Origin of the sequence: Enterobacter sp. WCHEn090032, from assembly GCF_003986875.1 — a bacterium.
GTDB classification, from domain to species: Bacteria; Pseudomonadota; Gammaproteobacteria; order Enterobacterales; family Enterobacteriaceae; genus Enterobacter; species Enterobacter sichuanensis.
Genome location: NZ_RXRN01000004.1, coordinates 114080 through 217661, shown reverse-complemented (window position 1 = coordinate 217661; position 103582 = coordinate 114080). Strand labels below are relative to the sequence as shown.

95 protein-coding genes, 1 tRNA gene, 1 pseudogene and 1 other annotated feature (1 of these 98 only partly in view) are annotated in these 103582 nt (G+C 55.8%); of the genes and pseudogenes, 48 read left to right on the top strand and 49 right to left on the bottom strand.

The features are described 5' to 3' along the window. The 3 genes from EKN83_RS05475 to EKN83_RS05465 all read right to left on the bottom strand — a co-directional run. Positions 1-3120, bottom strand: a 3120-nt coding sequence (locus EKN83_RS05475) for a PAAR domain-containing protein (RefSeq protein ID WP_126800485.1), incomplete at its 3' end; no start/stop codon positions are given. A gap of 17 nt (positions 3121-3137) precedes the next feature. Beyond that, positions 3138-3575 carry a DcrB-related protein gene (locus EKN83_RS05470; protein WP_025759547.1) on the bottom strand — a complete coding sequence of 146 codons (438 nt, stop codon included), beginning with the start codon at positions 3573-3575 and terminating at the stop codon, positions 3138-3140. A 117-nt stretch (positions 3576-3692) separates the two neighbouring features. Then, positions 3693-4583: an oxidoreductase gene (locus EKN83_RS05465; RefSeq protein WP_126800484.1), complete on the bottom strand. Its 891-nt coding sequence runs from the start codon at positions 4581-4583 to the stop codon at positions 3693-3695. Between the two features lie 105 nt (positions 4584-4688). Here EKN83_RS05465 and EKN83_RS05460 point away from each other — a divergent pair, with 105 nt between their 5' ends. Further along, a complete protein-coding gene (locus EKN83_RS05460; RefSeq protein ID WP_126800483.1) occupies positions 4689-5810 on the top strand; it encodes a YbdK family carboxylate-amine ligase in 1122 nt (373 codons plus the stop codon). A gap of 164 nt (positions 5811-5974) precedes the next feature. Here the strand turns inward: EKN83_RS05460 and EKN83_RS05455 are convergent, their stop codons facing one another. Continuing rightward, the gene (locus tag EKN83_RS05455; RefSeq protein WP_126800482.1) at positions 5975-8683 is read right to left on the bottom strand and encodes a cation-transporting P-type ATPase; all 2709 of its coding nucleotides are present in this window, start codon (positions 8681-8683) and stop codon (positions 5975-5977) included. A 489-nt stretch (positions 8684-9172) separates the two neighbouring features. On the opposite strand from EKN83_RS05455, the gene EKN83_RS05450 reads away from it, so the two are divergent. Further along, positions 9173-9421 carry a DUF1158 domain-containing protein gene (locus tag EKN83_RS05450; protein WP_025759543.1) on the top strand — a complete coding sequence of 83 codons (249 nt, stop codon included), beginning with the start codon at positions 9173-9175 and terminating at the stop codon, positions 9419-9421. A gap of 50 nt (positions 9422-9471) precedes the next feature. Here EKN83_RS05450 and EKN83_RS05445 read toward each other — a convergent pair whose 3' ends face one another. Then, positions 9472-9813: a RamA family antibiotic efflux transcriptional regulator gene (locus tag EKN83_RS05445; protein WP_010428317.1), complete on the bottom strand. Its 342-nt coding sequence runs from the start codon at positions 9811-9813 to the stop codon at positions 9472-9474. 32 nt (positions 9814-9845) lie between these two features. Further along, on the bottom strand, positions 9846-10949 hold the full coding sequence (locus EKN83_RS05440) for an MBL fold metallo-hydrolase (protein ID WP_126800481.1): 1104 nt from the start codon (positions 10947-10949) through the stop codon (positions 9846-9848). Between the two features lie 190 nt (positions 10950-11139). Between EKN83_RS05440 and EKN83_RS05435 the strand changes: the two genes are divergently transcribed. From EKN83_RS05435 to nfsB, 3 genes are all read left to right on the top strand, one after another. After that, complete coding sequence (locus EKN83_RS05435) at positions 11140-11730, top strand: TetR/AcrR family transcriptional regulator (RefSeq protein WP_059386507.1); 591 nt, start codon at positions 11140-11142, stop codon at positions 11728-11730. Next, complete coding sequence (locus EKN83_RS05430) at positions 11720-12088, top strand: MmcQ/YjbR family DNA-binding protein (RefSeq protein ID WP_126800480.1); 369 nt, start codon at positions 11720-11722, stop codon at positions 12086-12088. The genes EKN83_RS05435 and EKN83_RS05430 overlap by 11 nt, the downstream gene beginning before the upstream one ends. Positions 12089-12208: 120 nt before the next feature. Continuing rightward, a complete protein-coding gene (nfsB, locus tag EKN83_RS05425) occupies positions 12209-12862 on the top strand; it encodes an oxygen-insensitive NAD(P)H nitroreductase (protein ID WP_126800479.1) in 654 nt (217 codons plus the stop codon). Between the two features lie 27 nt (positions 12863-12889). On the opposite strand, the gene EKN83_RS05420 is transcribed toward nfsB, so the two are convergent. Together EKN83_RS05420 and EKN83_RS05415 are read right to left on the bottom strand one after the other, a co-directional pair. After that, on the bottom strand, positions 12890-13492 hold the full coding sequence (locus EKN83_RS05420; RefSeq protein WP_045286098.1) for a hypothetical protein: 603 nt from the start codon (positions 13490-13492) through the stop codon (positions 12890-12892). Between the two features lie 152 nt (positions 13493-13644). Beyond that, on the bottom strand, positions 13645-14514 hold the full coding sequence (locus EKN83_RS05415) for a helix-turn-helix transcriptional regulator (protein ID WP_025759533.1): 870 nt from the start codon (positions 14512-14514) through the stop codon (positions 13645-13647). Positions 14515-14621: 107 nt separating this feature from the next. On the opposite strand from EKN83_RS05415, the gene EKN83_RS05410 reads away from it, so the two are divergent. Together EKN83_RS05410 and EKN83_RS05405 are read left to right on the top strand one after the other, a co-directional pair. Beyond that, positions 14622-16058, top strand: a complete 1437-nt coding sequence (locus EKN83_RS05410) for an MFS transporter (RefSeq protein WP_126800478.1) — start codon at positions 14622-14624, stop codon at positions 16056-16058. A 64-nt stretch (positions 16059-16122) separates the two neighbouring features. Beyond that, positions 16123-17367, top strand: coding sequence for a mechanosensitive ion channel family protein (locus EKN83_RS05405; protein ID WP_025759530.1), 1245 nt, complete (start codon positions 16123-16125; stop codon positions 17365-17367). On the opposite strand, the gene EKN83_RS05400 is transcribed toward EKN83_RS05405, so the two are convergent. The 4 genes from EKN83_RS05400 to EKN83_RS05385 form a co-directional block, all read right to left on the bottom strand. Then, a complete protein-coding gene (locus EKN83_RS05400; RefSeq protein ID WP_045286101.1) occupies positions 17368-18339 on the bottom strand; it encodes a LacI family DNA-binding transcriptional regulator in 972 nt (323 codons plus the stop codon). 75 nt (positions 18340-18414) lie between these two features. Further along, positions 18415-19557, bottom strand: a complete 1143-nt coding sequence (locus EKN83_RS05395) for a Gfo/Idh/MocA family protein (protein WP_126800477.1) — start codon at positions 19555-19557, stop codon at positions 18415-18417. Further along, positions 19550-20575 (bottom strand): sugar phosphate isomerase/epimerase family protein, encoded by a 1026-nt coding sequence (locus EKN83_RS05390; RefSeq protein ID WP_126800476.1) that lies wholly within the window; start codon positions 20573-20575, stop codon positions 19550-19552. Before EKN83_RS05390 ends, EKN83_RS05395 begins: the two co-directional genes overlap by 8 nt. A gap of 15 nt (positions 20576-20590) precedes the next feature. Then, positions 20591-21829 (bottom strand): MFS transporter, encoded by a 1239-nt coding sequence (locus EKN83_RS05385; RefSeq protein WP_126800475.1) that lies wholly within the window; start codon positions 21827-21829, stop codon positions 20591-20593. Positions 21830-22032: 203 nt separating this feature from the next. On the opposite strand from EKN83_RS05385, the gene EKN83_RS05380 reads away from it, so the two are divergent. Beyond that, a complete protein-coding gene (locus tag EKN83_RS05380; RefSeq protein ID WP_126800474.1) occupies positions 22033-22350 on the top strand; it encodes a type II toxin-antitoxin system RelE/ParE family toxin in 318 nt (105 codons plus the stop codon). 32 nt (positions 22351-22382) lie between these two features. Further along, positions 22383-22682, top strand: a complete 300-nt coding sequence (locus EKN83_RS05375; RefSeq protein WP_025759525.1) for a helix-turn-helix domain-containing protein — start codon at positions 22383-22385, stop codon at positions 22680-22682. A 166-nt stretch (positions 22683-22848) separates the two neighbouring features. On the opposite strand, the gene pheP is transcribed toward EKN83_RS05375, so the two are convergent. The 8 genes from pheP to EKN83_RS05335 form a co-directional block, all read right to left on the bottom strand. Beyond that, entirely contained in the window at positions 22849-24237 is a 1389-nt protein-coding gene (pheP, locus tag EKN83_RS05370; protein ID WP_025759524.1) for a phenylalanine transporter, read from the bottom strand. Between the two features lie 102 nt (positions 24238-24339). Then, positions 24340-26313 carry a PhoX family protein gene (locus tag EKN83_RS05365; RefSeq protein ID WP_126800473.1) on the bottom strand — a complete coding sequence of 658 codons (1974 nt, stop codon included), beginning with the start codon at positions 26311-26313 and terminating at the stop codon, positions 24340-24342. Between the two features lie 127 nt (positions 26314-26440). Further along, on the bottom strand, positions 26441-28627 hold the full coding sequence (locus EKN83_RS05360) for a TonB-dependent receptor (protein WP_126800472.1): 2187 nt from the start codon (positions 28625-28627) through the stop codon (positions 26441-26443). Between the two features lie 184 nt (positions 28628-28811). Then, on the bottom strand, positions 28812-29087 hold the full coding sequence (gene yahO, locus EKN83_RS05355) for a DUF1471 family periplasmic protein YahO (RefSeq protein WP_025759522.1): 276 nt from the start codon (positions 29085-29087) through the stop codon (positions 28812-28814). A gap of 150 nt (positions 29088-29237) precedes the next feature. After that, entirely contained in the window at positions 29238-30269 is a 1032-nt protein-coding gene (locus tag EKN83_RS05350; RefSeq protein WP_126800471.1) for an ABC transporter ATP-binding protein, read from the bottom strand. A 1-nt stretch (position 30270) separates the two neighbouring features. Then, positions 30271-31845, bottom strand: a complete 1575-nt coding sequence (locus EKN83_RS05345) for an ABC transporter permease (RefSeq protein WP_025759519.1) — start codon at positions 31843-31845, stop codon at positions 30271-30273. Positions 31846-31869: 24 nt separating this feature from the next. Further along, positions 31870-32886, bottom strand: coding sequence for an iron ABC transporter substrate-binding protein (locus tag EKN83_RS05340; RefSeq protein WP_025759517.1), 1017 nt, complete (start codon positions 32884-32886; stop codon positions 31870-31872). Positions 32887-33560: 674 nt separating this feature from the next. Beyond that, a complete protein-coding gene (locus tag EKN83_RS05335) occupies positions 33561-34763 on the bottom strand; it encodes an IS256 family transposase (protein ID WP_126800470.1) in 1203 nt (400 codons plus the stop codon). Positions 34764-34832: 69 nt separating this feature from the next. On the opposite strand from EKN83_RS05335, the gene EKN83_RS05330 reads away from it, so the two are divergent. The 3 genes and pseudogenes from EKN83_RS05330 to EKN83_RS05320 all read left to right on the top strand — a co-directional run. Continuing rightward, entirely contained in the window at positions 34833-35480 is a 648-nt protein-coding gene (locus EKN83_RS05330) for an RNase A-like domain-containing protein (protein WP_260591140.1), read from the top strand. 3 nt (positions 35481-35483) lie between these two features. After that, on the top strand, positions 35484-35780 hold the full coding sequence (locus tag EKN83_RS05325) for a contact-dependent growth inhibition system immunity protein (protein ID WP_045286112.1): 297 nt from the start codon (positions 35484-35486) through the stop codon (positions 35778-35780). 156 nt (positions 35781-35936) lie between these two features. After that, positions 35937-36155, top strand: a pseudogene (locus EKN83_RS05320) (tyrosine-type recombinase/integrase); the annotation flags it as partial. Positions 36156-36384: 229 nt separating this feature from the next. Here the strand turns inward: EKN83_RS05320 and EKN83_RS23490 are convergent. Beyond that, entirely contained in the window at positions 36385-36708 is a 324-nt protein-coding gene (locus tag EKN83_RS23490) for a hypothetical protein (RefSeq protein WP_126800469.1), read from the bottom strand. Beyond that, on the bottom strand, positions 36708-36947 hold the full coding sequence (locus EKN83_RS05310; RefSeq protein WP_126800468.1) for a hypothetical protein: 240 nt from the start codon (positions 36945-36947) through the stop codon (positions 36708-36710). The genes EKN83_RS23490 and EKN83_RS05310 overlap by 1 nt, the downstream gene beginning before the upstream one ends. A 223-nt stretch (positions 36948-37170) precedes the next feature. Between EKN83_RS05310 and EKN83_RS05305 the strand changes: the two genes are divergently transcribed. From EKN83_RS05305 to EKN83_RS05295, 3 genes are read left to right on the top strand one after another with little or no spacing between them, the layout of a single operon-like run. Continuing rightward, on the top strand, positions 37171-38121 hold the full coding sequence (locus tag EKN83_RS05305; RefSeq protein ID WP_126800467.1) for a glycosyltransferase family 2 protein: 951 nt from the start codon (positions 37171-37173) through the stop codon (positions 38119-38121). After that, the gene (locus tag EKN83_RS05300; RefSeq protein ID WP_101737573.1) at positions 38121-38459 is read left to right on the top strand and encodes an EamA family transporter; all 339 of its coding nucleotides are present in this window, start codon (positions 38121-38123) and stop codon (positions 38457-38459) included. Before EKN83_RS05305 ends, EKN83_RS05300 begins: the two co-directional genes overlap by 1 nt. 3 nt (positions 38460-38462) lie before the next feature. Beyond that, positions 38463-40310, top strand: coding sequence for a hypothetical protein (locus EKN83_RS05295; protein ID WP_126800466.1), 1848 nt, complete (start codon positions 38463-38465; stop codon positions 40308-40310). A 30-nt stretch (positions 40311-40340) separates the two neighbouring features. On the opposite strand, the gene EKN83_RS05290 is transcribed toward EKN83_RS05295, so the two are convergent. After that, positions 40341-41771, bottom strand: a complete 1431-nt coding sequence (locus tag EKN83_RS05290) for a hypothetical protein (RefSeq protein ID WP_126800465.1) — start codon at positions 41769-41771, stop codon at positions 40341-40343. 82 nt (positions 41772-41853) lie between these two features. Here EKN83_RS05290 and EKN83_RS05285 point away from each other — a divergent pair, with 82 nt between their 5' ends. From EKN83_RS05285 to EKN83_RS23485, 3 genes are all read left to right on the top strand, one after another. Then, complete coding sequence (locus tag EKN83_RS05285) at positions 41854-42111, top strand: hypothetical protein (RefSeq protein ID WP_126800464.1); 258 nt, start codon at positions 41854-41856, stop codon at positions 42109-42111. A 97-nt stretch (positions 42112-42208) separates the two neighbouring features. Beyond that, positions 42209-42553 carry a helix-turn-helix domain-containing protein gene (locus tag EKN83_RS05280; protein ID WP_312845063.1) on the top strand — a complete coding sequence of 115 codons (345 nt, stop codon included), beginning with the start codon at positions 42209-42211 and terminating at the stop codon, positions 42551-42553. Then, positions 42436-43593, top strand: coding sequence for a site-specific integrase (locus tag EKN83_RS23485; protein WP_260591141.1), 1158 nt, complete (start codon positions 42436-42438; stop codon positions 43591-43593). The genes EKN83_RS05280 and EKN83_RS23485 overlap by 118 nt, the downstream gene beginning before the upstream one ends. Before the next feature lie 15 nt (positions 43594-43608). On the opposite strand, the gene EKN83_RS05270 is transcribed toward EKN83_RS23485, so the two are convergent. Next, a tRNA-Arg gene (locus EKN83_RS05270) sits at positions 43609-43685 on the bottom strand. Positions 43686-43964: 279 nt separating this feature from the next. On the opposite strand from EKN83_RS05270, the gene EKN83_RS05265 reads away from it, so the two are divergent. The 3 genes from EKN83_RS05265 (at position 43965) to fimZ (ending at position 46847) form a co-directional block, all read left to right on the top strand. Continuing rightward, positions 43965-44663, top strand: coding sequence for an EAL domain-containing protein (locus EKN83_RS05265; RefSeq protein ID WP_126800463.1), 699 nt, complete (start codon positions 43965-43967; stop codon positions 44661-44663). A gap of 24 nt (positions 44664-44687) precedes the next feature. Continuing rightward, positions 44688-45404, top strand: a complete 717-nt coding sequence (locus EKN83_RS05260; RefSeq protein WP_025756110.1) for a helix-turn-helix transcriptional regulator — start codon at positions 44688-44690, stop codon at positions 45402-45404. An 810-nt stretch (positions 45405-46214) separates the two neighbouring features. Continuing rightward, the gene (gene fimZ / locus EKN83_RS05255) at positions 46215-46847 is read left to right on the top strand and encodes a fimbria biosynthesis transcriptional regulator FimZ (RefSeq protein ID WP_025756111.1); all 633 of its coding nucleotides are present in this window, start codon (positions 46215-46217) and stop codon (positions 46845-46847) included. 51 nt (positions 46848-46898) lie between these two features. On the opposite strand, the gene sfmF is transcribed toward fimZ, so the two are convergent. The 6 genes from sfmF to fimA form a co-directional block, all read right to left on the bottom strand. Next, positions 46899-47423, bottom strand: a complete 525-nt coding sequence (sfmF, locus tag EKN83_RS05250) for a fimbria assembly protein (RefSeq protein WP_025756112.1) — start codon at positions 47421-47423, stop codon at positions 46899-46901. A 9-nt stretch (positions 47424-47432) separates the two neighbouring features. Further along, a complete protein-coding gene (gene fimH, locus EKN83_RS05245; RefSeq protein ID WP_025756113.1) occupies positions 47433-48437 on the bottom strand; it encodes a type 1 fimbria D-mannose specific adhesin FimH in 1005 nt (334 codons plus the stop codon). Between the two features lie 13 nt (positions 48438-48450). Then, positions 48451-51015, bottom strand: coding sequence for a fimbrial biogenesis usher protein (locus EKN83_RS05240; protein WP_126800462.1), 2565 nt, complete (start codon positions 51013-51015; stop codon positions 48451-48453). A gap of 14 nt (positions 51016-51029) precedes the next feature. Further along, the gene (gene fimC / locus EKN83_RS05235) at positions 51030-51722 is read right to left on the bottom strand and encodes a type 1 fimbria chaperone FimC (RefSeq protein WP_045286673.1); all 693 of its coding nucleotides are present in this window, start codon (positions 51720-51722) and stop codon (positions 51030-51032) included. 34 nt (positions 51723-51756) lie between these two features. After that, positions 51757-52302 carry a type 1 fimbrial protein subunit FimI gene (fimI, locus tag EKN83_RS05230; protein WP_025756116.1) on the bottom strand — a complete coding sequence of 182 codons (546 nt, stop codon included), beginning with the start codon at positions 52300-52302 and terminating at the stop codon, positions 51757-51759. Between the two features lie 68 nt (positions 52303-52370). After that, positions 52371-52934, bottom strand: a complete 564-nt coding sequence (gene fimA / locus EKN83_RS05225) for a type 1 fimbrial major subunit FimA (protein WP_025756117.1) — start codon at positions 52932-52934, stop codon at positions 52371-52373. A gap of 310 nt (positions 52935-53244) precedes the next feature. Here fimA and folD point away from each other — a divergent pair, with 310 nt between their 5' ends. The 5 genes from folD (at position 53245) to EKN83_RS05200 (ending at position 57749) form a co-directional block, all read left to right on the top strand. Next, positions 53245-54111 (top strand): bifunctional methylenetetrahydrofolate dehydrogenase/methenyltetrahydrofolate cyclohydrolase FolD, encoded by an 867-nt coding sequence (folD, locus tag EKN83_RS05220; protein WP_025756118.1) that lies wholly within the window; start codon positions 53245-53247, stop codon positions 54109-54111. 1 nt (position 54112) lies between these two features. Further along, positions 54113-54325, top strand: a complete 213-nt coding sequence (gene ybcJ / locus EKN83_RS05215; RefSeq protein WP_045286674.1) for a ribosome-associated protein YbcJ — start codon at positions 54113-54115, stop codon at positions 54323-54325. A gap of 229 nt (positions 54326-54554) precedes the next feature. Continuing rightward, entirely contained in the window at positions 54555-56054 is a 1500-nt protein-coding gene (locus EKN83_RS05210) for a PTS transporter subunit EIIC (RefSeq protein WP_126800461.1), read from the top strand. A gap of 83 nt (positions 56055-56137) precedes the next feature. Further along, positions 56138-57154 (top strand): Mal regulon transcriptional regulator MalI, encoded by a 1017-nt coding sequence (gene malI, locus EKN83_RS05205; protein WP_126800460.1) that lies wholly within the window; start codon positions 56138-56140, stop codon positions 57152-57154. Between the two features lie 73 nt (positions 57155-57227). Next, positions 57228-57749, top strand: coding sequence for a metal-dependent hydrolase (locus EKN83_RS05200; protein WP_025756122.1), 522 nt, complete (start codon positions 57228-57230; stop codon positions 57747-57749). Positions 57750-57841: 92 nt separating this feature from the next. Here EKN83_RS05200 and cysS read toward each other — a convergent pair whose 3' ends face one another. Beyond that, positions 57842-59227: a cysteine--tRNA ligase gene (gene cysS, locus EKN83_RS05195; protein ID WP_025756123.1), complete on the bottom strand. Its 1386-nt coding sequence runs from the start codon at positions 59225-59227 to the stop codon at positions 57842-57844. Between the two features lie 174 nt (positions 59228-59401). Between cysS and ppiB the strand changes: the two genes are divergently transcribed. The 5 genes from ppiB (at position 59402) to mnmH (ending at position 63470) form a co-directional block, all read left to right on the top strand. Continuing rightward, positions 59402-59896, top strand: a complete 495-nt coding sequence (ppiB, locus tag EKN83_RS05190) for a peptidylprolyl isomerase B (RefSeq protein ID WP_045286677.1) — start codon at positions 59402-59404, stop codon at positions 59894-59896. Between the two features lie 3 nt (positions 59897-59899). Next, entirely contained in the window at positions 59900-60622 is a 723-nt protein-coding gene (gene lpxH, locus EKN83_RS05185) for a UDP-2,3-diacylglucosamine diphosphatase (RefSeq protein WP_059386526.1), read from the top strand. Between the two features lie 119 nt (positions 60623-60741). Continuing rightward, entirely contained in the window at positions 60742-61251 is a 510-nt protein-coding gene (purE, locus tag EKN83_RS05180; RefSeq protein WP_126800459.1) for a 5-(carboxyamino)imidazole ribonucleotide mutase, read from the top strand. After that, positions 61248-62315, top strand: a complete 1068-nt coding sequence (gene purK / locus EKN83_RS05175) for a 5-(carboxyamino)imidazole ribonucleotide synthase (protein ID WP_126800458.1) — start codon at positions 61248-61250, stop codon at positions 62313-62315. The genes purE and purK overlap by 4 nt, the downstream gene beginning before the upstream one ends. An 84-nt stretch (positions 62316-62399) precedes the next feature. Beyond that, the gene (mnmH, locus tag EKN83_RS05170) at positions 62400-63470 is read left to right on the top strand and encodes a tRNA 2-selenouridine(34) synthase MnmH (RefSeq protein ID WP_126800457.1); all 1071 of its coding nucleotides are present in this window, start codon (positions 62400-62402) and stop codon (positions 63468-63470) included. A gap of 93 nt (positions 63471-63563) precedes the next feature. Here mnmH and EKN83_RS05165 read toward each other — a convergent pair whose 3' ends face one another. The 3 genes from EKN83_RS05165 to ybbA all read right to left on the bottom strand — a co-directional run bounded on the left by EKN83_RS05165 (position 63564) and on the right by ybbA (position 67990). Then, a complete protein-coding gene (locus EKN83_RS05165; RefSeq protein WP_126800456.1) occupies positions 63564-64709 on the bottom strand; it encodes a porin in 1146 nt (381 codons plus the stop codon). Between the two features lie 183 nt (positions 64710-64892). After that, positions 64893-67307 (bottom strand): putative ABC transporter permease subunit YbbP, encoded by a 2415-nt coding sequence (gene ybbP / locus EKN83_RS05160; protein WP_126800455.1) that lies wholly within the window; start codon positions 67305-67307, stop codon positions 64893-64895. Continuing rightward, the gene (ybbA, locus tag EKN83_RS05155; RefSeq protein WP_095441212.1) at positions 67304-67990 is read right to left on the bottom strand and encodes a putative ABC transporter ATP-binding protein YbbA; all 687 of its coding nucleotides are present in this window, start codon (positions 67988-67990) and stop codon (positions 67304-67306) included. Before ybbA ends, ybbP begins: the two co-directional genes overlap by 4 nt. On the opposite strand from ybbA, the gene tesA reads away from it, so the two are divergent. The 3 genes from tesA to EKN83_RS05140 are packed head-to-tail and all read left to right on the top strand — an operon-like array spanning position 67961 to position 70296. Next, positions 67961-68584, top strand: a complete 624-nt coding sequence (gene tesA, locus EKN83_RS05150; protein WP_059311217.1) for a multifunctional acyl-CoA thioesterase I/protease I/lysophospholipase L1 — start codon at positions 67961-67963, stop codon at positions 68582-68584. The two genes, ybbA and tesA, sit on opposite strands and share 30 nt — an antisense overlap. 28 nt (positions 68585-68612) lie before the next feature. Further along, positions 68613-69383, top strand: a complete 771-nt coding sequence (locus EKN83_RS05145) for an SDR family oxidoreductase (RefSeq protein ID WP_025756132.1) — start codon at positions 68613-68615, stop codon at positions 69381-69383. Between the two features lie 58 nt (positions 69384-69441). Continuing rightward, positions 69442-70296, top strand: coding sequence for a co-chaperone YbbN (locus EKN83_RS05140; protein ID WP_126800453.1), 855 nt, complete (start codon positions 69442-69444; stop codon positions 70294-70296). Between the two features lie 49 nt (positions 70297-70345). Here the strand turns inward: EKN83_RS05140 and fetB are convergent, their stop codons facing one another. Then, a complete protein-coding gene (gene fetB / locus EKN83_RS05135) occupies positions 70346-71128 on the bottom strand; it encodes an iron efflux ABC transporter permease subunit FetB (RefSeq protein WP_024906866.1) in 783 nt (260 codons plus the stop codon). Further along, the gene (fetA, locus tag EKN83_RS05130) at positions 71121-71792 is read right to left on the bottom strand and encodes an iron efflux ABC transporter ATP-binding subunit FetA (protein ID WP_126800452.1); all 672 of its coding nucleotides are present in this window, start codon (positions 71790-71792) and stop codon (positions 71121-71123) included. The genes fetB and fetA overlap by 8 nt, the downstream gene beginning before the upstream one ends. A gap of 154 nt (positions 71793-71946) precedes the next feature. Between fetA and EKN83_RS05125 the strand changes: the two genes are divergently transcribed. Together EKN83_RS05125 and EKN83_RS05120 are read left to right on the top strand one after the other, a co-directional pair. Continuing rightward, on the top strand, positions 71947-72861 hold the full coding sequence (locus EKN83_RS05125; RefSeq protein ID WP_008499312.1) for an SPFH domain-containing protein: 915 nt from the start codon (positions 71947-71949) through the stop codon (positions 72859-72861). Next, a complete protein-coding gene (locus EKN83_RS05120) occupies positions 72858-73310 on the top strand; it encodes an NfeD family protein (protein WP_059386533.1) in 453 nt (150 codons plus the stop codon). The genes EKN83_RS05125 and EKN83_RS05120 overlap by 4 nt, the downstream gene beginning before the upstream one ends. Here EKN83_RS05120 and cueR read toward each other — a convergent pair. Next, positions 73307-73717: a Cu(I)-responsive transcriptional regulator gene (cueR, locus tag EKN83_RS05115; RefSeq protein WP_025756136.1), complete on the bottom strand. Its 411-nt coding sequence runs from the start codon at positions 73715-73717 to the stop codon at positions 73307-73309. The two genes, EKN83_RS05120 and cueR, sit on opposite strands and share 4 nt — an antisense overlap. Positions 73718-73825: 108 nt before the next feature. Here cueR and copA point away from each other — a divergent pair, with 108 nt between their 5' ends. The 3 genes from copA (at position 73826) to ybaK (ending at position 77848) form a co-directional block, all read left to right on the top strand. Then, a complete protein-coding gene (gene copA, locus EKN83_RS05110; protein WP_045286623.1) occupies positions 73826-76324 on the top strand; it encodes a copper-exporting P-type ATPase CopA in 2499 nt (832 codons plus the stop codon). Between the two features lie 50 nt (positions 76325-76374). Beyond that, positions 76375-77169: a TraB/GumN family protein gene (locus tag EKN83_RS05105; RefSeq protein ID WP_045286622.1), complete on the top strand. Its 795-nt coding sequence runs from the start codon at positions 76375-76377 to the stop codon at positions 77167-77169. A gap of 199 nt (positions 77170-77368) precedes the next feature. After that, positions 77369-77848, top strand: a complete 480-nt coding sequence (gene ybaK, locus EKN83_RS05100) for a Cys-tRNA(Pro)/Cys-tRNA(Cys) deacylase YbaK (RefSeq protein ID WP_023343509.1) — start codon at positions 77369-77371, stop codon at positions 77846-77848. Between the two features lie 121 nt (positions 77849-77969). Here ybaK and ushA read toward each other — a convergent pair whose 3' ends face one another. Further along, complete coding sequence (gene ushA, locus EKN83_RS05095) at positions 77970-79622, bottom strand: bifunctional UDP-sugar hydrolase/5'-nucleotidase UshA (RefSeq protein ID WP_126800451.1); 1653 nt, start codon at positions 79620-79622, stop codon at positions 77970-77972. Between the two features lie 169 nt (positions 79623-79791). Here ushA and EKN83_RS05090 point away from each other — a divergent pair, with 169 nt between their 5' ends. Continuing rightward, the gene (locus EKN83_RS05090) at positions 79792-81000 is read left to right on the top strand and encodes an MFS transporter (RefSeq protein ID WP_025756141.1); all 1209 of its coding nucleotides are present in this window, start codon (positions 79792-79794) and stop codon (positions 80998-81000) included. A gap of 228 nt (positions 81001-81228) precedes the next feature. Beyond that, complete coding sequence (gene ybaL / locus EKN83_RS05085; RefSeq protein ID WP_126800450.1) at positions 81229-82905, top strand: YbaL family putative K(+) efflux transporter; 1677 nt, start codon at positions 81229-81231, stop codon at positions 82903-82905. A 104-nt stretch (positions 82906-83009) separates the two neighbouring features. On the opposite strand, the gene EKN83_RS05080 is transcribed toward ybaL, so the two are convergent. From EKN83_RS05080 to EKN83_RS05040, 9 genes are all read right to left on the bottom strand, one after another. Further along, entirely contained in the window at positions 83010-84314 is a 1305-nt protein-coding gene (locus EKN83_RS05080; protein ID WP_025756143.1) for an inosine/guanosine kinase, read from the bottom strand. A 62-nt stretch (positions 84315-84376) separates the two neighbouring features. Further along, positions 84377-85339, bottom strand: a complete 963-nt coding sequence (hemH, locus tag EKN83_RS05075; protein ID WP_025756144.1) for a ferrochelatase — start codon at positions 85337-85339, stop codon at positions 84377-84379. A gap of 124 nt (positions 85340-85463) precedes the next feature. Continuing rightward, positions 85464-86108 (bottom strand): adenylate kinase, encoded by a 645-nt coding sequence (adk, locus tag EKN83_RS05070; RefSeq protein WP_006809841.1) that lies wholly within the window; start codon positions 86106-86108, stop codon positions 85464-85466. Between the two features lie 228 nt (positions 86109-86336). After that, entirely contained in the window at positions 86337-88211 is a 1875-nt protein-coding gene (gene htpG, locus EKN83_RS05065) for a molecular chaperone HtpG (RefSeq protein ID WP_126800449.1), read from the bottom strand. 110 nt (positions 88212-88321) lie between these two features. Continuing rightward, complete coding sequence (recR, locus tag EKN83_RS05060; protein ID WP_006809843.1) at positions 88322-88927, bottom strand: recombination mediator RecR; 606 nt, start codon at positions 88925-88927, stop codon at positions 88322-88324. Continuing rightward, the gene (locus tag EKN83_RS05055; protein WP_003858972.1) at positions 88927-89259 is read right to left on the bottom strand and encodes a YbaB/EbfC family nucleoid-associated protein; all 333 of its coding nucleotides are present in this window, start codon (positions 89257-89259) and stop codon (positions 88927-88929) included. Before EKN83_RS05055 ends, recR begins: the two co-directional genes overlap by 1 nt. A 54-nt stretch (positions 89260-89313) precedes the next feature. Next, the gene (gene dnaX, locus EKN83_RS05050) at positions 89314-91239 is read right to left on the bottom strand and encodes a DNA polymerase III subunit gamma/tau (protein ID WP_126800448.1); all 1926 of its coding nucleotides are present in this window, start codon (positions 91237-91239) and stop codon (positions 89314-89316) included. Next, positions 89920-89984, bottom strand: a sequence feature (DnaX frameshifting element). Its footprint overlaps the gene before it by 65 nt. 88 nt (positions 91240-91327) lie before the next feature. Further along, positions 91328-91879 (bottom strand): adenine phosphoribosyltransferase, encoded by a 552-nt coding sequence (gene apt, locus EKN83_RS05045; protein WP_000127359.1) that lies wholly within the window; start codon positions 91877-91879, stop codon positions 91328-91330. A 150-nt stretch (positions 91880-92029) separates the two neighbouring features. Next, a complete protein-coding gene (locus EKN83_RS05040; RefSeq protein ID WP_095449314.1) occupies positions 92030-92407 on the bottom strand; it encodes a DUF454 family protein in 378 nt (125 codons plus the stop codon). A 50-nt stretch (positions 92408-92457) separates the two neighbouring features. Here EKN83_RS05040 and priC point away from each other — a divergent pair, with 50 nt between their 5' ends. Both priC and rsmS read left to right on the top strand, forming a co-directional pair. Next, positions 92458-92985 (top strand): primosomal replication protein N'', encoded by a 528-nt coding sequence (gene priC, locus EKN83_RS05035; RefSeq protein WP_126800447.1) that lies wholly within the window; start codon positions 92458-92460, stop codon positions 92983-92985. Between the two features lie 14 nt (positions 92986-92999). Then, positions 93000-93173 (top strand): pleiotropic regulatory protein RsmS, encoded by a 174-nt coding sequence (gene rsmS, locus EKN83_RS05030; RefSeq protein WP_032672412.1) that lies wholly within the window; start codon positions 93000-93002, stop codon positions 93171-93173. A 32-nt stretch (positions 93174-93205) separates the two neighbouring features. Here the strand turns inward: rsmS and mscK are convergent, their stop codons facing one another. Further along, the gene (mscK, locus tag EKN83_RS05025; RefSeq protein ID WP_059385619.1) at positions 93206-96562 is read right to left on the bottom strand and encodes a mechanosensitive channel MscK; all 3357 of its coding nucleotides are present in this window, start codon (positions 96560-96562) and stop codon (positions 93206-93208) included. A gap of 113 nt (positions 96563-96675) precedes the next feature. Beyond that, on the bottom strand, positions 96676-97329 hold the full coding sequence (gene acrR, locus EKN83_RS05020) for a multidrug efflux transporter transcriptional repressor AcrR (protein WP_025756150.1): 654 nt from the start codon (positions 97327-97329) through the stop codon (positions 96676-96678). Between the two features lie 141 nt (positions 97330-97470). Between acrR and acrA the strand changes: the two genes are divergently transcribed. The 5 genes from acrA to maa all read left to right on the top strand — a co-directional run. Next, positions 97471-98664, top strand: coding sequence for a multidrug efflux RND transporter periplasmic adaptor subunit AcrA (gene acrA / locus EKN83_RS05015; protein WP_045285243.1), 1194 nt, complete (start codon positions 97471-97473; stop codon positions 98662-98664). A 22-nt stretch (positions 98665-98686) separates the two neighbouring features. Then, positions 98687-101833, top strand: coding sequence for a multidrug efflux RND transporter permease subunit AcrB (acrB, locus tag EKN83_RS05010; protein ID WP_047957901.1), 3147 nt, complete (start codon positions 98687-98689; stop codon positions 101831-101833). A gap of 511 nt (positions 101834-102344) precedes the next feature. Next, entirely contained in the window at positions 102345-102719 is a 375-nt protein-coding gene (gene tomB / locus EKN83_RS05005) for an Hha toxicity modulator TomB (RefSeq protein ID WP_008499288.1), read from the top strand. Positions 102720-102752: 33 nt separating this feature from the next. Next, positions 102753-102971, top strand: a complete 219-nt coding sequence (locus tag EKN83_RS05000) for an HHA domain-containing protein (protein WP_008499287.1) — start codon at positions 102753-102755, stop codon at positions 102969-102971. A 208-nt stretch (positions 102972-103179) separates the two neighbouring features. Then, positions 103180-103582: the 5' portion of a maltose O-acetyltransferase gene (gene maa / locus EKN83_RS04995; protein WP_047957900.1), read on the top strand. It continues 149 nt past the right edge of the window; the window shows 403 of its 552 coding nt (coding positions 1-403); the start codon lies at positions 103180-103182; the stop codon falls past the right edge of the window.

The following is a 103582-nucleotide window of genomic DNA, read 5'->3' as shown; positions in this document are numbered from 1 at the left end:
GCGGTTATCCGTGACCGGTACCGCATCGTCATTGGCCGCGAGGTTATCCGCTGCGTCGTAGCTGAACTGCGCGCGGCTGTGCCCCTGTCGGGCCTCGTAGTGCTTCAGCAGACGCCCTTCGGCGTCGTAGCCGTAGTCCACCTCACCGCGCAGGGTGTCGCTGACGCCGGAAAGCTCGCCGCGTGCGGTGTAGCGATACAGGCGTTCCAGTAGCGCCTGCTCCGGCAGGGTCACGTCCGTGCTCAGCTCGCTGCGCTGCAGGGTGCGTCTGCCGAGGCTGTCATACTGGCGGAGCTGCTCGCGCGCGCCCTGGGTGCGGCGCACCTCGCGGTGCAGGCGGTCGCGGGTGAACTCAGTCACCAGCTGCTGCCCGAAGCGGATGGCGCTGACGTGGCCGGAGCCGTAGTGCAGCCAGGCCAGCTTTTGCTCGCCGGGCAGGGTCAGGCCGGTCAGGTTGCTCAGGGCATCCCATTCGTAGCCCACCTCGCCGTTAATGCCGGACTCGCTCAGCACGCGCCCGGCGGCGTCGTGACGGTAATCGATCTCATCGCTTTCGATACCCAGGGCAACGCCTTCGGCCGTCGGCGTACGGCGGATGCGGGTGATCTGGCCGCTCAGGTCGCGGAAGTAGCGGTACTCCGCGTGGCGCTGAGTGCGCCCGATCAGCAGCCCGCTGTCGTCATAGCTGAACTGCTGGACGCGACGGGCGATGCCGCCGTCGGCGGCAGGTCGGCCGTTTTCTTCGAGCGCGCAGAGGAACCCTCGCGCGTCCCATTCCAGATGGCGCACGGTCTCGTCCGGGCGCGTTTCGCTGAGCGGGCGGCCCACGGCGTCGTAGGTGAAGCGGTATTCCGCCCCGTTGCCGTTATCGAGTCGCAGCAGGTTACCGCGCGGGTCGTAGCTCCACTGGCGCACGCGGCCAATACGGTCGGTAAGGCTGACCGGGAGGCCGAGCGCGTTGTAGGCCCAGCTCACCTCGCTTTCCAGCGGGTCGCGCCAGCCCGTGAGCTGGCCGCGTTCGTTCCACACCAGCGACTCGCGGCTGCCGTCAGGATGGATCACGGCGCTCAGCAGCCCGGCGCGGCTCCACTCCCGGCGCGTGATGTTCCCTTCCGCATCCTCGCTGGCAATCAACTGCCCGAAACGGTCGTAGGTGAAGCGGGTGACGCTGCCGGAGCAGTCGGTGCGCTGCGTCAGCAGCCCCTGGTGGTTCCAGACCAGGCGCACCACGCCGCCGATGGCGTCGGTGATGCTCTCCGGCAGGTTTTCTTCATCATCGGGATAGCGATACGCGGTGGTGCTACCGGCCGGGTCGGTTTCCGACAGCAGGCGACCACGAAGGTCGTAGATGGCCTGCGATGAGGTGCCGTCCGGGTATACCGTGCGGGTGATGCGGTCGGTCAGGCGATGCCAGTGATACTCCGTGCGGCGGCCCGCCGGATCCGTCTCGCTGGTCATGCGGCCGTATTTGTCCCACGTGCTGCGGCGCATCGCACCGCCGGGAAGAATAACGTCGCAGAGCTCGCCGTCGCGGTAGACAAACGTCGTCTGGCGACCGTCGTAATCCGTGAAGCGGGCAACGTTGTCGTCGTCATCCACCAGCCAGTGCGCCTGCGCGCCGTCATCGCGGGTCGCACGGCGGGTGCCGTTATCAAAATCGTATTCGAACGTCAGCTGTTCGCCGCCGCTGTGGCGGAAGGCGACCACGCGCGGCAGGCCGTCAATCTCCCGCCAGCGGTATTCGCTCAGCAGGCCGTTGGCGTCCTCGTGAGCGCTCATCAGCCCGTCCTGCCAGCGGAAGCGTCGGCGCACGCTACCGCCCCGGCCGGTCACACAGACCAGCTGGCGCTGTTCATCATAATCGTAACTGACCAGACAGATCTCGTCATCCAGCCAGGCGCCGAGGAGCCTGTCACGATCGTAGCGGCAGACCACTCGCTGGCCCGCGCTGTCGGTCAGGGCATGCAGGGTATTATCCGCATTCCACTCGAAGAGGATATCGTTGCCGCAGGGTTCAGAGATGCGCTGGAGCAGCGACGGAGCATCATCCTTAAGCGGCGCATAGTGCCAGCGCTCGCCGCTGACGTCATACACCGACCAGCTGTCGTCCTGATGATGTTCAAGCCAGTTCTTTTCACTTTCGCAGTAGGAGCGCAGCCCTTTCGGGACTTTCGGGAAGGCGACGTAATCGCCGGACGGCGCGCGCCACACCAGGCCGTCCTGATACGCCTCCAGGCGACTTTCCCAGAACAGGCTCCAGCCGCGGCCCAGCACGCTGTCGCCGGGGTTGCCGCTGCGCCAGTAGCGCTGCCAGCGCACCGGCAGACGGGAAGGCAGGACGAAGTCCAGCTCATCATCCCCGCTGAGAAACTTCTGTCCGCTGACGATATCCACCGGGCGGGCGATAATCCCCGCGGCCGCCACGCCGGTCATCAGCGTGCCGGCGCGGCAGGCGATACGGGCCAGCTTGTTGATGCCGGGGATTTTGCCCAGCAGCTTAGAGAGCGCCCCGACTTTGCCAGCGGCCCCGCCCCAGCCGCCGATAAGCCCGGCGAACAGCAGGGTCAGATCGGAGACTTTATAGAGCCACTCGGGCACTTCAGACTGAATGGGCAGGGTTTGCTGCGGGTCGCCGCCGATAATGACGTTATTCGAACCGGTCATGACCTTCGCGTCGCAGGTGGTGCGATCCCCGATGCGGGAGGCTGGCTGGCTGTTAATGGAGACGCGCTTGGAGCCTTCGGCCATCTGCTGCGAGCCGTCGTCAGAACAGTCGACGGTGCTATCGGTGGCAAGCGCGGCGGGTTTACCGTTGATAAACACGTTCGGCGAGCCGGAGGTGATGACGCCTTTCTTCGTCATGCTGGATGCCCCGGCATCCGCGATGCTGTCCCGGGCGGCGGTCGCCAGCTCCCCGGTGTAATACCCCACGGCCAGGCTGGCGCCGACGAGCAGGACGCCCACGCCAAGACAGGATGCGCCAAGGCCCGCAATAAACATGGCCCCCGCAAGAATGCCCCCGGCGGCGGCAATCAGGCCACCGACAATCGTTCCGGCAATCATTCCGGCCAGCGCACCGGAGTGGCCGATATCATCACCTACGCGTGCTGCTTCAAACATAACAACGGTCCCTGAAGTTAATGGTGGAAGCGGAAGCTCCTGAGAAGTTCGCCAAACAGCGCGCTGTCGGCATCGCCCGGCGCGCGGGTGCAGGTCATGGTGAAGACCAGGACTTTATCGCTGTTGGTATTAAAGACGGCCTGCTGCTGCCAGATGCGTTTCCCGTCGCGCAGGTAGCTGGCATGGACAATTTCACCCTGTGAAAGGTTGTCGCCAAGCGTAGCGGCGCTGCGCTCACCCTGCTTCCAGGCCTTGATGTGTTTTGCCATCAGCGCGAGCTGGCGATCGATATACGCGGCAAGCGCTTCGCCGGGGCTGAGGGCGTCGCGGGAGATGTTGAACGCCGGCGCATCCGCCGCAGGCGGCGCGAAGACGTTGACGGTACGATCCTGATAACCCTCAGGAAAGGTGATCTGTCCTTCACTGAACAGGCACTGCGAATGTTGTTCTGACATTGAGCGGGTCCCACCACATTTTTTCAGAAGCGGTAAGTTTCGCATATGTGTTTAAGGCTGACTATCCCCAGATTATTGCCACACGCCAGCCCTCACCGAACGCAAAAACAGCGGCCGTTAGCCCGGCCCCTCGCTCCCCGCCGCCAGCAGCGGGACCACCACGTCGCTGATGGGCACCGCAATACCGTGTTTGCGGCCGTAGCGCTGGATCACGCCGTTGCGGATATCCCACTCCAGCGGGCGATCCGCCTGGCGGTCGGCGAGGATCGAGGTGCCTAAATCCACGGGCGCACGCTGGAAGTTCGCCAGGATCTCTTGTGCGACCTCATCATCCAGCGTCGCCCCTTCGGCGCGGGCGACGGCAAGCCCCTCGCGCAGATAGGCCAGCGCCAGTTCGCTGACATCCTCGCGTCTGAACATGCCGGCGCGGCGGTTGGCCAGCACCATCAGCCCGGCAACGGCGTTTTGCAGCAGCTTGCGCCAGGCCACCGTTGAGAAGTCTGCCGAGAGTTCAACCGCGCAGCGTGTCCCCTGCAACGCATCCACCACCCGTTTTGCCTGCGGCACGTCCGGCAGAGTCAGTCGCGGCCTGGCGCGCAGCCATACGGAGGCATCCGGCTCGCGCTGGGCCGGGAACCAGACCACCGACGGCAGCACCGTGGCGCCGTTGACCCACGGCTCAAGCTGGGCTTTTTGCTCAACGCCGTTTTGCAGGGCGCAGACCACCGTGTTTTCATCACACAGCGCGCGCAGCCATCCGGCGCTGTCGGCATTTTGCGTCGTTTTTACCGCCACAAAAACCAGATCGGCCGGGCGCGCGATGACGGTCGGATCGGTTAATACCGGACCGGGCACAACCGTTTCCCCCTCATCGTCGCGCAAGCGCAGTTCAGGATGCGCGGTGCGTCCGCACAGCAGCGGCGTGCGGCCCGCGTCATGCAGCACCGCGGCAATGGTGGTACCAATTGCGCCAGGCCCCAGTAGCGCAATCACTGGATTGTCAGACATGGTGAACTCCCCTTTTCGCTAAGCCTGCTAACAGTTATACCACCCTGAAAAGTGAGCGCCACGTCGTTGTCTATACTCATCACTCTACTGACAACGGAGTGCGCCATGCCTTTACCCGATTTCAAATCCTCTGAACCTTTTACCCTTGGCATCGAACTGGAACTGCAGGTGGTGAATCCGCCAGGCTACGATCTGAGCCAGGACTCCTCCGCGCTTATTGCCGCCGTCAAAGACGACATCAAAGGCGGGGAAGTGAAGCACGATATCACCGAAAGCATGCTCGAAATCGCTACCGGCGTGTGTCAGAACATCGACCAGGCGGCGGCGCAGTTCTCGATGATGCAGCAGAGCATCCTGCGCGCGGCGGCGGAGCAGCACATCCAGATTTGCGGCGGCGGGACGCATCCGTTCCAGAAGTGGCAACGTCAGGAAGTGTGTGACGATGAGCGCTATAACATCACGCTGGAGCGCTTTGGCTATCTGATTTTGCAGGCCACGGTGTTCGGCCAGCACGTGCATGTCGGCTGTCGGACCGGGGATGACGCGATTTATCTGCTGCACGGCCTGTCGCGCTTTGTGCCACACTTTATCGCCCTGGCGGCGGCATCGCCGTATATGCAGGGCACGGACACGAAATTTGCCTCGTCGCGGCTCAATATCTTTTCGGGTTTTCCGGATAACGGTCAGATGCCGTGGGTCAACAGCTGGCAGGAGTTCGAAGGGCTGTTCCGCCGCCTTAGTTCCACGAGCATGATCGACAGCATTAAAGATCTGCACTGGGACATTCGCCCCAGCCCGCATTTTGGCACCGTGGAGGTGCGGGTGATGGATACGCCGCTGACTCTCGGCCACGCGATTAATATCGCCGGGCTGATTCAGGCGACATCCCACTGGCTGCTGACCACGCGGCCTTATAAGCATCAGGAAAAGGATTTTCTGCTCTATCGCTTTAACCGTTTCCAGGCCTGTCGCTATGGGCTGGAAGGTATCCTGACGGATGTGCATACCGGCGAGCATAAAACCGTGGCGGAGGATATCGCCTGGCTGCTGGAGCAGGTTGCGCCGTCGGCCGAGAAGCTCGGCGCGACAAGCGCAATCAATGAAATTGCCCTGCTGTTAAAGCAGGGCAAGAGCGAGGCGCAGCGCATGCGCGACTTTATCGCCGACGGCGGATCGCTTATTTCACTGGTGCAGAAACACTGCGAGCTGTGGGCGACGAGTCCGTAAACGACCAGTCTGCTTTATGGCGTTGATAGTTGATAAAGTGAACGGAATGACCACTACAGCCGTATGTTCCCCCTCATCCCAGCCCTCTCCCAAAGGGAAAGGGAGGCGTCTGTGCAGGCATTATTTTGTGGGGATCCCTCAGCACTCCGGGAGAGGGCAAAAGGTTACCCCCCCTTCCGGAACCTGCGCGTCAGCCGCTTCTCAATTTCGACGACGAAGAACATCACGCCCGCCACCGCCAGGGTCACAAACCAGTAGCGCAGCGGCAGCGCTTCGGTGCCGAACAGCATCTGCATAAATGGCAGGTAGATGATAGCCACCTGCAGCAGGAACAGCACGCCCGTCACCAGCCAGATCCCTTTGTTCGCCAACAGGCCGCGGTTCAGGGAGAAGCCGTCGGTGTTGCGGCAGTTAATCATATACACCCACTGGGCACAGACCAGCATCTGCAGCAGCACGGTGCGAATGAACTCCGCGCTATGGCCTCGCGGGGCCAGCCAGGCTTCCAGCGCAAAGGCGGCGATGGCAATCATGGTGCCGACGAAGGCCACGCGCCAGACGGCGTAGGCATCCATCACGTGCTGCCCGGTCTGACGCGGCGGACGGCGCATGATGTTGCGCTCGGCGGCTTCAAAGGCCAGGCCGAAGGAGAGCGTGGCGGAGGTCGCCATGTTCATCCACAGGATCAGCACCGGCGTCAGCGGAATAATGTTCCCCGCCAGCAGCGCAATCACAATCAGCAGCCCCTGCGCGAGGTTAGTCGGCATGATAAACAGGATGGTCTTCTTCAGGTTATCGTAAACGCGACGCCCCTCTTTCACCGCGCTGGCGATGGTGGCGAAGTTATCGTCCGTCAGCACCATGTCCGCCGCCTCTTTGGTCACTTCCGTGCCTTTGATACCCATCGCGATGCCCACGTCCGCCTGACGCAGCGCCGGGGCATCGTTCACGCCGTCGCCGGTCATGCCGACGATTTCGCCTTTGTCCTGCAACGCTTTCACCAGGCGCAGCTTATGCTCCGGGCTGGTACGGGCGAAGATGTCATACTTCACCGCCACGTCAGCCAGCTCAGCATCGTCCATCTTTTCCAGCTGGTAGCCGGTCACCGCCTGCTCGCTGTTGGCGATCCCCAGCATCTGGCCGATGCTCATTGCCGTCTGCGGGTGATCGCCGGTGATCATCTTCACGCGGATCCCCGCCTGCTGGCAGGCGTTAATTGCATCAATCGCTTCCGAACGCGGCGGATCCATCATTCCGGCGATGCCGAGGAAAATCAGGCCGTGGCTCAGGTCATCGTGCGTCAGCGTCTTCTCAACGTTCGCCGGTTTGAAGGCGGCGGCAACCATGCGCAACCCCTGACACGCATAGCGCTCCATCTCGGTTTCCCAGTACGCCCGGTTGAAATCTTCCACACCGTGACGGGTCTGCTGCTGTGCGCACAGGGCGAAAATAACGTCCGGCGCGCCGGTGAGCAGGATCTGCCCCTCACCGCCGATCTGGTAGTGGGTGCTCATGTACTTGTGCTGCGAGTCGAACGGGATCTTGTTCACCAGCGTGGCCATCACCGGCTCAAGGTTGGCCTTCGCCGCCAGCACCTTCAGCGCCCCCTCGGTTGGTCCACCGGTGATGCTCCACAGACCGCGCTCGTCCTGAATCAGCTGGCTGTCGTTACACAAATCGATGGTGCGCAGATACTGCTCCAGCACGGTGCCCGGCTGGATTTTTACCGGCTCATCGCTGCCTTCAAGATAAATGTTACCCACCGGCTCGTAGCTGTTGCCGTCCACGCGGTAGCAGGCGTCCGCGGTAATAATGGCTTTGACCGTCATCTCGTTCATGGTCAGGGTACCGGTTTTATCCGAGCAGACCACGGTCATCGCGCCGAGGGTTTCCACCGTCGGCAGCTTGCGGATAATGGCCCGCTTGCGCGCCATCGCCTGCACGCCCAGGGAGAGGATGATGGAGATAATTGCCGGCAGACCTTCTGGTACGGAGGCCACCGCCAGGCTAATCAGCGAGAGCAGCAGCTCCGCCATCGGGATCTCGCGGAACGCCAGGCTGAAGATAAACAGCGCGGCCATCATGGCGAGGATAATGGCGAAAATCGCTTTACCCAGCTTGTCCATCTGCACCAGCAGCGGCGTGCGGTGCTTATCAATACCCGCCATCATCTGGTTAATGTGGCCGAGCTCAGTCTCCTCGCCGGTAGCAATCACCACACCGACGCCCCCGCCTGCGCTCACGGTGGTGCCAGAGAAGACCAGGTTGGTGCGGTCACCCAGCGGCAATTCGCCGCTCAGCGGATCGGTGTGTTTATCCACAACGGTGGACTCGCCGGTCAGAATTGCCTCTTCCACGCGTAAATTATGCGCCTCGATTAAACGCATATCCGCCGGAATACGATCCCCTGCGCGTAACACAATAATATCGCCCGGAACTATTTCAGCTGTGGGGATTGTTTCGTGACTGCCGTTACGAATAACGCGCGCATCGCTGGAGAGCATATTGCGAATACTCTTCAGGGATTTTTCCGCGTTACTTTCCTGAATATGGCCAATTAGGGCATTAATCACCGCCACGCCCAGAATAACCAGCGTATCAATCCAGTGCCCCATTATTGCCGTTAATACTGCGGCAGCAAGAAGAACATATATCAGGACATCATTAAAATGGGCCAAAAAACGCAGCCAGGCGGGTTTACCTTTTTTCTCCGACAGTGCGTTCGGCCCCACATTTTGCAGACGCGCCTGCGCCTCTGCACTCTCCAGACCGCTGGCCTGACTCTGCACGTGAGCCAGCACCTGTTCTACGGTCTGCTGGTATGCCAGCCCGCCGGAAGGTGGCACGTGTGGGGACATTTTTTTTTCGGTCATCGTATTTTTCCTTCACTATCCGGTGAACAGAAGCCTGAATTCCTTTCGGGCTAAAATAAATTGATGTTAACGTGTTGCGGATAAAATTGATCTACCGCAATATAATGACATCTCGGTTATTCAAAACTGATTAAAACGCTTTCTCCGGCCTGATTTTTACAAAATATTTCTAAACCAATACTAAACGAGGGGGGAACCATGTGGGGTATTTATCGCGGACGCCGACTGGTGTTATACGTTATCGCGGCCATTGTTATTGCCACGTTAATTGGATATAGCACCTATATATTTGTAAAATTATTTTCCTGATAAAGACGTTTATTGACATTACGCGGCAATAATCTTATCGCTGCCAATGAATTATACTTTTTTTGTTATTTATACGCAGAAGAGCGTGTTCATTTATTCAAAAAACGTCTGCCGGGTTGATATTGCTTTACGATCCGGGATGCCGGACAATGACATTTTTAACTGACGATTAACATTACGATGAAACACCCGTTAGAATCGCTGCTCACGGCAGGCGGCATTTTATTGCTGGCCCTGCTTTCATGTCTGCTGCTCCCTGCGCCCTCGCTTGGGCTGGTGCTGGCGCAGAAGCTGGTGACCACCTTTCATATGGTCGACCTTAACCAGCTTTACACCATTCTGTTCTGCGTGTGGTTTTTACTGCTCGGGGCGATCGAATTCTTCGTGTTGCGTTTCGTCTGGCGCCGCTGGTTTTCACTGGCGTCTTAAGCAAAAAAGCCGGGTGGCGGCTACGCCTTACCCGGCCTACACACGACAGGTTAATGTGTCTGGCTATGGTTCTCTTTGCGGTACGCGCCAGGCGGCTGGTTGAAGGTGCGGGTGAAGATGCGGGTAAACGTCTGCTGCGAATCAAACCCGTAACGCAGGCAGATATCGTATACCCGGGCGTCGGATTCACGCAGATCGCGTGCCGCCAGCAGCAGCTTGCGTTCACGGATATAGCGTCCCAGACTCTCCCCTTTGTACTGCATAAACAACCGCTGCAGATGCCATTTCGAGTAGCCCGCGTGACGGGCAATCTCTTCTATACGTAATGGCTGGTGCAGGTTGTCGTCGATCCATTCGACGATAGTGTCGATGACTTGAGCGGAAATGGTCATACTGCTCTCCCCCTCTGCTTCTCGCTTAAACATTATTCCCACCACGTACGGAATGTTTGCGTGGTGTCACTCACCCGGACGGGCTCGCCCAGTTCCGGTGTCAGCAGCCGATAATTTTGATCCTTGCTGGCGTTGGCCAACTGGATCAGCGGGTCGTTCCAGGCGTGTTTCGCCAGCACGAAGCGTCCGTTATGTCCGGGCACCACGGCTTTGGCGCCAAGATCCGCCGACGCCTGCGCTGTCTCCTCCGGCAGCATGTGGATGTACTTCCAGTCCTGGTCGTACTGACCATTTTCCATGATGGCCAGATCCACCTCGCCAAACTGCTCGCCGATGGCCTTAAAGTGCGGGCCGTAGCCGGAATCACCGCTGTAGTAAACCTTCTGTTCCGGCGTGACGAACATAAAGCTGCCCCACAGGGTGCGATCGCGTTTGATACCCCGCCCGGAGAAGTGACGCGCCGGCAGAACGTGCACCGTCAGCTCATCGCTGATGCGCACCGACTGGTTCCAGTCGCGCTCGTCGATAATCTCGGGGTTCATTCCCCAGTAACGCAGGTGGGAGCCGACGCCCAGCGGCGTGACCACGCGCTTCACCTTCGGCAGTAACGCCCTGATGGTGGCGTAATCCAGATGATCGTAGTGATCGTGCGAGATAATCAGCAGGTCGATCTCCGGCATGCTTTCTGCCCGCCACGGATACTCGCCGGCAAACGCTTTATTGAGGAACGAGAACGGTGCGGCATAGTTGCCGAGTACCGGGTCAATCAAAATGCGTTTGCCCGCCAGCTGCAGGTACCACGAGGAGTGGCCAAGCCACACCAGGGTTTCCTGCTCCAGCGGCAGGCTCGCAAGGTCGGTTTTTACCAGCGGAAGCGGCCGGGCCGGGCGTGCGTTTTCGGTTTTTTTGGTCAGGAAATCCCACATCGCGACCAGCATATTTTTGTCGCCGTTATACCCCGGCGTCGGCAGCGTGTTGTGGAATTTCCCCTCACGATACTGGGGGGAGGCCTCCACTGCCGTCAGTTGCTCACCCTGCGGCGGCTGGCCAAATCCGGCATTCAGAACACACGGTAAACTCGCAGCTGAAGCTAAAATCATGATTAACACCACGCAGATGAAGAGAGGTTTTTTCATATCCTGACCCGAAAACGCGCCCCATCCGATAGTTTGCGCGGGGTAAACTTGATTATGAGTGAGTAAGCACTCATTATAGATGTGATGAGAAAGTCGTCAAGACGTTTTCGATCTTTGACATTCCGCGTTGCAGCGGGTCAAAGCACGTGTTTCAATCAGGGTTTTTATCATTGACAGGGGGAAAAATTTAGTGGCACGTCCGAAGAGTGAAGATAAAAAACAGGCCTTACTGGAAGCCGCAACGGTGGCATTTGCACAGTCAGGTATTGCCGCCTCAACGGCGCTCATTGCCCGTAAGGCGGGTGTCGCCGAAGGCACCCTGTTCCGCTACTTTGCTACAAAAGACGATCTGCTGAATGCCCTCTATCTGCATCTGAAGCAGGATCTCTGCCAGACCATGCTGGCGAACCTCGATCGCACCATCACGCTGCCAAAAGAACATACCCGCAATATCTGGAACAGCTATGTGGACTGGGGAATTCGTAACCCGGTTGCCCATGCGGCTATCCGCCAGATTGGCGTCAGTGAAAAGCTGAGCGCCGAAACGGAACAGGCGGTGAAAGAGATGTTCCCGGAGCTGCATGAACTTTGCCGTCGCTCGGTGCGTCAGGTGTTTATGTCTGATGAGTTCAAAACGTTCGGCGATGCGCTGTTCTTATCGCTGGCCGAATCCACGATGGAATTTGCCACCCGCGATCCTTCCCGCGCCGTCGAATTTAAAGCGCTCGGCTTTGAGGTGATGTGGCGCGGGCTTGCCCAGGAAGAGAGCGATGGAGAGTAAATCCTTGCAGGAGCACGCCAAACGCGTGGCGCTGGAGTTGCCCTTTACCGAACACGGCTGGCCGTTTGGGCCAGAATTTGACGTGTTTAAAGTGGGCGGAAAAATTTTCATGATTGTGGCGGTCGCGCACGGGCGGCCGCACGTCAGCCTGAAGTCAGACCCGGAAAAATCGCTGTTAAATCAGCAGATCTATCGCGGCGTTGAACCGGGCTATCACCTCAACAAAAAGCACTGGATCTCCCTCTACGGTACGGACGACGTCACGCCAGAACTGGTGACCGACCTGATTACGGATTCCTGGCATCTGGTGGTGGATAAACTGCCGAAAAAAGACCAGAAGTGGATCAGGCCGGCCTGATTGTTCGTCTGAGACGAACAGATTAAGCGCTCGAATTGCACTTATCTTTTTCCACGTCCCGCTGTAATCTGCTCATCTTTCGCGCCCGCACGCGGGCGAATTTCATCACCAGGAGTTGTTATGGATATCATTTCTGTCGCCCTGAAACGCCACTCCACCAAGGCGTTCGACCCAGCCAAAAAACTGACCGCTGAAGAAGCGGAAAAAATCAAAACCCTGCTGCAGTACAGCCCGTCCAGCACCAACTCCCAGCCGTGGCATTTTATTGTGGCCAGCACCGAGGAAGGAAAAGCGCGCGTAGCGAAATCTGCCGCGGGTACTTATGTGTTCAACGAACGCAAAATGCTCGATGCTTCTCACGTGGTGGTGTTCTGCGCGAAAACCGCGATGGATGACGCCTGGCTGGAACGCGTTGTGGATCAGGAAGAGGCTGATGGTCGCTTTGCCACGCCGGAAGCGAAAGCAGCCAATAACAAAGGCCGTCACTACTTTGCCGATATGCACCGCGTGGATCTGAAAGATGACGACCAGTGGATGGCGAAACAGGTTTACCTGAACGTCGGTAACTTCCTGCTGGGCGTGGCTGCGCTGGGCCTGGACGCGGTACCGATTGAAGGTTTCGACGCGGCGATCCTCAATGAAGAGTTTGGTCTGAAAGAAAAAGGCTTCACCAGCCTGGTGGTGGTGCCGGTTGGACACCACAGCGTGGAAGATTTCAACGCCACGCTGCCAAAATCTCGCCTGCCGCTGAGCACGATTGTGACAGAGTGCTAATTAACACGGGCCGCGCTATGCGGCCCGTTACGCTTTACTGATGACTAACCTGCGATGTGGATGGACATCGCGATCGTATCCCCAGGCAAACGCAATCCAGCGCTCTTCCAGCTCGGCGTATGAACTCACCGGTGTTAAATGCCACTCTTCTCCTACCGTACCGTCCGCCACGCTTATCCGATAATTCATGCTGAACGCCCAGTCGATCATGCGTAACCAAAACCGCTGACCGTCTCCGGTTTGCTCACTGTCAGACACAACAATGTCGTATTCGCTTAACACCCATTGAAAGAAGGATTGTGGTAATCCACTGATGACACGCTGATGGACAGCGCGCGGCGTACGCCAGACCATAACCTGTGTCGCTGCGCCGTGAGGAAACGTAATTTCTTTATGGAACGTTAACTTCACCGCATACGCGGTATAAGGTTTTCCATCGTCGGTGGTTACGAGACGGTATTCATCGCCGTAGCGCGATTTTAACAGGCGATATCCCTCAGGCAGCATAAATCCGGGCAGATGAAAATCCACCGTGCCTCGCGCAAGAAACGCTTCAGTATGTTCGACGTTTCGGGAGATAAGGCCTAATTTTTGGCTGAAATCTGCGGAATCAATCATCAGTGGCGACATGGTGGTTTCTCATGGCGTGAGTATAGACGACTTAACACCTCATCGAAATGATGTCGATTCAGTCGATTGGTTTAAGTTAACCCCCACATTACACCTGACTCCTCCACTTAGCAGATTCGGATCTTATTCCCTGAAAGCCTCTCGCAAAAAACTTATTTACCCTGCGCCGCCAGCCATTCCATTGCCCGCTCCCCCGCCTCATCCACCGGCAGATACACCAGCAGCCGTGACCCGTTTCGCGGCGCGGAGTACCAGTACATCTGCTGCAGCGTAAAGTCCCCCAGCTCCGGATGGGTAAACAACTTGAGCTGGTTCTCTACGCCGCGCACGTCGTTGCGCTGGTGCCACAACGTTTTAAACTCCTCCGACACCGCAAAGAAGCGCGCCAGTTTGGCCTCCCACAGCGGATCGCCCCGGTGTTCGGCCATCGCCGCGCGGAAGTAGGAGACAAAGATGGGCAGCACATCGTCGCGTCTGCCAAGACGCGCGCGCCACGCCGGATGGGTGAGAAACAGGTAGATGCAGTTGCGGTCTTCCGGCGGGATGTCATTGAAATCGACGCCCATCAGATGTCCAAAGCTGTCATTCCACGCCACGATGTCGAAGTTCGGTTTCTGAATGCTGGCGGGTTTCGGCATCAGCGTATCCAGCAGGCGGCGCGTGCCTTCACTGATACCCTCGCAGCAGACCGCCTGCGGCGCTTCACCCGGCGGCAGCCCTGCCAGCACAAACAGGTGCCGGGCTTCGGTTGGGGTACACTGCAGCGCTTTTGCGATAGCGGCCATCACCGCGCTGGAGGGATTGACGTCCCGCCCCTGCTCCAGCCAGGTGTACCAGGTCACCCCCACGTCCGCGAGCATTGCCACCTCCTCCCGGCGCAGACCCGGCGTACGGCGTCGACCGCTGCGCGGCAGGCCAAGACGCTGTGGATCGAGACTTTCACGACGGGCACGTAAAAATGCCCCCAGCTGTTTTCGGGTGTCATCCTGATGTGAGGCGACGGGTTCAGACATCAAGGCCATAAATCCCCCTGCATGGTAGTGCCAGTACCAGTATAAGCAAGAACTGGTACCCGTTTATCAGATGGTTGATGCTACGACCATCTGTTGAATGACGCAATGGAGTTACCATGAATACGTCAGTAGTTTCACCGGGTCGCGCGGGCCTGATATTGCTGTTAACCGGCCAGATGCTGCCGATGATAGACACCTCAATCACCAACGTGGCGCTGGACGCCATCACCCATTCACTGCATGCGACCGCCACCGAGCTGGAGCTGATTGTCGCCCTCTACGGCGTGGCCTTTGCCGTCTGCCTCGCCCTCGGTAGCAAGCTCGGGGATAACTTTGGCCGCCGTCACCTGTTTATGTGGGGCGTGGCAGGCTTTGGCCTGGCCTCGCTGCTGTGCGGGATGGCGGGGAATATTGAACAACTGCTGGCAGCGCGCATTGTTCAGGGCGCGGGGGCCGCGCTTATCATGCCGCAAATTCTTGCCACGCTGCACGTCACGCTGAAAGGCACCGCCCACGCCAAAGCCATCAGCCTGTTTGGCGGTATCGGCGGGATTGCGTTTATCGTCGGGCAGATGGGCGGCGGCTGGCTGGTGTCGGCGGATATCGCCGGGTTGGGCTGGCGTAACGCCTTCTTTATCAACGTCCCGATTTGTCTGGTGGTGCTGGCGCTGAGCCGCCGCTTCGTGCCGGAAACCCGTCGAGAAACGCCTGCGCGCATTGACTGGGCGGGCACTGTCCTGCTGGCGGTCATTCTCTGCTGCCTGCTGTTCCCGATGGCGCTTGGCCCCCAGTGGCACTGGTCCTGGCCGCTGAAGGCCGCACTGTTTGCCATCCTCCCGCTGGGCTATCTGATGGTATTGAATGCCCGTAAAAAAGAGCGTGAGAATGCCCATCCGCTGATCCCGCCGCGCCTGCTTTCGCTTCGCAGCGTTCGCTTTGGCATCCTGATTGCGATGCTCTTTTTCAGCGTCTGGTCCGGGTTTATGTTCTGTATGGCGCTCACCATGCAAACCGGTCTGGGGATGGCGCCGTGGCAATCGGGGAACAGCTTTATCGCCCTGGGCGTGACCTACTTTATTTCCGCGTGGTTCGCGCCGCGTCTGATTGCCCGCTACAGCACCAGCACCATTCTGCTGACGGGTCTGGCGATCCAGATTACCGGCCTGCTGGCGCTGATGGTGACGTTCCACCTGTGGGGTATGAATAACACCGCGCTGACGCTGGCGCCCGCCACCGGGCTGGTGGGCTACGGACAGGCGCTGATCGTAAACAGCTTCTACCGCATCGGGATGCGCGATATTCAGCCTGACGATGCCGGGGCGGCGAGCGCCATTTTGAGCACGCTGCAGCAGGCCGCGCTGGGGCTGGGTCCGGCCATTTTTGGGGCGATTTTGCTGCATGCGCTGCAACACCATCACGGGGATTACACTCAGGCGATTAATGTCTTCCTGGCCGTGGAAACTGTCATGATGATCGTTCTGGGGCTGGCAACGTTACGTATGCGCCATCGCCTGTCTCTGCCCGTGGTGAAAACCTGCCAGGCCACCAAATAAGCCGCGAATTTGCATAATAGATCCGCAGCCGCCATTATGGGGCTGCATCAATACAGGAGACGTTATGCAGGAATTAATTGCTCAGGTAGAAGAGTTAGGGATCGAAATTACCCCCACCACATCATTAGTCATCATCTTTGGTATTATTTTTCTTACCGCCATTATCATTCATTTTATTCTGCACAAAGTTGTCTTGCGGGCCTTTGAGAAGCGCGCGCAGGCCAGCAGCCATTTGTGGCTGCAGATCATCACCCAGAATAAATTATTTCACCGTCTGGCCTTTACCCTTCAGGGGATTATTGTCAACGTCCAGGCGGTGCTGTGGCTGCAAAAAGGCAGCGAAGCGGCGGAAATATTGACCACCTGCGCAAAGCTGTGGGTAATGGTGTATGCCCTCCTCGCCTTCTTCTCGCTGCTGGACGTGATTTTCAATCTGTCGCAGAAAATGGCCACCGCGTCGCAGCTGCCGCTGAAGGGGATCTTCCAGGGCATCAAGCTGGTGAGCGCCATTCTGGTGGGGATCTTAATTATCTCCCTGCTCATCGGCCAGTCTCCTGCGATTCTGATCAGCGGTCTGGGGGCCATGGCGGCGGTCTTAATGCTGGTGTTTAAGGATCCTATCCTGGGCCTGGTGGCGGGTATTCAGCTCTCGGCCAACGACATGCTCAAGCTCGGCGACTGGCTGGAGATGCCGAAATACGGTGCCAACGGCACGGTGACGGACATCGGGCTGACCACCGTTAAGGTGCGCAATTTCGATAATACGATTACGACCATTCCGACGTGGGCGCTGGTCTCCGACGCCTTTATCAACTGGAGCGGCATGTCTGCCTCCGGCGGGCGACGCATTAAACGCAGCCTGAATATTGATACCACCAGCATTCATTTTCTCGACGAGCAGGAGCAGCAGAGACTCATTCAGGCGAAGCTGCTGAAGCCTTATCTGGCCGCGCGTCATGAGGAGATTAACCTGTGGAATCAGCAGAACGGTGAAGGGGAATCGATATTAAACCTGCGCAAGATGACCAATATCGGCACTTTCCGCGCTTACCTGAATGAATATCTGCGCAACCATCCGCGGATTCGTAAAGATATGACATTAATGGTGCGCCAGCTGGCGCCGGATGCTAACGGCCTGCCGATTGAAATATATGCCTTCACCAATACGGTGGTCTGGGCAGAATATGAAGAGATTCAGGCCGACATCTTCGACCATATTTTCGCGGTGGTGGATGAATTTGGTCTGCGTATTCACCAGTCGCCGACCGGGAACGATATTCGCTCGCTGGCAGGCGCTGTTGCCAGATAATCAGGTGCTGGCGCGGGAAATAAAGCGCCAGTCCATCATCACTCTTTCCGTGGGCGCATCCGGGTTGTCGATCTTATTTAAGAGCAGATCGACCGCCTTGCGCCCGATATTGCGCGACGGCTGTTCGATGGTCGTCAGCGAAATCATGTCCGCCAGCTCGGTGCCGTCAAAACCGACCACTGCAATATCCTCCGGCACGCGCAGCCCCGCCTGCTGAATAGCGCGCAAGGCCCCTGCCGCCAGGGTGTCGGAAACGGCAAATACCGCGTCCGGCGGGTTTTCCTTCAGCAGATTTTGCATGGCGGCCATTCCGGCGCGGGAGCTGAGATCGCTTGCGTACTCAACCGCCTGATACGCCAGGTCTTTAAGGTGGATCACGCTCTTGTAGCCGCGCTCGCGCAGCCGGGCGTATTTATAGCTGAGGTCGTGGTTGATCATGGCAATGCGCTTGCGGCCACCTTCAGCAAGCTGGCTGACGGCGTGCTGCGACGCATCGACGTCGTTAATCCCCACGCAGGAAACCGTCCCGGCATCGGCGTATTCAGCGCACTGTACCCAGGGTGCAGCGCCTATCAGCGCGGCCAGTTCCGGCAGCTTCGAAAAGGCGTCCATAGTGATAATGCCGTCGACGATTTTGCCGGAAAGCAGGCTCAAGCCCGAGCGGGAGCGTTCGATATCAGAGCCAGAGTTACAGAGCAGAATGCGGTAGCCGTTTTTCTCGGCCTCTTCTTCGATGCCTTTCACCACCTCGGCGCAGAACGGGTTGGCAATGTTCGAGACCATCACCAGGATCATATAGCTGCGGGCCGTGCGCAGCTGGCGCGCCAGCAGATTGGGCTGGTAGTTACTCTCTTTAATCGCCTGCAGGACGCGATCGCGGTTTTTTGCTTTCACGGTATCGCTGTTGTTGAGCACCCGGGAAACCGTCGCCACGGAGACCCCGGCCAGCTGAGCGATTTTCTGAATTGACATAGCGACGACACATCCTGCGGTTAGCGTTTTGTGCAGGCTACCATAAATTTGTTGCCCGGCGAACCGGGCAACGCGTCATTGCGCCACGCGAACCCAGCGCTGTTGCTGGTGGCTTTTTACTATTGCATCAATGATATACATCACGTTCGCGCCATCATGGAAGGTGGCAAACGCAGGCCGTTCCGGCATTGCGCCCGCCTGCACGGCACGGTAGAACTGCGCCATCATGTTTTTGAAGGCGTCCGGCCAGCCTTCAATATGCCCGCCGGGGAAATGAGCGCTGTCGGCCACGTCTGGGTTCATCAGGCTTGGATCGTCGCTGAGCGTCTGGTTTGCCTGTGCGCGATGGCCTATCCACAGCTGCTGCGGGCTCTCCTGATCCCACGCCACCGACCGCTCGCTGCCGTTGATCTCAAACGTCAGGCGGTTTTTGCGCCCGGCGCTCACCTGCGAGACGCTAAAGCTGCCCTTGCTGCCGTCGTCAAAGCGGCACAGCACCGAGCCGAAGTCTTCGGTGGTGACCGGCTTGTCCTCATAGCGGGCGTGCTCCTCGTGCACGAAGGTCTGATTTCCGGCCACGCTAGCCTTGCGCGTCGGCCAGACGATAGCGAGGTCGGCCATCACCTCAGTGATGCGGCGGCCGGTGACAAACTGCACCGTGTCGCACCAGTGGGAGCCGATATCCGCCACCGCGCGCGACGCCCCGCCCAGCGCGGCATCCACCCGCCAGTTGTAGTCGGTTTCGAGCAGCATCCAGTCCTGCAGATAGCTGCCGTGCGCGGCAAACACCCGTCCGATGCTGCCCGCGCGCAGCATGCTCGCGGCCTGTCGCACCATCGCAAACTGGCGATAGACAAAGCTGACGCCGTGTACCACACCCGCCTGCTCTGCCAGCACCACCAGCTCGCGGGCCTCGTCCGGGGTCATGCACAGCGGCTTCTCGGAAAAGATGTGCTTTCCCGCGCGCAGGATCTGGCGGTTAATCTCTGCGTGCAGGTGATTTGGCGTGCAGTTGTGCACCACATGCAGATCGGGATGTGCGAGTAACGCATCCACGCTGCCGTAGGCGTGCGGGACGTTAAGCCGACGCGCTTTTTCCTGCGCCTGCGCCAGCGAGCTGTCGCCCAGCGCGACGACCTGCACAAAACCCAGGCGCCTGAGCGCCTCGATATGCGCCGGGCCGATAAACCCGCTGCCGATAATGCCGACGTTAATCATGGCTGCCTCCTGCCGCGAAATCGTCAAACGCGCGCCCGGAGACCGGGATAATGTGGCGGCGGATAAACTCGCTGCCTTCGCGGGCACCGGTATCGCCATCCTTCAGGCAGCACTCCCACTCCAGTACCGCCCAGCCGTCGTAGTCGTACTGCGTCAGTTTGCTGAAAATGCCCCTGAAGTCGATCTGTCCGTCGCCCAGCGAACGGAAGCGGCCGGCACGGTTGATCCACGGCTGATAGCCGCCATACACCCCGCTCCGCCCGCTGGCGCGGTATTCGGCATCCTTCACGTGGAATGCTTTGATGCGCGCGTGATAGATGTCGATAAAAGCCAGGTAGTCCATCTGCTGCAGCAGCATATGGCTCGGGTCGTAGAGAATGTTGCAGCGCGGGTGGTTATCTACCAGCGCCAGAAAACGCTCAAACGTCACCCCGTCGTGCAGATCTTCCCCCGGATGCAGCTCAAAACAGACGTCTACGCCCTGTTCATCGAAGGTATCCAGAATCGGTCGCCAGCGGGCTGCCAGCGCCGCGAACGCCTCCTGGAAACGCTGCTCGTTATGCGGCGGCCACGGGTAAAAAAACGGCCAGGCCAGCGAGCCGGAGAACGTTGCGTGCGCTTTCAGGCCCAGTCTGGCGGAGGCGATCGCCGCCTGCTTCAGTTTCTCCGTGGCCCACGCCCGGCGGGCCGCATCGTTACCGCGCACGGACGCGGGCGCGAAATGGTCAAACGCGTCGTTGTAAGCCGGGTTAACCGCCACAAGCTGCCCTTCAAGATGGGTCGACAGCTCGCTGATGACAAGCCCGTGTGCGGCCAGCTTAGCGGTGACGTCATCGCAGTAGGCCTGGCTCTCTGCGGCTTTTTCTACATCAAAAATGTGCGGATGATTGCAGGGGATCTGCACCGCTTTATAGCCTTTATCTGCCGCCCACCCAGCCAGGCCGTCGAGCGCGTTAAACGGGGCCTCTTCGCCAATAAACTGCGACAGAAAAATACTGGGTCCTTTCATCGTCCTCATACCACCTCCAGAACGTTACGCCTTGTCACCGTCATACCTGAACGTGAGAAGGAAAATAAGCGCGATCGCCGCGGCGGCCACCGCCGGGATCCACCAGAATGTCACCCACGCCTGCGGCACGGTCTGCCCCGCCACCAGGCGGTTGTAGAGCGCCCCGGAAATCTGCGAGCCGAGCAGCATCCCGATACCGTAGGTGAACATCACAATCATGCTCTGCGCCTGGCCTTTTACTTTTTCGCCCGCCACGCGGTCGGTGTAGATAAAGCCCACCACAAAGAAGAAGTCATAGCACACGCCGTGCAGCAGAATGCCAATGTACAGCAGGAAACGTCCCTCTTCGCTCACGCCGAGGGCAAACATGGCGTAACGCACGAACCACGCCAGCATGCCGATCAGCAGCATAACTTTCACGCCCAGACGGCGGAACAGCAGCGGGATCACCAGCATAAAGACGATCTCCGACATCTGCCCGAACGACATGGCAGTACTGACATCTGCAATCCCTGCGTCTGCCAGATAAGACGCGGTATAGGCGTAGTAGGTACCGAGCGGCACGGAAATCAGCATCGCGCAGACGGAAAAGACGAAGAAGTGACGGGTTTTTAGCAGCGCGAAGGCATCCGCGCAGAACAGATCGCGCACCTTAACCGGCAGCCCTTTAGCGGGGGCTGGCGTGTGCGGCAACGTCAGGCTATAGAGGGCCAGCAGCACGGAGCTGGCCGCCGCCACCTGGAAGATGGTGACGCTTGCCGCCACACCGGTAACGCCAATAAATATCCCCGCCGCTATCCAGCCGATAGTGCCGAATACGCGAACCACCGGGAAGGTTTTATCGACGTTTGCCAGGCTGTGAAACGCAATGTTGTTAGTCAGCGCAAGGGTTGGCATGTAGCAGAGCGTGTAGCCAAACAGCAGTCCGATCAGCAGCGCACCGTTTTCAGCAATCAGCGCGCCCGGCACAAACCACAAGATCGCCGCCCCGGCGAGATGCATCACCGCCATGACCTTTTGCGAGGCAAAGAAGCGATCCACCAGCATGCCAAGCACAAACGGCGACAGAATAGAGGCGATTGGCCCGGCAGAGAATGCATCACCAATCAGCAAAGACATGTTGTGCTGGGTCATCACCAGACCCAGCGTGACCGACCAGCTACCCCAGATAAAAAACTGCAGAAACATCATCAGCGACAGCCGCGGAACCAGCAGCCGGTGCTGTGCTATCGCCTTTCCACTACTTTCAGTTGTTGACACCATGATGAGCCCCACCCTCAAAAAGTAATCGATTACAAAACAGTTCAGGTAAAAAGTAATCGATTACAAAATAAAGATCCTGTGGATCGTAGAAGATTTGGGAGGGGGGTCACGATAAAGGTGCTGTATATCAAAACGAGGCGTTTGATTGCCATTATAGCCAATAGGCTATAAAATAAAACAGCGAGGAAGCAACAGGAGAAACGATGTGGGACGTCGAGACAACGGACAGATTTGATGAATGGTTCTTTGAACAAACAACAGCATTGAAAGAAGATGTGCTGGCGATGATGCATATCCTTGCTGAGTTTGGCCCAACGCTTGGGCGGCCATATGTAGACACCGTAAAGGCTTCAGCCTATGCGAATATGAAAGAGTTACGCATTCAGCATGCGGGCAAACCCATCAGGGCCTTTTTTGCTTTTGATCCTGACCGTAAAGCGATTGTGCTCTGTGCAGGAGACAAAACCGGTTGTAACCAAAAACGGTTTTATAAAGAAATAATTACGCTGGCTGACGTTTAGTACAGCAGACATCTGGCTGATAAGGAGGCCATATGGCAACGCTAAAAGAACTTATGGCACAACAGAGCGCGGAAAGTCAGGAGCGTATTGCGGCTAAAGTTGAAGTGATGCGCAGAATTGTTGCCCTGAATCAATTGCGGGAAGAGCTCAATGTTTCGCAGACGGAACTGGCCAACGCAATGGGGGTAAAACAACCCACTGTAGCGAAAATCGAACAGCCGGGTAACGATCCCCGGCTTTCAACACTCAAACGCTATGTCAGTGCCCTCGGCGGTGAACTGAGCATTGATGTCACGTTACCGAATGGGAAACGGATAGCGTTTCAGATTTGATATTGCACGTTGCAGACCGGCTGGCGGCTTCGCTGATCCGGTCTACAAAATAATAACGGCCCGGAACATGTAGGCCCGGTAAGCGTAGCGCCACCGGGCTTGAAGACGGGTGCGGTCTGTTGCCCTCACCCTGGCCCTCTCCCACGGGGAGAGGGAGAAAAGCAGATCACTTTTTTCGGGATAATTTAAACGCGATAAACAGGAACACCACCCACACCGGCAGCAGCAGCGCGGACAGGCGCATCGCATCCATGGTGCACATCAGCACCAGAATCAGCCCCAGGAAGGCGATACAGAGGTAGTTTCCTGCCGGGTAGAGCAGCGCCTTAAACTGCGTCTCACGCCCCTTGCGGCGCATGGCGGCGCGGAAGCGCAGGTGCGCCAGGCAGATCATGATCCAGTTCAGCAGCAGCGTGGCGACAACCAGCGCCATCAGCAAACCAAAGGCAGATTTTGGCAGCAGGTAGTTAATCAGCACCACCAGCGAGGTAATGGCCCCTGAGAGCAGCAGAGAGTTGACCGGCACGCCACGGCGGCTGACGCGGGTGAGGAACTTCGGCGCATTGCCCTGCACGGAGAGACCAAACAGCATACGGCTGTTGGAGTAAACGCCACTGTTATACACCGACAGCGAGGCCACCAGAATAACGAAGTTCAGCGCCGAGGCTACCACATTGCTGTTCAGATCGTGGAAAATCATCACAAACGGGCTGCTGTCAGATTTCACTTCCACCCATGGATAAAGCGCCAATAGCACGACCAGTGAACCGATGTAAAACAGCAGAATACGGTACACCACCTGGTTGACCGCTTTCGGAATGCTTTTATGCGGATCGCGCGCTTCAGCAGCGGTGATCCCAATCAGCTCCAGCCCGCCGAACGAGAACATGATGACCGCCAGGGAGAGGATCAGCCCCTTCCAGCCCGTGGCCAGGAAGCCGCCGTGCTGCCAGAGGTTGTCGATGGTCGCTCGTTCGCCGCCGTGACCGGAGAACAGCAGCCACAGGCCAAAGCCGATCATGCCGATGATCGCCAGCACCTTAATCAGCGCGAACCAGAATTCGGTTTCACCATACAGGCGTACGTTCACAAGGTTGACGGCGTTGATGATAATAAAGAAGGCAGCGGCCCAGACCCACGTCGGGACATCGGGCAGCCAGTACTGCATATAGATGCCTGCGGCGGTCAGTTCGGCCATTCCCACCAGCACAAACATTACCCAGTAGTTCCAGCCGGAGAGGAAGCCTGCGAACGGGCCCCAGTATTTATACGCAAAGTGTGCGAAGGAGCCTGAAACCGGCTCTTCAACGACCATCTCGCCAAGCTGGCGCATGATCAGGAAGGCGATAATGCCGGCAATGCCGTAACCGAGCAGCACCGCCGGACCGGCCATCTGAATGGCAGGGCCGATGCCGAGAAACAGCCCGGTACCGATTGCGCCGCCAAGGGCAATTAACTGAATATGTCGATTTTGCAAACCACGTTGCAGCGTCGGATTCTGTTCCGACGAAGCTTCAGCGCTACCGTTGCCTGAAGCGGATGACGCGTCTTTCACGTCCTACCCCTGTCTCTTTTTTAGAAGGGGCACGTTTTAACACTTCATGCTGGCGGTAGCAAGTTTAACGCCGGGGCACGTTATGCACCCGGCGATGAGAGGTTATGAGCCGATGATCCCGCCGTCCGCTTTGGTGATCACCACCGTTGAGGAACGCGGGCGTCCGCTCGGGTTTGCATCTGGCCAGTTGGAGACGGCACGCGGATTGGCCGGGTCGGTGATATCATCCCCGCCCTCCCCCGGATGTTGAATGTTAATGAACAGCGTCCGGTTGTCCGGCGTAAACGCAATCCCGGTGATTTCACACCCGCGCGGTCCGGTCAGGAAACGGCGGTACTCATTGGTACCCGGAATGGTGGCCACCATCTGGTTATTGCCCATCCCCTCGTAGGCTTTCTTGTTAATAGTGCTGGAGGAGACGTCGGTCTGGATCCACAGTACGCCCTGGTGATCGAACGACAGGCCATCGGGGCTGCCGAAGGCCGCCCCCTGCATCGAACCTTTGGCCTTCGGATCGTCGCTGTCGGTACGCCCGGCCATTACCAGAATATCCCATTTAAAGCGTGGGGCGGCAGGATCGGCCCCCTCTTCGTGCCAGTGCATAATATGACCAAACACGTTATTAGCGCGCGGGTTGGCGGCATCAACCGGCGCCTTACCCTCTTTCCCGCGATCGCTGTTGTTGGTGAGCGTACAGTAGACGCTGCCGCTGGCGTGCGGGTCGACCGCTATCCACTCGGGGCGATCCATTTTCGTTGCCCCTACTACGTCAGCCGCGAGGCGGGTTTTAATCAGCAGATCGCCCTGGTTTTCAAAACCGTGGTCTTGATCCAGACCATTTTGCCCGAAGATCAGCGGCAGCCAGTCGCCGCTACCCTCCTCGTTGAAGCGGGCAACGTACAGCGTACCGGACGTCAGCAGCTGCATATTGGCTTCACGGTTTGCAGGATCGTATTTTTTGTCCGAGACAAATTTATAGATGTACTCAAACTTCTGGTCATCTCCCATATAGACCACCACGCGATTATCGGCGGCGAGCGTGACGGCGGCGCCTTCATGCTTGAAGCGGCCCAGGGCGGTGTGTTTACGCGGCGTGGAGGCTGGGTCGTAGGGATCAATCTCCACGACCCAGCCGAAGCGGTTGGGTTCATTGGGGGTTTTATCGACGTTAAACCGCTCATCCACTTCGTTCCAGCGGTAGGAGTCATCGCTGTCGCTGATGCCGTAGCGTTTTTCCAGCGGGTTGCGATCGGCTTTTTTAACAAAAATATCCGACCAGTTCTCCTCGCAGGTGAGATAGGTGCCCCACGGCGTATGTCCGTTGGCGCAGTTTTGCATGGTGCCCAGCACGCGCTCCCCTTGCGGATCGGCGGCGGTTTTCATTAGGTCCTGATGCCGTGCCGGACCGGTAAGCGCCATCGGGGTATTGACGGTAATACGGCGGGCATAAGAAGAGGGACGAACGACCTGCCAGTCGCTGCCCGTTTTCTTCACCTCCACCACCGACACGCCCATCGCGTTCTGTCCCTTACGGGCTTTATCGAGACTCCAGTTCGCCGTGCCGTCGGTAAACAACATCCCGTTGTCGATGTATTCATGGTTCAGCGCCAGCAGGCCATGCGCCGGGTTTTGCTCCCCTTGCGGCAGACTAAACCACGCCATACCGTCGTGGTGCATGCCCGCCTGCACGGCCTGTTCGTCCGTGGTATTGCTGGCGTCCGGCTTAAACGCCGGCATGTTATCTTTGATACCCGTCGGGTCGCCCCAGCGATAAAACGGACGGGCAATATAGCCTTCCGGCACCCTGACCGTATCCTCCGTAGAGACGTCGATGCTGGTAAAACCCAGGGAAACCGCTTTTGCCAGCGCGGAAGGCTGTGATACCGCGGCGATGGCGTTTTCGGGTTTGATCAGAAAGGGGAATGAAACGGCAGCGCCCGCCACGGCACCCATCTGTAAAAAACGGCGGCGGGAGAGAAACACCTGCGCAACCTCGGAGAATACCGGGTTAGCGCTGCGGTTATTGATTTCGTCGCGATGTTCTTTTTTAAATACGGATTTCAGAGGTCTGCCCATAGCGGCTTCCTGTCATTGGCCAAGAGGTAAGGAGTTGGCGACCAGTCTAAGAAGCTTTTATTACAATTTTATAACACGATGAGGGCGATGTGGGGCGTCCCTGCCCAGGATAACGAGGGTGGAACGCTTAGAACGTGTAGCCAACCGAGACCTTAAAGGTGCGCGGCTCGCCCTGCGTAATATAGGTACCGGAATCGTCCACGCTGGCCCAGTAGTTTTCATTGGTCACGTTGTCGATGCCTGCACGTACCGTCATCTGGTTTTCGTTGTGATTTACCGCGAAGCGATAACGCATCCCCAGATCCAGCGTGGTGTAACTGTCGAGCTTTTTGCTGTTCGCGAGGTCGGCATACTGCGTGCCGGAGTGATTTACGCGGGCGGTGGCGGTCAGCCCCTCGATCGGCTTGATGTCATATTCCGCGCCCAGCACGGCGTAAAAGTTCGGGACACCAATGGCATCGTTACCCTGGTTGAGACCGTTGTTGGTTTTGGTCAGCTCCGCCTGCAGCCAGGTGGCGCTGGCGTTGAGGCGCATCCCCAGCATCGGCTCGCCGAAGACATTCAGCTCCACGCCGCGGTTGCGCTGCTCGGCATCCAGGCCGTAATGCTTCGTCTGGCTGTCGAGAATAGCGGAAGGCATTTTGATTTCGAACAGCGCCAGAGAGCCACCCACGCGACCGAAGTCGGCCTTCACGCCCACTTCGTTCTGTTTAGAGTGAACGATACCGGTGCTCTGCCCGTAGTTAATGGCGGTGTCAGGGGCGTTTTTACCCGGCTGCAGCGCTTCGGTATGGTTAGCATACAGAGAGATCTGCTCCCACGGCTTATAGACCACGCCGTAGGTTGGCATCCAGCGGCTGCCGTCGAAGCCATCGGCATCGTTTTCGGCGCCGGTCACTTTGTTATACCCGCGAATGACCACTTTCTGATGACGTGCCCCGGCGGTAAACAGCAGCGTGTCGTCCAGCACGCCCAGGGTATCGCTCAGCAGCCAGCCCTGTGTGCGGGTGCGTCCGCTGGTCAGCGGATCGCTGTATTTGCCGCCCAGGCCGTTGAAGTTTGAGCTGTCCGGCATATCAACCCCGGTGTTGTGGTAGATATTGGTGGTCGGGTTGTCTGCCGCCGCGGACATTTTCCAGGCGATTTTTTCGTTTTTGGTCATCGCGGAGTAACCCACGTTCACCTTGTGCGACACGAAGCCGGTCGTAAAGTGACCGCGGATCCCCGCCATCCCGCTGACGGAATCGCTAATGCGATTGGTATCAAGGCGGCTGACCGTGGCCTTACCGCTTTTGTCCAGCAGCTTCGGTGCGCTGTAGGTCCCTTCTTCATGAGCGTGTTGCGCGCCGAGTCCGGTATACGCCGTCCAGCTGTCGGTGATGTCGTATTCGCTGCGCCACATCCCGAATTCGTTCTCGATGTTGCTGTAGGCCCACTTCTGGGAAAGGTTGCGATCGTTTTTCGGTGGCTCCGGCACAAAATCCACCGCCGAAATATTGACGCTGGTCGGGCTGCCGTGGAAGGTTTTCTTCTGGTAGCCGAGATCCAGCGAGGTGCGGAAGTTGTCACCTTTGTAATCCAGACCGGTGGAGAGCAGCGTGGTGCGGCGGCGATCGTTCGGTACGTCGGTTTCCCCTTCGCGATGGACCAGATTCACCCGCGCGCCAAACTGGTCGTTGTCGCCGTAGCGACGGCCCGCATCCAGCGTGGTGCCAACCTGGGAATCCGAGGTGTAGTCCACGCCGACTTTCGCCTGCGGGAGTTCGCCGGCGTGTTTTGGCTCAAGGTTGATCATTCCGCCCACGCCGGAGCTTGCCGCGCCGTTCATCAGGGCGTTTGCCCCTTTGAAGATCTCAATCCGCTCGACCATCTGCGCATCCACCACCTGACGCGGCAGAACGCCGGACAACCCGCCAAAGGTCATATCATCACCGTCAAACTTCAGGCCGCGGATGCGGTAAGTTTCCGCGCTGTTGCCATACCCCTGAACGTATTGCACGCCAGCGTCATTGGCGACCACATCGGCAATGGTTTTCGCCTGCTGATCGTCCACCAGCTTTGCGGTGTAGCTGATGATATTAAAGGGTACGTCCATGGCATTCTGCTCGCCGAGCATCCCCATACGCCCGCCGTTCGCCACCTGTCCGTCGAGGAAAGCCGGCACAAGCTGGTCGCCGCCGGGGGTAAAGTCGCTGGCTGGTGCCGACTGCACAACGAGAGTCTCTTCTTTTTGATCATCCGCCGCGTAAGCGGAATGTGTCGCCGCACCGACGGCGAGCGCCAGCAGCGTTTTATGTAATCTGGTGTTGTTCATCGTTAACCCATTTGAAAGTGCGCGCAAAAATGACCCGTGAGCGGGCCTTAGAATCTATTGGTTGCAATGCAAATGAGAACTATACGCATTATCTATGCGTTAGCAAGTGTCACCGCGTTCATACGGGAGGCGTGGTAAGCGATGAGGGGAATAGCCACCCCGTTTCGGGGTGGCTGCAGCGACATTACTTTTTCTTGTAAATATTGGCCGTACCGTGAATTTTATTGTTGGTGTTCCCGGAGGTGAGCACCAGGACATCAGCGCCTTGCTTATCAGCTTTCTCGATCAGTTCTTTTTTAGCATCATCGATAGAGACTTCACCTGAGGTGTTTACCGTACCGATTTTCTGATACTGAGACTCAACTTTCTTAAACTCCTCCTTCGTCAGAAGCTCAGCAGCGAAGGCATGAGTCGTAAAGAAAAACGCAGTTCCCAACAAAACAGCAATAGTCTTTTTCATAACCTTTTTTCCTTGAGATTAATCAGCAACAACGAAAAGCCCCACTCATTATGGTGAGGTTTTATGAGCATGGTAGAGAAACTCAGGAAATGCCACAGGCCATGGAAAATTCTTTTATAACAACCCGTTGCATGAAATTACTAACGAATATTAAGAATATTCGAATACCCGCGCAGTGCCAGCAATATCAATGCGTACCGCGGTGCCAGGGTTCCATCCTGGCTGGCTTACGGTTTTCAGAACCACGGGTTGTTGCTCCCCGGCTAACGCAAGGGTGAGCGTCGACAACTGGCCGGTAAAGTCCACATCAAGAATCGAGAACGGGCTTTCATGCGCGGCACATGCCGTCACGCGCAGCTGCTCAGGACGCAGCATCACGCGGCCCTGCCCTGTCGCATGTGTGTTGTCCGTTGCCACCTCACCCAGCGCGCACACGGCGTAACCGGCAGCAAGCTGAGCAGGCAGGATCACGGCATCACCAAGAAACAGCGCCGTCTCTTCGTCAATGGGACAGGTGTAGACCTCATAAGGGGTCCCCACCTGCGTGAAACGCCCGGCGCGCATCACGGCCACCTGTGTGGCAAAGGAGAGCGCTTCGTTCTGATCGTGGGTGACCAGAATCGAAGCCACGCCTGCTTCCGCCAGCAGATCGGCCGTGGCTTTGCGCGTCGTGGCGCGCAGGCCGGTATCCAGCGCTGAGAACGGCTCGTCCAGCAACATCAGTGAAGGACGCTGGGCCAGCGCACGAGCCAGCGCCACGCGCTGCTGCTGTCCACCGGAAATCTCATGCGGCCAGTGCGTCGCAAGCTGCCTGTCCAGAGAGACCATCTCCATCAGCGCCTCAACGCGCTTGCGTTTCTCGTGGCGGGTGCCGTCCAGCCCCCAGGCGATGTTATCTGCCACGTTAAGGTGCGGGAACAGCGCCCCTTCCTGAGGAACAAAACCGATCCGGCGCAGGTGGGCGGGCACAAAACGGTTTTCATCGAACAGCGTTTTTCCCTGCATGACAATGCGCCCGGTATCTGGCGTTTCGAACCCGGCAAGGATCCGCAGCAGCGTGGTTTTACCCGACCCGGATGGCCCGACGATCGCCGTCCTGCTCCCCGGCGCAACGCTCAGGTTCAGGTTGTCGAGCACCTGCGCATCAGCGAACGATTTAGAAATGGCGGTTAATTCAAGCATGTCATAGCCCTGCAATTTTTTTCGACTGCATATAGAGAATGGCGGTCAGCGGGAGGGAAATCAGAATCATCAGCATCGCGTAAGGCGCAGCTGCTACATAGTCAATTTCGCTGGTCAGCGCCCAGAACCCGGTGGAGAGCGTGCGCGTGCCCAGTGGAGAGAGCAACAGGGTGGCGGTCAATTCATTGCTGACGCCGAGGAACACCAGCGCGGCACCCGCCGCGGCACCCGGCGCGGCCAGCCGCATCGTGACGCTCCAGAGCGCCTTCGCGGGCGTGCTGCCAAGACTGCGCGCCACGTTCTCCAGCTCAACCGGCGCCTGGGCAATTCCCGCCCGCAGGTTAATGAGCGCCCGGGGCATAAACATCAGCAGGTAGGCAAGGAAGAGGGTGACTTCCGTCTGGTAAATGGGACGGGCGTAATGAATGGTGACGGTGACCAGCGCAAGCGCCGTGACAATCCCCGGCAGCGAGCTGGTGATATAGATACACCCTTCCAGCATCCGGAAGATGCGGCGCGGATAGCGGATACCGAGCCACGCGATGGGGATCACGCACGCCGTGGTCAGCAGGGCTCCGCCCACGCCGAGCATCAGCGTCTGGCGCAGCGAGTGCCAGAGATCGGCGCTCAGCCAGTTTTGAACGCCGCCGAGCCAAATCCAGCGACAGAGAACAATTAACGGCACCCCCAGCGCCAGCACAATCAACACGATGAAAAACAGCTGACCCAGCGCGGCGGCTGCAGGCTTCAGCGGCCAGCGTTTTTGTTCACGGGCGGCCCCGGCGCCGATACGCGCGTAGCGTGCTTTTCCGCGCGTCACGCCTTCCAGCACTAAAATAGCCAGGCAGCACAGGGCCAGCACGCCCGCCAGCATGTTAGCGGCCGGGCCACTGAAGGTAGACTGAAACTGGTCATAAATGGCCGTCGTGAAGGTGTCGAAGCGAATCATCACGTACAGGCCATATTCCGCCAGCAGATGCAGCGCCACCAGCAGCGCACCGCCGCAGATAGCGAGTTTGAGCTGCGGTAGCACCACGCGGAAAAAGACCCGCCAGGGCGGGGTACCGAGTGACGCAGCCACGTCTTCGAGTGTCGGGTCCAGGCGACGCAGCACCGCCGCAACCGGCATATAGATAAACGGATAGTAGGCAAGGACAGAGAGGAACACGCCCGCAGAGAGCCCGTGCATGGACGGGACAACGCTCACCCAGGCATAGCTTTGCACAAACGCGGGGATAGCCAGCGGGGCGACCGCCAGTGCGGACCAAATCCCCCGCCCGGCAAGCTGCGTGCGCTCGGTGAGCCAGGCGATGGCCACGCCCGTCACGATGCAAAGTGGAACCGCAAGGGCCGTCAGCCACAGCGTGTTGCTGAGCAGCTCAGCCACACGCGGGCGGAAGACCAGCGCCTTTATGGTTTCCCAGCCCGTCTCAATGCCAATGGCAATGATAAAACCCAAAGGCAGAAGCGCCATTAATGAAAACAACACAGCTAACGCAACCATCGGCAGTGCAGGACGCCTGCGGGCAGGCTCCTGCACTCTGTTTTTTCCGATGTCGAGACTCAGACCAGACATAACACCTTCACTTCACTTTCAGGATCACAGCAGGCCGGCTTGCGTCATCAGCTCGATAACTTTTTTACTGTTGAGCGTTGAAGGCTCTACTTTCGGGGCATCAAGATCTTTCAGTGGAACCAGTTTCGGGTTTGAGGCCGCGTTCACGCCCACGGCGTATTCAAAGGCATTATTGGTACGCAGGCTTTCCTGCCCTTCTTTACCGGTAATGTATTTAATGAAGGCCTGCGCCTGCGCTTTATGTTTGCTGGACGCCAGCACACCACCGCCAGAGAGGCTAACAAACGCGCCCGGATCCTGGTGTTTGAAGTAGTAGAGTTGGGTGTTTTTGCTGTTTTCGCCCGTTTTGGACTGATCGACAAAGCGGTAGTAGTGATAGATCACACCGCCATCGATCTGGCCGGCATTGACCGCTTTCATCACGGTGCTGTTGCCTTTATAGGCCACGAAATTGGCTTTCATCGCCTTGAGCCATTCCAGCGTGGCCTGCTCGCCTTTCAGCGCCAGCATTGCGCTCACGATGGCCTGGAAATCCGCACCTGACGGTGATGCCGCCCAGCGGCCTTTCCACTCGGGTTTCGCCAGGTCCATCAGCGACTTAGGCAGCTGCTGTTCGCTCAGTTTTGCCGGATTATAGACAAACACCGTGCTGCGGGCCGCGATGCCGATCCAGCGACCATGCGCCGGACGATATTCTGCCGGCACTTGCTTCAGGGTCTCTGCATCCAGCGGCGCAAACAGGTTGGCATTATCCACCAGCACCATTGACGGTGAGTTTTCGGTCAGGAATACGTCCGCCGGGGATGCGCTGCCCTCCTGAACCAGCTGGTTACCCAGCTCGCTGTCATCGCCGTTACGCAAAGTCACTTTGATGCCGGTTTCTTTGGTAAAACCGTCAACCCACGACTTCACCAGGTTTTCATGCTGCGCGTTATAAACAACGATACCGTCATTTTTTTCGGCGGCAACCGATTGTGTGGAAAGGAAAAGCGAGGAAGACAACAAGGCAAGCGAGAAGCAGGACAGCAGGCGAGAATTCATGAACATATCCTTAATAGACCAACGGGAGTAACCACTCATAGCTTTGTGGGAAAGGATTAAAGCATACAACAACGCTAATGATAATTAGTATCAATCAAGTTTAAGCGTAAAAGTGTAAAATTTCATTTTCGCTGGGTTTGAAGTGATAAAAATCCAGATTTAAAAATCGGATTAATGAAAGATTAAGAAAACATTAAGCCAAAGCCTAATAAAAGATAATTAGCACTCTATTTATTATAGTGGTTATTTAACGCTTCGCGGGTTTCACTCCCGCCAATAAGCATCGTGACGCAGTCTGTGCTAAACCGCTCAAGCCCTTCACGGTAAAAAGGGTCTGCCGAACCTGATGGTGTGCACGATGAACACCTCCCTCCTCGAAAAGAACAATGCCGTAAAGAAATTCCCGCATTTGCGCAACGCACTAATACTTTTTATCATTGAGGCATAAAATAGTCGGAGCATTAGTATGAGTGAAGGATTACAGGTAGTTATGTCTCCGGTTCAGATGGCTGCCGTGTTATCAGATAACACAGTAACTGAAGCGGAGACACTGCAGAATCGTTTGTTGGGCGGACTCAGTGTAGCAATGAGTACTGTTGAACTGGCAGGTGCGACAATTTTGTGTGCGGCTCCAGACCCGAGAACGTTCAGAATTCTGTGTCACATTAAAAATTCTACAGCGACATCACATTATTCAGTCGCCCATCAAAATAAATGGCTAACTGCGACAATGTCAAATTCCAGCTCTGGATCGGCATTGTCCATTTTTCCTGTGCGTTCATTAGCCCCAGATAAAGCAGCTTCAACAGACTGTTTTCATTCGGGCAAGCGCCTTTAGTTTTCGTCAGTTTCCTGAACTGACGGTGCACCGATTCGATGGCATTCGTGGTGTAAATGACTTTGCGGATATTCGCCGGATAGCGGAAATATGCTGACAGATTTTCCCATTTGCGACGCCACGACTGGAGCACTACCGGATACTGCTGGCCCCATTTGGCCTCCAGCTCATCCAGCGCCGTTTCTGCGGCTTCTTTCGACACCGGGCGATATACCGGCTTCAGGTCTGCCATGAACGCTTTATGGTGTTTTGACGCGACATATTTAATCGAGTTACGGATCTGGTGAATGACGCACAACTGAACCTCTGTCTGCGGATAAATGCTGTTTATTGCCTCCGGGAAGCCGGTCAGCCCGTCCACGCAGGCAATCAGAATGTCTTCCACGCCACGGTTTTGCAGGTCACTCAATACGGATAACCAGAAGTTAGCGCCTTCACTTTCCGACAGATACAGGCCCAGAACTTCTTTTTTGCCTTCCAGATTCAGCGCCAGAACGGTATAAACCGCTTTGCTCTGATAACGGCCATCCTCACGGATTTTATAGTGAATAGCGTCCAGCCAGACGAAGGGATGAACCTTCTCCAGCGGGCGCTGTTGCCACTGTTTTAGTTCAGGGATGACTTTATCGGTTACTGCACTGATGGTGGCGGTGGACACGCTGAAGGCATATAAATCTTCAATCTCCCGGCTGATGTCCTGGTAGCTCATCCCCAGTGCAAACAGGCGAATGATCTTGCGTTCGATCTCGTCGGACAGCGTGGTCTGGTGCTTCTTCACTAACTGGGGTTCAAAAGTACCATTACGATCACGCGGAGTCGCCAGTTCAAAGCTGCCGGTAGGGGCTTTAATGGTCTTTTTGCCGGAGCCATTTTTACGGTTAGCTTCAACGTCCTGAGCCAGATGAGAGTCAAGTTCAGCGGCCAGAGCGGCTTCAGTTAACTGTTTGATTAATGCCGTTAAGATGCCATCTTTGCCGGTGAGTGCCTGACCGGACTGGAGGGCTTTAAGCGCTTTGTCGAAATCGAAGGTTTGGGACATATGTCATTCCTTTTTGATTGTATACTACTGGAATGACACAGAATTTATAACACTCCCCCAGACCCAACGATGCTAACCAAAGCGGCCTGCATTGTCGTTGGTGCGCATGGTCTCGATAGTCTCAATGCCGCTATTGATCAGGCTATTTATGGCCGAGATACCCGGACTGCGGCGTATCAGTTAGCTGTTGATACAGCTCGCTACCTAGGCGCTGATGAAAAGACCGCAATTAATATTGGACTGACTGTCGATATTGCTGTGCCAGTGGCTTTTGGTCTTACCCTCGGTGCTGTCCGCGTCGCATCAGTTCGTGTCGGCAGAATTAGACTTATCGAACATGAATCTGCTGCTGGATATAAACCCGGTGGGCATACGCTCTCTCGTCATGTAGGGTTAAGTGAAGCAGACATCAGAACAAGATTAGCCAACAGACCCACACTTTCTGGAAGTAGTACTTTTTATAACAAACACATAGCTGAGGATGCCATTTCCCGCGCGCTAAAATTTAATGCGTCTTACATAAGGAACTGGGCCAAAACGGCGAGATCTGGCTCAAAATTGAACATCGATTTTTTTGCAGGCAAGGAAATTGGCTTTGGCATTGAGTCTGCTACTGGCCCTATAATCAAATCGCATAAATTGCGTGTTGTACTTGAACTTCAGTTTTATAACAACAAACCGTACTATGTACTGACTGCTTTCCCGGTGCTGAGATAAATCATGATTAATAAATTTCTGGATCATCTAATGGCTGCGTACTTTAACCAGGATTATGATTTGTTTGGCGAGACCATCGAAGAGGTGATGGAAGAATATTTGAAGTGCGAAGGACCAGAACATGCAAAGGGTCTGATTGAGGATTGCAATAATTTTATCAACAGAAATGAAGATGTGGAGCTTGAGTTTCTCAATTTGTATAGGTTCGATTTTGACCCATCTTTATGGGGGATAACTGCAAAGCAGTTCCTCACGATGATATCCGCGCAGGCTTGCCGTTATCTTGATGCAGAAAAGTAAGGGCCTTGTCAGGCCCTTTCTATGTGGATTATCCCTTTCAGGATTAATATACCTGATAACTAAACAATCGAAGCCTTTATCAAACGAATTAACGTTTAAGCATAAAATTATCTAACAGCCACACAAAACCATCGACACGACCGGATAAAACTGTCACTCCGGCATACCTGGGCGAGCTGGTTAATTCAGTCCGGCATGCCGCTGTCCGTTCTGCAGGAAATGGGCGGCAGGGAGTCGATCGAAATGGTCCGTCAATATGCCCATTTAGCACCTAACCATTTAACTGAGCATGCGAAGCAAAATGACTCAATTTTTGGGGTTGATGTACCAAATATGTCCCACAACGGAAATCAGGAGGTAGCGAAGGAGGCGTAAGTGCATGATTCATAATGGCACGCCCTGTAGGATTCGAACCTACGACCTACGGCTTAGAAGAACGTAGAGCAGTATTTAACGCACTGTATTATCATTGTTTTTTCCGCGCTCGCGCCGGATTTGTGTCACTACGTGTCGTTGTATGCTTGTGCGTTTCGTAATGATGCATCCATGCATGACACAGAGAATGCACAGCCATGCCGCCGGGCATAGCTATGCCTTTTCCACATCACATCACCGGGCACCCGTCATCATTGAATGCGCGATTGATGAAGAACGATACCCGGCCCAGCACTTCTACCTCTTCCAGCGCTACACCTTCTATTGCCTCTCCGTCATCGGTGATGAGAGCCTTGCCCATGAGCTTGGCGAACTGGGTCCGGCCTTCGCACAAAATAAGCAGAACATCGCCGGGCGCGCTTTTGGCTGCTGGCTCAATGATGGCAAAGCCAACATCAGTTTCGAGACCCCTGCTCTCAGCCCCTATGTTGCAAATTACCTCTGGCGAGAGCTGGCGTTCGACATAATCGTTCGCTGGTGACGCAAATCCCATTATTGCACCCTCCCCATGTTGCATAAGATCCAGTACCGGTTATCGCTGCCGTCGGTCGTCTTGTCAGCGAAGTCTTTTTGATAGCGCTCTATCCAGGCATTAGCATCTTCGCGCGTGTAGTGCCAGTTGAACTCTCGCAACTTCTCAATGAAGCTGTCCGTGCTCAGGTAACGATAACCCTTGGGGTTGAGCTGTATGGCCGCAACAAATGCGGCGTAGATATCGGCTGTGCGTGGCATGATCACCTCCATCAGATACTGTATTTATATACAGCAATACTGATCGATTGCACCGATCAATACAACGCAAGATAAATTTACACTTTCTTCAAGCAAAGCATGTTGAAGGCCTTCTTCCTGTTTTTTGGCAGTAAAGAGCCCTTAGATCACGTAGTGATCAGAATCGTCTTAAGTGTTACAATTCTTTACGTTGAAAACTCTATGATTTTTTTAAGGATAGACAATGAACATTGCTGTAGTCATACCATCCTATAAAGTAACGTCGCACATCCTGGAGGTGATCAAGAGCATAGGTGAAGAAGTTGCCAGGATTTACGTTGTTGACGACTGCTGCCCGGATTCTTCAGGAAACTTTGTAAAAGAGCACAACACAGACCCAAGAGTTCGCGTGCTTTTCAACGAAAAAAACAAAGGTGTTGGCGGTGCGGTTATGCATGGCTATAGAATGGCTATTGATGAAGGGATGGATATCATTGTCAAAATTGATGGTGACGGCCAAATGGATCCATCATTAATTCCATTCTTTGTAGGACCAATAATTCGTGGTGAGGCAGACTATACCAAAGGGAATCGATTCTTTAGACTGGATAAAATCAGCGCAATGCCAAAGATTAGACTGTTTGGTAATGCCGTGTTGTCATTTATGACGAAAATATCCTCAGGATACTGGAATCTTTTTGATCCAACTAACGGATATACAGCCATTCACGCTAACGTTGCAAAGAACCTTCCTTTTGAAAAAATAAGCGAAAGATACTTCTTCGAGTCTGATATGCTTTTTCGCTTAAACTCGCTAAGAGCAGTTGTTGCCGATATACCAATGGACGCAAAGTATGCAGATGAAGTGAGCAATCTAAAAATAAATAAAATTATATTCGATTTCTTAACAAAAAATGTCAGCAATTTCTTCAAGAGATTTTTCTATAACTATTATCTGCGTGACATGTCGCTTGCTTCTTTAGAGCTACCGCTTGGCTTAATTTTGTTCTTTATAGGGGCTTTTAGTGGAGCTGCGAATTGGTTAGAGTCAATTCAATCAGGCGTGCCATCTACATCAGGAACAGTGATGCTGTCTGCCCTGCCCATAATAATTGGGCTTCAGCTGATACTGGCATTCATAGGATATGATATATACAACGTTCCTAAGCAACCAATTCACAAAAGGTTTAAGTAATGATTTATCTAGTTGTAATAATCTGCGTCATAGGCATAGCCGCTGGGCAGATTCTATTTAAATTAAGCTCTTCGGCGATGATGGAGAGTGGCGGCCTTTTTACTTTGCAAACTCTATCCGTGCTCATTCCAGCTCTTGCTCTTTATGGCATCACCACGCTGGCATGGGTTTGGGCACTGCAGAGGATTGAACTGGGCAAGGCCTATCCGTTCATGGCTCTGGCTTTTGTTATTGTTCCTATAGCCAGTCATTTCATCTTCGGCGAGAAGTTCACAACACAGTATGCAATAGGCGTGGCCCTGATTGTTTCTGGAATACTTTTTGCGGTTAAGGGATAAATCGTGAATATTTTACTTTTTTTAGCATACTTTTTGTTTGGCTCAGTGGCTGTTAAAAAACTTAGCAATGTGAGTTTGCTTTCTATTCCTTTTATTCTATTCGCATTCGCAGTCTTAATGCTGTACTTATTTGGAATAACTGGAAATTTAGAAGTAGGATATTACCTATGTATTGGCGCAGCAATTGTATCTGGTGCATATGCATGCACGCTGAATAGGAAAATATCCTTCTCTTTTGATGAAGTTGTTGGTGTACTGATTGCTTTCATTCCGTTCGTATGGTTATACATATCGATTGACAGTGATTTTCTGTTCACGGGATGGGATGAGTTTTCTTTTTGGGGGGCAAGCATAAAAATCATCAGTGCTACTGATGCGCTTTACAATAACGGCTCACCATTATCTTACGCCTTCAAATCATACCCGCCGGCTCAGCAGTTATTACAATATTTCTTCGTGAAGTCTTTTGGATGGAAAGAATCCACAGTGCTTTTGGCGCATGGTTTCTTCATTTTGTCATCTCTGCTTTTTACAGCGGCTACGTTAGTACAAAAGCGTACTTCTGCGGCATCTTTGGCGTTCCTCATCTCAATTCCAACAATATATTACTTCGGATTTGATTTTGGTCATATTTTTGTTGACCAGTTACTTGCAGTTGTTTTTGCCGCTTCGATTGCTTGCGCTTTACGAAAAGACACACTTCACAAATTCATTCTTTTACCCGCCACCCTATTCTTGCTTGTCGAAATAAAGCAGATGGGGTTAGTGTTCGCTTTATTTGCATTATTCATAGCCATTCTCAATGAAATTATATCATTAGAGAGAGATATATCATTTAGGCTGAAAAAAGCTGTGGCAGTTGGAGTTACAGGTTTAGTTTCTATATTGGCTTCGTACAAGACGTGGATTGTGTATCTTTCTACATCTGGTGTGGTTCCTGTTTTTCAGTCAGACCGTGGGGTTGAGAGGTTGTGGTCTGATGATAACAGGCAACTAGCTTTAACCCTGAAAGAACTAGTTAAAAGACTTGATGATCCGACTTATTTCCAAATGGGCGGGCAACTATTCAGCGGCATGACGATTGTAACTATTACACTGATTTTGTCAGTGGCTAGTTTATCGCTTATTTTATTTTCAATAAAAAACAAAACAGAGATATGCAATAGTTTGGTATTCTCTGTAAGTATGATTGTGCTTTGGCCGGTTTATGTTGTATTCCTGCTTCTGTGTTATCTTATGTTCTTCAGTGAATACGAAAGCATTAGGCTTGCTTCATTTGAAAGATACACAGCCACATTCTTGCTGGCATGGATCGTATCATTCATTTCCTTAACTGCAAGATTATTTACAGAAAAGACAAACATCTTCGTAAGAGCAGTTCTATGCGCGATGATAATATCTTGCATAATCTTTATTCCTGAGCAATTCTATAAGGATGCCAGCAATATTACCTCTAACGATAAGTGGATAAAAACACGTGTCAATGTGAAGAAATTTACAGATGACTTGATGCCTATGATGAAAAATGGTGATAAAGCATATTTCATTCAGCAGCAGTCAAGGGGTTTCGAGAAAAATATATTCAACTATAGCGTACTTCCACACGCAGCAAATACATGGTGCTGGACTCTAGGAAAGAAATACTTTGAGAGCGATGTGTGGACATGCGATTATGACATCAATCAAGTAACAAAAGGGTACTCGTATCTTGTAATATTCACATCAGACCAGCAATTTTGGGATAATAACTCTAAGTATTTTAAAAACTGGAGTGGAAAAGTTGATGAAACCGGAATTTACAAGATAAGTAGAAATGATGAAGGTTTAGCCGAAATAGTTAAGGTTAAATAGAATATAGAGGCCCTTAGACGGGCCTCTTTTTTATACTTCCCACCATCCCTGGGTTCCGGACATCTTTTTGAATCTTTTGGACCAGGCAGCTCCTGTTTTGGTTTCAGTTGCTCCGGAAAGTGGCACTATCCTTGTTTCAGACGCGGTTCCACTGAAGGTAAACGTTACGCTTGAACCAGCTGCTGTTCCTCGTATAGTAACCTCATCCCCTGGTTTTCCACCGGTTATTGAATCAACTGTCTTAGCAGCTGCAGACGTCCATGAGCTCGATACCAAGAACGGAATTGCGCTTCCAGTGATTGATTCAAGCAACTTAGACGGGTTTGGCTCACCGTAGATCTGTGGTGAACCAATGTCGGGAGAAATGAGGTTTGTTGCGTTAGTTCTGTTACCTGAACCAACAATATTAGGGAATGTTATCGACCACATGATCGGGAAATGCGCTACCGAAGGCATAGTAAAGTCGTTATCCCTTACCCTTAACAGACCGCCCTGGACATTGATGTATGTCTGCGCTCCGCTTCCTGTCAGGGCGTCAAACCAACATCCCTTGATGGTCCCAGTTGAGTTGTTAAACAGAATCACTGGATCAAGCTGAGTAGCCGCTGTTCCGCCCCATTGGTAGGTTTTGAATGTGCAGTTTTCTGCCTTCCATCCAAGCACGCCCCCCATTCTCAGGAACTGGTTGCACTTCTTAAACACAAATCCATCAACAAGAATTGCACCATCAGAAAGGAACGTTGGGTTTGAAGTTGGTGCAGCATAGATACCGAAAAATGAATTTTCGATAATACCGCCAAGAATATGCACTTTCCCCATATTCCCGAAGATGCGATAACTATTAGAGCCAACCCCTCCACTCAGCACGCGCGTAGACCCAATCTCGCAGTTTATAAACATAAACGTGTGATCGAAGTTAGACCATGAAGGTAGCGGGTCGCCAGTGGAGCCGTCTTTGTCTGTGATTATCACCTGCACGCTTGAGTTAACGTAGACGATGTCATCACTGAATTTAACCTTCATGTTTTCAAAGGTTACATTCTGAGAGTAGCGAGTAATACCGCGATCGCCTGAATAGCAATAGCATGCAGACTTAGTGTTATATGCCGTACAATTTAAGAAATATGCGTTGTAACATGACGCAACACGCCACCAACCATTGCATGTTGGTACGCTTTCAACGTTGAATCTTTCTACATGGATATTATAAGGATGACGGCCGTTAGTTAGCGTCGAGTTTGTAGCTGGGTCTACAGGTGCCAGACCATACTCAAAGTTACATCCATATCTCCAAGTGCCACCCTTTATTAAGCAGTCATGAATCTTAATTCCATCAAGCTCACCCATGCCGCAGATAATAAATCCATTATTAAGACCTTTGCCTTCTACGTTGTAAATTCGGTCAATCTCGACATCACTTGTCATAGCGCTGCCAAGATACTGTCCTCCAACCCAGATCATTACAGTTTCTGGGTTTAGTGGATTATGCGAGATAGCAGCAAGCACGCCACAGTTGCATATCAAGCACCCAGAAGGATCGGTCGTGAAAATTTACGCGCACTTCACTGACGATCTAGGCATCGAGCTGGCTGCATTCGTTGATGAAATCGGTAAAGTCGGAGGGGTTTGCACCTATAAGTGTTTTCGACCTCTGAAAACGCAAGAGGATAAAAAGCGCGAATTACTGATCGAAACAGTAGACGGGCTAATTGATGGATTTATGAAATCTTCCGGTGGCGATTATTCAAAACTTGGAACTGTGGTTGTCGATTATCTCTCTCTGCTGAAAAAACTTGAATGACGCAACTGATAGCCAGTTATGAGCTGGCTATTGGGTGCGAAAGCGCCACCTCGTGATCCCTTTTGCCCGGCCCCGCGCCGGGTTCTTTTTTGCCTGGATGAAATGCATGGTTGAGGCAAAAACACTGACAGCCCGGCAGGCGGCAGAACTACTGATCACCTCGCCGAGAACTGTCTATCGACTCATCGACTCAGGCCAGCTCGCCGGGAAGAAGATCGGGAACAAATACCGCACGACCGACGTCGCCTGTATTGCGTATTTACATGACCCGCGCGATCCTGTTTCCGCGAGCGCGGGTGAACATAAAGGAGAAATTTTATGTCAATCACCCTCAGAGGCGGCGTCTGGCACTGTCATTTCGTTACGCCGTCAGGGAAAAGAATTAGACGATCTCTTGGCACGGGGGACAAGAAACAAGCGCAGGAGCTGCACGACAAGCTGAAGGCTGAAGCATGGCGGGTGGATAAAATCGGGGAGTTGCCGACGAGGACGTTCGAGGAATGTTGCATCAGATGGATCCGCGAGAAGGAACATAAGCGGTCCCTTGATGACGATAAGACAAAAATCGAATATTTCCTGCGGCATTTCTCCGGCCGGGATATTTCAACCATCACGGCTGATCAGGTGCATGAAGCTGTTTCTAAGATGGTCAATCGTAAGCATATTCAGGTATGGGAGTCTCGCCGGGACGCGGCTATACGCAGGGGGAAAGAACCGCCGTCGTATGTTGAGAAACCGGTAAGCCAGGCCACAAAGAGCAAGCACCTTTCGTTCATGCGCTCTCTGTTCAAGGCTGCGGCTAATGACTGGGGCTGGATTAAATCGGCCCCGGTTATCAAAACCAAAAAGCCGATCAGCAAACGCATCCGATGGCTGACCAGGGACGAGGCAGAACGGTTAATTGCCTGCATGCCGGAGTCGATAAAGCCGGTGGTGATATTTGCGTTGGCAACCGGCCTGCGCCGCTCCAACATCATTGATCTGGAGTGGCAGCAGGTCGATATGCAGAGAAAGGTTGCATGGGTAAATCCGGAGAACGCGAAGGCGGGCAAGGCTATCGGCGTGGCTCTGAATGATACCGCATGCAGGGTGTTAAGGGATCAGATCGGGAAAAGCTCGAGGTGGGTATTCGTTCACACGAAGCCATCGACTCGACCGGATAAAACAGTCACGCCGGCTGTCCGTAAAATGCGCGTGGACGATAACAGTGCATGGCGCATTGGTCTGGCAAAGGCGGGTATTGAGGATTTCCGTTTTCACGACCTCCGCCATACCTGGGCGAGCTGGTTAATCCAGTCCGGCGTTCCGCTGTCAGTTCTTCAGGAAATGGGAGGCTGGGAGTCAATCGAAATGGTCCGTCGATACGCTCACCTGGCACCGAACCATTTAAGCGAACATGCACGGAAAATTGATGCCATTTTTGGCAACCCTGACACAAATACGACACAAGGAGAAAATCAGGCTGGTTTGAAACTGGCGTAAGTGCCTGATATTTAATGGCACGCCCTGTAGGATTCGAACCTACGACCTACGGCTTAGAAGGCCGTTGCTCTATCCAACTGAGCTAAGGGCGCACTGAGAAGAGTGAACTTCGCGGCGGTGAAACGCGAAGAATTATACGGTCAATGGCAGGTGAGTCAATGCCTTTTCCGTTTTCTCCCCTGATTAGGGCTAGCTGATTGTAAATATGACTGTTTTTTCTCCATTCCCCCGCCTTTCTCCCGTACACTTTCCTGCTGCGAAAAGGCTTAGTTGCATTTAAGTAACGCCTGCTGTTTTCCTGAACGTCAGCTCGTCACACTAGAGAGAGGTAACCCGGCCGCCTGGAGGCTGACAGACAACAGGACAATGGAGTGACAGCGCACAACCTGATCGATACGCCCCCCCGGTTAGAATACATCTCTCAGGAGATCGTCGGCATCAAGCTTGAGCCCATCGTCGCCCTCCGCTCTATGCACCAGGTGGGGGTGGAGGTCCTCAGCGTCCTCAGTGAATCACGGTACAGTGAGGGCTTTTTCGGCGATCGGTCTGCAGAGTGGTCGATATCGCTGCTTGAAGCACAGCTTGCCGCGTTAAAAAATACGCCGCGCGGTCATAACCTTTTTATTAATCTGCCGATAACCGTCCTGACAGAGTCTGCGCCTTTTCAGCGGCTTATCAGGCTGCCTGGCGCGCCGCTCCATATTGAGATTGTCGACCCCGCAACGTTTCTGGCGTTGTCTGCCGCACAGAAGCAGCGCGTCATTGAGAATCTGATGCAGCTCAGAAACCGGGGGAACGCTGTCTGGCTGGATGACGTAGATGAGATCCTGGTGCAGTCGTTTTTATCCAGCCGGCTTCCGTTAAGCGGCATCAAAATAGATAAGGAAGCATTCTGGCGTTTACGCGACACCCCTGCGCTGAGGCAACTGGTTTCCCGCTGCTTTCAGCTTGCCGGGCACGTGCTTATCGAAGGTATTGAGACTGAACGCGATCGTACCTGGGCACTGGAGGCAGGCGCCGATCTCGGCCAGGGATATTACTGGCCGTCCTGGACATGGCCGGAGGATTAAAACGCCATTTCCAGGAGGGAGGCCATGCGAATGACAGTGCGCCGTTACCGGCGGCGGCGTACAGGAAGTGATGCACTGGGATTTACGCGCTCACCTTTTACTCCCCCCTTTTTCGACCGGCTCGAGTTTTTGAGCCAGTCCATCAGCCAGCCCCGCAAAACAGATGCCCCGTTTATCATTCTGGTGACGGAGGATCACTTCCTGCGCACCGGTTTTCTCAACGGGCAGTTTCCCCTGAGCAGCTGCTGCGACTACGCCACGCTGGACGACGCCCTTGTCGCCCAGACACAGTGGCCATCAGCCCGTCTGGTCGTCGATATAGAAAGCCGCTCCACGGGCCTTCTGGATAAACTGGATCAGCTGCGAAGGCATAGCCTGTTTCCGCCTTTCCTTACCCCCTGGCTGTTAGTCCGGGCTGATAACTACGATACCCGTCTCTTCTGCAAAGCGGCGGGCCCTTTTCATGTGCTCGAACGCCAGCTGAACGCCACAGCCCTCCAGCATAGCCTGCTGAATACCAGCCCCCCTCAGGGCTCCGACAAAGAGTGGTTCTCCCGCAACGAATGGCCAATCCTGCAGGAACTCTCCCGGGGCAAGACGCTACGTCAGATTGCCCTTATGCAGAACCGTCCCTATAGCCGCATTATCTATCGTCTCAGCTGTATTCTGCTGAAACTGGGGCTGAGCCATCGCCAGGAATTGCTTCACCTTCTTAATAACCTCTCAGACTGCACGTTTTAACCCACGCGCTAACCCCTTATTTCCTAAAGCGCTTTAGGAATTTACTTACCATTAACGTTGCAAAAATGTTAATTTTTAACATTATATTCGAAATTACAACTATTCCTAATTTATGGGCGCAAACCTTGTGAAATGCCACAAATTGAAGGAATTACAGTACTTTCCTCCATCCGTTAAGTGAATGGAGAAAGCGTTAACAGGATGATAATGATGTAAAAACAAGCAGCTTAGCGGCGGCGCCCTGGAGTAAGAAGCGAAGCAGGTAGCATGTTCTCCTGTGCAACAGAGGCGTTTCTCCGGGTTAACCCGGGCACTTTCAGATGAAGGTTTGACGGCCCGTGAGGTCAATTTTTCACCTCATCATCGCGGGTTCGTCCTCTGAAATAACGCGCGTTTTTGTTAACAATAAATTAACACAAAGAGATATCTGTTATTTTTTGTTATTACATAAAGATGAAAATATGCGGTAAATGGGATAACAGGATATTTCCGCTAATTTTAAAAAAATAGCGATTCAGATCCAGAAGATAATATAAACCAATACCCTGCGATTAATTTACAGGGTTTTCGGAAAAAACTTACACGGTATAATAAGAAGCGTATCAAATATGAATAAGAAATACCTTTTTGCCAACACCAGCCAAATGAGATGACCGCGCTGAGGCATAGTTCTTTTCACTACGTCAACAAGGATGCTTTCGCTCTTTCCAGGGAAATACTACGGTATAGGGATCTGCACTTTTATCCTTCCGGCATTTCGAGAGTTTTACAAACTCTGCATAACGCTTTTAACAATCTGAGGCATTAAAAATGAAACCGGCATCCGTTATCATTATGGACGAACATCCTATCGTCAGAATGTCGATAGAAGTCCTGCTACAGAAAAATAAGAATATCGTCGTCAAGCTGAAGTCTGGCGATAGCCATGAAGTCCTTGACTGTATCCGCAATCACCCTATCGATCTGGTGATCCTTGACATTGAACTCACGGGCACGGATGCCTTTGCTTTACTAAAGAGAATCAGGAACTTAAACAAGGACATCAAGGTTCTGTTCCTCTCGTCTAAATCTGAGTCATTTTACGCAGGTCGCGCCATTCGCGCCGGAGCAAATGGTTTTGTCAGTAAACGAAAAGATTTGGGTGAGATCTACAACGCAGTAGAAATGATCCTGATGGGCTATTCATTTTTCCCGTCAGAAACGCTGAACTTTATTAATCATCTGGGTTCGGGGAAAGGAATGGCAGCAGATATGCCATTATCGAATCGTGAGGTCACGGTATTACGTTATCTGGCGAATGGATTATCCAATAAGGAAATTGCTGAGCAGCTACTATTAAGCAACAAGACCATTAGTGCGCACAAATCCAATATTTATTCCAAGCTGGGTGTGCAGAGCATCGTGGAATTAATTGATTACGCCAAAGCGCACGAACTGCTATAACCTGAATTCACTCCCTGCAGCTTATCTGAGCTTCAGGGAGTGCGGTCAGTGTTAATTATAATTAATCATGAAGGTCGCATCCGCATCAGCCCGTCCGGGCTGAGGGTTATCTGCAGTGGCGATATAATTGGCATAAAACGACAATGTCGCATTCCCCAGCGCGTCAACCGGGACCGACTGGCTGGCCTGCTGGAGAGCCAGTCGCGTTTTATCCGCATCCCTGATCTCAACCGCGACATGACTTGCCGTACTGGCGTCATTCAGCGCCAGCAAACCGTTATTGCTCCCGTCGGCTTTGCCCGAAAACGTAATCGAGGCTGCACCCGGCGGACAGCCAGTCAGCTTCAGGGTAAACGGCATAGGCTGCGTACGGCTCCCGGTAGTGCTCAGCTGTTTGGTGGGCCAGGTGCCCAGCGTGACGGTTTTGTCGCTGTCGCTGCCCTCCGCGACGCAGGTAAAATCGACAATATTGCCGGACATCTGAATATTGATCTCGCCCAGTGCTGTCGCTGACCACGCGTTGGTCTGAAACATCACCAGCGCCAGCGCAGTAACATGTCCTTTCCAGTTCCGCATCTCTCCCCCTTAATCGTAATCCACGCGGAGATAGCCGCGAGAGGTGAACCGGCCTTCTGCGGGTTTATTCCCGGTAATGCTTACCGGCCAGACCCGGATCCCCACCTGCGCCTGTGCACTGTCATCCAGGCGGAACGGAATTTTGCTGTTCAGGTTGTTAGGCGTCAGAGGCGTGCCGCTATCGTTCGCCACCACAAATCCCAGATCGGGGTTATCGGAAACCAGCGCATTGCCAGCGATTTTTTCCGCCTCGATACGCATCGTCAGATACGCATTGGCCTCCACATTCGTACACTTAATGGCAATGGTTTTACTTTGTGGCGAGACTTTCTGGGGACGGTTTCCGGCACCCGCCTGGCTGAACAACGATGCGCCAATATCGCCAAAATCGAACTCCACCACCTGCCCGGCATTTATCGCGCAGCTTTGTGGCACCTGAATGGTACCGCTATAGCTGATGGTATACACCGGCGTATTCAGGGAGTCAGATGGCGTGGTGGTCACATATACGGTGAACATGGTCCGTTTCGGGATCACCACCATGTTGATGAACCGTCGGGTGACTCTCAGGCGAAAGACCAGCTTTGAGTCGGTAACCGGAAACGCCTTGTTCTTTGGAACGTTAGGGTGCTCCCCCATCTGGATGTAGTTCGCCGGCGGATAGAACGTCCCCGCGAAGTCATCGTGGATCTGCATCGCGCCATCAAGATAGTCATTGAGCTTCACATACTTGTAGCTATCAATCACCGTCGTTATCGGCAGACTGGTGACGTAGCTACGCATGGTGGACTTGCCTGTCGTCCCTCTGGGACATATGGCATTCACGCCGACCAGCCCGGACTTTTGCGCCAGGGTCACAATCTGCCCAGGCTTGTTATTGGAGCTGTTAAAAACGTTTGAGAGATCGTAGGAGATATCCTTCGCCACCCCATTGGCGTTCTGACAAATCGTTGCCCAGGCGGGCATCGCGCTGCACAGCAGCGCAAAGCTCATTACGTTGCGTAAAATGCGCATCTTAAGATCCCCGTTAACGATCACAGCTGGCCCCCGCCATGGTAATGGCCTGGTTCTGACTTTCAGGCGATAAGCGATAGTGAGCGCGACACTGAGACTGCGCCCCGTCGCCCCACTGGATCAGCAGTTCGCCTTCCAGCGGCAGCCCACTCAGGTAAATCTGCCCGTCATCCCCTACCATGCTGGTCACTCCGCTTTGCGTTTCGCGGACCACCGCGCCAAACGGCACGGGCTGGTTGCCGCGCGTCACCGTCAGCAGAGCGCGCACGCCGATGCGGGTATCAAAGCTGGCGCGCACCAGCGCGCCTTTGGTCGGCACCACGCTGCTCACGTTATTTTCGATATCGGTGTTGTTACTCATGGTGTTGGTATCCAGCGCCACGCGGTTATAGCGGTAGACGGTGGCATACGGCATCACCGCATAGCCTCGCCAGTCGGTTTTCACGCCGGTCTGGTTCTCGACGCTGACGCCGGATGCCCCCGGGGCTTTGATCAGCACGTTGGTGTCGCCCAGCGGCTGACTGAAGGTTACGCCGTCAGCATGGCCCACCACCCCGCCGGAGAGCTGCCAGTTGAGATCGTGCTGATCGCGGCTGTAGTTGTAGCCCACGCCCAGCGTGCCGTAGGTCGCCTGCCAGTTGGCGCTGGCGCTTCCGCTTGAGCCATTGGTGCTGGTGTGTCCCTGGGTCACGCTGTAGTTCAGGTTGCGATCCTCCAGCAACGTTCCGCTGACCCCGGTTTGCCAGCTCGTGTCGCCATCGCTGTTTCGACTGGCGGATGCCGTGGCGTAGGCCCTGTCGATGGCGCTGTCCCGGCGATAACCCTGACGGGTAAAGAGGCTGAACGGCACAGAGACGTTAAACGAGGCGATCCGGTCGGTACCGTCGATCCCGACGGATTTGTTCCACGACCACGAAACGGAGTAGTTGATCCCCTTCACGCCCCCCGCGTACCCCAGCTGATACCAGAGGTTCGACTCGTCCGTTCCCCAGTAGGTTTGCTCGCTGCCGGAGATATACACCGAGCCGTAATCTCCCAGCGACTGAGAAACATTGAGCTGGAAGCGGCCTTTTTTATTCCACGTCAGGTTGTGGTAACTCTGCACGTCAGGCACATCGTTATCGTTCTGGCTGTCGGCATACTGATAGCCTTCCATTGAGCGCCAGGCGACATCGTCCAGGGTATAAAACCCTTTTGTGGAGTAGCGGTAGCCCAGCAGCTGGAAGTTGGTGCCGAAGCCGTTAAGGGATTTCGCGTAGAGGAAGCGCAGAGACTGCCCCTCATGTTTGCTGTCGTCCGCAAGCTGGCTGCGGGCATGGGTAATATCGAGCGAGACCGCTCCCCAGTCACCGAGGTTTTTACCGGCCCCGATGGCCACCGCGGTATAGCGTGACGCGAGCTGCGTGCCGCCGTAGAGCGTGTAGCCGTTGGCAAGGCCGGTAATCAGGGTGCCCTGGGTGAAGAACGGCGTATCCTGATCGCTGTTGCCACTGCGGTAATCCCCGGCCACCAGGTCATACTTCCAGCGCCCTTCACGCTGCAGAAGCGGCACGGTGGAGTACGGCACGGTATAACGCTGCTGGGTGCCGTCTTTCTCTTCGACCGTCACCTCAAGGTCACCGCTTGAGGAGGTCGGGTTGAGATCGCTAATAGCGAATGCGCCCGGCTGCACGTAGCTTTGATAGATCACGTAGCCATTCTGACGCACCACCACTTTGGCGGGCGTCCGGGCAATCCCGCGCACGGTAGGTGCGTAGCCCTGCAGGCTGTCCGGGTACATGCTGTCAGACGAGAAAAGCCGCCCGCCGCGAAAACCAACGCTGTCAAAAACGTCATTCCCGGTATTGCTGTCGCCCAGCACCAGTTCACTTTTCAGCGGGATAACGGTGCGCTGCGCCCAGGTGCCAATGTTCTGCCACTCGTTGTGGCGCTGCCCGTTAGTCTGCGTGTAGCGCCAGGCGCCGTTATTTCGTAAACGCCAGGCGCCGTAGTTCAGGCCGCTCTGCAGGTTCAGGTAGTAGCTGTCGTCTTCGCTTCCCCGGTTGCCCGTGAAGCTGTAGTTCACCAGAGCGGCGGGGATGCCTTCATCCCACTGTTCAGGCGGAATGTAGCCCCGGGCGCTGTTCTGCAACGCCACCTGCGGCAGGCTGACGTTCAGACGCTGCGAGGCAAAGTTAAATACCGTTTCGCTACCGGGTATAGCCGTCGTCAACGGCACGCAGGTCTCGCCCTGCACCTTAGCCAGCTCAGGAAACGCCGCCACATTCACGCCAAAGCGATCGAGCATCGCGCGCGTAATACACGCCGACAACCCGCCCGCCACCGGCGGCGCGTCCCCGGCCTGCTCAAAACGCACGTCCTGGGTGCCGATAAACTCATCGTTACGCCAGATATCCACGCGATAAACGCCGGGTGCCTGCTGGTGCCCTTGTTCAAAACGCGACAAATCCGCCACGCTGGCGGCGTCGTCGGAGAGAAAGGCCGGGTTGAAGTAACTTTCGCTCCAGCCAGCCTGTGGCCAGAGCGCCGCCATCAGCGCCAGCGCAACCGGGCAGTAACGTCTCTGGTGGTTTTTCATCGCCCTGACTCTGCTCACAGGTTAACGCTACGCGCCGGTGTGATGGCACCGTAGTCATTCACGCTCTGCCAGGAGAGCGTACCGCCGGCACCGGCTGGCAACACCTGCTGCGCCGCGCTTTTTGGCGCCACCATCAGGTTATCCAGCGGCTTGCCCCCCAGCTTCAGATTGACCAGGGTGATGTAATACGGTGAAGCGTTGCTGACTTTAAGATGGTTACCCGCACGCTCAAACCGCAGCTGGGAAAGCGCCTCTTCCGGCTGCATCGCCAGGTTGTTCGGGCGCACAAACAGCTTGATGCGCGAGAGGATCGCCAGCTGCAGCACGTTATTGTTTTCCGTTTTCGCTTTGTTCACTGACGGGATCGCCTTCACGTTCATGTAAAAGAGCGATTCGCGGTCGGCAGGCAGCGCAGGTCCGGCATAAATAATACGCAGCGTGTTTTCACTGTCCGGCTCGCTCACAAACAATGGCGGGGTGACGGCAAAGGTTTTTTCTTTTTGCCCGTTTGCATTTTCGATCCACGCGTTAATTAAATAGCGTTCTTGTTTATTGCTGTTGGTGATCGCCAGCGATGTTTGCTTCGCATCGGCCGGGTAAATAACGCGGGTGGCCCCCAGCGCAATACCGCCGGACGCATTCGCGCATGCAGAAACCATCATTAAAATAAACGCTAAAAAAAGTCCTGGTTTAATTCGGGTATTCATCACAACCGTACCTTTAATAATGTGTTCGCAGGTGTCAGGGATAAATCAACGTAAACCAGACATCCGACTGAATTTTGCCTGGCTCGAGGTGTTCGGAAATTGCCCGATAGCGGGCGCTAAAATGGAACGTGAGCTCACGGGTATCGACCGGCAGCCAGCTGACGGCCGGAGCATTAGGGATAATCTGACGTTGCTGTTCGTCAAAGAGCGCCAGGCCCACGCCGCTGCTGACAGGTGTCTCACCTGGCCGCGATGTTGCCAGAAAAACCTGCGGATCTTCTGCGGGCGTAACGCCCTGAAACTGGATCCCCACGGTACGCGAGACATCAACGCTGCAGTCCAGCAGCCGCACGGTAAAAGGCACGTTCACCGTAGAAAAACTGCCCACACCGGAAAATGAGTTGGTTCGGTACTGCCCCATGTCGATGCGCATATTCTGGCTGTCCGGCGCCACGGCGCAGCCGCCGTTCACCAGCTCACCTCTGAGATGCACTTTGCCCCCGTCGATCACCACGGTATGCGCTGATACCGGGCCAGCCATCGCAAGGGTTAACAGCAGTAGTGTTCCAGTCCTTGTCATCCTTCGTTCCTGGCTTTAGCGTATGACGGGCCTCGTCCGTGAGGCCTGAACATCCCTGTGCGGAGGAATTACTCGTATTTCATTACGAAGGTGGCGTCAGCGTTCGCCTGGCCTGGCTCGGTGGTTGCAGCCGTTGACTTATAACGCGCGGTGAATTTCAGGGTGTTAGTCCCTTCGATCAGGGTCTGCGCGGCAGAGAAGGTCGCACCGTCTGGCGTCAGAACGCTGGATTTGCTGTCGAGGATTTCGATACCTACGCCTTTCGCGGTGTTGTCGTTGCTACCGGAGCTCACGGCCAGCAGGGTTTTGTCGGTTGGGTCGATCTGACCGGTGAACGCAACGGCTGCGGTTTTGGCCACCAGCGGATCGCAGTCGTTCAGTTCGATGCTGAATGGAATATTAGAGGTGGTGTCGCCCACTTTAGTGAATTTCGCGGTACGATACTGACCCAGATTAACGGTCTGCTCGGAAGAATCCGTATTGACTGAACAAGCAGCGTTAACCAGCTCACCTTTAAAATGTACGGTACCGCCATTTACGGAAACCGGGGTAACAGGATCTGCTGCATTTGCGGCACCCGCTACCAGGGCAAATGTGGCAATAACAGTAGAAGCAATGTTGCTGAGTTTCATGTCTATTCCTTTAAAATGTAAATAACCCTTCCCGCGAATAATCGGGAATAAGAAATACGTTCAATTGATGAATTGAAAGCTTATTTCGGAGGAGACAAAGTAGCTCAGGAAGTGTTTTTTAAATATGTCAAAACACTGCCATTTCGCCAGGTCACATCCTAATCCCGCCTAAGAAATTGACCATCCCTTAAGCAGGGTCTTTAGGCCCCACAGATGAAAACTCGTAAAGGGTGACTGACAGCGGCGCTCGCTTCTGACAAAATACAGGGCATCCCCCCTTTCGAACGTTACAGACGGAATCTTCTCTCTGATGGCAGCAAAGATTATTGACGGTAAAACGATTGCGCAGCAGGTGCGCTCTGAGGTCGCGGAAAAAGTGAAGGCGCGTAAAGCGGCCGGAAAGCGCGCCCCCGGGCTGGCCGTTGTGCTGGTTGGTAGCAACCCGGCATCGCAGATTTATGTCGGTAGCAAACGCAAAGCGTGTGAAGAGGTGGGCTTCGTCTCCCGCTCTTACGATTTGCCAGAAACCACCACCGAAGCAGAACTGCTGGAACTGATTGACACCCTGAATGCCGATAAAGCGATCGACGGTATTCTGGTTCAGCTGCCGCTGCCTGCAGGCATCGACAACGTGAAGGTGCTGGAGCGTATCGCGCCGGATAAAGACGTTGACGGTTTCCACCCGTACAACGTTGGCCGTCTGTGCCAGCGCGCGCCGCGTCTGCGTCCGTGCACGCCGCGCGGTATCGTGACGCTGCTGGAGCGTTATAACATCGACACCTACGGTCTGAACGCTGTGGTTATCGGCGCGTCCAACATCGTGGGCCGTCCGATGAGCATGGAGCTGCTGCTGGCCGGCTGCACCACCACCGTGACCCACCGCTTTACCAAAAACCTGCGTCACCACGTCGAGAACGCCGATCTGCTGATCGTCGCCGTCGGTAAGCCGGGCTTTATTCCAGGCGAATGGATTAAAGAGGGGGCGATTGTCGTGGACGTCGGGATTAACCGTCTGGAAAACGGCAAGGTGGTCGGCGACGTGGTGTACGAAGACGCCGCGGCTCGCGCCTCTTACATCACGCCGGTACCGGGCGGCGTAGGCCCGATGACCGTTGCAACCCTGATTCAGAACACCTTGCAGGCATGCGAGGAGTATCACGACGTAGAGGACGCGTAAGATGGCGACTTTTTCATTAGGTAAACATCCGCACGTTGAGCTGTGCGATCTGCTGAAGCTGGAAGGCTGGAGCGAAAGCGGCGCGCAGGCCAAAATCGCCATTGCCGACGGGCTGGTGTTAGTGGACGGCGCGGTGGAAACCCGCAAACGCTGCAAAATTGTCGCGGGCCAGACCGTGAGCTTTGAAGGGCAGAGCGTGACCGTTACGGCCTGAGTCCCCTCACCCTGACCCTCTCCCCAAAGGGGGAGAGGGGATAAAAATCCCCTCATACCCATCACGGTTATTTATCGATCCACTTCAAATAATCACTATTTCCTCTGCTGAAAAGTGAAAATTCAGTTGCGCGTTTTTCACGCTTTGCCCACGATAAGTAGAACGTTCTACTAAAACGTTCTACTTACAATAACAGCGCCAAAAAAGCGCTACTCGGGGGGACATCAGCATGAGTCTGATATCAGGGTTTGTTAAATCGCTGTCTAAGTTATCGATGATTGGTCGCGCCTTAATGCTGCCAATTTCACTGCTTCCCGCTGCGGGCCTGTTGCTGGCTTTCGGCGATAAGTTTCATCTGCCGCTGATGATGAACGCGGGCGGGGTTATCTTTGATAACCTGCCGATGCTGTTTGCCATCGGCTCTGCCGTGGGTCTGGCGTCGGAGTCCGGTATTGCGGCGCTGTCTGCGGCCGTTTCGGTGTTTGTCACCAATATCACCATCAGCACCGTGCTGAGCATCACGCCGGAAATGGCTTCTCAGGGCGGAAAGTATGCCATGGTCGTCGGCATCCCGACGCTGCAGATGGGCGTCTTCGGTGGCCTGATCTGCGGTATTCTCGCCGCCTGGTGCTATAACCGCTTCCACACCATGCAGCTGCCGGAGTTCCTGGGCTTCTTCTCCGGTAAGCGCTTCGTGGCGATTGCAACGGCGTTCCTTTCGTTCCTGATGGGGCTGCTGCTGCCCTATGTCTGGCAGCATATTCAGGCCGGTATCGACGCGCTCTCAGTGGTGGTGAACGGCGATAATCAGGCTGCGTCGACCTTTATCTTCGGTCTGGTGGAACGTGCGCTGATCCCGCTCGGTCTGCACCATATCTGGTACCCGTCTTTCTGGTATTCGTTTGGGGATTACACCACCCAGGCAGGCCAGGTCATCCACGGCGATCAGACCATCTGGTTCAAGATGCTGGAAGAGGGGGTGAAATCCTTCAGCAGCGACACCTACCAGAACGCCGGTAAGTTCATGCAGGGTGAATTCCCGCTGATGCTGTTCGCGCTGCCCGCCGCATGCCTGGCGATGTACCACGAAGCGCACACTAAAAATAAGAAAATCGCGGCCGGTATTCTGTTCTCCGCGGCGCTCACCTGCTTCCTGACGGGGATCACCGAACCGGTTGAGTTTACCTTTATCTTCGTGGCGCCGATCCTGTACGTCTTTAACGCCATCATGGCAGGTCTGGCCTACATGACCATGTATCTGCTGCATGCGCATATCGCCAAGTCGTTCTCCGCGGGCTTTATCGACTACCTGTCATTCGGGATCCTGCCGTCATTTAACGGCTACCAGACTAACTTCCTGAATGCCATTATCATCGGCATTCCAATGGGCCTGATCTATTACTTCACGTTCCGCTTTGTGATCCGCCGTTTCGACGTGAAAACGCCGGGCCGCACTGAGGTCACCGCCAGTGCGGATGAGAAGTCAGATTCCGAGCTCGCAACCGAGATCATTACCCTGCTGGGCGGCGCGCATAACATCGACTCTGTCGGCTCCTGTATCACCCGCCTGCGCCTGGAAGTGGCAAAAAGTGAGGCGGTAGACCGGGACGGGTTGAACGGACTCGGCGCGCGCGGCGTGGTCTTCGTCGGCGACAACGGTATTCAGGTGATTTTCGGTGCCAGAGCACAGTTTATCGCCCAGACCATGTCCACCATGATCGGCAAATAATAAGATGCCTCAACGACGCGTCTCCTGTACGCTGGGAGACGAGTCGTATCTGGCTGATAATCGGTTAATTTCAGGGAGCGGTTTTGAAGAAAGTCAGCATTATTGATGTCGCCAGGCACGCGGGCGTGTCGGTCTCAACCGTCTCGCTGGTGCTGCGCCAGAAAGGGAAAATCTCAGAGGCAACGATCGAGAAGGTCAACGCTGCCATCAATACGCTGGGCTATGTTCATAACGTCGCCGCGGCCAATCTTCGCGCCAACACCTCCAACCTGATCGGCCTGATCCTCCGTGACTTTAGCGACAGCTTTTCCATCAAGGTGATGGCAAGCATTGTTCAGGAGCTGGAGAAACAGGGGTATATGGTTTTTCTCGGGCAGCCGCTGAACGATCGGGAGCATTTAGAGCGTACCCTGCTCTCCTTTAAGCAACAGGGCGTGGCGGGCGTGATCTATCTCGCGTCCGATACGCGTGCCTCCACCCTGCCGGAGCAGATTCGCCAGTGTCCGCTGCCGCTGGTAGTGGTCTCGCAGTCTCTGCTGGATGAAAAATGTAACCTGGTAATGCGCGATAACCGCCAGGCGGCGAGCCTTGCCGCGCGCTATCTCATCGAACGTGGTCACCGCAACATCGCCTACATTGGCGGGCGTGAAGGCTGTCTTATCCGCGAACAGCGCCTGCTCGGATTTCGCAGCGCGATGATGCAAAACGGACTGGTCTGGCGCGACGAAAGTTCCCCCGCCTGTAGCGATGACACACAGGCCGCGGCCATCGCTACCCGTCAGCTGCTGGAGAAAAACAACACCATCACCGCCCTGCTCTGCCACTCGCCGGATGCGATGATCGGTTCCATCTCCGGTATTCATCAGGTTGGACGTACGGTGGGTAAAGATGTGTTTCTGACGCAGCAGATCGCGCTGGTCGGTTTCGAAGATATGCTGCACGTTAACCTCACCTCGCCGTCGTTTACCTATGTCTCCTCCGCCAGCGACGAGACCGGGCGTCAGGCTGCGGGGCTTATTATCCGCAAGCTGAAAGAGCCGACGCTGCAAACGCAGCGCATTACCCTCTCCGGGCAACTTATAGCCCGGGAATCGGCGTAAAATCAGAATTTAGCACAGGTCAACTGCCGCGAAATGGCTGCTATAGTTCCATGATTTGCCATGGATAAATACGATGCCTACCGTTATTACTCACGCTGCTGTTCCGCTTTGCCTGGGCTTAGGTCTCGGTACCCGGGTCATTCCTCCCCGCTTGCTGTTTGCCGGAATTGTCCTCGCCATGCTGCCGGATGCCGACGTGCTGGCCTTCAGGTTTGGTGTCGCGTACGGCAACGTTTTCGGCCATCGCGGCTTTACCCATTCCCTGCTGTTTGCCTTCGTGGTGCCGATACTGTGCGTCCTGATCGGCCGACGATGGTTCAGGGCAAGCCTTGCGCGGTGCTGGCTGTTTTTAACTGTGTCATTGCTGTCGCACAGCCTGCTGGACGCCATTACGACAGGCGGGAAAGGCGTCGGCTGGCTGTGGCCATGGTCAGATGAACGCTTCTTTGCGCCGTGGCAGGTGATTAAGGTCGCGCCGTTTGCCCTGTCACGCTATACCACGCCGTACGGGCATCAGGTGATCATCTCTGAGTTGCTGTGGGTGTGGTTGCCGGGGGTGGTGCTGATGGGGGTGTTATGGTGGAGGCGGAGGTAAAAGCAAAACGGCAACTCACGTTGCCGTTTTTAGTGTTTGCACCCTCTCCCTGTGGGAGAGGGCTGGGGTGAGGGCATCAGCGCGCACCAGACTTACTTACGACGCCAGGTGGTCCCCTGCGGGCCATCTTCCAGAATGATGCCCATCTCTGTCAGACGGTTACGCGCCGCATCTGCTGCCGCCCAGTCTTTCGCCTGACGCGCTTCCAGACGCGCCTTGATCAACGCTTCAATCTCCGCGACTTCGCCGTCATCCGCCTGCGCACCGCTTTGCAGGAACACGTCCGGCTCCTGCTCCAGCAGGCCAAGCACGGAGGAGAGCTTACGCAGGTGAGACGCCAGCGCATTCGCTGCCGCCATGTCTTCTGACTTCAGACGGTTCACTTCGCGCGCCATATCGAACAGCACGGAGTACGCTTCCGGAGTATTGAAGTCGTCGTTCATCACTTCAATAAAGCGCGCTTCGAACGCCTCGCCGCCAGCAGCCGCCACGGATTTGTCAGTCCCGCGCAGCGCGGTGTACAGACGCTCCAGCGCAGAACGCGCCTGCTTGAGGTTCTCTTCGCTGTAGTTCAGCTGACTGCGATAGTGGCCGGACATCAGGAAGTAACGCACGGTTTCCGCGTCGTAATATTTCAGCACGTCACGCACGGTGAAGAAGTTGCCCAGCGATTTAGACATCTTCTCGCGGTCAACCATTACCATCCCGGAGTGCATCCAGTAGTTCACGTACTCGCCGCCGTGGGCGCAGGTGGACTGCGCGATTTCATTTTCGTGGTGCGGGAACATCAGGTCAGAACCGCCGCCGTGGATGTCGAAGTGTTTGCCCAGCTGTTTGCAGTTCATCGCCGAGCACTCAATGTGCCAGCCCGGACGGCCTTCACCCCAAGGGGACGGCCAGCTTGGTTCGCCCTCTTTGGACATCTTCCACAGCACGAAGTCCATCGGGTTGCGCTTCACGTCAACCACGTCAACGCGGGCACCGGCCTGCAGCTGGTCCAGGTCCTGACGGGAAAGCGAACCGTAAGTCGGGTCAGTCGGCACCGAGAACATCACGTCACCATTGTCCGCCACATAGGCGTGACCGCGCGCAATCAGCTTTTCCGTGATCTCGATAATTTCATGAATATGGTGGGTCGCGCGCGGCTCGCTGTCCGGACGCAGAATATTTAAGGCGTCGAAGTCTTTGTGCATCTCGGCGATCATACGATCGACCAGCGCGACAAAGCTTTCGCCGTTCTCATTCGCACGCTTAATGATTTTATCGTCGATGTCGGTGATGTTACGCACGTACTTCAGTTTGTACCCGAGAAAACGCAGGTAGCGCGAAACCACATCGAAGGCGACGAAGGTGCGGCCATGGCCAATGTGACAGAGATCGTAAACCGTAATTCCACACACGTACATGCCGACTTCCCCGGCATGGATAGGTTTAAATTCCTCTTTTTGGCGCGTCATTGTATTAAAGATTTTTAACATCGAAGATTCCATGTAAACACGTGTGTGGTTGAAAACCGGCTATTCTACCCGTAATTCAAACCTGAAGCAGCACACAATGCAAGGTGATCGCATCCTGTGGTTATGCTATAACAAGCCCCTATATATGACCCGAACGCGGGTCGACGTACCACAATAACGGAACAGGATGCACAAATGGTTACTTTCCACACTAATCATGGCGATATCGTAATCAAAACCTTTGATGACAAAGCGCCTGAAACAGTTAAAAACTTCCTGGACTACTGCCGCGAAGGTTTCTACAACAACACCATCTTCCACCGTGTGATCAACGGCTTTATGATTCAGGGCGGCGGTTTTGAACCTGGCATGCACCAGAAAACCACTAAAGAGCCGATCAAAAACGAAGCCAACAACGGCCTGAAAAACACCCGTGGCACGCTGGCGATGGCCCGTACTCAGGCGCCTCACTCAGCGACTGCCCAGTTCTTCATCAACGTGGCTGACAACGACTTCCTGAACTTCTCCGGCGAAAGCCTGCAGGGTTGGGGCTACTGCGTCTTCGCAGAAGTGGTTGAAGGGATGGACGTGGTTGACAAGATCAAAGCTGTTTCTACCGGCCGCAGCGGCATGCATCAGGACGTTCCGAAAGAAGACGTTGTGATTACAAGCGTGACCGTCAGCGAGTAATTCGTGGCGACACTCTTTATTGCAGATTTGCATCTGCAAACAGAAGAACCGGCGATCACCGCCGGTTTTCTGCGTTTTTTAGCGGGTGAAGCCCGACATGCGGATGCGTTGTACATCCTCGGCGACCTCTTTGAAGCCTGGATTGGCGACGATGACCCGAACCCGCTACACCGTGAAATGGCGGCGGCCATCAAGGCGCTGGTGGATTCTGGCGTCCCCTGCTACTTCATCCACGGTAACCGTGATTTCCTGCTCGGCAAGCGCTACGCCCGCGAAAGCGGCATGACGCTGCTGCCGGAAGAGCAGGTGCTCAACCTCTATGGCCGCAAGGTGCTGATCATGCACGGCGATACGCTCTGCACCGACGATACAGGCTATCAGGCGTTTCGCGCCAAAGTTCACACCCCGTGGATCCAAACACTGTTCCTTGCCCTGCCGTTATTCATCCGCAATCGCATCGCCGCGAAAATGCGTGCGGGTAGTAAGGCCGCCAACAGCAGCAAATCCATGACCATCATGGATGTTAACCCGCAGGCGGTGGTGAACGTAATGGAAAAGCACCGCGTCCAGTGGCTGATCCACGGTCATACCCATCGGCCTGACGTGCATTCACTTATTGCCAACGGCGAGCCCGCCCACCGCGTGGTATTAGGCGCGTGGCACAGCGAAGGGTCTATGGTTAAAGTCACCCCGGAAGGTGTGGAGTTGATCGCTTTCCCGTTTTAACTGCTTCTCGTCTTTTTGCCCATTTCTCAGCCACGCAACCGTTTTCCTTGCACGTATAACATGCTATTCTCTGTGCCCTCGAAAGCAGTGTGTTTCGCACCACAGGAGTTTTAAGACGCATGTCTTCCCGCAATAATCCGGCGCGTGTCGCCATCGTGATGGGGTCCAAAAGCGACTGGGCTACCATGCAGTTCGCCACCGAAATCTTTGACATCCTGAATGTTCCGCACCATGTAGAAGTGGTCTCCGCGCACCGTACACCAGACAAACTGTTCAGCTTCGCCGAAAGCGCCGAAGAGAACGGTTATGAGGTGATCATTGCCGGTGCGGGCGGCGCAGCACATCTGCCGGGCATGATTGCCGCCAAAACCCTGGTGCCGGTACTGGGCGTTCCCGTACAAAGCGCCGCGCTGAGCGGTGTCGACAGCCTCTACTCCATCGTCCAGATGCCGCGTGGTATTCCTGTCGGCACGCTGGCGATTGGCAAAGCGGGTGCCGCCAACGCCGCCCTGCTGGCCGCGCAGATTCTGGCGACGCACGACAGCGCGTTGCATCAGCGTCTGGCGGACTGGCGTAAAGCTCAGACTGATGAGGTGCTCGACAATCCGGACCCGCGGGGTGCGGCATGAAGCAGGTTTGCGTCCTCGGTAACGGTCAGCTAGGCCGGATGCTGCGCCAGGCGGGCGAACCGCTGGGTATTGCCGTCTGGCCCGTCGGGCTGGATGCGGAACCTGAAGCCGTCCCGTTCCACCAGAGCGTGATTACCGCTGAGATCGAACGCTGGCCGGAGACGGCGCTGACCCGCGAACTGGCGCGTCATAACGCCTTTGTTAACCGCGATGTGTTCCCGATTATTGCCGACCGACTGACGCAAAAGCAGCTGTTCGACAAGCTCGGCCTGCCGACCGCGCCGTGGCAGCTGCTGTCCGATAAAAGCGAGTGGAATGATGTCTTCGCGATGCTGGGCGAACTGGCGATCGTTAAGCGCCGCGTCGGTGGCTACGATGGCCGCGGCCAGTGGCGTCTGCGCGCGAACGACACCGCCGAGCTGCCGGATGAGTGCTACGGCGAGTGCATCGTTGAACAGGGCATTAACTTCAGCGGTGAAGTGTCGCTGGTTGGCGCGCGCGGGCATGATGGCCGTACGGTCTTTTACCCGCTGACGCATAACCTGCATCAGGACGGTATTCTGCGCACCAGCGTCGCCTTCCCGCACGCCAGTGCTGACCAGCAGGCGCAGGCGGAAGAGATGCTCTCTGCCATCATGCACGAACTCGGTTATGTGGGCGTCATGGCGATGGAGTGTTTTGTCACGCCGTCTGGTCTGCTGATTAACGAACTCGCGCCGCGCGTGCATAACAGCGGCCACTGGACGCAAAACGGTGCCTCCATCAGCCAGTTCGAACTGCATCTGCGCGCCATCACTGACCTGCCGCTGCCGCAGCCGGTGGTAAACAGCCCGTCGGTGATGATCAACCTGATCGGCACCGATCTGAACTATGACTGGCTGAAGCTGCCGCTGGTGCATCTGCACTGGTACAACAAAGAGGTTCGTCCGGGTCGTAAAGTGGGTCACCTGAACCTGAACGACAGCGACGCAGGCCGCCTGAGCGCCAGCCTGGAAGCCCTGATCCCTCTCCTGCCGCCGGAATACGCGAGCGGCATTGTCTGGGCGCAATCAAAGCTCAGGTAAGACATCCCCGCCGGGGAGTTGACCTTCCCCTTCCCCGGCGTACAATTCCCGCCCATTGCTGCTCAGTTTTCTTCTGGAAAAACCATGAACGATGGAACGGACTATCGCGCGATCCTCGCGTCTGATACCCCTTTAATCGACGTTCGCGCGCCGATCGAATTTGCCCAGGGCGCGATGCCTGCCGCCCTTAACCTGCCATTGATGAACGACGACGAACGCGCCGCCGTAGGCACCTGCTATAAACGCCAGGGGCCCGAGGCCGCGCTGGCGCTTGGCCATAGCCTGGTGCATGGCGACACGCGTGAGGCCCGTATCAACGCCTGGCGCGACGCCAGCCTTGCCCATCCTGAGGGCTTTCTCTGCTGCGCGCGCGGTGGCCAGCGCTCACATATCTCGCAGGCCTGGCTGAAAGAGGCGGGTGTCGATTACCCGCTGATCCGCGGCGGCTATAAGGCCCTGCGTCAGACAGCGATTCAGGTGACCCTCGAGCAGTCACAAAAACCGATGGTGCTCATCGGCGGCTGTACCGGAAACGGTAAAACGCTGCTGGTGAAGCAGCACGCGCAGGGAATCGATCTGGAAGGACTGGCGCACCATCGTGGTTCATCCTTTGGCCGCACGCTGACGCCGCAACTTTCCCAGGCAAGCTTTGAAAATTACCTTGCGGTCGAGCTGCTGAAAAAAGACGCTGCGCGCTGGGTGCTGGAAGATGAAGGCAGGATGATTGGCTCTAACCATCTGCCGGAATGCCTGCGCGACCGCATGGCTGAAGCCCCTGTCGTCGTGGTAGAGGACCCGTTCGATATTCGGCTTGAGCGCCTGCGCGAAGAGTATTTCGACCATATGTGGGCGGACTTTTCAGCCGCATACGGCGAGGAGGCGGGCTGGAAAGAATACAGTGAATATCTGCACCACGGCCTGTTCGCCATCCGCCGCCGTCTGGGGTTGCAGCGGTACGCTGAGTTCACCGCGCTGTTAGATTCCGCGCTGCTGGAACAGCAACGTACTGGCAGCACTGACGTGCACTTCAGCTGGCTTGTGCCGCTGTTAAAGGACTATTACGACCCGATGTACGGCTATCAGTTGGAGAAAAAGGCGGAGAAGATTGTCTATCGCGGGACGTACGAAGAGATTGCTGAGTGGCTTGATCGCTGAAAAATAAAGCCGGGTGGCGGCTACGCCTTACCCGGCCTACATGTTCTCCCCGTCTGTTCCCTCTCCCTTTCAGGGAGAGGGTTAGGGTGAGGGTCAGAAGTCGTAACGCAGACGCACCAGGTTCATGTCGCCCAGGTTGTCGGTGCTGGAGGTGAACACGTGTTCGTAATCCACGCGGAAACCATAATCCAGCTGGAAGCTGATACCCACGCCGTTATCGATGCGCTGGTAGTTACGGCCGTTCACGTACTCAATACGGTCGCCCATGAAGTAAGGCTGGATGGATTTAACCGCATACTGACCGATTGGGAATTTGTACCCTGCGAAGTATTCAATACCCCACGCGTCACCGGCGAAGTAGTCATTCACAGACACTTTTTTGGTGGTCAGGAAGTTCTGATACCAGCCGCCGCCTGCGGAGAAGGTCCAGTTATCCGGTGTCCAGCTCAGCGCGGTACCGAGGATGTTCTGGTCATAGGTTTTGCTGTCGCCGTTGTCCGGGTTACGCATGTCCGCACGGGTGTAGTTCCACGCGGCGCCCCAGGTCAGATCGGTGGTCAGGTGGTAATCCAGACCCAGTGAACCGCCGCCTTTACGCTTGTAGCGCAGGCCATTGGCCGGCAGGTATTCGCTGTCTTCAAACAGGTAAGATGCATAGATGTCGGCATCACCCACGGTTTTCTTATATTTCAGCATCTGACGTGAACGATAAGAACCATCGTAGTCGCCGTTGATCCCGTTACCTGGCGCCTGAGCGATCATGTCGTAGTCCCAGATATCGGTTTTCGCGCCAACCACATCATAGTAAACGCTGTTCTGTTGACCGAAGGTCAGCGTGCCCCAGGTGTCACTCTTCAGACCGGTGTAAAGCATACGACGCGTGGTGTCGTGCGCACCTTCGGCGTAGTGGTGATCCCAGTTAAACTGCGCGGGAATATTCACACCCAGCTCGTAGTAGCTGATCCAGCTGATGTCATCAAACAGGTAGTAATCAGCCGCGAAACGGAAACGGGTGCCGCCGTCAAAGCCGTTACGCTTGTAGCTGTTTTTACCGTCGTCGCCGGTCATGTTCTGGAACTGAGGACGGATGCTGCCGCCAACGGTAAAGTTCAGGCGGCTCAGCGGGTTACCCGCCTGAGGATCCTGTTTAAGAACGGTGATTTCCGCCTGAGAAGCGAAGGACGTCAATGCCACTGCCGCGCCGATCGTTACCGCCAGCGCTGATTTTTTTATAGTCATTATTTTTCCTTAATAGACACGCTGCTAAATATTTAGCTGGTGAATATTAACTGGAAATAATCGGGCTGTGTGGTCTGGTTTTTAATGTTTTGTGCTACTAAATGAGTGGGTATTATCACTTTGTGCTATTTAAACATTGCGTGCCGGCATTAAAATCCGACACGCAATTATCACCGAGCTAAATCAACTGGCAAACTGACGGAACAGGGCTTTGCCCTTTAACAGCCGCGTGCCGAGCCAGCCGCCACAGAGGGAAAGCAGCACCGCACCACAGAGAGGCAGGGTCAACCAGAGACGCCAGTCAGGCTCCCACGGGAAGTCAAAGACCTTTGTCTGCAACACCGCCAGGGCCGTCTCAGCGCCAATGGCCGCCACCAGACCGGCCACCAGCCCCAGCAGGGCGAACTCGCTCCAGAGCGTCATCCGCAGCAGCCGCTTACCGGCTCCCAGCGTGCGGTAAACCACCAGTTCCTGATGACGCTGGCGCATGCCCACCTGCACCTGGGCCAGCAGCAACAGCACGCCGCAAATCGTCACCAGCACCACCATCACCTCCAGCGCGCGGCTCACCTGCTCCAGCACCTGCCCCACCTGCTTCAGGATCGCCCCAATATCCAGCAGGCTGACCGTCGGAAACTCCCGGTTTAGCTGGGTGAGCATGCCGTTGCCCTTTTCCCAGCGGAAGCTGGTGAGCCAGCTCTGCGGCTGTCCGTCCAGCGCTCCCGGCGGGAAGATGAAGAAGAAGTTAGGCCGCAGGCTCTCCCAGTCCACTTTACGCAGGCTGGTCACCTTCGCGGTAAAATCCTGGGTATCGCCGGTAAAGGTAACGCTGTCTCCCGGCTTCACGTTCAGGCGCGTCGCCAGCCCCTCTTCCATCGACACCTCTCCCACTTTTGGCGGCCAGGTGCCGGCCGTAATCGGGTTATGATCGGGCCGTTTTTCCTGCCACGTCAGGTTGAGCTCGCGGTTAAGCGACTCGTCCTTGTTCCCTTCCGTTGGCACGCCGTTGATCTGCGTGAGCCGCGCGCGAACGATGGGATAGAACGCCTCCGGGATGATATGGTGCTCAGACAGGAACGCCTTCAGCGGCGTGACCTGCTCAGGGGCGATATTGATCAGGAAATAGTTCGGGCTTTCCGGCGGGAGCTGCTGCTGCCAGCGGTCGAGCAGATCGCCACGCAGCACGAGCAGCAGGGCCAGCAGCATAAACGACAGCGAAAAGGCCGACAGCTGGCTCAGCGTTGACCACGGCTGATGCAGCAGACGGTTCACCGCCAGGCGCACGGGCAGGGATTTTACCGTCAGCCTTTTCAGAACGTTGAGGAGTATCCAGCCCAGCACGCCGCAGAGCAATGCCAGAACCACCGCCCCGGCCAGCACGGCCCACAGCAGCGTGCTGCCCCCCATCAGCCAGGCCAGCAGCCCCACCGCCACCGCCATAATCACCGGCAGGTAGAACTTCAGCGGCCAGACGTTCGCCACCACATCGTTGCGGAGCACGCGCAGCGGCTGCGTCGCGAGCAGCAGGCGGTACGGTCGTAGCCCCACCAGCACCGAGATTACCGTCATCGCGCCCATCGCCCACAGCCACGGCCAGAAACTGGCCGGCGGCAATGCGGCCGGGAGTACCGGTTTCAGCATTACCATCAGCAGTTTTTCAAACAGCAGCCCCATTATCCCGCCGGTTAGCGCGGAGAGGGCAAGCAGCATCAGCCACTGGCCGACAATCAGTTTGCGCAGTTGCTTGCGCCCTGCGCCGAGCGTTTTGAGGATCGCCACCAGGTCATAGCGGCTGCGGCAGTAGTGCCCCATCGCAACAGCGACCGCCGCCACCGCCAGCAGCAGGGTCAACAGTGCCGACAGCAGCAGGAACTGCTGGGAACGCTCCAGTGATTTACCGAGCGCCCCCTCGTCCTGCTCCAGCCCGTACCAGCGGTGCTCCGGTTTGAGCTGCGGCAGAAGCCATTTTTCATAGTCATTAAGCTCGGCAGGCGTGCCGCCAAACTTGTAGCGCCAGGTAACGCGGCTGCCCGGCTGGACCGCATGGGTTGCCGCGACATCCGCGGTGTTCATCAGCAGGCGTGGCGCAAGCTGGAAGGGGTTAAAGCCGGAGTCCGGCTCCTGCACCACTTCCCCGGCGATTTTCAGTGTGGCATCGCCGACGTCGATGCTGTCACCGGTTTTCAGATTCAGCAGCGCCATCAGCCGGGGAGCCAGCAGCACCGTGCCGGGCGCAGGCTTCAGCCCGGGCGGGCTGGTCTGCAGTTCGCCGTACATCGGGTAGATCTCATCGACGGCCTTAACGCTCGCCAGCTGCGGCGTGTCGCCCGCGAAGGTCATCGTCTGGAAGCTTAGCTGTTCTCCCACCTTCAGCCCCCGCCTGCGCGCTTCGTCAATCCAGCCCGGCGGAACGGCGCGCGAACTTTGCAGCGCCCGGTCTCCCGCCATAAACTCACGGCTCTGCTGGCTGAGCCCTTTTTCCATCCGGTCGCTGACGCTGCCGAGCGCCAGCACGCAGGCCACCGCCAGGCTTAGCGCCAGCCAGACAATCAGTAGCGAGGGGGAACGCCACTCGCGCCAGAACCAGCGGGTAATCATGTCTCCTCCTGAAGCATACCGTTCACCAGCCGCAGGCGCCGGTCGCAGCGGGCGGCAAGCTGCGGATCGTGGGTGACGAGGATCAGCGTAGTGCCATGTTCGCGGTTAAGTGAAAACAGCAGGTCGGCAATTCGGTCGCCGGTTTTACGGTCAAGGTTACCGGTGGGCTCATCGGCAAACAGCACTTCAGGGCGGCCGTTAAACGCCCGCGCCAGCGCCACGCGCTGCTGCTCGCCGCCGGAAAGCTGCGCGGGAAGATGGTCGAGACGTTTCCCCAGCCCGAGCTGTTCCAGCAGCGCCTTCGCGTGAGCGCGGCTGTCACGGCTATTTTCCCCGCGCAGAAGCGCCGGGAGCTCGACGTTTTCCAGCGCGTTGAGGGTCGGGATCAGCATGAAAGACTGAAAGACAAAACCCACATGACGTGCGCGCAGCGCGGCGCGCGCCTCTTCATCAAGCTGATGCAGCGGCTGCCCGACAAGATGGACCTCACCGCTGCTGCCGTCGTCCAGACCGGCCAAAATCGCCAGCAGGGTGGACTTACCAGAGCCCGATTCGCCAATCAGCGCGATGGTTTCAGCGCGTTTGACAACGAGTTCAACTCCAGTAAGGATGGAAAGCTCGTGTTCCCCCTGACCGACGGACTTCTTAAGATGATGAACTTCAACACTGTTTTCCGCTGGCATTTGCCCTTCCTGTTTTTGATTCTGATGACCTTCCGCGCGGCGGCAGCGGACACGTTACTGGTTCTTGGCGACAGCCTGAGCGCAGGCTACCGCATGGCGGCCAGCGCGGCCTGGCCCGCCCTGCTCAATGACAAATGGCAGAGCAAGACGTCGGTTATCAACGCCAGCATCAGCGGCGATACCTCTCAGCAGGGTTTATCGCGCCTGCCTGCGCTGCTCAAACAGCATCAGCCGCGCTGGGTGCTGGTTGAGCTTGGCGGTAATGATGGCCTGCGTGGTTTTCAGCCTCAGCAAACGGAGCAAACGCTGCGCACCATTTTGCAGGACATCAGGGCGGCAAACGCTCAGCCGCTGCTGATGCAAATTCGCCTGCCTGCCAACTACGGTCGTCGGTATAATGAGGCCTTTAGCGCGATCTACCCTAAGCTTGCCAAAGAGTTTGATATTCCGCTGCTGCCATTTTTCATGGAAGAGGTCTATCTCAAACCCCAGTGGATGCAGGACGACGGGATCCACCCCAATCGCGATGCGCAGCCGTTTATTGCCGACTGGATGGCAACGCGGCTGGCTCCTTTAGTTAACCATGACTCCTGATTAAGCGGAGATCCTGACAGGTAAAGTTATGCAAAAATCGGTCTTAATAACAGGATGTTCCAGTGGAATCGGCCTTGAAAGCGCGCTCGAATTAAAGCGCCAGGGATATTGGGTGCTGGCGGCCTGCCGCAAACCCGACGATGTCGAACGCATGAACGGGCTGGGCTTTACCGGCGTGTTGCTGGATATGGACTCGCCGGAGAGCGTTGATCGCGCCGCGGATGAGGTGATCGCCCTGACCGGCAATCGCCTCTACGGGCTGTTTAATAATGCGGGTTATGGCGTGTACGGTCCGCTGGATACCCTCTCCCGCGAAACGCTGGAGAAACAGTTTTCGACTAACTTCTTCGGCGTACATCAGCTCACCATGCGCCTGCTCCCCGCAATGCTGCCGCATGGTGAAGGGCGCATCGTGATGACGTCATCCGTGATGGGGCTGATTTCAACCCCAGGTCGCGGCGCCTATGCCGCCAGCAAATATGCGCTGGAAGCCTGGTCCGACGCCCTGCGCATGGAGCTACGCCACAGCGGCATTAAGGTCAGCCTGATTGAACCAGGCCCGATCCGCACCCGCTTTACCGAAAACGTTAACCAGACGCAGGCGGATAAACCGGTCGAGAACCCCGGCATTGCCGCTCGTTTTACGCTCGGACCCGAAGCGGTGGTGGCCAAAGTGCGCCATGCTTTTGAGAGTGACAATCCCAAAATGCGCTATCCGGTGACGCTGGTCACCCATGCCGTAGGCTGGTTAAAACGTCTGCTGCCGGGCCGGATGATGGACAAAATTTTACACGGTTGAGTTGAAGCGACGACGCGCATCCCCATGTAAAGAGTAAACCGATAAAAGAGAAGGCCGCATGTCCGTACAGAATATCGTCAATATTACCGAAGCAAACCTGCAACAGACCCTTGAACAGTCGATGACCAAACCGGTGCTGTTCTACTTCTGGTCTGAACGCAGCCAACACTGCCTGCAGCTGACGCCGGTGCTGGAAAGCCTTGCCGCCCAGTACAATGGTCAGTTCATTCTCGCCAAACTGGACTGTGACGCACAGCCAATGGTGGCCTCTCAGTTTGGTTTGCGCGCGATCCCCACCGTCTATCTGTTCCAGAATGGTCAGCCTGTGGATGGCTTCCAGGGACCGCAGCCGGAAGAGGCCATTCGTGCCCTGCTGGATAAAGTGCTGCCGCGCGAAGAGGAGCTGAAAGCGCAGGAAGGCATGGCGCTGATGCAGGAAGGCAAATATGACGAGGCGCTGCCGCTGCTCAAAGAGGCGTGGCAGCTGTCGAAGCAGAACAGCCAGATTGGCCTGCTGCTGGCGGAAACGCAGATTGCCCTGCACCGTTCAGAAGACGCGGAAGCCGTCCTCAGGGCCGTTCCTCTGCAGGATCAGGATACCCGCTATCAGGGGCTGGTGGCGCAAATTGAGCTGCTGAAGCAGGCCGCGGACACCCCGGAAATTCAGCAGCTGCAACAGCAGGTTGCCGATAACCCGGCCGATGCGGCGCTGGCAAGCCAGCTGGCACTGCAGCTGCATCAGGTGGGACGTAACGAAGAGGCGCTTGAGCTGCTGTTTGGTCATCTGCAAAAAGACCTTGCTGCCGCAGACGGCCAGGCGCGCAAGATGTTCCAGGAGATCCTGGCCGCGCTGGGCACTGGTGATGCGCTGGCGTCGAAATATCGCCGTCAGCTGTACGCCCTGCTCTACTGACAAAAAAGCCCGGTGGCGGCTTCGCCTTACCGGGCCTACAAAAGCCATATCACCCTGTCTTTTTCAACTGCGTCACCACCAGCTGGTGGCGCGCGTTGTAGAACTTCCGGTAGGTCAGGTAACAGGCAATGATGGTGGACAGGCTGGCCGTGGAGAGCAGCATAAACGTCACCATGATCTGATACTTAATCGCTTTTACCGGATCGATACCGGCGAAAATCAGCCCCGACATCATTCCCGGCAGGCTGACCAGCCCCACCGTTTTGGCGGAATCCACGGTCGGGATCAGCGATGAACGAATGCTCTCACGAATCAGCCGCGCCGAGGCCACTTTTGGCGTTGCCCCCAGGCTTAATTTCTCCTGCAACTGCTGTTGTTCGCTGCTGAAACGCTGGCCGAGGTTGTTGTAACACAGCCCAACGGCCACCATGGCGTTCCCCGCAATCATCCCGGAGATAGGGATAACCTGCATCGGCGTAAACTCAATCGAGCCGGAGAGCACCAGCACCGCCAGCGTGAGCGCCGTGCCGGTGGTAATCGCGATAAACGACGAGATAAACGCTTTATCAATGTATTTACTGCGTTTTTTCGCATTCCACGCCGCGTTAAAGCAGATAAAGAGCACCATCAGCAGCGTAAGCACCGCGTGGTTAACGTTGAAAATGTATTTCAGCACATAGCCGACGATGATGAGTTGAATCACCGCGCGGCAGATACTCCACACAATGTCTTTTTCCAGGCCCAGCTTTTCCCGGTAGCTGACCACAATCGCAATCAGCACCAGCACCATGGAAAACGCCAGAGATTCGTTCGTAATATTATGCTCACCCACGGTTTGCCTCCTGCATTTTCCCGCCGTGCGGCTGCAGCCTAATCACGTCATCCGCATGGCTAATTTCGTTAGCGTCGTGCGTGACCCACAGCACGGCAATATTCTGCTCGCGAACGTAACGATGAATAATCTCGTTGACGTTGCGTTTGTTGGTGTCATCGAGCGCGCTGGTGATCTCGTCCAGCAACAACACCTTCGGTAAAAACTGCAGATTGCGGATCAGCGAGACGCGCTGTTTTTCTCCGCCCGACAGCGCATTGATGGATTGGGTCAGCGTCTCCTGCGCCAGGCCAAAGCGGGCCAGATCGTTGATAAACCGTTCCGGCTCCGGCGTTTTATGGCGAATTTGCCACGGAAAAATCAGGTTGTCATAGACCGTATCGCCAAACAGGGCCGGGGTCTGTACGCAATAAGAGACCTGCTGGCGATAGTTTTCCGGAGAGAGCGACGCAACGTCCTGGCCTTCAAAGAGAAGGGTCCCCTCTGTGGGGCTGAGCAGCGAGGCCACAATTTTCAGCAAGGTGCTTTTGCCACAGCCTGATGGCCCGGTGATTAATTTAAACTCGCCCGGCGACAGGCTAAATTCAACGTGCTGAAGGATAGTGTTATCCCCGACACGAAATCCAATATCCCTGAGGTGTAACAGGTTTTTTTTATTGTTCATTCCGCTTCCGTTAACCGCGTCTTGTAAGAACCGTCTGTAGCATAATCTTTTTCCAGTCTATTTTCAGAGGCGAATTTCAACCGGATAGCCGATATACTTATGAGCAATAAACACACACGTTCTCTCATCACGGCATGCAAAACAGGAGGTTTTTATGCTTATTGTTGTTCCAGTCCTTATTTTTGTTGCGCTGGTTATTGTGGGCGCAGGCGTCAAAATTGTTCCTCAGGGTTATCAGTGGACCGTCGAGCGTTTCGGTCGTTATACCAACACGCTCCAGCCTGGATTAAGCCTGATTGTCCCGTTCATGGACCGTATTGGCCGTAAGATCAACATGATGGAACAGGTTCTGGATATTCCTTCCCAGGAAGTGATCTCGAAGGATAACGCCAACGTCACCATTGACGCCGTCTGCTTTATTCAGGTGATTGATGCGCCAAAAGCAGCGTATGAGGTGAGCAATCTGGAGCTGGCGATCGTCAACCTGACGATGACCAACATCCGTACCGTGCTCGGCTCGATGGAGCTGGATGAAATGCTCTCCCAGCGCGACAGCATCAATACCCGCCTGCTGCACATTGTTGATGAAGCGACGAACCCGTGGGGCATTAAAGTGACCCGCATCGAGATCCGCGATGTGCGACCGCCTGCGGAACTGATCGCCTCCATGAACGCGCAGATGAAGGCTGAGCGGACCAAACGAGCCTACATTCTGGAAGCGGAAGGGGTACGTCAGGCTGAGATCCTGAAGGCGGAAGGGGAAAAACAGTCGCAGATCCTGAAAGCGGAAGGCGATCGTCAGTCCGCGTTCTTACAGGCGGAAGCGCGTGAACGTTCTGCCGAAGCGGAAGCCCGCGCAACGCAAATGGTGTCCGAGGCGATTGCCGCCGGTGATATCCAGGCGGTGAACTACTTCGTCGCACAGAAATATACCGATGCGCTGAAAGAGATCGGCTCCGCCAATAACAGCAAAGTGGTGATGATGCCGCTGGATGCCAGCAGCCTGATGGGCTCTATCGCCGGGATTGCTGAACTGATCAAAGACAGCGGGAACGAGCGTAAAAAATGATTGAGCTTATCGTCGCACATCCTCACGCTTTCTGGCTAAGCCTTGGGGGGTTATTGCTGGCCGCGGAGATGCTGGGCGGCAATGGCTACCTGCTGTGGAGCGGTGTCGCCGCGGTCATTACCGGGCTGCTCGTCTGGCTTCTGCCGCTTGACTGGGCGTGGCAGGGGGCATTGTTTGCCGTGCTGACGCTGGTGGCCGCGTGGCTGTGGTGGCGCTGGCTTAACCGACAGGTTAACGAGCAGAAACCGGTGGACGCGCATCTCAACCAGCGCGGACAGCAGATTGTCGGCCAGCGTTTTACGCTTGATACCGCGCTGGTGAACGGACGTGGACATATGCGCGTGGGCGACAGTTCGTGGCCGGTGGTCGCCGACGAAGACCTCAGCGCCGGCACGCGGGTTGAGGTCATTGCGGTGCAAGGCATAACCCTGCGGGTTAAAGCCTGCTAAGCAGAGGTCTTACGATGGCAGCAGCCGGCAAGATTATCGATAATCGGGCAGTCGGCGCTGTCATCCCCAGGACAGGATTCCGCGAGCTGTAGCAGCTGTTCGCGCATCGCCTGTAGCTCGATGATATGGCGTTCAATCTCGGCCACTTTTTCCAGGGTGCGTTTTTTCACGTCTGCGCTGTGTCGCTTCGGATCGTTAAACAGGTTAACCAGCTCACCGCACTCTTCCAGATTAAATCCGACCTGCCTCGCCTGGCGCAGTAACGTCAGTTCATCCAGATGCAGCTGCGTGTAGCTGCGGTAGCCGTTTTCACTGCGCAGCGGCGGCGTCACCAGCCCCTTCTCTTCATAAAAGCGAATCGCTTTGCTGGTTAAACCGGTTTTTTTCGCCACATCGCTGATATTCACATTTCCCCCTTGACCTTCCCCTTGATGGAAGGTTTAACCTTCATAACAGTCAGTAAAAAGCACGATATCGGTCAACAACTGACCAGATCATTATACGGGAGTTTTACTATGTCTCACACTATCGACCTGACGCTGGATGGCCTCTCCTGCGGTCATTGCGTCAAACGCGTAAAAGAAAGCCTTGAACAGCGCCCCGATGTTGAAAGCGCTGAAGTCACTATCGACCATGCCGCCGTTACCGGCAGCGCCAGCGCGGATGCGCTGATCGATACCATCAGGCAGGCCGGCTATGGGGCGGAGCTGAGCCACCCAAAGGCTAAACCGCTGGCAGAGTCATCATCCCCGTCGGAAGCACTGACAGCGGCCACTCCTGAGCTTCCGGCAGCGGATGATATTGATGACAGCCAACAGCTGCTGATCAACGGCATGAGCTGCGCCAGCTGCGTCTCCCGGGTACAAAACGCCCTGCAGGCGGTACCGGGCGTCGCCCAGGCACGGGTCAACCTCGCGGAGCGCACTGCGCTGGTGATGGGCAGCGCCTCCGCAGCAGATTTAGTGCAGGCCGTTGAAAAAGCGGGCTACGGCGCGGAGGCCATCGAAGATGATGCCGAACGCCGCGAGCGCCAGCAGGAAACGGCGATTGCCACCATGAAGCGCTTCCGCTGGCAGGCGATTGTCGCCCTGCTGGTGGGTATTCCGGTGATGGTGTGGGGGATGCTCGGCGACAACATGATGGTCACCGACGACAACCGCACGCTGTGGCTGGTCATCGGTCTCATTACCCTGGGCGTGATGGTCTTCGCGGGCGGTCATTTCTATACCAGCGCCTGGAAGAGCCTGAAAAACCGCACCGCGACGATGGATACGCTGGTTGCGCTCGGCACGGGTGCGGCGTGGCTCTACTCCATGAGCGTGAACGTCTGGCCCCAGTGGTTCCCAATGGAAGCGCGGCATCTCTATTATGAAGCCAGCGCGATGATCATCGGCCTGATTAACTTAGGCCATATGCTGGAAGCCCGCGCCCGTCAGCGCTCCTCGAAAGCGCTGGAAAGGTTGCTCGATTTAACCCCGCCAACCGCGCGCGTGGTCACGGACGACGGGGAAAAGAGCGTCCCGCTGGCCGAGGTTCAGCCTGGCATGACGCTGCGTCTGACTACGGGCGATCGCGTTCCCGTTGACGGTAAAATCACGCAGGGCGAAGCCTGGCTGGATGAAGCGATGCTGACCGGCGAGCCCATCCCCCAGCAGAAATCAGACGGTGACGCCGTTCATGCCGGTACGGTGGTACAGGACGGCAGCGTGCTGTTTACCGCCAGCGCCGTCGGCAGCCACACCACGCTGTCGCGCATTATTCGCATGGTGCGCCAGGCGCAGAGCAGTAAGCCGGAGATTGGCCAGCTTGCCGACAGGATCTCTGCCATTTTTGTGCCGGTGGTAGTCGGTATTGCCCTGCTGAGCGCGGCGATCTGGTATTTCTTCGGCCCGGCGCCGCAGATTGTTTATACCCTGGTGATTGCCACCACGGTGCTGATCATCGCCTGTCCGTGCGCCCTTGGCCTGGCGACGCCGATGTCGATTATCTCCGGCGTAGGCCGCGCCGCCGAGTTTGGCGTGCTGGTGCGGGATGCAGACGCGCTGCAGCGGGCCAGCACCCTGGACACGCTGGTGTTTGATAAAACCGGCACGCTGACCGAAGGCAAACCGCAGGTAGTGGCCGTCACGACCGCAGGCATTGCCGAAGCGGACGCGCTGCGGCTTGCCGCGGCGCTGGAGCAAGGCTCCAGCCATCCGCTGGCGCGCGCCATCCTTGATAAAGCGAATGCATCTGCCCTGCCGCAGGTCAGCAACTTCCGTACCCTGCGCGGGCTCGGCGTCAGCGGTGAAGCCGAAGGCCACGCGCTGCTGCTGGGCAACCAGGCATTGCTTAATGACAACGGTATTGATACCTCCGCGCTGGAAAGCGAGCTGAAAGCGCAGGCGTCTCAGGGCGCCACGCCAGTTCTGCTTGCGGTCGATGGCCAGGCCGCCGCGCTGCTGGCCGTGCGCGATCCGCTTCGTCAGGATAGCGTGGACGCCTTGCAGCGCCTGCATCGCGCGGGCTACCGTCTGGTCATGCTGACCGGAGATAACCCAACAACGGCAAACGCCATCGCCCGGGAGGCCGGTATTGACGAGGTGATTGCGGGCGTACTGCCGGATGGCAAAGCGGACGCCATTAAAAACCTGCAGCGTCAGGGCCGTCAGGTGGCGATGGTCGGCGACGGCATCAACGATGCCCCGGCGCTGGCCCAGGCGGACGTGGGAATTGCCATGGGGGGTGGGAGCGACGTGGCCATTGAAACCGCCGCCATTACGCTGATGCGCCATAGCCTGATGGGCGTTGCCGACGCGCTGGCCATTTCAAAAGCCACGTTGCGCAACATGAAGCAGAACCTGCTGGGGGCGTTTATCTATAACACCCTCGGTATCCCGATTGCGGCCGGCATTTTATGGCCGCTGACCGGCACGCTGCTAAACCCGGTGGTCGCAGGTGCGGCGATGGCGCTCTCCTCCATCACCGTGGTGAGCAACGCCAACCGGCTGCTGCGCTTTAAACCGAAGGATTGAACCTTGTACTCGTACGCGCTAGCATGACCCTTTCCATTCATGGAGCGCGTATGGGTCTGTTTAATCGTATAAAAACATCGTTTCGCGCCCTCTTTCCTCGCCGTTACGCCTGGCCGGGTCTGGATATCTCTCTCCCCGGCGGGCAACACCTGCACCTGGTAGGCAGCATTCATATGGGTACGCAGGATATGTCTCCCCTGCCGCCCGGCCTGATCAAGCTGCTGAAACACGCCGACGCACTGGTCGTTGAGGCGGACATCTCCGGCCATGAGTCGCCGTTCGCTGGCCTGGAGAGCGATCTCACGCTCGCGGAACGTCTGGATGAAACCCAGCTTGCGGAGCTGACGCGCGTGGCGGATGAAACGGGCGTCTCGCTTTCCATGATTGACACCCTGCCGCTGTGGCAAATTGCGATGGTGCTGCAGGCCACGCAGGCGCAGCGTCTGGGTCTGCGCGGTGATTACGGCATTGATTACCAGCTGCTGAATGTGGCCAGGGCGCGCAGTCTGCCCATCATCGAACTGGAAGGGACCGACAGCCAGATTGCGCTCCTGCGACAGCTTCCCGACGACGGCCGTATGCTGCTGGATGATACGCTGACCCACTGGCACACCAACGCGCGACTGCTGCAAACCATGATTGGCTGGTGGCTGGACGCGCCGCCTGCGGAGGGTAAGCTGGCCTTACCGTCGACCTTCAGTGAATCGTTATACGATGTGCTGATGAATGCGCGCAACCAGGCCTGGCGACAGACGCTGCATGCGCTACCTGCGGGGCATTATGTGGTGGCGGTCGGGGCGTTACATTTGTACGGAGAAGGGAATTTGCCGTCGCTGCTGAAATAAAAAAATGGCCAATATTTCTATTGGCCCGTCAAAGAGGAATTTCATCGTTTTTATTATGCCGAAGGAGACCTTCGGTTGAGCCGATTGTCGCTCAAAGTGACCATCACTGCCAATACTATTGCGCAAGATGGTGCTATTTTTTAGACAAACGTCAGGCGTATGCTGATGGCATGATTTGTCTGTCGTAAGAAGGATAGCTATGACTCCCGCCGTTAAATTACTCGAAAAAAACAACATTTCTTTCCGGATCCACACTTACGATCACGATCCGAATGAGACCAACTTTGGTGATGAAGTGGTGCGCAAGCTGGGCCTGAACGCGGACCAGGTGTATAAAACGCTGCTGGTTGCGGTGAATGGCGACATGAAGCACCTCGCCGTCGCGGTTACGCCGGTGGCGGGACAGCTGGATCTGAAGAAAGTCGCTAAAGCCCTGGGGGCGAAGAAGGTGGATATGGCCGACCCGATGGTTGCGCAACGCACCACGGGCTACCTGGTGGGTGGGATCAGCCCGCTCGGGCAGAAAAAACGTTTGCCGACGCTGATTGATGCCCCTTCACAGGAATTTGACACCATCTTTATATCCGGAGGCAAACGCGGGCTGGATATTGAGCTGGCCGCGGGCGATCTGGCGAAAATGCTGGACGCGAAGTTTGCGGATATTGCGCGCCGGGATTGAGAAATTTGCCGGGTGGCGGCTTCGAGGTAAAAGCAAAACGGTAACAGGCGTTACCGTTTTTTGTGTTCGCGCCCTCTCCCGATGGGAGAGGGTTGGGGTGAGGGCATCAGGCCGCACAACACTACTGCCAGCTCACCTCGCCTTTCGGCTCATACGCATTCACGTCTATCGGTGAATTCTGCTCGATGAACTGCTTCAGCACTTCCGCATCAATAAAGCCGGTATTCACGTAGCCCGGTTTATTATCAATATGCGGATAGCCGTCGCCGCCGGTGGCGTTAAAACTCAGAGTCGCCAGACGGTAGGTTTTGCCAGGATCGACCGGTTCACCTTTAATCTTAAGATCGTTAAGCTTGCCGTCTTTCGCCACAAAGCTGACGTTGGCAAACTGCGGATAGGCCCCGGAATCCGGTTTCATCTGCGCCACAGCGGTCAGATAGTCAATGACCTCTTTCCCGCTCATATCGGCATAGACCACCACGTTACCGAACGGCTGCACCTTCAGGACGTCTTTATAGGTGATGTTGCCGCCTTCGATAGAGTCACGAATGCCGCCGCCGCTCATCACGCCGAAGTCAGCGCCGGTGCGCGCCATTTGCGCCGCCAGTACCAGGTGACCCATGTTGGTCTGCACGAAGCGAACTTTACTGCGGTCCCCTTCCAGACGCCCGTTCAGCGTGCCGATTTTCACATCCAGCTGCGCCTTACCTTTGTTCTGGAACGGCGTCAGCAGGGAGAGCATTTGCTGGTTTTCGGCGATCTCTGGCGTGTAAAGTACGCGCTCACTTTTCCCGTCCGGGTAGGTAACCTTTTTCTTCAGGTTGACCGGAATGAGCTGATAATGCACCAGCTTCATCTCACCGTTACGGAACTCGAAGTCCGCCCGGCCCACGTATTTGCCCCACTCGTGCGCCTGCACAATCCAGATACCGTTCTGACGGTCTGGGGCGCACGGCGTACCCGGCACGTAATCCACCTGCTTTTTGTTCTCCGAGGCCATACACACCGGATCTTGTGAGTGACCACCCACAATCATCGCCAGCGAGCCCGCTGGCAGGCTGCGCGCCATCTCCACGTCACCCGGTGCGTTCGAGCCGTGCTCACCGTTATCGTAGTGCCCCATGTGGGTGGTGGCGATAATCACGTCCGGCTTTTCGTTTTGCTGCAGCTCCTGAATCACCAGCTTCGCTTCGTCTGCCGGTTTGCGGAATTCGATATCGGTAAAGAACTCCGGGTTGCCAATTTTCGCCGTATCGTCGGTGGTTAAGCCAATGACCGCGATCTTCAGATCCTGACGCTTAAACAGCGCCCAGGGCTTAAACAGGCGCTCGCCGGTACTTTTCTGGTAAATATTGGCGGAAAGGAAGGGGAATTTGGCCCATTTTTCCTGCTGACGCAGCACGCTCAGCGGGTTATCAAACTCGTGGTTACCGACGGCCATCGCGTCGTAGCCAATCAGATTCATGCCGCGGAAATCGGGCTCGGCATCCTGTAAATCAGATTCCGGCACGCCGGTATTGATATCGCCTCCTGACAGTAACAGCACGCTGCCGCCCTGGGCTGCCACCTCTTTACGAATGCCGTCCACCAGCGTTTTTTGCGCCGACAGACCATATTCGCCGTATTCACTGCGCCAGAAATGACCGTGGTGATCGTTGGTATGCAGAATGGTGATTTTATAGGTTTTGTCTTTTTCATACGCCTGCGCGGGCAGGCTTACCATACCCCAGGCGGCAATCAGCGCCAGCGCGACGCCCCGCTTCATTAACTTCATCTTCTCTCTCCCTGACCAATAGACAAAGGCAGAAATTACAGTGACTAATAAGAATAGACAAATAAGTTTTCAGAATTGCGACTTTCTTCAAAGGTCCCGGGCGGGTATGTTAGTCGGATAATAATTACACCCTGCATCGCTAATAACTCAAGACGTGGTAATTCTCTCTATGGCAATCAGTGAATCAACCCAGACAGTTCCGGGCGCGCCGGCGTCGCGCACCTCCTTTAAAGTATTAGGCGCAATCAGTCTCTCGCATCTGCTCAACGACATGATCCAGTCGTTAATTCTGGCCATTTATCCGCTGCTGCAGTCCGAGTTCTCCCTCACCTTCGTGCAGATCGGGATGATCACTCTGACCTTCCAGCTGGCTTCCTCACTGCTGCAGCCGGTGGTGGGCTACTGGACGGATAAATACCCAATGCCGTGGTCGCTGCCGATCGGCATGTGCTTTACCTTAAGCGGACTGGTGCTGCTGGCCATGGCCGGAAGCTTTGAAGCCGTGCTGATTGCCGCCGCGCTGGTAGGTACCGGCTCGTCCGTTTTCCATCCAGAGTCCTCGCGCGTGGCGCGTATGGCTTCCGGGGGACGTCACGGTCTGGCGCAGTCTCTCTTCCAGGTGGGCGGCAACTTTGGTAGCTCCCTCGGCCCACTGCTGGCTGCGGTGATTATTGCCCCTTACGGTAAAGGCAACGTGGCCTGGTTCGTCCTGGCCGCACTGCTGGCGATTATTGTGCTGGCGCAGATCAGCCGCTGGTATGCTGCTCAGCATCGGGTGAATAAAGGAAAATCTAAAGCGAAGGTTATCAATCCCCTTCCTCGCAATAAGGTTATCCTGGCGGTGGCCGTCCTGCTGGTGCTGATTTTCTCGAAATACTTCTATATGGCGAGCATCAGCAGCTATTACACCTTTTATCTGATGCAAAAATTCGGATTATCGGTACAAAACGCGCAGATCCATCTGTTTGCCTTCCTGTTCGCCGTCGCCGCCGGCACGGTCATTGGCGGGCCTGTAGGGGATAAGATTGGGCGTAAATATGTTATTTGGGGCTCTATCCTCGGCGTAGCGCCCTTTACCCTCATTTTGCCGTACGCCAGCCTTGAATGGACAGGGATTTTAACCGTGATTATTGGTTTTATCCTCGCTTCCGCGTTTTCCGCCATTCTGGTCTATGCCCAGGAGCTGCTGCCAGGACGTATCGGTATGGTTTCCGGACTCTTTTTCGGTTTCGCCTTCGGTATGGGAGGCCTTGGCGCGGCGGTATTGGGGATGGTTGCGGATCACACCAGCATCTTCCTGGTTTATAAAATCTGCGCTTTCCTGCCACTTCTTGGGATGTTAACCATATTCCTGCCTGATAACCGCCACAAAGCGTAAATAAGGGGTAGCCAAAGTTTGTCTTTGGCTACCTGCCCCCCTGATGCCATAAGGGTTTCCTCTACTTCCCTCACTGAATTTAGCAAAATGCGCTTTTTATGGTGCTTATTGCTGTTTTATTCAAACTTCAACAATTATTCATAAACATAAGGGTAAAAATTGTCATAAACTATTACTCGGTTTTTGGTTTTTCACCAAAAAGGATCACCCACAACGAAAGGAGACGGAATGCACCACGCCACACCGCTTATCACCACCATTGTTGGTGGACTTGTGCTCGCTTTTATCCTCGGCATGATTGCCAATAAACTGCGTATTTCTCCTCTTGTCGGCTATCTGCTAGCGGGCGTCCTGGCCGGGCCGTTTACGCCAGGGTTCGTGGCGGATACCAAACTGGCCCCTGAGCTGGCGGAATTGGGCGTGATTCTGCTGATGTTTGGCGTCGGTCTGCATTTTTCCCTGAAGGATTTGATGGCGGTAAAGTCGATTGCCATACCGGGAGCGATCGCCCAGATAGGGGTGGCGACGCTGCTGGGGATGGCACTGTCGGCTGTGCTGGGCTGGTCGTTGATGACCGGCATCGTATTTGGGCTGTGTCTCTCGACCGCCAGTACCGTGGTGCTGCTGCGTGCGCTTGAAGAGAGACAGCTGATAGACAGCCAGCGTGGGCAAATCGCGATAGGCTGGCTGATTGTTGAAGACCTGGTGATGGTCCTGACGCTGGTGCTGCTGCCTGCCGTGGCTGGCATGCTGGAAAAAGACAATATCGGCTTCGCGTCACTGGCGCTGGATATGAGTATCACCATCGGGAAAGTGGTGGCGTTTATCGCCATCATGATGCTGGTGGGCCGCCGTCTGGTCCCGTGGATCATGTCCCGCAGCGCGGCAACCGGCTCACGCGAGCTGTTTACCCTCTCCGTGCTGGCGCTGGCGCTGGGCATTGCTTTTGGTGCCGTTGAGCTGTTTGACGTCTCCTTTGCCCTGGGCGCCTTCTTCGCCGGGATGGTGCTGAACGAATCCGAGCTGAGCCATCGCGCGGCGCACGATACCCTGCCGCTGCGCGACGCCTTCGCCGTGCTGTTCTTCGTCTCCGTCGGGATGTTGTTTGACCCGCTTATTCTGATCCAGCAGCCGCTGGCCGTGCTGGGCACGCTGGCGATCATCATATTTGGTAAATCCCTCGCCGCCTTCTTCCTGGTGCGGATGTTTGGCCACTCGCCGCGTACGGCACTGACCATCGCCGCCAGCCTGGCGCAGATTGGCGAGTTCGCCTTTATTCTCGCCGGTCTGGGCATGGCCCTGAATCTGCTGCCACAGGCCGGGCAAAACCTGGTGTTGGCAGGCGCGATCCTGTCGATTATGCTGAACCCGGTGCTGTTTGCCCTGCTGGAAAAATACCTCGATAAAACCGAAACCCTGGAAGAGCAGACCCTCGACGAGGCCATCGAAGAAGAGAAGCAGATCCCGGTGGATATTTGCAACCACGCCCTGCTGGTCGGCTTTGGCCGCGTGGGAAGCCTGCTTGGCGAGAAGCTGATGGCGCAGGGTATTCCGCTGGTGGTGATTGAAACCTCGCGTACCCGCGTCGACGAGCTGCGCGAGCGCGGCATTCGGGCGGTGCTGGGCAATGCGGCGAACGAAGAGATCATGAACCTGGCGCATCTGGACTGCGCCCGCTGGCTGCTGCTGACCATACCCAACGGCTATGAAGCGGGCGAGATTGTGGCTTCCGCGCGCGAGAAGTGCCCCAATATCGAGATTATCGCCCGGGCGCATTATGACGACGAGGTGGAATATATCACCGAGCGCGGCGCGAATAAGGTGGTGATGGGCGAACGCGAGATTGCGAATACGATGCTGACGCTGCTGGAGAAACCGCCGGTTGAAGAAGGGGTGACGGGTTAAGTGTTGTGCGGCCAGGTCCCCTCACCCTAACCCTCTCCCCATAGGGGAGAGGGAACTCGAACACCCTCTCCCCTATGGGGAGAGGGTTAGGGTGAGGGGTTTCTTTACCTGTCCCAGTACGCCTCTTCGAGGCTGTCTTCCCGCTCCGGCAGGCCGCGTGTTAAGCGCGGCGAGTGCTGGTTCAGCACCTGATAACTGACGCGATTCGCGTATTTACACACCTGCGCCAGCGACGAGTAGGTCAGCCAGTTGAATTTATGTTTGCTGGAATTGGGTACGTTGGTTTTGTGGTAAGCATTGGCGGTAATGTCGTGCAGCAGTGCCGCCAGCGCGCCGTCGCCCGCGCCGTTGGTGTTCATGATCTTCTCCGGTCCGCCCATATAGGGCGCGATGTGAGAGTAGATCCGCAGTGGGTTAATGCAATCTTTGTAACGCATGCCGCGGCTGAACTCATACTGGTTAAACTCGGCAATCGCCCCCGGCAGCAGCGGATGCTGGGTTTTGCGTTTACTCTCTTCTTCCGTGAAGCCCGCCATATACAACCCGACAGGACCGGCGGTGCAGAGCACCAGGTCCACCCAGTCCAGCGCTTTATCAGACGCCAGCAGCGGATCGCTTTCACCGGTCAGCGCTTCGGCCTCTTCTTCGTTCATTGCCAGAATCGAAACGTGCTCTTTCAGGAACGCCTGCCACCACTCCGGGTTATCGGCAATCACGAATTTGGTGCCCAGCGTTAACACTACCGGCACATCGTACTTTTTGGCGTACTCAATGGCTTTCATGGTGGCTTCCGGCATCGGCTCTCCCGGCTTGCAGCGCACCAGATAGGAGGTCAGTACCAGCGCCGACGCGCCCGCGATCACCTCTTCAGGAATGCTTTCCGCGCGCAGCTTATTCATGTGGCCCGGGCTGATGGCAAAGGTACGTTCACCGGATTCGCCGATCAGCGTAAAGCAGCGGCCAATCGGCCCGTCAACGCCCTGGAGATAGTTCAGATCGGTACGGCTGGAGGTGTTGCACAGATAACGGTAGGCGTAACCACCGATTTCGATATTGCTGCACATGACGCCAAGCAGGACAGAGCGGTCGTCAGCCAGCACGGAGTAGTTGTGCATAGTATTCCCGATGGTGCCTCCGGCAAACTGATGGGTAATCAGGTTTTCGCGCACCAGCTCCTGGTACAGCGCTTCGGCCACGTCATCTTCAATCACCAGCGAGTGACCGGCGCTCAGACCGTAACGAGCGACAAACTCATCATCCACTTTCGCTTCAATGTCCACCAGCGTCTGGTCGATACCGACGACCCAGGCCGCGCTGGTTTCATTTTCAGGCTGGATTTGCTGCAGGAGCGGATCGCGGGCATCGACGGGAAAGTAGTGTTTGGATTTGCGTTTACCGGGAAATTTCATGGTCTGAACTGTACGAAGAATATGGGCCGGGAATGGTAGCACAAACCCGGCCCGGAGTGCGATCAGCGGCTGTTCGTCACCAGCGAGACCATCATGTCGATATGTTCTGGCGAATCGTTAAGCGCCGGAATGTACTCGTACTTTTCACCGCCAGCTTCAAGGAAAAATTCCCGGTTTTGCACCGCGATCTCCTCCAGCGTTTCCAGGCAGTCAGCCGAGAAGCCCGGCGACATCACCTGAACATGCTTCACGCCCTTCTCACCGAGCATTTTGAGGGTTTCATCGGTGTACGGCGTCAGCCACGGCTCGCGGCCGAAGCGCGACTGGAAGGTCATCATCACCTTCTCCGGCGGCAGGCCAAGGGCGGAGACCAGTTCGCGGGTGGTATCGCGACAGCGCTGCGGGTAATCATCCCCTTCGTTGGCGAAACGCTGCGGGATGCCGTGATAGGAGAGCAGCAGCAGATCCGGCTCGCCGTGTTTTTCAAACGACGCGCGCGCGCTGTTGGCAAGCGCCTTGATGTACAGCTCGTTATCCGCATAGTCGCGAATAAAGGTCACGCCCGGAATGCGGCGGCGGGTCGCCAGAATGCGGGCCAGCTCGTCCCAGACGGCGGCCACCGTCGAGCAGGAGTACTGCGGGTAGAGCGCCAGCACCACGATATGGTCCACGCCCTGCGCCAGCAGTGAATCCACCGCGCTTTCCAGGGACGGTTTGCCGTAGCTCATGCCGAGCGCGACGGGCATCTCTGGCAGGCGGGCAGCCAGCGCTTTTTCCTGGCGACGGCTGTAAACCATCAGCGGCGAGCCCTCTTCCATCCACACGGACTGATAGAGTTTGGCGACGCGCGGAGAACGGATCGGCAGAATGACGCCACGCAGCAGCGGCCACCACAGCAGTCGCGGAAAATCCACGACGCGCGTGTCGCTTAAAAATTGTCGCAGGTAGCGTTTTACCGCGTCTGATGTAGGTGCTTCTGGAGTACCCAGATTGGCAAGCAGGATGCCGGTTTTCGCCTGACTCATTCACGCCTCTTAACCATTTGAATGGTTGTCAATTGTAGCGGAAATGCGTTTAAACGAAACCCATTGCTGTAATAGGTAAGATGAGAATTTTTCTCACCCGGTGGCCCGGGTGAGAGAGATGCGATTAGCCGAGGATTTTTTCCAGCTCAGCACGCACGTCAGCCACGGCTTTGGTGCCGTCAACTTTCGCGTATTTGGTGTTACCCGCCTGCGCTTCTTTGGTGTAGTAGCCGATCAGCGGCGCAGTCATCTGATGGTATTCCACCAGGCGCTTACGCACGGTCTCTTCCTGATCGTCTTTACGGGTGGTCAGCTCTTCGCCGGTCACGTCATCTTTGCCTTCAACCTTAGGTGGGTTGAATTTGATGTGGTAAACGCGGCCAGACGCAGCGTGTACGCGACGGCCAACGATACGATCAACGATCAGCTCGTCCGGTACGTCGAACTCCAGAACGTAGTCCACGTTGATGCCCGCTTCTTTCATGGCGTCAGCCTGAGGAATGGTGCGTGGGAAACCGTCCAGCAGGAAACCGTTACGGCAGTCTTCCTGAGCAATGCGCTCTTTGACCAGAGCAATAACCAGCTCGTCAGTCACCAGCTTGCCTGCGTCCATGATGTCTTTCGCTTGTTTACCCAGCTCGGAGCCAGATTTTACAGCGGCGCGCAGCATATCACCGGTGGAGATTTGCGGAATACCGTATTTCTCCATGATGAACTGAGCCTGAGTTCCTTTACCCGCGCCCGGAGCGCCAAGCAGAATAATACGCATTGCGAAAATCCCCTCAAAAGTCGATTCAATTTTTCAAAAGCGCTAAACAATACCACCAGAACGAGTGCGGCTCAAGGAAGGCGGGAAGGCTGAAACGGTTAATGGGGGGAGATAATTTGGGATAGTGCGAGAATGCCCCCTCACCCTAACCCTCTCCCCAAAGGGGAGAGGGGACGATTATACCCTCTCCCCTTTGGGGAGAGGGCTGGGTGAGGGGCAGGTGTTTAATTACGCCAGCAGCAGCCCATTCACACGTTTAATGAACAGGTTAGGATCTTCCAGCGTGCCGCGTTCGGCCAGCAGAGACTGGTCCAGCAGCAGCTCAACCCACTCAGCAAAGCGGGCTTCGTCCTGGGTATCCGCCGCGCGTTTCACCAGAGGATGATCCGGGTTCAGTTCGAAAATATATTTCACTTCCGGCACCGCCTGGCCCGCAGCCGCGAACAGCTTCGCCATCTGGGTGCTCATTTCATCGGCATCGGTGGTGACAATGGCCGGAGTGTCGGTCAGACGGTGAGTGAAACGCACCTCTTTTACGCGCTCGCCCAGCAGCGTTTTCACGCGCTCAATGAACGGCTCCAGCGCCTTCTCGGCTTCTTTCGCATTTTCATCCACTTCATCTGCCAGCTTGTCGATGGACTCGTCTGCCTTCGCAACAGACTGGAACGCCTTACCGTCGAACTCGGTCAGGTAGTTCATCATCCATTCGTCAATGCGGTCGGACAGCAGCAGTACTTCAATGCCTTTCTTGCGCAACAGCTCCAGGTGCGGGCTGCTCTTCGCTGCGGCGTAGCTGTCGGCGGTGATGTAGTAGATCTTCTCCTGCCCTTCTTTCATGCGGGAGATGTACTCTTCCAGCGACACGGTCTGCGCGGAGGAGTCGGTGTGCGTAGAGGCAAAGCGCAGCAGTTTAGCGATGGTTTCAACGTTCGCCATGTCTTCAGCCGGGCCTTCTTTCAGCACCAGACCGAACTGTTTCCAGAAGGTCTGATATTTTTCCGCATCGTCTTTCGCCAGTTTTTCCAGCATCTGCAGCGCACGTTTGGTCAGGGCGTTGCGCAAGTTACGGGTGACGGTGCTGTCCTGCAGAATTTCACGGGAGACGTTCAGCGGCAGATCGTTGGAATCTATCAGGCCGCGCACAAAGCGCAGGTAGTTCGGCATGAACTGCTCGGCGTCGTCCATGATGAAGACGCGCTGCACGTACAGCTTCAGGCCATGCTTGTGATCGCGGTTCCACATGTCCCACGGCGCCTGCGCCGGGATGTACAGCAGGCTGGTGTACTCCTGCTTACCTTCCACGCGGTTGTGGCTCCAGGTCAGCGGGTCGGTAAAGTCGTGGGCGATATGCTTGTAGAACTCGTTGTACTCGTCGTCCTTGATTTCAGCCTTGTTGCGCGTCCACAGCGCCTGCGCCTTGTTGATTTTCTCCCAGGAAACGATGGTTTCACCGTCTTTCTCTTCCTGTTTTTCAATCTCAACCGGCAGCGCGATGTGATCGGAGTACTTGCTGATGATGGAGCGTACGCGCCAGTCGTTCAGGAAATCATCTTCTCCTTCACGCAGGTGCAGGGTGATTTCGGTCCCGCGATCCGCTTTGGTGATGTCATCAACGGTGTATTCGCCTTCACCTTTCGATTCCCACAGCACGCCATTCTCCGCGCTGTCGCCCGCCGCGCGGGTGCGCACGGTGACTTTGTCCGCCACGATGAACGCCGAGTAGAAACCCACACCGAACTGACCGATCAGTTGGCTGTCTTTCGCCTGGTCAGAGCCCATGGACTCGAGGAACGCTTTGGTGCCGGATTTGGCGATGGTCCCGAGGTGGTCGATCACCTCGTCGCGGTTCATCCCGATGCCGTTATCGGCGATGGTCAGAGTGCGCTTCTCTTTATTGAAAGAGACGCGCACGCGCAGCTCACCGTCGCCTTCGTACAGATCCGGGTTAGACAGCGCGCGGAAGCGCAGCTTGTCCGCCGCATCGGAGGCGTTGGAAATCAGCTCACGCAGAAAAATTTCTTTGTTGGAATACAGGGAATGGATCATCAGGTGCAGAAGCTGTTTTACTTCTGACTGGAAACCGCGGGTTTCTTGTCCTTTCATCTATGTCGACCTCAACAATGCCATTTAATGGGGTTTTAAAACGTTGAGGGAGAGATGGGGATAAGGGGGGAAATTTTCAAGCGAAGGCGGCAAACGCCGCCTCCGTTTGGTCAGAAAATAATCTTGTGACGTCCTGCCAGAGAGTGGGACAGCGTAGTGCCGTCCACCATCTCCAGCTCGCCGCCGACCGGCACGCCGTGAGCGATGCGGCTGGCGTCAACGCCATACTGCGCGCACAGCTCGGCGATGTAGTTGGCAGTAGCTTCCCCTTCCACCGTGGGGTTGGTGGCGAGGATCACCTCTTTGATCGTTTCGGACTCAAGACGCTGTTCAAGGCGGTCAAGGCCGATATCGTCCGGGCCAATACCGTCCAGCGGGGAGAGATGCCCCATCAGCACGAAATAGCGGCCAGAAAACTGCCCGGTTTGTTCGATGGCGTAGATGTCCGCCGGACTCTCCACCACGCAAATCTGACCGTTTTCCTGACGACGCGGGTTCGTGCAGATGTTACAAACATCCTGCTCGGTAAAGGTACGGCAATCCGCACAGTGACCAATTTCTGACATGGCGCGGGTTAAAGCCTGCGCCAGGCGCATCCCGCCGCTGCGGTCGCGCTGCAATAGCGTAAACGCCATGCGCTGCGCTGACTTCGGGCCAACGCCCGGCAGGCAGCGCAGTGCTTCCATTAACTGCGTGAGCAGCGGACTGGTTTGCATCAGAATGGCATCTTGAAGCCAGGCGGCAGTTGCATACCGCTGGAAACGGAGGCCATTTTCTCTTTCTGAGTTTCGTCGATACGGCGCGCAGCATCGTTAAACGCGGCAGCAACCAGATCTTCCAGCATCTCTTTGTCGTCTTCGAGCAGGCTCGGGTCGATTTCAACGCGACGGCAGTTGTGCGCACCGTTGATGGTCACTTTGACCAGACCGGCACCGGATTCACCCGTGACTTCCAGCTGAGCGATCTCTTCCTGCATCTTCTGCATTTTTTCCTGCATCTGCTGAGCCTGCTTCATCAGGCCACCCAGACCGCCTTTTCCACCAAACATAGGCTTCTCTCTTCTTTCACGTTTAAGGATTACAACCGTAAGTCAGACTCACGATCAAATGGGGCGAATACTCTCTTCATCCAGATCGGCGTCGAAGAACCGGCGCAGGGTCTGAATGTTGTTATCCGCAATTATCGCCTCGCGCGCCTGCGCGAGCTTCTCTTCATAAATGGCCTGACGCCACTCCAGCGGCGTTTTCACCGCCGGATTATCATCTTCAATGATAGTCAATTCAACCGGTGAACCCTGTAAAGCGGCCAGCGCCTCGGCCAGCGCCTTTTGCGCACCGGGTGAATTCAGGTGGCGTTGACCCGGACGCAGGTGCAAACGCACCTGAGTGCCGTCCTGCTCTTTCCAGGCATTCAGCGCGACCTGCTCGACCAGCTTCGGCAACTGGAGCTGGCTGACCTCAGCGGCCCAGGCGTCGCGCGCAATAGCCTCTTCGGCAAGCTTCGCGGCCAGCTCCGGCGTTTTTTCATGCTCCAGCGCCTTTTTCAGCGCTTTTGGCGTGGCAACCACTTCCTTGACCGTTTCGACAACGGTGGTCGCCTTCCAGCGGTAAGCCTCTTCTTTCACCGGGGCTTTCTGCTCGAGCGCGGACGGTGCCGGACGCGACTGTACGCGCTCCGTTACCGAGGCCAGTCGTTCAAGCGCGGCGTTGTTCACCGGCCGCGCTCTTCCTGGCGCTGCCGGTTCACTCTTTTTTGGTTTGGTTACTCCCTGGGCACGCTGCAGTTGGCTGCGTGCGGCAAGCACCGAACTGGTGGCATCCGACAGCGGCACGTTCTGCGCCGGCGGTGTCGGCTGCGGCGGTACCTGCTGCGGCGACATCACCGCCGTTGGGGCGACCGGGGCGAAAGACTGCCGTGGCACCTCTGGCTCCGGCAGCGGCATGCGCGGGTGGAACGCCAGCGCGCGCAGCAGCGTCATTTCAACGCCCATCCTCGGGTCCGGCGCGAACGGTAACTCTTTACGGCCAATCAGCAGCGTCTGGTAGTAGAGCTGCACGTCGGCAGGCGGCACGGTGCGGGCTAGTTCACGCATCCGCTGTTCAATGGCGGCCATATCCGCACCAATGGCCGACGGAGAAAGCTGCAGCATTGCCACGCGGTGCAGCAGGCTAAGCATCTCAACCAGCAGCCCTTCCCATTCAATACCCCGTGCGGCTGCGGCATTCACCAGCGACATTACGCGTTCACCGTTGGCGGCAATCATCGCCTCAATAAGCGAAAGCGCCTGATCGTCATCCAGCGTACCGAGCATGGTGCTGACCGCGTCAGTCGAGAGCTTGCCGTCACCGCTGGCAATCGCCTGGTCGGTGAGGCTTAACGCATCACGCAGGCTGCCGTCTGCGGCGCGGGCCAGCAGTTGCAGGGCGCGCGGTTCGTGGACAATCTTCTCTTCGTCAAGAATGTGCTCAAGCTGCGTACGGATCTGCTCAACGTCCAGCGCCTTCAGATGGAACTGCAGGCAGCGGGACAAGATGGTGACCGGCAGCTTTTGCGGATCGGTGGTCGCCAGCAGGAATTTCACGTGCGCAGGCGGCTCTTCCAGCGTTTTCAGCAGGGCGTTGAAGCTGTGGCGGGACAGCATGTGCACTTCATCGATCAGGTAGACCTTGAAGCGGCCACGCGCCGGGGCGTACTGGACGTTGTCCAGCAGGTCGCGGGTATCTTCAACTTTGGTGCGTGAGGCGGCGTCGATCTCGATCAGATCGACAAAACGCCCCTGCTCGATCTCCCGGCAGTTATCACACACGCCGCAGGGGGTGGCGGTGATCCCGGTTTCGCAGTTGAGACCTTTTGCCAGCAAACGGGCAATAGAGGTCTTACCGACGCCGCGGGTGCCGGAGAAAAGATAAGCGTGATGGATGCGACCTAGCGACAAGCCGTTCGCCAGGGCCGTCAGCACATGCTCCTGACCGACAACGTCAGCAAAGGTTTGTGGTCGCCATTTACGGGCTAACACCTGATAACTCATGGGCAGGCTCTGCAACGCTGGAAGGTGAATTTATGGAGGGGAATGCTATCACAACCTCACCCATTGAGCGAGGTTGTGAAAACCGGGATTAATGACCCGGGAAAGGCACCAGGCTGTAGCTGGTAATGCCCTGTTTTTCCAGGCGCTGCTCACCGCCGAGATCGAACAGGTTGATGATGAAGGCCGCGTCGGTCACTTCGCCACCCAGACGACGAATCAGCTTCACCGTTGCTTCGATAGTGCCGCCGGTTGCCAGCAGGTCGTCAACCACCAGCACTTTGTCGCCAGGCTTGATCGCATCAACGTGGATCTCCAGCTGATCGGTGCCGTACTCCAGCTCATAGCTCTCGGCGATGGTTTCACGCGGCAGCTTGCGCGGTTTACGCACTGGCACAAACCCAACGCCCATCGCCAGCGCAACCGGTGCGCCAAACAGGAAGCCGCGGGCTTCAGTACCTACTACTTTGGTGATCCCGGCGTTTTTATAACGCTCGACCAGCAGTTCAATGCTGAGCGCGTACGCTTTCGGGTCTTCCAGCAAGCTGGTGACATCACGGAAAAGAATGCCAGGTTTTGGGTAGTCCTGGATGCTTTTGATGCTGTTTTTCAGATATTCAAGCTGCTGTGCAGTTGCGGTCATCGGTTTTGCCTAAATGAAACAGTGTTACTCACGGCGCGCAACGAGTCGGCCAAGGCAACAATTGTTTAACCTTTGACCAGGCGCACCTGTGCTCGAAAACGGTCGAATTTACTGGCTGCGCGTGATAATTGCAACAGCCATGATGAGGCTTCAGTGCTTTTGTTGCTTTTCATCAACCACGGGGATCCGCCACATGAAGATGAGCAGACAGGTGAGAATGACCAGCAACAGGATCCGCACCCACAGCATTTTCACCAGCCATAATGATATCGCGAAGGTGATGAGGATCACCGCAATCGCGCGCGGCTTCGCACCGGGCGGCATGGCCCGGTGTTTTTGCCAGTGCCGCAGATAGCCGCCAAACCACGAGCGATACAGCAGCCAGTGGTGAAAACGCGGTGACGAACGGGCGAAGCACCAGGCCGCCAGCAGAATAAACGGCGTGGTTGGCAGCAGGGGTAAAACCACACCCAGCGTGCCAAGCACTACCGCGAGCCAGCCAATGATGATTAAAATAGTACGCTGCATAATGCGAATCGTTATCAAACTGAATGGCTACTTTACCACTGGAGAGCGCCTTGAAAACAGACTTGCTTCTGGAGATGCTGCAAAAACAGCTGACCACCCTGCGAGCCGAGGCCACCCCTCTGCTGGGGCACGCCACGCTGAAGCCGCGCTTTGACCGGCAGCTTTTTCGTACCCGCAGCACGGTAATAGAGGAGTATATTGCGGAAGCGCAGACGAATCTCGACGAGCTGCGCCATGCCGTTGAGCGTGAACAGCCTGAACAGGTGGCGTGGCTCGCTGAGCATCTCACTGAGCAGATTACCGCCCTGCACCGCGAAATTGCCGCCTGGCCGCTGCGCGCCTGGGACAGCGCCTCGCCGGGGCTCGGCAAATGGCAGCGAAAGCGGCTGGAAAATCAGGAGTTTGAACGCCGGCTGTTTGAGATGAAGCGCGAACGCGAAGTGCGGCTGAACAACAGCGAAACGCTGGAAGAGCAGCAGCTATTGATGCGCGAGATTGGCGCGCTGGAAGGTCGCATCGTCCGCTGCCGTCAGGCGCTGGAGGAGATTGAGCGCGTCATTGAACGTTTGACCCGTTAACAGGAGCCATACTTATGTCACTGGAAAATGCACCCGATGAGGTCAAACTGGCCGTCGATTTGATTATGCTGCTGGAGAATCATGAGATCCCCGCAGAAACGGTACTAAAGGCGCTGGAGATTGTGCGTCGGGATTTTGAGGGAAAACGTTCCCCTCACCCTACCCTCTCCCCAGAGGAGAGAGGGTAAAAGCAGCCCGCCCCCGATTATTCCCTCTCCCTTCAAGGGAGAGGGTTAGGATGAGGGTCGTCTCCCTTAATCTCGCGCTTCACTTCCGTATGCTCATCACCTTTTTCATTACGCAGGTGAACCTCAAGCTGGTTGAAGGCGATATTTATATCGTTTTCACGACACAGGCGATCGATAGAACGGTTCAGCTCATCCACCGTGTAGCTGCGGTCACGCAGTTCACGCACGTATAAACGCAGCTCGTGATCCAGCGTGCTCGGCCCAAAGGTGGTGAAGAACACCGCCGGGGCCGGATCGTGCATCACTTTCGGATGTTCCGACGCCGCCTTGAGCAGCACCTCTTTCACCTTCTCCAGATCCGATCCATACGCCACGCCCAGGCGGATCACCACGCGCGTCACCGTGTCGGAGAGCGACCAGTTGATCAGACGCTCGGTCACAAACGCTTTGTTCGGGATGATCACCTCTTTACGATCGAAGTCGGTGATGGTGGTAGCACGAATACGGATCTTGCTGACCGTACCGGAGAAAGTGCCGATGGTGACGGTATCGCCGATACGCACCGGACGTTCGAACAGGATAATCAGGCCAGAGACAAAATTACCGAAGATCTCCTGCAGACCAAAACCCAGACCGACCGAGAGCGCGGCCGCCAGCCACTGCAGTTTGTCCCACGACACGCCAAGCGAGCCAAAGACCGTCATCGCCCCCACAATAATGATGACGTAGTTGAGGATCGTGGTAATGGCGTACGAGGCCCCCTGGCGCAGATTCAGACGCGACAGAACCAGCACTTCCAGCAGGCCCGGCAGGTTGCGAATCAGCGCCCAGGCCACGACCGACGACACCAGAGCAAACAGCAGGCTACCCATGGTCACGCTTTTCATGACCGCCGCACCGGCTTCGGTTCCGTTGTATTGCCAGAGGGTAATACTGTCGAGATAGGCGAAAACGGTAATAAGATCGGACCAGATTGCCCAGAACATCACGGCGAACAGCGCGATCATCACCAGCATGGTGATACGCAGCGTCTGCTGGTTAACCTGCTCCAGCGCGATGGTCGGCTCTTCCTGTGGCTCAGCCCCTTCGGCCCCCTCTTTCACCTGATGCTGACGACGCGCGATGGCGCGGCGATAGGCAATGCGACGGGCCGCTACGCTCAGGCCGCGCAGCACGGTCTGGTAGAGCAGGTTCCAGACGATCACCAGATAGACCGTTTCAATCCAGCGTCCGGACAGGCGCAGCGTGGTATAGAAGTAGCCCGTCGCCGTAAGCACCATCAGCGCCAGCGGAATGATCGCCAGCACCGTCACGGTGGCCAGACGAATATTGTGGGACTCTTTATCACGCCAGCTGTCGCGGCACATCGGCCACATCAGGATAGCAATCAGCAGCAGGTTCAGCAGTATGACCAGCTGGCCCAGCACATCATCCATCAGATGCAGCGGGGAAAGTTCAGAGACAACCGACCAGAAGTGCAGCGGCAGGAGCGCCAGGCTGATGCGCACAATCTGACGACGCCAGTGGCTGGTCAGCTGGGCAGGCATGTTGAAATGACGCACGGCCACGCCGTCTTTTTCCAGCACCTTCCAGCACACGCCGAACACCAGCCAGAACAGCGCCAGTTTTTTACTGAAGGCCCACAGCAGATCGCTGACGTTAAGCTGCATGGTGAGCAGGATCAGGCCCACCGCCAGGATAATCAGGCATACCGGCAGGGCACGAATGAGGTCGATCAGAATCGCTTTTGGCGTATGCAGCTGGCTATCGTTTCGCAGTTGCCCCACTTCAGACGCCAGTTTGGCCTGGTATTTTTTCAGCCAGCCCAGACGCCAGCGAATCAGGCCCGCGATCAGCAGCAACGGTAACCCCGCCAGGAAGGCAATCATCACCGCAGGCCAGGCTTTCTCCCAGTTCACGGTGATTTTCATGCTCTTGATCTGGGTTTTCAGCGTCTCCGGGAAGGATTTCACCCAGTCCCAGTCCATGGGTTTGTTGCTGTTTACCCAGAAAATCTGCTGGGTCAGGATCTCCTGCAGGCTTTTCGAGACGCTCACCAGCTGCTGCTGGTTGATTTGCAGGTTAATGGCCATCATCAGCTGGTTGCCCAGCTGTTTGTTGAGCTGGTCCAGCAGCTCGCGACGCATATCAACAACCTGGAGCAGCGCATCGTGCACTTCAGGATTCACGTCGCTGGAATGGCCCTCTTCAATTTTGGCGACAAAGGCATCGCTCTGGAACAGGGCATCGCGCTGCTGGTTAACGTCGAATTGTTCCAGACGTAAATCCGCAATGCGGTTGGTCATGTCCTCCAGCTCATCGGCGGACGGGAGCGTCTGCTGCTGCTGGTAGAGAATACGCGACAGCAGGAGGCTGCCTTTGAGGACCGCGATCTGCTCTTTGATATTGCGTTCCGCCTGCAGCGCACGATCCAGCCAGTTTTTAACTTTGATATTTTGCTGAACCAGCGAGTTGCCGTTTTCTGTCGCCAGTATCAGGCGCTGACTAAGCTGATGGTTAGCCTCAAGCTCCTGCTTCACCAGCGGGTTCGCCTGGATGCGGGCGGTTTCGTCAGGTGAGACGGCCTCCTGGGCGGTTTTTTCCGTCAGCGTCAGACGCTTGCTGTTAACCGCCTCCTGCAACAACTGAAGCTGGTGTTCCAGGCGATTAATATTTGCGGTGACGTAATCACGCTGCTTCTGCAGCGTATCCTGCAGCACCGTGTTCCCTTCCAGGCTTTTACGCTGCTGTTCGATCTGCGCATTGAGCAACGTCTGCTGCACCAGCAGCAGGGTTTGCTGGGTCGGGCGCAGTGTGCCTTCCCCCACCGTCGTGCCATTCAGACGGTTGCGGATTTGCTGCAGCTGCTGAGACGCGGCGTACATCGCGTTTTGCACACGCTCGGGCTGGGTCTGCAGGGAGACCAGCTGGCTGTTATAGGTTGCGAGATCGGATTGTGCGGTTTGCAGGTCGTCGAGTAACTGTGCAACGCGCGATTCCAGCTGACGCAGGGAGAGCGTCGAGAGCGTTTTGCGCGTTTCGTCGTCGTTATCGACGTCACTCAGGGCATTCAGCGATTCCGTCGCTTTACGCATGTTTTCAGGGGCCTGCGCCACCTTCTGACGAAGCTGGGCGGTTTCGGCTTTAACACGCTCAATTTTATCCAGCGTTTCCAGCGTTTCCGTTAAATCCTGCTGGGTAAGCTTATCCTGAGGAGAGAGGTCTTTCTGTTTGTTCAGGGTGTCGAGTTGCGACTGAACATCGGCACGCGAAGGAATATCATTGCTGTTATCGGCGCGGGCCCAGGTCAGCGGCGCCGTAGCGAAGAAAAACAGCATCGCAAAGAGCAATGCAAAAACAGGATGTTGCGAGCGATTGATGGGCAGCATAATTGTGAATGATGTCAGAAGATGACCGAAAATAGTCCGGCGTGAAGAATATCACGCTCGCCTGAAGCAGAATAGCGCGAACGTTATCCTCTGAGATAAATCCTGGAAAGGCCTCAGGCAGTTAGCGGAGGCGCATCGCTGCGCAGCGTCGGACAGAGCTGTAGCATTTCCAGTAAAATCGCGACGTAGCTGCGGGCTTCCGCTTTGAGGTCAAAGGATTGCGGCGCAAAGAGCCAGTTTTCCATCAGACCGGAAATGTAGCTACGCATCAGGATAGCCGCCCGGCGGGTGAACAGATTGGCCGGTAACAGTTTTGCCTCCATGCACAGCCGCAGGTTGTGCTCAATACGGTCATAGCTCTCCAGGCTAAGGCTGCGCTGCGCCTGCTGCACCACCGCCATCTCGCCCACGAACTCGCATTTATGGAAGATAATTTCCATCATTAGCCTGCGACGTTCTTCAACTACCGTCGCTTCAAGGATATATACTAATATTTCTCTTAATACTGAGAGTGGATCGTCAGGGAATTTTGCCCGATACTCACTCTCGAGATCGCTAATGCTGGACTCTGAAAGCTCCCAGATTTCACTGAACAGATCTGACTTGTCTTTAAAATGCCAGTAAATCGCTCCCCGCGTCACACCGGCAGCCTGAGCAATTTGAGCCAGCGAGGTGGATGACACCCCCTGCTGGGAAAACAAACGTATTGCCACATCCAGAATGTGTTGTCGGGTTTCCAGCGCTTGTTGTTTGGTTTTTCGTGCCATAGGTGAGTGAATTTACAGGAGTCAGATTTACATACATTTGTGAATGTATGTACCATAGCATGACGATAATATAAACGCAGCAATGGGTTTTTGGACTCAGGACCATTGATCAATTTGAAATCGGACACTCGAGGTTTACATATGAACAAAAACAGAGGGTTAACGCCTCTGGCGGTCGTTCTGATGCTCTCAGGCAGCTTAGCGCTAACAGGATGTGACGACAAACCGGCTCAACAAGGAGCTCAGCAGGCGCCAGAAGTAGGCGTCGTGACGCTCAAATCTGAACCTCTACAAATCACCACCGAATTACCCGGCCGTACAAATGCTTACCGCATTGCGGAAGTGCGTCCTCAGGTTAGCGGCATTATCCTGAAACGTAACTTTACTGAAGGCGGTGATGTGCAGGCCGGTGAGTCTCTGTATCAGATTGATCCTGCAACCTATCAGGCATCGTATGAAAGCGCGAAAGGCGACCTGGCGAAAGCGCAAGCCGCAGCCAAAATTGCCCAGTTGACGCTGAACCGTTATCAGAAACTGCTCGGTACTAAATACATCAGCCAACAGGATTACGATACTGCCCTGGCGGATGCCCAGCAGGCGAACGCGGCTGTGGTAGCAGCGAAAGCGGCCGTTGAAACCGCGCGCATCAACCTGGCCTATACCAAAGTGACCTCCCCTATCAGCGGTCGTATTGGTAAGTCTTCCGTGACGGAAGGAGCGCTGGTGCAGAACGGTCAGACCACGGCGCTGGCGACCGTACAGCAGCTTGACCCGATCTACGTTGACGTTACGCAGTCCAGCAACGACTTCCTGCGTCTGAAACAGGAGCTGGCTAACGGCACCCTGAAACAGGAAAACGGCAAAGCCAAAGTGGAGCTGATTACCAACGACGGTATCAAGTTCCCGCAGGAAGGTACCCTGGAGTTCTCTGATGTGACGGTCGACCAGACCACCGGTTCCATCACCTTACGTGCGATTTTCCCGAACCCTGACAAAAATCTGCTGCCAGGAATGTTTGTTCGCGCGCGTCTGGAAGAAGGAACGAATCCTACCGCCCTTCTGGTTCCACAGCAGGGTGTGACCCGTACGCCACGCGGCGATGCGAGCGCACTGGTTGTTGGGGCAGATGACAAAGTCGAAATGCGCAATATCACCGCAACCCAGGCGATTGGCGATAAATGGCTGGTGACGGAAGGTCTGAAAGATGGCGATCGCGTGATTGTTACTGGTTTGCAAAAAGTTCGTCCTGGCGCGCAGGTTAAAGCACAGGAAGTGAAATCTGACGATAAACAACAAGCTTCGGCCGCTGGCCAGTCAGAACAAACCAAGTCTTAACTTAAACAGGAGCCGTTAAGACATGCCTAATTTCTTTATCGATCGCCCCATATTTGCGTGGGTGATCGCCATTATCATCATGCTGGCTGGGGGACTTGCGATCCTGAAGCTGCCTGTCGCGCAATATCCTACGATTGCGCCACCGGCGGTGACAATTTCCGCAACCTATCCAGGGGCTGATGCTAAAACGGTGCAGGACACCGTCACGCAGGTTATCGAACAGAACATGAACGGTATCGATAACCTGATGTACATGTCCTCAAACAGTGACTCCACCGGTACCGTGCAGATCACCCTGACCTTCGAGTCAGGTACGGATGCTGACATTGCGCAGGTGCAGGTGCAGAACAAGCTGCAGCTGGCGATGCCATTGCTGCCGCAGGAAGTGCAACAGCAGGGCGTGAGCGTTGAGAAATCGTCCAGTAGCTTCCTGATGGTTGTCGGCGTTATCAACACCAACGGCACCATGACGCAGGAGGATATTTCCGACTACGTGGGCGCCAACATGAAGGACGCCATCAGCCGTACCTCCGGTGTGGGTGACGTGCAGCTGTTCGGTTCCCAGTACGCGATGCGTATCTGGATGGATCCGAACAAACTGAACAACTTCCAGTTGACCCCGGTTGACGTGATTAACGCTATTAAAGCGCAGAACGCCCAGGTGGCAGCCGGCCAGTTAGGCGGTACGCCGCCGGTGAAAGGCCAGCAGCTTAACGCCTCGATCATCGCGCAAACCCGTCTGACCTCCGCTGATGAGTTCAGCAAAATTCTGCTGAAAGTGAATCAGGACGGCTCGCAGGTTCGCCTGCGCGACGTGGCGAAAGTTGAGCTGGGCGGTGAGAACTACGACATCATCGCGAAGTTCAACGGTAAACCAGCTTCGGGTCTGGGTATCAAACTGGCGACAGGCGCTAACGCCCTGGACACCGCCACGGCGATCCGTGCAGAACTGAAGAAAATGGAACCGTTCTTCCCGTCAGGTCTGAAGATCGTTTATCCGTACGACACCACGCCGTTCGTTAAAATCTCGATCCACGAAGTGGTGAAAACGCTGGCAGAAGCAATCATTCTGGTCTTCCTGGTAATGTATCTGTTCCTGCAAAACTTCCGTGCAACGCTTATCCCCACTATCGCCGTTCCGGTCGTTCTGCTGGGGACATTTGCCATCCTCGCGGCCTTTGGCTTCTCGATAAACACCCTGACGATGTTCGGGATGGTGCTCGCCATCGGCTTGCTGGTGGATGACGCCATCGTGGTGGTAGAGAACGTCGAGCGCGTCATGGCGGAGGAAGGTCTGCCGCCGAAGGAAGCGACCCGTAAATCAATGGGTCAGATCCAGGGCGCGCTGGTCGGTATTGCGATGGTTCTGTCTGCGGTATTTATCCCGATGGCCTTCTTCGGGGGCTCTACCGGTGCGATTTACCGTCAGTTCTCGATTACCATCGTCTCGGCGATGGCGCTGTCGGTGCTGGTGGCGTTGATCCTGACGCCTGCGCTGTGTGCCACGATGCTGAAGCCGATTCAGAAAGGCGGCCATGGCGAGCACAAAGGATTCTTCGGCTGGTTTAACCGCATGTTTGATAAGAGCACGCACCACTACACCGACAGCGTGGGTAACATCCTGCGCAGCACCGGTCGTTATCTGCTGCTCTATATCATCATCGTGGTAGGCATGGCTTTCCTGTTCGTTCGTCTGCCAAGCTCGTTCCTGCCGGATGAAGACCAGGGCGTGTTCCTGACGATGGCACAGCTTCCGGCGGGTGCATCGCAAGAGCGTACCCAAAAAGTGCTGGATGAAGTGACGGACTACTACCTCACCAAAGAGAAAGCCAACGTTGAGTCCGTGTTTGCGGTTAACGGCTTTGGTTTTGCGGGTCGTGGTCAGAACACCGGTATCGCCTTCGTCTCTCTGAAAGACTGGGCGGAACGCCCGGGTAAAGAGAATAAAGTTGAGGCCATTACCGGCCGTGCAATGGGCACCTTCTCGCAGATTAAAGATGCGATGGTCTTCGCCTTCAACCTGCCAGCGATTGTTGAACTGGGTACCGCGACCGGTTTCGACTTCCAGCTGATCGACCAGGGCGGTCTGGGTCACGAAAAACTGACGCAGGCGCGTAACCAGTTGTTTGGCGAAGTCGCGAAACATCCTGACCTGCTGGTCGGCGTGCGTCCAAACGGCCTGGAAGATACGCCGCAGTTCAAAATCGATATCGACCAGGAGAAAGCTCAGGCGCTGGGCGTGTCCATCAGTGACATCAATACCACGCTGGGTGCAGCCTGGGGCGGTAGCTACGTTAACGACTTCATCGACCGCGGTCGTGTGAAGAAAGTGTACGTGATGTCAGAAGCGCAATACCGTATGTTGCCGAACGATATCAATAACTGGTTCGTGCGTGGCAGCAACGGTCAGATGGTGCCGTTCTCGGCGTTCTCTACGTCGCGCTGGGAGTACGGTTCACCGCGTCTGGAACGCTATAACGGTCTGCCATCTATGGAGATCCTGGGTCAGGCCGCGCCGGGCCGAAGCACCGGTGAAGCCATGAACCTGATGGAAGAACTGGCAAGCAAACTGCCTTCGGGTATCGGCTATGACTGGACCGGTATGTCCTATCAGGAACGTCTGTCCGGTAACCAGGCCCCTGCTCTGTACGCCATTTCACTGATTGTGGTCTTCCTGTGTCTGGCGGCACTGTATGAGAGCTGGTCGATTCCGTTCTCGGTTATGCTGGTGGTGCCACTCGGGGTTATCGGTGCGCTGCTTGCGGCGACGTTCCGTGGACTGACCAACGACGTGTACTTCCAGGTAGGCCTGCTGACAACCATTGGCTTGTCGGCGAAGAACGCGATACTTATCGTCGAATTCGCCAAAGATCTGATGGAGAAAGAAGGCAAAGGTCTGATTGAGGCGACGCTGGAGGCGGTTCGTATGCGTCTGCGCCCTATCCTGATGACGTCCCTGGCGTTTATCCTCGGTGTACTGCCGCTGGTTATCAGCTCCGGTGCGGGCTCCGGCGCGCAGAACGCGGTTGGTACAGGGGTTATGGGCGGTATGATCACCGCGACCGTACTGGCTATCTTCTTCGTACCGGTGTTCTTTGTGGTGGTTCGCCGCCGCTTCAGCCGTAAGAATGAAGATATTGAGCACAGTCATTCGGTAGAACCTCACTGATACCGGTTCCACATGATAAAAAGGCCGCATTCGCGGCCTTTTTCATTTTCAGAAAAAATCATAAATTACGCTTATTGTCGTTCCATTTATTTTCTGCCATCTTAATTAGACATATCATAATTAACGGATAACTTAATCGGTGAATTCAGGATTTTTTTAATTTCATTTCCCCGCTTAAGTTGTTAGGAATATTCCTAATAAGAAGTTCTGACAAAGAGAACTCCGGAACTGAACTTTTCTCGTTGTTTACGCTAAGCCAATGAAAGGTAAGGAAGCGATAAAAAGCCAGTGTTAATTGGGTTCAAAAAGTTCTCTTCTGGAGGAACAATTGCGTTAACGCTCGCAGTCTGCAGTTTTATTTGTAATTTTTCGTAATAGCGCGATGAAATCCTGATGAGAGTGGCTTATAGTTAGAGTTATCAGGAACACCGCACCCGTGTGGCTAAGTATGTTGTATCCATCCCGACAATGATGTTCGGTGAGTAAGAAATCACTCAGAAGGGGATGCGCTATGGACGAGTACTCGCCAAAAAGGCATGATATCGCGCAGTTGAAATTTCTCTGCGAATCCTTGTACCATGACTGCCTTGCCAACCTTGATGAAAGCAACCATGGCTGGGTAAACGACCCAACGTCTGCCATCAATTTACAGTTGAATGAGCTGATAGAGCATATCGCAACCTTCGCACTTAATTATAAAATTAAGTACAATGAAGATAATAAGCTCATTGAGCAAATTGATGAATACCTGGATGACACCTTTATGTTGTTCAGCAGTTACGGCATTAACGCCCAGGATTTGCAAAAATGGCGTAAATCGGGAAACCGGCTATTCCGCTGTTTCGTCAACGTGAGCAGAGCTAACCCGGTTAGTCTTTCCTGTTAAAATTATTACAATTACTAATACTAAGGTGAATTTATGTCTGATAAACCACTCACTAAGATCGATTATTTGATGCGCCTGCGACGTTGTCAGTCAATTGACACCCTCGAACGCGTCATTGAAAAGAATAAATACGAGCTTTCTGATAATGAACTGGCGGTATTTTATTCAGCCGCTGACCATCGTCTTGCTGAGCTGACCATGAATAAGCTGTATGACAAAATCCCAACGTCGGTATGGAAATTTGTCCGTTAATCATTGAAAGGTGTCTGTAGAGTTCTACGCCACGTTCTGAACGATATTTACCTGTCCCGTTAGACCTCCTGTGCGTATGCCAGGTCTCCGTGTAAAACGTGTTCATCAGCAACAATGTTGTGACTACAGTCACACCAGCTTGTCGGGAACGTTCCCCTTCTGGTCTGTTCCGATTACCCTGCGGTAATGACATCCAGAGAGGTTTCCCATGAGCTTAGAAAAACAGAAGATGATTGCCGGTGAACATTACCGCCCCGGTGATGAGACGTTACGGGCCGACCGACTGCGAGCCCGCCATCTGATTTATCGCTATAACCACACCGCGCCAGATGAAAAAACAGAACGCCAGAACATTCTGGCGGAACTTCTGGGGCAAAGCGAAGGGGCTTATATTGAACCGAGCTTCCGCTGTGACTATGGATATAACATTTATCTCGGCAAAAACTTTTACGCTAACTTCGATTGCGTGATGCTGGATGTCTGCCCCATTCATATTGGCGATAACTGCATGCTCGCACCGGGTGTGCATATTTATACGGCTACCCATCCCCTGGACGCGGAAGCGCGTAATAGCGGCGTGGAGTTTGGAAAACCCGTCACCATTGGGAATA

Coding starts and splice junctions, on each gene's coding strand:
- ybaL (WP_126800450.1), top strand. CDS start 81,229: ATGCACCACGCCACACCGCTTATCACCACCATTGTTGGTGGACTTGTG.
- EKN83_RS05470 (WP_025759547.1), bottom strand. CDS start 3,575: ATGTCAGAACAACATTCGCAGTGCCTGTTCAGTGAAGGACAGATCACC.
- tesA (WP_059311217.1), top strand. CDS start 67,961: ATGAACTTCAACACTGTTTTCCGCTGGCATTTGCCCTTCCTGTTTTTG.
- EKN83_RS05380 (WP_126800474.1), top strand. CDS start 22,033: ATGTGGGACGTCGAGACAACGGACAGATTTGATGAATGGTTCTTTGAA.
- folD (WP_025756118.1), top strand. CDS start 53,245: ATGGCAGCAAAGATTATTGACGGTAAAACGATTGCGCAGCAGGTGCGC.
- ppiB (WP_045286677.1), top strand. CDS start 59,402: ATGGTTACTTTCCACACTAATCATGGCGATATCGTAATCAAAACCTTT.
- purE (WP_126800459.1), top strand. CDS start 60,742: ATGTCTTCCCGCAATAATCCGGCGCGTGTCGCCATCGTGATGGGGTCC.
- EKN83_RS05400 (WP_045286101.1), bottom strand. CDS start 18,339: ATGTCAATTCAGAAAATCGCTCAGCTGGCCGGGGTCTCCGTGGCGACG.
- yahO (WP_025759522.1), bottom strand. CDS start 29,087: ATGAAAAAGACTATTGCTGTTTTGTTGGGAACTGCGTTTTTCTTTACG.
- EKN83_RS05325 (WP_045286112.1), top strand. CDS start 35,484: ATGATTAATAAATTTCTGGATCATCTAATGGCTGCGTACTTTAACCAG.
- purK (WP_126800458.1), top strand. CDS start 61,248: ATGAAGCAGGTTTGCGTCCTCGGTAACGGTCAGCTAGGCCGGATGCTG.
- fimH (WP_025756113.1), bottom strand. CDS start 48,437: ATGCGCATTTTACGCAACGTAATGAGCTTTGCGCTGCTGTGCAGCGCG.
- EKN83_RS05430 (WP_126800480.1), top strand. CDS start 11,720: ATGGAGAGTAAATCCTTGCAGGAGCACGCCAAACGCGTGGCGCTGGAG.
- EKN83_RS05280 (WP_312845063.1), top strand. CDS start 42,209: ATGAAATGCATGGTTGAGGCAAAAACACTGACAGCCCGGCAGGCGGCA.
- EKN83_RS05375 (WP_025759525.1), top strand. CDS start 22,383: ATGGCAACGCTAAAAGAACTTATGGCACAACAGAGCGCGGAAAGTCAG.
- EKN83_RS05405 (WP_025759530.1), top strand. CDS start 16,123: ATGCAGGAATTAATTGCTCAGGTAGAAGAGTTAGGGATCGAAATTACC.
- fimC (WP_045286673.1), bottom strand. CDS start 51,722: ATGAATACCCGAATTAAACCAGGACTTTTTTTAGCGTTTATTTTAATG.
- sfmF (WP_025756112.1), bottom strand. CDS start 47,423: ATGCGGAACTGGAAAGGACATGTTACTGCGCTGGCGCTGGTGATGTTT.
- acrA (WP_045285243.1), top strand. CDS start 97,471: ATGAACAAAAACAGAGGGTTAACGCCTCTGGCGGTCGTTCTGATGCTC.
- EKN83_RS05330 (WP_260591140.1), top strand. CDS start 34,833: ATGCTAACCAAAGCGGCCTGCATTGTCGTTGGTGCGCATGGTCTCGAT.
- EKN83_RS05450 (WP_025759543.1), top strand. CDS start 9,173: ATGAAACACCCGTTAGAATCGCTGCTCACGGCAGGCGGCATTTTATTG.
- EKN83_RS05105 (WP_045286622.1), top strand. CDS start 76,375: ATGGGTCTGTTTAATCGTATAAAAACATCGTTTCGCGCCCTCTTTCCT.
- EKN83_RS05365 (WP_126800473.1), bottom strand. CDS start 26,313: ATGGGCAGACCTCTGAAATCCGTATTTAAAAAAGAACATCGCGACGAA.
- fimZ (WP_025756111.1), top strand. CDS start 46,215: ATGAAACCGGCATCCGTTATCATTATGGACGAACATCCTATCGTCAGA.
- ybaK (WP_023343509.1), top strand. CDS start 77,369: ATGACTCCCGCCGTTAAATTACTCGAAAAAAACAACATTTCTTTCCGG.
- EKN83_RS05000 (WP_008499287.1), top strand. CDS start 102,753: ATGTCTGATAAACCACTCACTAAGATCGATTATTTGATGCGCCTGCGA.
- EKN83_RS05385 (WP_126800475.1), bottom strand. CDS start 21,829: ATGGTGTCAACAACTGAAAGTAGTGGAAAGGCGATAGCACAGCACCGG.
- EKN83_RS05240 (WP_126800462.1), bottom strand. CDS start 51,015: ATGAAAAACCACCAGAGACGTTACTGCCCGGTTGCGCTGGCGCTGATG.
- ybcJ (WP_045286674.1), top strand. CDS start 54,113: ATGGCGACTTTTTCATTAGGTAAACATCCGCACGTTGAGCTGTGCGAT.
- fimA (WP_025756117.1), bottom strand. CDS start 52,934: ATGAAACTCAGCAACATTGCTTCTACTGTTATTGCCACATTTGCCCTG.
- ybbP (WP_126800455.1), bottom strand. CDS start 67,307: ATGATTACCCGCTGGTTCTGGCGCGAGTGGCGTTCCCCCTCGCTACTG.
- EKN83_RS05140 (WP_126800453.1), top strand. CDS start 69,442: ATGTCCGTACAGAATATCGTCAATATTACCGAAGCAAACCTGCAACAG.
- nfsB (WP_126800479.1), top strand. CDS start 12,209: ATGGATATCATTTCTGTCGCCCTGAAACGCCACTCCACCAAGGCGTTC.
- EKN83_RS05445 (WP_010428317.1), bottom strand. CDS start 9,813: ATGACCATTTCCGCTCAAGTCATCGACACTATCGTCGAATGGATCGAC.
- adk (WP_006809841.1), bottom strand. CDS start 86,108: ATGCGTATTATTCTGCTTGGCGCTCCGGGCGCGGGTAAAGGAACTCAG.
- fetA (WP_126800452.1), bottom strand. CDS start 71,792: ATGAACAATAAAAAAAACCTGTTACACCTCAGGGATATTGGATTTCGT.
- EKN83_RS05460 (WP_126800483.1), top strand. CDS start 4,689: ATGCCTTTACCCGATTTCAAATCCTCTGAACCTTTTACCCTTGGCATC.
- tomB (WP_008499288.1), top strand. CDS start 102,345: ATGGACGAGTACTCGCCAAAAAGGCATGATATCGCGCAGTTGAAATTT.
- EKN83_RS05165 (WP_126800456.1), bottom strand. CDS start 64,709: ATGACTATAAAAAAATCAGCGCTGGCGGTAACGATCGGCGCGGCAGTG.
- mnmH (WP_126800457.1), top strand. CDS start 62,400: ATGAACGATGGAACGGACTATCGCGCGATCCTCGCGTCTGATACCCCT.
- EKN83_RS05390 (WP_126800476.1), bottom strand. CDS start 20,575: ATGAGGACGATGAAAGGACCCAGTATTTTTCTGTCGCAGTTTATTGGC.
- dnaX (WP_126800448.1), bottom strand. CDS start 91,239: ATGAGTTATCAGGTGTTAGCCCGTAAATGGCGACCACAAACCTTTGCT.
- ushA (WP_126800451.1), bottom strand. CDS start 79,622: ATGAAGTTAATGAAGCGGGGCGTCGCGCTGGCGCTGATTGCCGCCTGG.
- EKN83_RS05335 (WP_126800470.1), bottom strand. CDS start 34,763: ATGTCCCAAACCTTCGATTTCGACAAAGCGCTTAAAGCCCTCCAGTCC.
- EKN83_RS05360 (WP_126800472.1), bottom strand. CDS start 28,627: ATGAACAACACCAGATTACATAAAACGCTGCTGGCGCTCGCCGTCGGT.
- EKN83_RS05055 (WP_003858972.1), bottom strand. CDS start 89,259: ATGTTTGGTGGAAAAGGCGGTCTGGGTGGCCTGATGAAGCAGGCTCAG.
- cysS (WP_025756123.1), bottom strand. CDS start 59,227: ATGTTAAAAATCTTTAATACAATGACGCGCCAAAAAGAGGAATTTAAA.
- EKN83_RS05305 (WP_126800467.1), top strand. CDS start 37,171: ATGAACATTGCTGTAGTCATACCATCCTATAAAGTAACGTCGCACATC.
- mscK (WP_059385619.1), bottom strand. CDS start 96,562: ATGCTGCCCATCAATCGCTCGCAACATCCTGTTTTTGCATTGCTCTTT.
- EKN83_RS05145 (WP_025756132.1), top strand. CDS start 68,613: ATGCAAAAATCGGTCTTAATAACAGGATGTTCCAGTGGAATCGGCCTT.
- EKN83_RS05415 (WP_025759533.1), bottom strand. CDS start 14,514: ATGGCCTTGATGTCTGAACCCGTCGCCTCACATCAGGATGACACCCGA.
- rsmS (WP_032672412.1), top strand. CDS start 93,000: ATGTCACTGGAAAATGCACCCGATGAGGTCAAACTGGCCGTCGATTTG.
- EKN83_RS23490 (WP_126800469.1), bottom strand. CDS start 36,708: ATGGGATTTGCGTCACCAGCGAACGATTATGTCGAACGCCAGCTCTCG.
- EKN83_RS05440 (WP_126800481.1), bottom strand. CDS start 10,949: ATGAAAAAACCTCTCTTCATCTGCGTGGTGTTAATCATGATTTTAGCT.
- EKN83_RS05350 (WP_126800471.1), bottom strand. CDS start 30,269: ATGCTTGAATTAACCGCCATTTCTAAATCGTTCGCTGATGCGCAGGTG.
- EKN83_RS05210 (WP_126800461.1), top strand. CDS start 54,555: ATGAGTCTGATATCAGGGTTTGTTAAATCGCTGTCTAAGTTATCGATG.
- EKN83_RS05090 (WP_025756141.1), top strand. CDS start 79,792: ATGGCAATCAGTGAATCAACCCAGACAGTTCCGGGCGCGCCGGCGTCG.
- EKN83_RS05290 (WP_126800465.1), bottom strand. CDS start 41,771: ATGATCTGGGTTGGAGGACAGTATCTTGGCAGCGCTATGACAAGTGAT.
- EKN83_RS05120 (WP_059386533.1), top strand. CDS start 72,858: ATGATTGAGCTTATCGTCGCACATCCTCACGCTTTCTGGCTAAGCCTT.
- EKN83_RS05300 (WP_101737573.1), top strand. CDS start 38,121: ATGATTTATCTAGTTGTAATAATCTGCGTCATAGGCATAGCCGCTGGG.
- EKN83_RS05260 (WP_025756110.1), top strand. CDS start 44,688: ATGCGAATGACAGTGCGCCGTTACCGGCGGCGGCGTACAGGAAGTGAT.
- copA (WP_045286623.1), top strand. CDS start 73,826: ATGTCTCACACTATCGACCTGACGCTGGATGGCCTCTCCTGCGGTCAT.
- acrR (WP_025756150.1), bottom strand. CDS start 97,329: ATGGCACGAAAAACCAAACAACAAGCGCTGGAAACCCGACAACACATT.
- EKN83_RS05420 (WP_045286098.1), bottom strand. CDS start 13,492: ATGTCGCCACTGATGATTGATTCCGCAGATTTCAGCCAAAAATTAGGC.
- EKN83_RS05200 (WP_025756122.1), top strand. CDS start 57,228: ATGCCTACCGTTATTACTCACGCTGCTGTTCCGCTTTGCCTGGGCTTA.
- EKN83_RS05465 (WP_126800484.1), bottom strand. CDS start 4,583: ATGTCTGACAATCCAGTGATTGCGCTACTGGGGCCTGGCGCAATTGGT.
- hemH (WP_025756144.1), bottom strand. CDS start 85,339: ATGAGTCAGGCGAAAACCGGCATCCTGCTTGCCAATCTGGGTACTCCA.
- EKN83_RS05345 (WP_025759519.1), bottom strand. CDS start 31,845: ATGTCTGGTCTGAGTCTCGACATCGGAAAAAACAGAGTGCAGGAGCCT.
- EKN83_RS05125 (WP_008499312.1), top strand. CDS start 71,947: ATGCTTATTGTTGTTCCAGTCCTTATTTTTGTTGCGCTGGTTATTGTG.
- EKN83_RS05410 (WP_126800478.1), top strand. CDS start 14,622: ATGAATACGTCAGTAGTTTCACCGGGTCGCGCGGGCCTGATATTGCTG.
- recR (WP_006809843.1), bottom strand. CDS start 88,927: ATGCAAACCAGTCCGCTGCTCACGCAGTTAATGGAAGCACTGCGCTGC.
- ybbA (WP_095441212.1), bottom strand. CDS start 67,990: ATGCCAGCGGAAAACAGTGTTGAAGTTCATCATCTTAAGAAGTCCGTC.
- EKN83_RS05340 (WP_025759517.1), bottom strand. CDS start 32,886: ATGAATTCTCGCCTGCTGTCCTGCTTCTCGCTTGCCTTGTTGTCTTCC.
- htpG (WP_126800449.1), bottom strand. CDS start 88,211: ATGAAAGGACAAGAAACCCGCGGTTTCCAGTCAGAAGTAAAACAGCTT.
- EKN83_RS05040 (WP_095449314.1), bottom strand. CDS start 92,407: ATGCAGCGTACTATTTTAATCATCATTGGCTGGCTCGCGGTAGTGCTT.
- EKN83_RS05310 (WP_126800468.1), bottom strand. CDS start 36,947: ATGCCACGCACAGCCGATATCTACGCCGCATTTGTTGCGGCCATACAG.
- apt (WP_000127359.1), bottom strand. CDS start 91,879: ATGACCGCAACTGCACAGCAGCTTGAATATCTGAAAAACAGCATCAAA.
- fimI (WP_025756116.1), bottom strand. CDS start 52,302: ATGACAAGGACTGGAACACTACTGCTGTTAACCCTTGCGATGGCTGGC.
- EKN83_RS05455 (WP_126800482.1), bottom strand. CDS start 8,683: ATGACCGAAAAAAAAATGTCCCCACACGTGCCACCTTCCGGCGGGCTG.
- EKN83_RS05080 (WP_025756143.1), bottom strand. CDS start 84,314: ATGAAATTTCCCGGTAAACGCAAATCCAAACACTACTTTCCCGTCGAT.
- EKN83_RS05395 (WP_126800477.1), bottom strand. CDS start 19,557: ATGATTAACGTCGGCATTATCGGCAGCGGGTTTATCGGCCCGGCGCAT.
- acrB (WP_047957901.1), top strand. CDS start 98,687: ATGCCTAATTTCTTTATCGATCGCCCCATATTTGCGTGGGTGATCGCC.